Genomic DNA, 115,343 nt, shown 5'->3' with positions numbered 1-115,343 from the left:
TACTTATAACTGGTATACAGCTGCGGCAGGTGGAACATTGGCCGGAACAGGTGTAAACTTTACTACTCCGGCAGTTACTGCAAACACCACTTATTACGTAGAAGGTGCAAACGGAACATGTATCTCATCATCAAGAACAGCGGTAAATGTAATTGCTTTGCCAGTACCAGTTGCACCAGCATCGGTAACAGCGGCAAACGGAACACTTTGCTCGGGTAGCTCAACCATATTAACTGTAAACAATCCGGTTGCCGGCTTAATTTACAGATGGTATGCTGCAAGCTCTAACGGCCCTGTACTTGCAGAAGGTATAACCTTTACCACACCAAACTTAACCGCTACCACAATCTACTATGTAGAGGCAATTGCTGTAGGCGGTTGTGCTAGTCCAACAAGAACAGCGGTTACGGTAACCATACTTCCGGTATTGGATAAACCAGCGGTAGTAGTACAAAGCACAACAGCAAATAGCATCACGTTTGCATGGGCTGCGGTTGCAGGTGCTACGGCTTACGAAGTATCGTTGGATAATGGTTTAACCTGGATCAATCCAACAAATGGATCAACCGGAACAACTTACCTGGTTACTGGCTTAAAACCAGATCAGAGTGTAAGCATCCTGGTAAGAGCCAGAGGACAGATTGAATGTCAAACCAGTGCAAATGGTAGTGTAACCGGTAAAGCAGCTAATCCATTCGGAGATCAGGTGTACATACCAAATGCATTTACGCCAAACAACGATGGTAAAAATGACACCTTCCTAATTTATGGTAATACCATAGCAGGAGCTAAAATGAGTATTTACACACAATGGGGTCAGTTGATATTCCAATCAGATAATGTAGCAAATGGATGGGATGGAACTTTCAAAGGTGTAAATCAACCAATCGGGGTGTATGTGTATATGGTTGATATTACATTCACCAACGGTACAACATCATTAAGAAAAGGTACAGTAACGCTGATTAGATAAGAAGAGGATTAATAATAAACAGATAAAATCAAAGACCATGAAAATACTATCGGCTTTAAAAATATATGTTGCAGTGCTGGGATTACTGCTGTGTACTGCTAAGTCCTTTGCGCAAACTGATCCGCATTTTTCACAATACTATGCAAATCCGTTATACCTTAACCCAGCATTAACAGGGGTTATAGATGGCGATTACCGTGCAACGGTAAACTTTAAACAACAATGGAGTGCTTTAAACAGTTCCTTTTTAACCGGAGGTGCCTCTTTTGATATGGCACCAAAAAAGAACTTCGCTTTTGGTGCTACCATTTTAAACCAAAGGGCAGGGGAGCTTGATTTTAACTACCTCTCTGCACTGGTATCGGGTTCGTACCGTTTAAGGTTTGGTGCCGAAGGTTTGCAAATGGTAAGTTTCGGCTTGCAGGCAGGCGTAATTAACCGCAGTTTCGATTTCTCTCAAGCCAGATTTGGCAACCAGTTTAATCCGATTTCGGGTTATGATGGCGGTATGATGAGTGGCGAAACACTTTCTTCCCAATCATCGCTTGTACCGGATGTAAACGCTGGTATAATGTTTTTTGATGGTAACCCGAACAAAAGTGTAAACGTTTTCTTAGGCGCAAGTGCAGCACACTTAACCCGCCCAATGGATCGTTTCTCAGGCTCAAATTCACGTATTCCGGTTCGTTATACTGCACATGGTGGCGCAAGAATCAAAGCTTCGGAGTTGTTGGATATTGTTCCCAATGCCTTGTTTATGTACCAGGGTAATACAAACGAAGTTTCGTTGGGTGCTTACGCACAGCTTAATGTTAATCCATCAGCAAATATTTTGTTTGGTGGTAACTACCGGAATAAAGATGCCGCAATTGCATTTGTTGGCTTACAGCTAAAAAACATGGTTTTCGGCTTAAGTTATGATGTAAATACCTCAACTTTTAACCGTGCCTCAAACAGTAACGGTGGTTTGGAGCTTTCCATCTCGTTAATTGGCCGAAACGGTATCATTGGTCCAAACTTCTTTTGTCCACGATTATAATTATTCAAATGAAACTATTATGATTTAAAACCATAATAGTTTCATCACCATTGAAAACAAGTTTAGAAAGATGAAAAAAATATTACTCTTTTTGTTAGTGGCATTCGGCGGTTTTGCAAACGCACAGTACGTGGTAAATTATAAAAAAGTTGCAGATACTTATTTCGAAAATAAGGACTATTATGCGGCATCTACCTTTTATAAAAAAGCCTTAAAAATTACTGGCGATAGTACCCAGGCCATTTTGCCTTATGGTAAGGAAAGAAAATCAGCTACTGATGATAAAGTGGTGGAAGATTATGAAGGATCGATTTTTAACCTTGCAGAATCGAGCAGGTTGTACAGAGAATTTAATGAGGCCGAAAAATATTATGCCATAGCAATCACCTTTACCAATACCCGTTTTAAAAAGGCATTATTTTATTATGCCGAAAGCTTAAGGGCAAACAAAAAGTTTAACCTCGCCATAGATGCTTTTCAGGAGTATATTCAAAAAAATCCGGGCGATGCTTTGGCTAAAGAAGCTAAAAAGGAAGTAGAATCATGCAAGTTCGCGATAGAAGAAATGCGTTTTCCACGTATGGTGCAGATTAAAAAAGTGCCTGGCAATGTAAATGGTTTAGGCTCTAACTACGCACCGGTTAAAATCAATAACGAATTGTATTTTACTTCATCCCGTCCCGTTGCAGTGGGTAGCAAAAAAGATATGGTTAAAACAGATGCAGGAGAAATTCAGGTATCAACCAAAACAAATCCCTTCATCAACAATATTTATGCAGCCAAAGGCGAATTAACTGCTGCCGATATTGCAGTAAGAAAGATCGATATCAACTTGCCTAAAAATATAGAGGTGGCTGCAGCTACTTTTACCCCTGATGGAAATACAATCTATTTTACAGGTTGGAGAGACAAAGAAAAATATACCATTTACAGTTCGAAAAAAACAGGCGATAAATGGGCAGATCCGCTTCCGGCAGGTTTACAGGTAAACAGTAAAGATTTTAATTCATCGCAACCTTTTGTAACCAGTGATGGTAAATTCCTGCTTTTCTCATCAGATAGAAGTGGTGGTTATGGCAAATACGATCTTTGGTATTGTGCTGTCCGCGAAGACGGATCTTTAGGTCAGGCCGTAAACATGGGGCCAACCATCAATAGCGAAGATGATGAGCGCGCGCCATATTACAACCCATTAACCAAAAAATTATTGTTCAGCACCGATGGCCGCATTGGCTTTGGAGGTTTGGATTTTTTCGAATCTGAAGGAGATCTGGTAGATTGGACTACACCAAAAAACCTGGGTTATCCGTTCAATTCATCAAAAGATGATCTTTATTTCACTGCAACAGATGAAAAAGGAACAAAAGGATACATCAGTTCAGATCGCGAATCATCATGCTGTTTAGAAGTTTTTGAGGTGAAGAAAGAATTCTTCTCTATTGCAGGTATTTTAACCGACTGTAAAACAAAATTACCTTTAGCAGGTGCAAACGTAACGCTAACAAATGCAGAAGGTGCTCAAAAATTAACTACAGGTACCGATGGTATTTACAAGTTTAAAGTTGATTCTAAAAGGCCAGTTAAATTGCTTTTTGCAAAAGATAACTACTTTGCAATTACTAAAAACTATCCTTACGAAGAACTTGCAAAGGCAGATACATTAATTTATAAAGACTACTGCTTAAGTCCGTTTAAATTGGGTATTCCAATCGCTTTGGATAACGTATATTACGAATTTAACAGTGCAGAGTTAACCGAGCCATCTAAAAAAGTGTTAGACTTCCTGATTCCGATTATGGAAGATAATCCCGAAATGGAAATCGAGTTAGGCTCTCATACCGATAATATTGGCACAGATGAATACAACCTCGATCTATCAAACAGAAGGGCAAAATCTTGTACTGATTACTTGGAAAGTAAAGGGATAGCCGCAGCAAGAATGATTTCGAAAGGTTATGGAGAATCGATGCCGATTGCGCCAAATGAAATTGTGGTTAAACGCAAGAAAAAAGATAATCCTGAAGGCAGAGCCAAAAACAGAAGAACAGAATTTAAAGTAACCAAAAAATAGCATACAATTAACATTTTCATTAAGCCATCTCTGTTAAGGAAGATGGCTTTTTTGTTTGTTCGTGCAGCAGCCTTGCTAATATTGACCGTTGGTGTTGGCAAAAACAAACTGATAAGCAGTTTTTGAATTAATCTTTGTAATTTTCACCACCATTAAAACGCAATGAAGATTAATATCCAACCGACTGTAATTTTTAGAACACCCAAATTTTCCTATCAATCTGAACTCGAAGATTGCTGGGAAGAACTAAAAGCAGCCATATCTATATCTTCTACAGCTTTTTACGAAACCATAAAAGAGGTTAAGGCCGATGAATTAAAAAGTCTTTCACCAAAGGTTTACTTTACCATCTGGAAATATTTTAACCGCGCAAAATTCCGTTCAACACCCTATGGCACATTTGCTGGTTTTAGTTTATTAAACAATGCGATAAAACCATCAGCAAGCAATATTGTAATTGAAGAAGATCAAAAAATATGTGAACTGGTTGATTGGCCGTACAAAAATAACATCCAATTACCCATAGCCGATTTGCTTGCAAAGAACTGCCAGTTATTTAGCAATAGCAGCTACTATTTCATACCAGGCAGTATTCGTTACATTGCCTGCACCGATGGTGTTTTCGAATTAGCAGAACTGGATGATAACAGCTTTGTAAAACAAATATTATTAGCCTGTTTAAAGCCTGTTCGCGCTAACGACCTTATTAAAGCTCTTGATATAAAAGCCGATGAAGTAGAAAGCCTCTTTGGCCTGCTTCAGGATATGCACGATTTGCAACTCCTTTTTACCAATTATGACCCAAATATTATCGGAAAAGACTATTTCGAACGCTTAGGAATGCCCGTTACAGCAGCGTTACCACAATATTTGATTGCGCAGCGAAAAGTTCTGTCTGGAAATGTTGATGAAAGTTTACTATATGCTGTTCCCGGATTGGTTAAAACGCTGCAAGGGATTTTACCGGCTAACGATCGCGAAGCACTTAAGCAGTTTACTAGCAGGTTTAAAAAGAAATTCGAAGATCAGGAAGTACCATTACTGCTGGCCCTTGATCCTGAATTGGGGATTGGTTATGATGAACTGGAGCAGGGTGGGCAGCACGATAATTTTATTGCTAAATTAACGAATAAAACAGCCAAAACCGATGCTGATAACGAGCGGATTAAATCCACATTAAAAAATACATTAAACCAAAATTTCGAAAAAGGTAAACCGGTATTTCTAAATAAACTCAAACTTCATTTAAACGAAAAACCACGGTCTTTACCCAATTCGACCAGTATGATAATGGCTGTGCACGACGATCTGATTTTTGCAGAACAGATTGGTGGAGCCACTGCCAATGCATTAACAGGAAGGTTTACCATGGCTAACGATGCTGTTGAAGATTATGCGAAAAGCGTTGCCAATGCCGAACAGGATGCAAACCCTGATGTATTGTTTTTCGATGTGGCCTACATGGTAGAAGCCAATGTGGATAATGTTAACCGACGGAAATTGATCTACAATCATCAGTTATCCATCCTGAATTTTGATACTTCAGCCCAACCGCTCGCTTTAAACGATATTCAGGTTTCAGTTATCGGTACTGAGGTAATTCTTCGTTCCAAATCCCTTAATAAACGTTTGGTACCCAGAATGGCTTCGGCATATAATTACTCCCGCTCTGATTTATCAGTATTCAGGCTTTTATGCGATTTGCAGCACCAGGGTGTAATAACCAGTTTATCATTACCGCTCGAAAGCCTCTTTCCTGATCTGGATTATTATCCACGCCTGCAATACCATAATATTGTTTTAAGCAGGAGCAAATGGCGCATTAAAAAAGAAGCACTTTTAGGAAAAGATCAAAAATACCTATCCATCGAGCTTTGCCGTAAATACCTTCAGAATTTAGGGGTGAGCGATTATTTTAAAGCCGGTTTATCCGATCAAACCCTATGCTTTGCCTTGCAGCGTGATGATGATATCAACGCTTTTCTTCAATATATGCAAAAACAAACCAGCATTTACATTGAAGAATTTTACCTGCCTCAAAACAATGTTGTGGTTGATGAAGGCGCAAAGCCTTATCTGGCCCAGTTCGTTTTATGCATCGCCCATCAGGAGCAGATTTATGGCGGCTTACCCAATCCTTCAGATCATAGCACTATTACGCGTTATTTTCCTCCAGGAAAAGAATGGCTTTACTTCGAAATTTATTGTCACCAACAAAGATCCGATCAAATTCTGGCCACTATCATCAACCCTTATTTGGCAAAACATGCTGCCCAGATTAAAAAATGGTTTTTTATCCGTTACAATGAAAATGGAAACCATATCCGGTTTAGGGTATTGCTAAATGATTACCGCAATGCACAAATATTAACCTCCGGCTTAATGGATGATCTGGCTCCGTTTTTAAATGCCGGTTTGATATCAGATGTGCAGATAAAAAGCTATAAACGCGAGCTTGAACGTTATGGCAGTAACATGATAGAAAATGTTGAACAGCATTTTACTGCTGACAGTGAATTTGTGTTATCTCTTTTCGAAACTCAACCTGATGATTTTAACAAGTATAAATACTGTTCAGATCTGGTAGCAAACATTGTTCAGTCAAAAGTTTTTGATCAGCAGGCGGCAGGCAAAATGATCAGGTTATTTTCAGATTCTTTTAACCATGAACATCGTTTGGAAGCAGCAGATTTTAAACAGTTAAACAGCTATTATCAGGAATTCAGGAAAGCTGAGATTTTAGCGTTTACAGCCAAACAACAACAAAAATTTGAAGTATTTGCTGCTTCATTCATCAATTGCCTCAAACAGGTTAAAACTGAAAAAATGGTTAAATTATTTGGCGATTTAATGCACATGCATGTAAACAGGCTTTTTAATAAAGATCCGCGTACAAATGAAATGGTAATGTATTACTTTTTGCTAAAAGATTTTCAACGCAGAAATGCAATCGGTGCTTAACGGTTTAGCCTGGCCAGTGGATTAACAATATCAACCGAAATTTCGGTAATGTACCTGTTCAGAGGATCTTTATCATACTTGAACAGATAATCTTTGCCATAAAAATTGCTCAGGCGCTTCGCAATGTTTTCTATACCTACATGGTGACTTTCGCTTTGCTTACCTTTATTATCATTGATCATATTTATGGTTGTGATATTGAGGTGATCGTTTTGATAAGTAATTTTGATAAGTGCAGGCTGGGTAGAGTGCGAAACGTTACCATGTTTAAATATGTTTTCTACCAGCGTTAACAAAATAAGCGGCGGAAACCTTAATCCGAATAAATCTCCTATTACCTCAAGTTCCAGATTAATCGTATTTGCTGTTCTGAGCTTATGCAGGTTAATTAAATGTTCTATCTGCTCAATTTCTTCACTGATGGGAACCATTTCTGATGCCTCCGGTCGTTTTAATGCATAGCGCATCATTTCAGCCAGGTTCATAATCGCATCAGCAGCCATTGGCGCCTTTTTGCGGGCATCGTTATAAATAAAATTTAAGGTATTAAACAGGAAATGGGGGTTAATCTGGCTTCGGAGGTAATTATTTTGCGATTGAACCAGATCGTTTTCCAAAGCCTGCTTCTCAATCTGGGTAACCAGGTTCTGTCTTTCCAATGCTTCAACTTTCTTTTGATCCTGGAAAGATTTCTTAATGTATACATAACCCGTGGCAAAACCGATGTAGTATAAAGAACGATAAACACTGGTTAGGAAAAAATCTCGGTTGAATGAAACAGGTCCACTTATCTTGATAAAATCTAATTCTATAAATACCAATCCGGAATAGTAATTAAAAAAAGTATACGCACCAATATTCAGAATTATGAGTAACGAAATTTTTACTGGTATTAACTTTAAATTTTTATTACTTAACAGTTTATTTAGAAAAAAAGCATGAGTATAAAATACTGTAATATTGCTTAAGTAAATAAGGAGATAAACACCCGGTGGCCTGAATAATCTCGATACCAAACCAAGTACAAATACCTCATAAATGATATAAATACTCCAAATAAAGAGATGGAGTTTATATTTTTGAAGGAATTTTTTCAAGTAAAAAAAGATCATTTTATTGCTTTTTATCTATTAAATTAGGGTTTTTGTCTTCTAAATCGAGGGTTTTGTGTAAAAAACTAGTTGCGTTGTGTTTTGAGTTGCACCTTTACAGAAATTAATAACAACAATAAAATACATACTTAAAAACATTATATCATGAAAGCTCAAAACACAACTAAACTTGCTAAAAAAACTGTTTTCGTTTATAAAAACATTAAATCTCAAAACAACTATTCAACACACCCAACTGGTGATCAAAGTCAAACTGTAGTAACTAACGCTACCTGGATTTTTGCAGTTTAATATTGCTATTGATTTCTGTTAGATTTCAATAAACTATTCTGCACATAAGCGAAGAAAGTTTCTTTATACCCTTCGCCAATCTGAATCATTTCATTATTTACAAGGCGGATAATATTTCCATCTACCTTTTTAATGGCCGATTTAGCAACGATGTTCGATTTGTTAACCCTTATAAAAGCATGGTTTTCTAAGGCTTTTTCGATCTCCTTGAGTGTAAGATAAGTAGTATGCGTTTCGGATTTGGTAATGATCTGTATATAGTTTTGTAAGGCCTTAATATACAGTATCTCATCAATCGCAATATTGGAAAAAGCATATTTGTGATCGCCTTTAATATAAAGTGCAGCCACCTGATCCGGTTCTTTTGAAGAAGGCTTGGCGCTATTCGCTTCTTTCTTCAGGATCCTGTCTATACCAAGCGCAAATTTTGCGAAAGAAATTGGTTTAAGCAGGTACTGATCCGATTGAACATCAAATGCCTGTAAAGCATAATCAGGATGTGCGGTGGTGAAAATTAAATACTTTGCTTTTTCCCTGATATTTTTGGCAAGCTCCAATCCATTGATTCCGGGCATGTCGATATCCATAAACAATAAATCAATCTCATCATCAGTGCTTATTTCAGTAAGTGCCTGTACGGGGCTGGTAAAGGTCTTAAAAATTGTTAGCCCAGGCATTTCCGCAATGTGGTCAGTTAACACCTCAATTGCATGTTGCTCGTCGTCGATAACAACGCATTTTAGATTCATGATTATTTAAATATGTTTGTTTTATTTGATTTGAATGCAAGTTAAATAAAAATGAATTGATTTAGCAATTGGGCCTAAAAAAATCTTCATTCTGTTTTCGTCTAATAAACTGATGGGTTTCGTGTAATATTCTATAGGGTTGATGTAAAAAACTTACCCAGTAAACTTCTTTTTCTAATCTTTAAACTGTTTGCCAAAAACAAATAAACATCTACCTGCCCAATATTGTGTAGCCTGTGGATAAAAAAATAAAAACAGGCCATACAACACTGGGTTTTAGATTTTAATAAAACTTAAAGAATTAAAAAAGAAGAAGAAAAATATTCCCTACATCTATCTACCGCCAAAATGAAACACAACGAATACGAATACTTGCTAAATAAAATCTACTACAAAGGGATTCTTAAAAATAACGGAATCAACGCAGATATGTACCAGAGAATGCAAAATGAATATAGCAATCTTGATCTACCTGCATTGGTTAAAGGAAAACTTGATGGTGATTATGCCTTCAGAAAATCTTTTTTAGTTGTTCGCAATTTTGTTCAGCAAGCCATTAAAGACGGTTTAAAAAGCTTTCATTTTACCATGAATTCAACAGATATCAACAAATTGACTTACATGGTGGATATGTTAAACAGGAACTTTTTTGATAAACAAAGTTTAGACAGGATTATCACTACAGCAAATTCTGTATTCAATCAATATAACTTAAAAAACTAACCATCTATAAAGATATATCATGGAATTAAAAGACGAAATCGGGCAATTTGCCGTAAGAATCAAGAAAATGCTTCCACAGGTTCAATCTGAAGATCTGACAAGGAATGCACTCGTAATGCCTTTTATCCAAATTTTAGGATTCGATGCATCTGAAGTTCAATCTGAAGCTGTATTAGATTTTGGAGTTAAAAAAAGTAAAAAAGTAGATTACACCATTATGAAAGATGGTGAGCCAACAATTTTAGTTGAATGCAAACACCACAACGAAAATTTAGATATCCATGATTCACGTTTATCTAAGTATTTCCGTAAAACAAAAGCTAAATACGGTTTATTAACAAATGGCCTTGTTTACCGCTTTTACACAGAGAAAATGGTGAGATCAAAGAAAAATCAAGAGCCTTTGTTCGAATTTAAAATAACGGATACCAAAGCTGCTACAATTGCTAAAATGATCGAAGAACATAAAGATTATTTTAACGTAGATCAGAAACAAACGCCATTAGCAAGCTAAAAATATATTAATTTTAATCTAAGAGTTCCCGAAAATTCTTACCTAAAAGTTCCGATCCAATCGGGACTTTTTTTATGTCCGGCCTTAAAAACAAAAGGGAGAAACCGCATTGGTTTCTCCCTTTATTGTAATGATATAATATTGCTTAAATAAGTGCTACACTTCTGCTTACAAAGGCTGTTAATTCAGCTCCTGTTAACATTCCTTGTGCCAATAGTGCTAAATCTACCGCTTGTTTAGCCAGTGTACTTTGCTCAGCCTCATCAGATGCCAAAATCTTGGTGATCAACTTGTGGTTTCCGTTAATGGCAACCTTGTAGCTGTCTGGCATTTGCCCATAAAAGCCCATACCACCACCCATTGCAGCCATATCTTTCATGCGGCGCATAAACTCATCCATGGTAATGGTAACAGGCAATTCTTCAGGGTGTAAAGCTACAATTTCTACCTGCATACCTGGTTTGGTAATGGCTTTTTCGAAAATTGCAGTTACTTCCTTCACCTGATCTTCAGTTAAAACATGCTCGTTTTGCTCATCTTTTTCAATCAGTTTATCTGCAACGCTCGAATCAACACGTTTAATTGATGTTTTTTCTAGTTTTTGCTCCAATTGATTAATAAAGTGATTATCAATTGGCGAATCCAATACTAAAACATCGTAATCTTTTTTGTTGGCCGATTGGATAAACGCATCTTGTTTAGCAGCATCGTTAGTGTACAGATAAACTACTGAGCCGTTTTTATCTGTTTGTAATGCAGTAACCTTCTCTTTATACTCTGGTAAAGTGAAAAGCTCGTTTTTAGTGTTTCCAACCAAAGCAAAATCTTTTGCTTTATCGTAAAATTTCTCCTCACTAATCATTCCGTATTTTACAAATAAACCAATGTCTTTCCATTTATCCTCGTATGCTTTACGGTCTTTCGCAAATAACTCCGCTAATTTATCAGCAACCTTTTTAGTGATGTAGTTATTGATTTTTTTAACATTGCTATCAGCCTGTAGGAAACTACGCGATACGTTTAAAGGAATATCAGGTGAATCGATTACACCATGTAAAAGCATCAAGAATTCTGGTACAATATCTTTAACCTCATCGGTAATAAATACCTGGCGTGAATATAATTTGATTTTATTACGCTGCATTTCAAAGTCGTTTTTCAACTTAGGGAAATACAATACGCCCGTTAAATTAAAAGGATAATCAACATTTAAATGAATCCAAAACAAAGGTTCTTCGCTAAATGGATACAACTCACGGTAAAAACTTAAATAATCCTCGTCTGACAAATCTGCAGGAGCTTTGGTCCAGATTGGGTTAGTGGTATTGATGATGTTATCAACTTCTACATCACTAAATTTAGCTTTACCTTCTTCATCAACACCATCTTCAACAGATTCTGTTTTAGTGCCAAATTTAATTGGAACAGGTAAAAATTTAGCGTATTTATCTAATATTTCCTGAAGTTTGCTTTCTGCTAAAAATTCTTCAGAATCTTTATTCACGTGAAGGATAATATCGGTACCTCGGGTAGTTTTAGTGCCTTCGGTAATTTCGAATTCTGTACTGCCATCGCAAACCCAACGTGCAGGTTCTGCACCATCCTGGTAAGATAAAGTTTGAATTTCTACTAAATCGGCCACCATAAAAGCAGAGTAAAAACCTAAACCGAATTTACCGATGATTTCGTTGGCATCTTTAGCATCTTTAAATTTCTCAACAAACTCACTTGCGCCAGAAAATGCAACCTGGTTGATGTATTTCTTAATCTCCTCGGCAGTCATTCCCAAACCGTTATCACTAATGGTAATGGTTTTTGCGTCTTTATCAACGGCAACTTGTACCAATGGTTGGCCAACTTCTCCGTTAAACTGACCTAATGAACCTAGTCTTTTAATTTTCTGAACTGCATCTACTGCGTTAGAAACCAACTCACGAAGAAAAATTTCGTTATCAGAGTATAAAAACTTCTTAATTATCGGGAAAATATTCTCGGTATGTATCGAAATATTTCCTTTTTCCTGTATGCTCATATGTAAATAAATTGTTTAATCTATATGCTGCATATCAAGGGTTGTTCCAAAAGGATTTGTTTGCCAAAATGACAGCCGCAGGGTTCGTCATCTTTTGATACTGTAGCTAGAAAGCAATGACAGTATTTCTATTACATAATTTTAAAGAATGAATATCCTATGGGCATCGTCATGGCGAGAAGGCTTTTTCAGCCGACGAAGCGAAGGAGCTTCATCTCATGCGTCTTCCTGAACTTGTTTCAGGATCTTACATGAGTTAACCACAGCCACTTAATGTGTGTTTTTATTGCGTTTGCCACGGAAACACTGAAATCACGGAAAATTTATTTTGTCTTCTCTGCGTATTTTCCTTTTTGGCTATCATCCTGAGGTATAACTTATATGGTAGCGGAGCCGAAGACTTTTTCTCAGTAGTCGATTCAAAATCCATGATCTGTGTTCACATAACAAGGCCCAAAAGGTTAAAGGATTTCAACCTATGATGTACACAGATGCACACAGATTTTCATATCTGTGCGCATCCTTCCAATATGTGGTTAAATTATTTTTTTGTTTTTGCAAGGCTTAACTTAATGATATTGCCGCACATACCATCATTAGTAATCGTAATTTACTCTTCCTCAGTATAAGCCAACTCAATATCAATAAACTGGATAATCAACGAGCATACATTGCCTTCAATATCAAAACCATAATAAACAGGGTAGGTACCATCACCAAAGCCACTTTGAAAAAATGGAATATGATAATCTGTTCCTGGGATTTTCCAATTGATCCAATCTCCGTCTTCTCGTTGATAAATCGGGTTTTCGGCATAATTAGCAGCAAAAAGCAGTGCGAAATAATCATCGTAAAGGTTTTTGCCAAGATTTTCGTTATGAAACTTATCTTGAAAAGCGCAAAAATGTTTCAAAGTTTCTTTGTCCAAAACACAAGCCAAACCTGCATCAACATTAAATCCGAAAAACTCACCTTCATTAAAATCAACCAGGTCTTCCGTGCCAATTAGCGCTTCTTCAAAACGTATGGCATCATAAGCCGTAAATTGCACTTTAACAGCCGCATAACGGGCACAATCTTCGCCATCAGGAACTATCACGGCAGCCGTTACTGGAAATTCACCTACAGGAACCTTTATGGTGTAGGGTTCCGCATCTTTTTGGATATACACCAATGGATCACGAACCAAAATTTCTCCCGTTGGGATGGAAACACTGCCCAGTTCAAGGTGGTCGATTTCTTTACCGGCTACTCTTGTTTCTTCAAAATAATCGTTTAGGTTGTTTGGACAGGTTAATAAATTACGTTTTTCGTTCCAGGTTTTTAACCATGTTTCACTTGGTGCCATTGTGTTTATTTTAGAAAATAGATATATGTAAAAAAAAAAGCCAGAGAGATTTATGGTCTGCCTGGCTATGTATTTTGGTTGAATTACGATTAATTCAGATGAAAACTTGGTTTATCTTCTTCTAGAGAAAGAATTTTAGTGATTTTTTTAAGCAATACATCCATTTGGAAAGGTTTTGATAAAAAATCATCCTGACCATAATTTAGGGTTGTAAAATCTTTTGGATCATATAAGCCGGAAATCAACAGAATTGGAATTTTCGATGTGCTTTCTATTGATTTTAACTGTTCACATAAAACACGTCCGTCAATATGGCCAAGAGAAATATCAAGTAGAATTAAATCTGGATTAAAACTCTCGATCCTGTTAAAAACTTCTTCGCCATCATTAAGTGCCGAAACCTTAAAACCTCCGATTTCCAGTATCAATTGTATGGTTTCTAAAACCTCAATATCATCATCTACTACCAGTATTCTCTTCATATGTGTGAGCAATTTGTATGCTGTTAAAATAATAACAAAAGTTTGTGTTGTTATGTTTACAATCTTAAGAATATTTTAACAATAAATTTATAATTGCCGAAAAAATAGATTTCTAATTTAACTTGCCTGTTGTACTATACCTTCTTTATTCAGTATAAAATTGAATAGCTCTTCGATTGGTTTTTGCAGGATTTTTCCGGGCTCAATACCATTTTCAATTAATACAGAAATTAATGTTTCCTGGTAATAATATGCGATAGAACCAACAAAATGGCAGGGAACATTTTTATGTTTAGGGTAATCTTTAACATTGGTATCAACAAACTCCTGAAAGCCTGTTTTTAAAATTTCCTGAATAAACGGGTGGTCTTTATGGTTGGCCATAAAACGGCTAAAGCCTGCTAAATATATATTCGGAAAAGGTTTTTGGTATACGTTTGTGATAATCTGCTCTTTTTCTGCTGGAAAAGTTTTTTTAAACTCTGCTGCTAAATTAGGAGGCATTTTGTTGTAAAGATAACTGAGCAGTACCTTTTTTCCGAAAAAAGTACCCGAACCTTCGTCGCCCAGTACATAACCTAAACCATGGTGACCGTCGTGAATTTTCTTTCCATCGAAATAACAAATGTTCGAACCGGTACCCAAAATACAGTTTAAACCCTCGGCGTTACCGCAAGTGGCATAAACTGAACCTAAAAGATCGTGATCTACAGAAATAAAGGCATTTTCGAAAACAGCTGATAGGCCATTTGAAACCACTTCATGTTTATCTGGCGAAGAACAGCCGGCACCAAAAAAATAAATTTCCTTTACTTCTTCTGCGTATTGGAACAATGATTCATTTTTAGAAATCAGTTTGGTAATTTCTTGCTCACTTAAGAAATAAGGGTTTATTCCAGGCGTGCTAAATTTAATGGTTTCGCCATTATGATAGCCCATCCAATCGGTTTTTGATGAGCCACTATCTGCAACAAGTATCATGGGATTAAATATAAAAATTAATTGTAGAATTTCATGATTGCAATAATTTCTTTACTTCTATTAAACCTTTGCATCAAGTAAATTTGTGCTTCCAGTTGTAAACAATGACGAACAGAGAATCTATATGGTATATCTGTTTTCGCGTAGATTTTAGGATATATCTGCAAATTATTTAGTGTGCAGAAGGAATAGCTCTGCCTGCATCTTTTATATAGCGGATTACGCTTTTTATTTCGCAATCGCTTAAGGTGTCCATTTTGGAACCCTTAAATGTTCCACTTTTACTATACCAGCCTTTGTGCTTTTTTGTAAAAGCATAATCAATTAGTTTTAAGCTATCCATATTAGATATTTCTTGGAAAGTAAATATATTTTTATCCATTCTATCGCCATAAGGGACATGGCAGTTATGGCAACCCAAGTTAGAAACTATTCGATGAGCATCGTATTTATAATATTTACAGGTATCAGCTTTTTTTTTCTTAACATCCTTATTATTTTTTATCCCATTTGAACAGGCAAGAGCCAATGAGAGGAGTAGAATACCTGCAATTAGCTTTGTTATATTTGAAACCATATCAATTATTGGCTTGACATTGGGATATCTCTTCCAGTATCTTTTATGTAGCGGATTACGCTTTTTATTTGGCAATCGCTTAAGGTGTCCATTTTTGCGTCGTTATATGGACCAGTCTTACTAAACCAGCCTTTGTGGTTTTTTTCAAAAGTATAAGTTACAAGCTTTAGGCTATCCATTTTTGCTAAATCATTAAAAGTGGCCCATCCACGCTCATCTTTTTGCTCAGGTAAAATTCTTAAGTGACAGTTCCAACAACCAAGATTAGAGACAATTTGGTGAGCATCGTATGCGGAATATCTACAGTTATCAATCACTTTTTTTGTGAAAGCTACATTTTTAGTCTTTTTAGGTTTAGTTGTGCATGATAGAGTTGAAACTAGCAATAAAACAACGAAACTTAGCTTTATTATATTTAAAACCATATTCGTTATTGGCTTGACATTGGGATATCTCTGCCAAAATCTTTTATATAACGAATTACGCTTTTTATTTCGCAATTGCTTAAGGTATCCATTTTTGCCGCTTTGTACGGCCCAACCTTACTAAACCATCCTTTGTGTTTTTTGGTAAATACATAATTTATAAGTTCCAAGCTGTCTATAGCAGCTAAGCCTCGAAATGTTGGCCAGCCTCTATCATCTTTAATTTGTAGATTAGGTGATAAATGACAAAATTTACAGCTAAGATTTGACACAATTTGACCAGCATCGTATCTATAATAACGACAAGTGTCAATCGATTTTATTTGAGTTATGCTATTAATTTTTTTTGGTGAGTTCTTGCAAGCATAGAATGAAAGAACCAATAAACTACCTAAACTTAGCTTTATTGTTTTTAAAACCATAATTATTATTGAGTAGGTACAGCAATATCTCTTCCAGAATCTTTTATGTAGCGGATTACACTTTTTATTTGGCAATCATTCAAGGTATCCATAATATTTGTTTTAAATGCCCCGTTTTTACTATATGAATCTTGATGTTTTTTAGTGAATACATAATCAACAAGTTTTAAACTATCCATATTAGCTAATCCGCGGAACGTCGGCCAACCTCTATCATCTTCTATTTCTATATCGGGAGATAAATGGCAGGATTTACAACTAAGATTTGATATAATTTGATGTGCATCATAAGCTTGATATTTACAGGTATCCTTAAGCTTTTTATTAACGATGACAGCATTGGCATTATGTTCAGACTGATTATTACATGATATAATCATAGGCATTAATAAGCTACCTAAACTTAGCTTTGTTATGTTTAAAACCATATTCGTTATTGGCTTGACATTGGGATATCTCTGCCAGCATCTTTTATATAACGAATTACGCTTTTTATTTCGCAATCGCTTAAGGTGTCCATTTTGGAACCCTTAAATGTTCCACTTTTACTATACCAGCCTTTGTGTTTTTTTGTAAAAGCATAATCAACAATTTTTAAGCTATCCATTGCAGCTAAGCCTATAAATGTTATTGCCCCATATTCATCTTTTTCTTCTATTGCCATTCTTATATGACAGTTTTTACAGCCAAGATTCGAAATGATTTGACCAGCATTGTATCTATAAAATTTGCAGGTATCAGCTTTTTTTTTCTTAACATCCTCATTATTTTTTATCTCATTTGAACAGGCGTAAAGTAATGTGAGGAGCAGGCTACCTAAACTTAGCTTTATTATACTTAATTGCATAGATTGATTTATTTAAAAAAATTCTTACCCTGCTAACTGTATTTAAGTTGATATTTGAATATTCCTTTTTTGCCATATCATTGATATTACCCACAATATATTGCATCATATCTCCTTTTTCAGCGTCAGATATAACATGGCCAGAGTTATCGCTTAGATGATACATCAAACGATTTTTCTTATTGCCGTCCTCAATATCATTTAAGTCTAGTGTATGAAAGAATTCATGTGCACCGAAATATTTATTTCTTAGCCAGCTATTATAACTAACTGCTGCTGGCCAACCTGCTCCCTGAGTAAGGCCTGCGGAACCTTGTATTTGGCCATACTGATCGGTAAATTGATGTCCAATGGTATCAACAACTGCTAATACAAAATCGTTTCCCTTTAATTGGCTTAACATATTAATTTGTATTACGTTCACCATAAAATTAAAGTTATAACGAATAGAGTAAGACCAGATTTTATTTTTATTGAATGCTTTTTGATTTTCGTTGTACTTGTGTATCGAAACCCCACTCTTATACCCACCACCTCTTAACTTATTCGAAATTACCTGTTGGGTAAAAGTCATCAGGCTATTTAAGTTTGGTGCGCCATTAGTGGTGAGATCTAAAACTTTCAGGGTAATGGTAAAATCGCCATATAAGCTGAGTTCGCCATTGCCATTATCGCTAATCCGCAGGTTTTTGGCAACTATGCCGCCGGTTAAGGGTTGGTTTTGCAGCATTGCAAAACGCATTCGAAAATAATTTATTATGCCGTTTTCCATAGTATAAACAATAATGCTCAACAGGGAATTGGGCGTAAAAATTTTTAGTTATCATTTATTGATGTAGGGCAACAATAAATGTGTTTTATAACTAAGAGTTAAATTACAAATAAAAACGGGAAAACACGAATAATAACTTTGCTAAGCTATAAAGCAAAATAGGTTGATGATTAATTTAGGAATAAGCAATTCTTAATTAAATTAATTGCCGAAATTTATATTTCCACTGATTTCTTTCAATGTAGTTTCGGCTATTTTGGCCTGGTATTGCATTTCTATAAAACGGTTTTGGGCATCAATGGCGTTGCGTTGCGCTTCTCTGAGTTCTAAAGGTGCAATGCTGCCCAATCGGTATTTTGCTAAAGTGATATCCAGGTTTTCTTTTGCAATATCTACATTTCGCTGCTCCAGTTTAATCAGGTCGAGGTAGGTGGTGTAATTTTGATAGGCGGTAAGCAATTGCGAATTAACATCAAGCTTTGTTTTATTTAATGTAAGTGTCGAATTATCAATTTCAATCTTCGCATTGCGTTCTTGTTGTCGCTGTAAAAATCCGTTAAAAAGATTTAAACTTGCAGTAACGCCATAAGTAAATCCGTTTGCTGCAAACTTTTGGTTAAAGCCTGTTGGGCTGGTACTGTTTGCCCTGCTGTAGCCAGAATTTAAACTGATAGAAGGATACCTTGCGCCGCGTACTGATTTTAAGGTTAATGAGGCAATACGCTGATTGATAAATGCATTTTGAACATTTGGATTCTGTTGCTCAGCCATTTCTGCCATTTTAGAAAACAAAATGCCTTTGTCCACATCAATTGTATTTTCTACTGAGAAGGAAGTGCTGATATCCCTCACCATTAATTGGTTTAAGCGAACTTTAGCTACTTGTAAAGCATTTTTAGTTTGCAGATAGTTTGAGGTATCTGTATTATAATCAACCTGCGCGGTCAAAACATCCAGTTTAGAACCACGGCCAAGTTGTAATTTAGTTTTTGCAATATTGGTACGCAAAACCGAAACATCCATTGCACTATCGGCCGCAATAACCAGCTGTTGTTGCCTTACAATATCATAGTAAGCGGTAATTACATCAGCTACGGTGGTTAAAATGGTTAAACGTGCATTTAATTCGCCTTGTTTTTGCAGTTCTTTTAATCGGTCATAATTGGCAAACATGCTAAAGCCATCAAAAATGGTCCAGTTTAAATCGGCACCATAACTATTGTTGGTGCTTTTTGCTCCGGTTATTACACGGTCGGCACCCGTGGCTGGAGTTTGTCGCGTATTTTGTATACTTCCACCATTGGTATAACTACCTGTTAAATTAGGCAGCATACCAGCATTTCCAATATTGGCATTGTTTTTTGCAATATCTGTCTGGTTTTTGCTGATCTTAATATCGTAATTGTTTTGTAAAGCAACTGTAATGGCTTCCTGCAGGCTTAGCTTTTCTTGTGCAAAGCCCGAAAGGGATAAGCTTAACAACAGGATAAATATTTTTAATTTCTTGCTCATCTTATTCTTCTGTATGTAAAGCTTCTTGTTCAAAACGATGGGCTTCTTTTAATTCTTTATTCGGTTTATATGGTTTTGCCCAGTAAGAGTAAATGGCAGGGATAACAAATAGGGTTAAAACCAATGAGAATAATGTACCACCTACAATTACGGTTCCCATACTCATTCTACTTTTTGCGGCAGCACCTAAAGCAAGTGCAATAGGCAAGGCACCGATTGCAATGGCCAAACTCGTCATTAAAATTGGCCGTAAACGCGAAACAGCAGCTTCGCGAATAGCTTCGGGGATAGGAATACCTTTTTCTTTTAACTGGTTGGCAAATTCGACAATCAAAATACCGTTTTTGGTTACCAAACCAATAAGCATGATGGTACCAATCTGACTAAAAATATTCCAACTTTGCCCACATAACCAGAGGGATAAAAATGCACCTGCAACGGCCATCGGTACGGTTAATATGATGATAATTGGATCTTTAAAACTTTCAAACTGTGCCGAAAGGATTAAATAAACAAGTAAAAGTGCTAAACCGAATGCAAAAAAGGTATTTGACGAACTTTCTTTAAAATCTCTCGATTCTCCACTTAAATCGGTAGAAAAGGTTTCGTCCAATACTTTTTTGGCAATCGCATCCATCGCATCTATACCTTCACCAATACTTTTACCGGGTGCTAAACCAGCAGAAACAGTAGCGGCAATAAAACGGTTGTTCCTGTACAATTGTGGCGGACTGCTTTCTTCTTTGGCCGTTACTACGTTATCGAGCTGAACGAGTTCGCCTTTATCATTACGCACATAAACAGAACTTAAATCGAGCGGATCTTTTCGATCTCCACGATCAAACTGTCCGATTACCTGATATTGTTTCCCGTTCATAAAGAAGTAAGAAAAACGTTGACCGCTTAACCCTAGATTCAAAGTTTGTGCAATGGCCGATATGGAAACCCCTAAATTTTTAGCCTTATCACGATCAATGGTTAAATTAATTTCAGGTTTGTTAAATTTAAGGTTCACATCCGACACGGTAAAAGTTGGATCTTTCGAAACAGCATCCATAAACAATGGAATTTTCTCCCTTAACTTTTCAAAATTTTGCGCCTGGATGATGTAACTGATCGGTAAGCCACCCCTACGACCAACCGAGATTGTAGGTTGCTGATTAACAATGGTTTTACCTTCAGTATACTTTTTTGTAATCCTGGTCAGCATGTCAGCAATATCCTTTTGTGATCTCACACGGTCTTCAGGATCGGTTAAACCCATTCTTACAAAACCGGAGTTTACAGATCCGGAGCCACCAAAACCGGGTGAAGTAATGGTAATGTTTACATTTTTTTCAGGAACAGAATCAATCACCAATTGGTTCAGTTTCATGATAAACTTATCCGTATACGCAAAAGATGCGCCTTCTGGTGTAGTGGCATTGATGTTTATGGCACTCCTATCATCATATGGAGCGGTTTCTTTCGGTAAAACCTTCCAGAATAAGAATATTAAACCCATACATACCAATATAATCGGAATCGATAACCATCTTTTATCTAAAAATTTATTCAGGTTTGATTCGTATGCATCATTTAATTTTACGAAATAAGGTTCTGTCCAATTGTAAAACCTTGATGGCTTGTGCCCGCCTTTTTTCATCAGGTAGGCATTTAACATTGGCGTTAAGGTAAGTGATACAAAAGCCGAAACCAACACCGCTGCACCTATTACTACGCCAAACTCCCTAAATAACCGGCCAACAAAACCCTGCAAGAAAATTACCGGCAAAAATACTGCGGCAAGTGTAATGGAGATGGATATTACGGCAAAAAAGATTTCATTCGAGCCTTTAATGGCCGCTTCAAATGGCGACATTCCTTCTTCTACTTTTTTAAAGATATTTTCGGTAACCACAATACCATCATCAACCACCAAACCTGTTGCCAGTACAATGGCGAGTAAACTCAATACGTTAATCGAAAATCCGAAAGCGTACATGATGAAGAAAGTGAAAACCAATGATACCGGAATATCAATTAATGGCCTGAATGCAATTGCCCAATCCCTAAAAAACAGGTAAATAATTAAAATTACAAGTACCAGCGATAAACCAATGGTTTCTGCAACTTCGGTAACAGAGCGTTTAATAAAAAGTGTATTGTCTAATGCAACCTTTAGTTTAATATCCTGCGGGATATCTGCTTTTAATTTATCAAAGCGGTTGTAAAATTCTTTACTAATATCAAGATAATTTGCTCCGGGCTGGGGGATAATGGCAATTGCCACCATCGGCCTGCCCGATTCGCGTAAAATGGTTTCTTCGTTTTCTGGCCCTAAAACTGCATATCCAACATCTTTTAATTTAATTACCTGGTTGCTGTCTGTTTTTAAAATCAGGTTGTTAAATTCACTTTCGTTAGTCAGTTTTCCTAAAGTTTTAACGGTTAACTCAGTAGTTGCACCAGTGATTTTTCCGGATGGAAGCTCAACATTTTCATTATCTAAAGCGGTTACAATATCCTGAGAGGTTAAACCGTAAGCACTTAATTTATTTGGGTCCATCCAAATCCGCATGGCATATTTTCGCTGACCCTGAATTTGTACGCTACTTACGCCTGGGATGGTTTGTATCCGATCGGCAATTACGTTTTCAGCAAAATCGCTTAATTCTAGCGTGTTGCGTTTGTCGCTCTGTATCGTCATTGATAAAATCGGATCAGAGTTGGCATCAGCCTTGCTTACTACCGGTAAACCATCGATATCTTTAGGTAAAGTACGCGCAGCCTGCGATACTTTATCCCGTACATCGTTCGCTGCCTCTTCAATATTTTTATCAAGATTAAACTCTATGGTAATATTACTCGTGCCCTGGTTACTGGATGATGAGATGTTTCTGATTCCATCAATTGAATTGATCGATTTTTCTAATGGCTCGGTAATCTGCGATTCGATAATATCGGAGTTTGCACCTGGGTAAGATGTTCTTACCGAAACCACCGTAGGATCAATGGATGGATACTCGCGGACACCCAAAAAGGTATAGCCAATTATTCCAAAAAGAACAATCAGTAAGTTCATCACAATGGCCAAAACCGGTCTTTTTATACTCGTGGTTGAGATACTCATAATTACTGCTTAACCAAATGAACTTTTACAGGAGCATCTTTTTTTAGTGCCATCGATCCGGTAGTTAAAACGGTATCGCCAACTTTTAATCCTGAGGTAATTACAATATCTTCATCAGTACGGGTACCGGCTTCTACCTTAACCTCCTGTGCTTTGCCATTTTTTTGAATGTAAACAATTTTACCCTTTAAAACCGGAACAACAGCTTCATTCGGGATAAGAATGGCATTTTGAAGCGTATTTAAAGCCAGTTTAATCTTGGCAAATGAGCCTGGTAACAGTGCATTATCTGCATTTGGAGCCAAGGCTCTAATTTGTAACGTTCTGGTAGCGGCATTAATTCCTGGTTCTATCGCATAAACCTTTCCCTTGTTTTCTTTGGAAGATCCATCGGTGGTGAAAGTAATTTCAGAGTTTATTTTAATCTGTCCGGCATATTTCTCAGGGACTGAAAAAGTAACTTTAACGGGGTTTGTGCTTACCAAATTCGCAATAACGGTTGCTGGAGTTAAATAGGTTCCTGCTGATATACTGCGTAAACCCACTCTGCCTGTAAAAGGTGCCCTAATGGTGGTTTTAGCCAATTGAGCCCTGATTAATTGCGATTGTGCCTGCAACGATTTTAGATCGGCCAGCGAAGTGTCGTATTCTTCCTGACTGATTGCGCCCTTGGCCAATAACTGTTTCGCCCTGTTTTCATTCGTGCCAGATAATTTTTGCTTCGTTAGCGCATCCTGTAATTGAGCCTGTATATCTCTGTCGTTTACTTTAACCAGTACGCTTCCTTTTGATACCGTTGTGCCTTCCTTAAAAAAGATCCCGGTAACCAAACCAGAAACTTCACTTTTTAATACCACAGATTCGTTTGCATCAATGGCACCCGTAACCTCAAGGTCGTTATCAAACGATGTTGCTTTTACTACAATACCATCTACCACAAGCGGAGCCGATTTCCCATCTTTACCTCCGGCCTTGCCTTTTCCTGCCCCTGCAGCTGAACCGGCGCCTTTCCCTTCGAGTTTTTTGTTTGCGTTAATCCTGTAATATACCAGATAGGCCAAGCCTATTGCTAAAACAGCATAGATAATATACCTTTTCTTCATGTTTATATTTGTGTCGTGCGTATTCCGAACATTAAAATAAGATTAATGTTATAGAATTAGAGGGTAAAAATATTCAAATAGTTTAGTCCTAAATTTGTTGTATTAAGGATGTTACAGCTTTTCCGTTTGGCTTTACAATTTTTAGTTTGGTGTTAATCCGTTGGCTGATAAAATGTAATTGCTGTTTATATCCCCGTAACTGAGTTAGAGATGAGAAAGCAAATTGATTATTTAGGATTAAGTTGGCTAAAAAATCATTAACCATCTGCCATGTACCCATCTAACAGAAACAACTATTTTACACCACATTTAGCTATTTTATTCTAAAACCTCACCAATAAATATAAATTTGCAGCAAAACAAGTGAATATGTTTAATAAAAAATCAATTTTAAGTTTAGTTTTACTACTAACGTGTATTATGGCAGCTAAGGCGCAAGTGAAAATAGGCTTCGAGGTTTCTTTTAAAGAGCCGCAAGCACATTATGCAGAAGTGCAGATGAATATATCTGGCTTGGCAAAGGATTACGTAGATGTAAAAATGCCTGTTTGGACACCCGGTTCTTATCTTGTGCGTGAGTTTGAAAAAAGTGTTGAAGAATTTAAGGCCACCGCTGGAGGAAAAACCGTTAAGGTAGAAAAAGTAAGAAAAAATACCTGGAGAATTTTCTCTGCAAAAGCAGCAAATATCCAAATCAATTACCGTGTTTATGCATTCGAAATTTCTGTGCGTACACCTTTTATAGATGAATCTCATGCTTTTTTATCACCAACAGGAATTTTTATGCATCCTGACGGGATGATTAAATCGCCTAGCACCGTAAAAATAATTCCTTTTAATACCTGGAGTAAAGTTTCTACCGGTTTAACGCCTGTTGCTGGTGAGCAATTTACTTATAAGGCTACAGATTTTGATATCCTTTACGATAGCCCAATCGAAGTAGGCAATCAGGATGTTTTTGAATTTACAGCTTCTGGCGTTCGCCACGAAGTAGCCATGTATGGTGGTGGTAATTATGATAAAGAAAAACTCAAAGTAGATATGGCCAAAATTGTCGATCAGGAAACGGCAGTTTATGGCGAAAATCCAAATAAATACTATCTTTTCATTGTGCATAATTTTTTAAGAGGTGGCGGCGGTTTAGAACATTTAAACTCTACAACCTTAGGTGCAACCAGAGATGCATACAGCACTGCAGAAGGTTATAAAGGTTTTTTAAGCCTGGTAGCACATGAATACCATCACCTTTGGAACGTTAAACGTTTACGCCCGGTGGCATTGGGTCCGTTTGATTACGACAATGAGAATTATACCACCAACCTTTGGGTAGCCGAAGGTTTTACCTCATATTACGAAAATAAATACGTGCACAGAGCTGGTTTTACCGATGTAAATGAGTTTTTGAAAGATCTGGCTGGTGGTGTTGCAACCGTATTAAATACACCTGGTGCCAAATATCAATCGGCAGCTGCTTCTAGCTACGATGCCTGGATAATAGGCTACCGCCCGAATGAGAACTCTAAAAACAATTCTATTTCTTACTATAACAAAGGAGAGGTAATTGGAATTTTAATGGACCTCGAAATCATCAATGCCACAAAAGGTGCTAAAAGTTTGGATGATGTAATGAAAGCAATGTATCTGCAATGCAAAACGCTTAAACGTGGTTATACCGATGCAGAATTTAAAGCAATGGTAGAAAAAATATCCGGGATCAGCTTTACCAATTTCTGGGCTAAATATGTAAATGGCGTGGATGATGCCGAATATGTAAAATACTTCGGTTATGCTGGTGTTGATGTTTCTACCGAAAATGCAACCCCTGGTAAACCGGTTACAGGAGCTTCGGGCCAGTTAACAAATGATGGTCTGGCAATTTCCTCAACAACAAGAAATTCTGCCGCATGGATTAGCGGTTTAAATGTGAATGATGTAGTGCTTACTTTAGATGGTACCTCACTAAGCGATGCACTAGCTACCGTTAGGTTAAAAAGTCCGTTAATTTCTTTGGATGTAATTCCTTTGGTTGCCAAAAAGAATATTGGTGATGTATTAAAACTAAAGGTTAAACGCGATGGACTTGAAAAAGAAATTTCTTTAACCTTAAAAGAAAATCCTAGCGTGCGTTTAAAAGCCACTGTTAACGAAAATGCAACTCCGGCACAAAAGGCTGTGTTAAAAAAATGGACAGGGGTTTAGTCAATTTACTGTTAGAAGTTTTATGTTAATATAAAAGAGACTGTATCATAAATTAATTTCTCCTAAAGTTATGTTGAGCCTGTAGAAATCCCTAAATAGGAATTTTAAATAAGTTCATCGACAAGCTTGGGTTAACAAATCAATAATTACGATATGGTCTCTTTTTTATTTAAGATATTTATTGAACCAATATCGAATATATGATAAAGCAGTTGCTGTTTATATTATGCCTTTTAACCTTTTCCTTTGCAAAAGATAATCAGGTTTTTGCACAACAAACATCATGTAAGGGTTATTATAACAAACAATTGAAGCTTTTTGTGTATTCACAAGTTGATAAAATGCCAGAGTATCCGGGCGGTATTGCTAAATTCTATAAGTTTTTATCAAATTATTCACTAAATGGAGTAGATAACGATCGTTTACAATCAACTGTTTTTCCAACTTTTATAATAGATGCTTCGGGCCATGTAAAAAACGTTGGTATTTACGATAAAACACCCGAAAATTATACGCAATTGGATCGTAACGTGATCAAATTGTTAGAAACCTGCCCAAACTGGGAACCAGCAAAATGTGACAATAAAAATGTGGCGATGAATTTTCGAACAAGGATGACCTTGTGCTATCAATAGTTAAAATATTAATCAAAGTTAAAACCCACAAAAAAATCCCGTAAGATGAATTTCTTACGGGATTTCTTATGTAACGCTTTACGCCCCGCGCCATGCGCTATACCTAGAAAGTGTATCTAAATCCTAAACCAAAACGGCCAGCATTAAAGTCGCTATCATTGTCGCCAAGGTAAAGTCTTGGTCTCCAGTCTAAAGCCAATGCCAAAGGTGCACCGCTAAATTTGTAATCTAAACCAACCATTGGAACCAAATAAAAGCTAGAACCGCCATCATACAATTGAACAGATGGACCACCACCTAAATACCAGTCTAAACCTTTAGCTCCAGGGATTGAAGAATTGTATTGTAAAAAACCCTGAATAATAGTAGAGTTTCCACCAAATAAAACCTCGCCTTGAATAGCAGCTTTACGACTAAAATGATGTCTTACCGAAGGACCAACCAATGTAGCACCATCTCCAAAATCAATACCTAAACCAAGTCCGGTTTTGTAGTTTTGAGCTTTAACGGTTGTTGTAGTAAGGGCAAACAATGCAATGCATCCTAAAATTGTAAATAACTTTTTCATATTTTATATGTTTTGTAAATAATTATCAGCCTAACAACTTTAATGCCGTTTATGTTTTTTAGGTCAAAATCTAAAATCAGAAAAACAATGCTTGCATAGTAATTTTGTAATTGCTAAGTTTATTTAATTTTATTTTATGAAGCTTAATGCTTGCGTTTTTATACATCACGAGGTATTATTTTCATAAAAGAAGCATATAGATATCAATCTTTATGTTTGATTTTTTAACTTAACCAAATATTATACTATTCATATGGCGGCAGAAATTAAACGGGTTTTTGATCTTTTGAAATATAGCCTCGAAAATCCTAAGCAAGAGTTCATCAGCGGAAAAGTTAATGGGAAATGGATAAATTATAGTACAGCCGATTTTTGTAATGCTGTTGATAACCTTAGTCGTGGGTTAATTAAACAAGGCATAAGCAAAGGCGGTAGGGTAGCGGTAATGTCGCACAACAGGCCCGAATGGAACATTGCCGATTTTGCTGCAAACCAGATTGGTGCCTATCAGATTCCGCTTTATCCAACACTTGCCGAACACGATATCGAATTTATATTAAAAGATGCGGAGATTTCGATCATTTTCGTTGCAGATGAAGAATTGTATAAAAAGATTAAACCCTGCGCTGAGGCAATAAACCCAGGCATCAAAATATATAGTTTTAATGAAATTAAAGAGGCTGAAAACTGGAATGTACTGATAGATGCAGGCAAGGCAAGTTTAGATATCAATTTAGATGAATACCGCAATAATGTAGCCCCAGAAGATATTTTAACGCTAATTTATACTTCCGGTACCACCGGCACGCCAAAAGGGGTAATGTTAACACACAATAACCTGGTGGCAAATTTTGTAAACTCTGCTGTGGTAATGCCCGAAGGTGTTAAAAAAGGATTGAGTTTTTTGCCCCTTTCGCACATTTTCGAAAGGATGATTATTTATCTGTACCTTTTTAACTATACCGGAATTTATTATGCCGAAAGTATGGATACCATTGTGGCCGATATACAGCACGTTAAACCAAATGCATTTTCTACCGTTCCGCGTTTGCTTGAAAAAGTTTACGATAAGATTATGGAGAAAGGCAAGGCACTAACAGGAATTAAAAAAGGAATATTCTTCTGGTCTGTAGCTTTAGCCGAAAAATACACCATTGATGCCGGAGCCTGGTATAATTTTAAATTAAGCATTGCCCGCAAACTTGTTTTTAAAAAATGGCAGGAAGCGCTGGGTGGCGAAATTGTAGTCATTGTATCAGGAGGAGCAGCACTAAATCCGCGTTTGGCCAGAATTTTCTGGGCAGCAGGCATGCCGGTTTTCGAAGGTTATGGATTAACAGAAACCTCACCCGTAATTACCGTTAACCATTTTGGCGGTACCATGTTCGGATCAGTAGGAGAGGTAATTAAAGGTGTAGAAGTTAAAATTGCACAAGATGGTGAGGTTTTAACCCGTGGGCACCAGGTAATGAAAGGTTATTATAACCGGCCCGATTTAACAAATGAAGCTGTAGATAACGAAGGTTGGTTCCATACCGGAGATATTGGCGAACTGGTTGAAGGCCGCTATTTAAGAATTACCGACCGTAAGAAAGAAATGTTTAAAACAGCCGGTGGCAAATATGTAGCACCGCAAATGCTGGAGAATAAATATAAAGAATCAATTTTTATCGAACAGATTATGGTATTGGGCGAAAACAGGAAATTTCCTTCTGCACTGATTGTTCCCAACTTCGAAACCCTAAAAACCTGGGCAGGTAAAAAAGGTATTGCCTTTACCACTAACGAAGAAATTATTAAAAATGAACAAGTGCTTACCAAATACAATGAAGTAATAGAAGCTGCGAATGTTGGTTTTGGTAAATGGGAACAAGTTAAAAGATTTGCACTTTTACCAAAAGAGTGGAGTATTGATGGTGGTGAACTAACCCCGAAGTTAAGTTTAAAAAGAAAAGTAATTACCGAGAAAAATAATGCGGTAATAGAAAAAATATATAAAGATGCAGAAAACTACAAAGCCCCTCAATAAACTTAAAAAATCTTTAATCTACCTAAGCAGTGTGGTGCTGTTGGCTGGTTGTGCTACCGGGCAATTGGGTAAAAACAATAGTGGCGAATACAAAAATGGTATGGTGGTTTCTGCCCATCCCGAAGCTTCACAGGTAGGTATCGATATTTTAAAAAAAGGAGGCAATGCGGTTGATGCTGCGGTGGCAGTGCAATTTGCGCTTGCCGTAGTGTATCCCAATGCCGGTAATATTGGGGGTGGTGGTTTTATGGTATACCGTGGGGCCAATGGAGAAATTAATGCATTGGATTTTCGTGAAAAGGCTGCTGCTTCGGCCAATAGAGATATGTATCTTGATGCTGCAGGTAACCCCATTGTAGATAAAAGCCTCTACGGCCATTTAGCAGCCGGTGTTCCGGGTTCAGTTGATGGAATGGTAGAAGCGCACAAAAAGTATGGTAAATTATCATGGGCACAAGTGTTGCAGCCTGCTATAGATTTGGCACAAAATGGCTTCAAAATCACCAAAAGGCAAGCAGAAGAACTGAATAGCCTGCACCGGAAATTTATGGAATTTAATCCTAATGGTACTGCTTTTGTTAATTTAGAAAGTACCTGGCAGGAAAATGGAATAATGGTGCAAACAGAATTGGCCAATACCTTAAAACTGATTCAGGAAAAAGGACGTGCGGGTTTTTATGAGGGAGCTGTTGCCGATTCAGTTGTGGCAGAAATGCAGCGTGGTAAAGGGCTTATCACCAAAACCGATTTAAAAAACTACCATTCTGCCTGGCGCAAACCCATTACCGGAAATTATAGGGGCTATAAAATTATTACCATGCCGCCAACATCTAGCGGCGGTATTGCGCTAATTCAATTGCTGCAATCTGTAGAGTCTTTTCCACTAAAAAGATGGGGGCACAATGCTGATTCTACCGTACAGGTAATTGTAGAGGCCGAAAGAAGGGTATATGCCGATCGGGCCACACACCTGGGCGATCCGGATTTTTATGCCGTTCCACAACAGCAAATGTTAAGCGCCGAATACAATAAAAGTCGCATGGCAAATTTTAACTGGGCAGCAGCAACACCAAGCAGCGCAGTACTGGCTGGCGAAATAAAAGGGGCAGAACACGAAGAAACCACACATTTTTCTATTGTAGATCATGATGGAAATGCGGTTTCAATTACCACAACCTTAAACGGCTCTTATGGATCGTTGGTTGCGGTAAAAGGTGCAGGATTTCTACTTAATAACGAAATGGACGATTTTTCCGTTAAACCAGGCGCACCAAATATGTATGGTTTAGTTGGCGGAGAAGCCAATGCCATTGCCCCAAATAAAAGAATGTTAAGCTCAATGACTCCCAGTATTGTAGAAAAAGACGGACATTTATTTATGGTTGTGGGTACACCCGGAGGATCGACCATTATTACCTCTGTATTTCAAACAATTATTAATGTAATAGATTTCGATATGTCTATGCAAGCGGCAGTTGCTGCTAAAAAATTCCATCACCAATGGCTGCCTGATGAAGTATATTTAGAACCAGATGCATTGGATAGTTTAAGTGTACAGAAATTGAGGGCCAAAGGTTATAAACTTGAGGTAAGAGGCCCTATTGGGAGGGTAGACGCAATTTTGAAAAACAAATGGGGCAATTATCAGGGGGGTGCCGATCCACGTGGCGACGATAAAGCAATAGGCTATTAGTGTTGAAAAGTTGATAAGTATTTTTACAAGTGTGTATTTTTGGTATGGCTATTGTAAAGGATGGGCAACGCTTATTCAACGTTATAATAGAAAAATATGAAATTACAACTATTCAAAACGCTACCAGTTGCACTCGCTGGTTTATTAATCGGATCGGTTGCTTCAGCTCAGGAGAGCCCTGCAACTTCAACAGCAACGTTCAGAACATGGTCGATTGGTGTTAATGCAGGAGTTTTAACTCCACTTTCTCCGCTAGGAGGTAAAAATGATTTTAGTAACAACAAATCGAGCTTAGGTTACGGCCTTTACATTAAAAAACAATTTACACCTTACTTCTCACTACGTTTAGATGGAGTACGTGGAAAATTAAAAGGTGATAATACCGAACCTTATGAAAGTGGATTGGTTAACAATTCACCTGTAAAGGCTTTCGATACAGAATTATCGTATTCAGGAAGTTTAAATGCAGTAGTAAACATGTTCAATATCGATATGTTTAAAAAAGAGAACGCTTTACAGTTATATGCTTCTGCAGGTGCTGGTATTGCTGCTTACAAACCAACAATTACAACTGCCGCCGGAACTTCGGAGTTTGGTGGTGGTGATAACATCCACGAATTAATTATTCCGGTAGGTTTAGGTGCTAAATTTAAAATTTCAGACGCTGTTAATTTTGATTTAGGTTGGACAATCAACTTCCTTGATGGTGATAACTTAGATGGTTATTACAAAAACGGAAGTGATAAATACAACTATGCATATGCAGGTTTAGAATTTGCTTTGGGTAGCGGAAAACAATTGGCTTTCCACAATCCGGTTGCTTTAACTTATGATGAAGCTTTAAAAGCAAAACAAACTGCAGATGGTTTAAAATCTGATTTAGATGCTCAAAAAGCTGAAAATGCAAAATTACGTTCAGAAATGAATGATATCCTGAAAGATACTGATGGTGATGGTGTTGCAGATAAATTAGATAAATGTCCTGATACTCCTGCAGGTACTGTAGTAGACGGTTCTGGTTGTCCATTAAAAACTCCAGAAAAAGTTGTTGAAAAAGTAATCGTAACAGAAGAAGATCGTAAAGTAGTTAGGGAAGCGATTAAAAACTTAGAATTCGATTTAGGTAAAGCAACAATCCGTTCTAAATCTTATGCTTCTTTAAATAGAGTTGCTGCATTATTGGTTCAGAAAAACTTCAGCTTAAAATTAGCTGGTCATACTGATAATACAGGTTCTAAAGAATTAAACTTGCGTTTATCGAAAGATAGAGCAGAATCTGTAAAAGCTTATTTAGTTTCTCAAGGTGCAAATGCATCACGTATTGAGGCTACAGGTTACGGAATGGGTCAGCCAATTGCTACCAATAAAACAGCAGCTGGTCGTCAACAAAACCGTCGTGTAGAGTTTACACTTTACTAGTCTGTTTTTTAATAACACAATAAAAAGTCCCGATGCAAATCGGGACTTTTTTTGTTTAAAAGGTTTTAAGCAACATGGTCGTCATTGCTGGCGGGCTTTTTAGCTGAAGCAACCTTACTATTATAGTTAAAGCGATCGTTTTAAGATGGCTTATTGTTCCTCTTCAGTAATGGCAACTATTCTATTAAATGCTCACCAATTTTTTATTTAAGCGAAACAATAACTTTTTTAATCTCGCTCAAATCATTCATTTCAAAATTCAGCGATTGCGGATAAAATCGCTGATAAATAATTTTATCATCCTTACTATCGTAAATACTAATTATTTTATCGTTGGATCGTTGTGTATAAACCAGGTATTTAACACTATTTTCTTTGTTCAGAATTAAGCTATCAAGCACTTTATACGATACAAATTTAAGCTTGTAGTTGTAAGGCTCTGCAATGGTGCCTGATGGAGGCAAAAGCGTTAATCTCGACGAAAATACCTGCTTAATGTATTCAGGTACATAAAGTGTTTCTTTTGCCAGCGCAGGTAAGCGTACCTTATTGTAAAATTGGTAATCAATGCTGCTGTTTTCGTTGGCCAGCAATCCATCGTTAATCTGCTTTAAATATCCGGTTAAAAAGCCCGGCGACCAGTTTAAAAAGCTTGATTTATTATATAGGTTAGATAAAAGATTGCTTTTTATACTTCTTTTTGAGCCAAATTGCTGGTCTTGCGTTTCAATCAGCAAATTCGTATTCTGATCCGCAAAAAGCGTAACCGTAGCAAGGATGCTTTCTTCTTTAATTTTAGGTTTTTTAGATGGCGTGATTAATTTTAATGCATAAACTACATTTACCTTGGTTGTAGTATCCAGCTTCTCATTGTAACCGTCAAAGTAGAAAAATGAATAATTAGCAAGCGTATCATAGCGGGCAAGCTCTTCAGGTTTGATGATTTTATAAGGGGTAATTGTCCAGTTTTTTTTAATCGCCTGATCAAATTTCTCCAATTCGGCATAATCGGTATACTGAAGCGTAAATAAGGTAGTTGTTTTTTTAAATGTCTCTAATTTCTGGCTGTTTAAAAGTGCGCCTCCAAAATACGATACCTGGCTGTGGCAAACCGTGGTCCATAAAATAAAGATACTTAGGCAGGTTATTAATCTAACTTTTAGCATAGTAAAACGTTTTCAATTGTGCACGTCTATTATAGAAAAATTTTAACAATTATTTTAAATTTTCTACTTGCATTAACAAAATACATTCGTTAGCTTTGTTATGCAAGCATAATAAATTAGCAAAATGAAACAACAACAAACCATAGATTACCACGTTAAGTTTGCCTGGCAAAATATGTTTAATAAGTACAACCAAATGGCTTCCAGTTTTGGCATTACGCAGGCTATTGGTTACATGCTTATTAATATAGATGATGCTGAAGGAACAGCAGTTTCAAATTTAGCGGGCTTGCTTGGGGTAAAGGCTACCAGCCTATCGCGGATGTTGAATAACATGGAAGAAGCTAATCTTATTTATCGCGAAACTTCTGCCGGAGATAAACGCTCGGTGAAGGTTTTTCTTACAGATTTCGGTAAGGAGAAAAAGCAATTGGCCAAAGGTGTAGTTCGGAAATTTAATGAATATCTGGATGAGCATTTCTCTAAAAAAGAGAAAGAAACCTTTATAAATCTATTGATAAAACTAAATGATATCACAGTAGCCTATACTGTTGATTAACAAATATAATAATCAAACCTGTTTGATAGGTTATTACATAAAAATAGTTCTGTCAAACTACTGAAAAGCAAATAATAATGAAACGAAGCATTAATAAAGTTGCCGTTTTAGGTTCGGGTATTATGGGTTCGCGTATTGCATGCCACTTCGCCAATATTGGGGTTGAGGTTTTGCTGTTGGATATTGCCCCAAAAGATTTGAGCCCCGAAGAGCAGGCAAAAGGATTAACACTGGATAACCCAGCGGTAAAAAACCGGATTGTAAACACAGCATTGCAAACAGCTGTAAAAACAAACCCTTCGCCGGTTTATAGCAAAAAAGCATTAAATAAAATCAAAACAGGAAATTTTGATGATGATATGTCTAAAATTTCCGGTTACGATTGGGTAATAGAAGTGGTGGTTGAAAATCTGGATATCAAGAAAAAAGTTTTCGAACAGGTAGAGCAATTCCGCAAACCAGGTACATTAATTACTTCGAATACTTCAGGTATTCCAATCCACTTAATGGCTGAAGGAAGAAGCGATGATTTTAAATCACATTTCTGTGGAACCCATTTTTTTAATCCGCCCCGCTATTTAAAATTACTGGAGGTTATTCCAACACCACATACACAGCCAGAAATTGTTGATTTCCTGATGCAATATGGTGATAAGTTTTTAGGTAAAACAACTGTTTTATGTAAAGATACACCAGCGTTTATTGCCAACCGTGTAGGCGTTTATTCAATTATGGCACTTTTGCATTTGGTTGATAAACTTGATTTAACGGTAGAAGAAGTAGATAAGTTTACTGGCCCGGCCTTAGGCAGACCGAAGTCGGCTACTTTCCGTACTTCAGATGTGGTTGGTTTGGATACCATGATTAAAGTGGCCAAAGGTCTTTATGATAATTGCCCGGATGATAAAGCACACGATTTGTTTAAACTTCCTGCTTATGTGCAGAAAATGGAAGAAAATAAATGGCTGGGCGATAAAACCAAACAGGGTTTTTATAAAAAGACTAAAACTGCTGATGGTAAAACCGAAATCCTTGCATTGGATTTAAAAACTTTAGAATACAAACCTCAGCAAAAGGTAAAATCGGCCACGTTAGAAATGACCAAGCCGGTTGAAAACCTTCGCGAACGCATGAAAACTTTTGCCAAAGGGAAAGATAAAGCGGGCGAATTGTTCCGTCATTCTTCTTTTGGTTTATTTGAATATGTTTCAGATCGAATTCCAGAAATTTCAGACGAGTTATACCGCATTGATGATGCCATGCGTGCAGGTTTTGGCTGGGAGCTTGGTCCTTTCGAACTGTGGGATGCCGTAGGTTTAAAAGAAGCCATCGAAGGAATGGAGCAATATGGCAATAAAGCCGCGGCCTGGGTGCACGAAATGCTCGATGCCGGAAATACTTCATTTTATAAAGTAGAAAACGGCGTTAAAAAATATTATGATATTCCTTCCAAAAGTTATAAAGCTTTACCAGGAACCGACGAATTTATCATTTTAGATAACCTCCGCGAAAATAAAACCCTTTGGAAAAACTCAGGTGTTTCGATTATCGATTTGGGCGATGGCATTCTGAATGTAGAATTCCACACCAAAATGAATACCATTGGCGGTGATGTAATTTCAGGTATCAACAAAGCAATTGATATGGCCGAAAAAGATTACCGCGGTTTGGTAATCGGTAATGATGGAGCAAATTTCTCTGCCGGTGCAAACGTAGGGATGATTTTTATGATGGCCGTAGAGCAGGAGTGGGATGAATTGAATATGGCAATCCGTATGTTTCAGAATACTTCCATGCGCATCCGTTATTCCTCTATTCCGGTTGTAGTAGCACCACATAATTTAACTTTAGGGGGTGGTTGCGAGTTTAGCTTACATGCCGATCATGTTCAGCTTTCTGCCGAAACTTATATGGGTTTGGTTGAATTTGGTGTGGGCGTTATACCTGGTGGTGGCGGTACCAAAGAGTTTGCGCTACGTGCCTCTGATGAATATAAGGATGATCAGATTGTGCAAAATGCCCTGAAAGATCGTTTCCTTACGATAGGGATGGCTAAAGTTTCTACATCAGGTTATGAAGCCTACGAACTGGGTTACCTTCAGAAAGATAAATTCTCAATTTCAATGAACCGTAACCGTTTATTGGCTGATGCAAAGGCAAAAGCAATAGAGCTGGCTGATGCAGGATATACTAAACCCGTTCAGCGTAACGATATTAAAGTTTTGGGTAAGCAGGGCTTAGGAATTGTATATGCAGGAGCAAATAGTATGTATGCAGGGCATTTTATCTCTGAGCACGATAAAAAAATTTCCGAAAAATTGGGTTATGTAATGTGTGGTGGCGATTTATCATCTCCAACAGAAGTAACCGAACAATATTTATTGGATCTCGAAAGAGAAGCATTTTTATCACTCGCAGGAGAGCGCAAATCGTTAGAGCGGATTCAGAGCATCATTACAAAAGGGAAACCTTTGAGGAATTAGATGTGAGATAGGAGATATTAGATTTGAGACAGGCCGCTTCGGTTATAGCATAAGCTTTAAAATAAAAGAAATGAATAATTTAAAAGAGTTAAAAATTTGGAATAAGGCTATCGATTTAGCTGTTGATGTTTACAAGGCAACATCAACATTTCCAACTGATGAACGCTTTGGTTTGATTAGTCAGTCAAGAAGGGCAGCAGTCTCAATTCCATCTAACATTGCCGAAGGTGCCGGGAGAAATTCAGTTAAAGAGTTTAACAACTTTTTAGGTATAGCCAACGGCTCTTCTTACGAGTTACAAACACAATTGGTGATCGCTAACAAGCTATCTATTCTCGAATCTGAGATTTTAGATCCTTTACTGTCTAAGATCGATGAATTACAAAAAATGACTTATGGTTTCCAGCAAATGCTGGAAAAGAAAATTAATATGAAAAAAATGTGAGAAACTAGATGTGAGATTGGAAACAGATTACCTTTTCACGTCTCACATCTAATGTCTCAAATCTAAAATAATAATCGATTTGAGTTATTGGTTTGAATAAGTCTCAAATCTAATATCTCAAGTCTCAAATCTTAAACAATGGAAGCATATATTATAGCCGGATATCGTACAGCAGTGGGCAAAGCGCCCCGTGGCGTATTCCGTTTTACAAGAGCTGATGATTTAGCCGCAGAAGTAATCAGGGCTTTAGTGGCATCGGTTCCGAATTTAGATAATGAACAGATTGATGATGTAATTGTAGGTAATGCTACACCAGAGGCAGAACAAGGCTTAAATATTGGCCGTATGATTTCGCTGATGGGCTTGGATACCGATAAGGTGCCTGGGGTTACTGTAAACCGTTATTGTGCATCAGGTTTAGATACCATTGCAACAGCGGTTGCCAAAATTAAAGCCGGCATGGCCGATTGTATTATTGCCGGTGGAGTAGAGGTAATGAGCGGAATGCCTTTTGGTGGATGGAAATTAGTGCCAAATGCAGAAGTTGCTAAAAATAATCCCGACTGGTATTGGGGAATGGGTTTAACGGCCGAAGCTGTGGCCAAAGAATATAATGTGAGTCGCGAAGATCAAGATGCCTTTTCATTGAAATCACACGAGAAAGCCATTCATGCCATAAAAAACGGTCATTTAAAAGATGGTATTTTACCCATTACAGTTAATGAAAATTACTTGGATGATAATCTTAAAAAGAAAACACGTTCATATGTTGTTGATACCGATGAAGGTCCGCGTACAGATACAACTTTGGACAAACTTGCCAAACTGAAACCTGTATTCGATGCAGTAGGAAGCGTTACGGCAGGTAATTCTTCGCAAACATCCGATGGTGCAGCCTTTGTATTGGTGGTTTCAGAAAAGAAAATGAAAGAGCTTAATGCCGAGCCAATTGCCAGGTTAGTGAGTTATGGCATTGCAGGCGTTCCGCCGAGGATTATGGGTATCGGACCGATTGAGGCCATTCCAAAAGCATTAAAACAAGCTGGTTTAAGAAAAGAAGATATCGATTTAATTGAATTAAATGAAGCTTTTGCGTCGCAGTCATTGGCGGTGATCAGAACATTGGATTTAAACCCTGATGTGATAAACGTAAACGGAGGCGCTATTGCATTAGGGCACCCGTTAGGTTGCACAGGAGCAAAACTTACCGTTCAGATTATGAATGAGCTAAAAAGGCAGAACAAGAAATATGGAATGGTAACCATGTGCGTAGGAACGGGGCAGGGAGCTGCGGGGATTTTTGAACTTTTATAGACAGATCGTCATAGCGAGGTACGAAGCAATCACAACCGAGTAAGCAAATGCTAAGTATGGTCTAATTGCAAAGTGGCTTAGCAGGAAAGATGCTGAAATAAATTCAGCATGACGCATCATAAAAAATAACATTACTGATTTGAGTTTGAATTTTGAGCAGGTCTCAAATCTCAAATCTCATTTCTCAAATCTCATAAAAATGGAAACAACTGAAAAAAGAACAATTAAAGGTGGCGAATTCTTAATTAAGGATACCACTTATCAGGAAGTATTTATCCCTGAAGAATTTGATGAAGAACAACAAATGATTGCACAAACCTGTCGCGATTTTTTGGAGGCAGAAGTTTACCCCAATTTAGATAAAATAGATAAACAGGAAGATCCTGAGTTAATGCCAACACTTTTAACCAAAGCTGGCGAACTGGGTATTCTTGGCGTATCGGTACCAGAGGAGTATGGAGGTTTTGGTAAAAACTTCAACACCTCTATGTTGGTGGCCGATGTTGTAGGTGCCGGCCACTCTTTTGCTGTTGCACTTTCTGCACATACCGGTATTGGTACTTTGCCGATTTTATATTATGGAAATGAAGAGCAGAAAGCCAAATATATCCCTAAGTTGGGCTCAGGAGAGTGGAAAGCTGCATATTGCTTAACTGAACCAAATTCGGGTTCGGATGCCAACTCTAGTAAAACAAAAGCAAAATTAAGCGAGGATGGTAAACATTATATCATCACCGGACAAAAAATGTGGATTACCAATGGTGGTTTTGCTGATATTTTTATCGTTTTTGCTAAAATAGATGATGACAAAAACTTAACTGCTTTTATTGTAGAAAAAGATTTTGGTGGCATCACCATGAATCCTGAAGAGCATAAAATGGGTATTAAAGGCTCATCAACCCGTCAGGTTTTCTTTAACGATTGCCCCGTACCTATTGAGAATATGTTGAGTGATAGAGAAAACGGGTTTAAAATAGCGGTAAACATTCTAAATATTGGCCGTATTAAATTATCTGCCGCGGCTATCGGTGCATCAAAAGCAACTTTAAATACAGCCATTAATTATTCCAATGAGCGGATCCAGTTTGGTCGCCCGATTTCGAAATATGGCGCCATTCGCTTTAAGATTGCAGAAATTGCAGCTAAACTATATGCTGTTGATGCTGCAAACTATCGTGCAGGACAAAATATTGATGATACTTACGACCAATTGGTTGCCGGTGGAATGGAATCTGGTAAGGCCAGGTTAAAATCAGTAGAGCAATTTGCTGTGGAATGTGCCATTTTAAAAGTTTGGGGTTCTGAAGCTTTAGATTATACTGTTGATGAAGGCGTACAGATTTACGGTGGTATGGGCTTTAGTGCCGATGCACCTATGGATAGAGCCTATCGCGATGCGCGGATCAACAGGATTTTTGAAGGAACGAATGAGATCAACCGGTTATTAACCGTTGATATGATGCTGAAACGTGCCATGAAGGGGGAATTGGATTTAATGACACCAGCTACCGCAGTGGCCGCCGAGCTAATGAGCATCCCCGATTTTGGTGAAGAGGATACTACCTTGTTTGCAGCAGAGAAAAAAGTATTGGCGAATTTGAAAAAAGCAACTTTAATGGTAGCCGGTGCTGCAGTACAAAAGTTGATGATGACTTTAAGCAAAGAGCAGGAAATTTTAATGAATATTGCCGATATGGCAGGTTATGTATACGTGCTTGAATCAGCCTTATTGAGAACGGAAAAGTTAGTAAGTACCCGTGGTGAGGAAGCATCAGCTGGTCAGCTGGATTTATTACGCATTTATTTAGTTGAAGCCGTAGATGGGATTGCCAAAGCAGGTAAAGAAGCACTTTGGGCTTTTGCCGAAGGCGATGAGCAACGTATGATGTTGGTGGGTTTACGCCGTTTTACTAAAGTAGAGCCGTTTAATGTTAAAGATGCCCGCCAGAGAGTTGCACAACAACTTATTGAAGCGAATAAATATATTTTTTAAGGGTAGAAGGTGTGAGGTTAAAGGTTTAGGGTTTGGGTGCATCAACTCAGGCACTAAACCTTTTTTGTTTCCCTTCCACTCGTCGTCATTTTGAGCGAAGAGCAACGTAGTCGGGAAAATCTTTTAAAGTGCTATAAAACCATTTCAAAGATTTCTCCGCTGCGGTCGAAATGACGCTAGCTAAATATAGGTTTCCCTTCCACTCGTCGTCATTTCGAGCGAAGAGCAACGTAGTCGGGAAAATCTTTTAAAGTGCTATAAAACCATTTCAAAGATTTCTCCGCTGCGGTCGAATGACGATAGCTCTATAGAGGTTTTTCTTCCACTTGTCGTCATTTCGAGCGAAGAGCAACGTAGTCGAGAAAATATTTTAAAAGTGCTATAAAACCATTTCAAAGATTTCTCCGCTGCGGTTGAATTGAGGATAGCTGTATTCAAAAAAATCATAAGTACTTAGCTATATGAGATTAAAATCTTATTTTCGCCCCATGATTAAATTTAGATTCCTTACCGTACTCTTTTTATGTGTAGTTGCAGTTTCATCTTGTAAAAAGGATGAAGATCCTGAAAAGCAAATTACTGATTTCATCAAGCAAAATAATATTAATGCCGTTAGAGATGATTCTGGCTTATATTATCAAATCATTAAGCCGGGTACTGGTTCATTCGCTTATCCAAGCAATACTAAAATCACCATTAAATATGAAGGCAGATTGTTAAACGGCAGCGTGTTTGATAATGGGGGTGGTAAAGAGCAAACTTTCAATCTTGCCGAATTAATCACCGGCTGGAGAATCGGTATTCCTAAAATCCAGAAAGGTGGAGAAATTAGATTAATCGTTCCACCAAGTTTAGGCTATGGCAGCAGCGCTACAGGTCCTATTCCGGCTAATTCAGTTCTGGATTTTACCATTCAGCTTTCGAACGCGCAATAGCCTCATTTTTAAAATGTTTATAACGTGCTTATTTGTTAAAATAGGTTAAAAATTGTAGCATCCGTATTAAAAGCTTATTTTTGCGGATGATGGTTAAGTTTAAACATATTATATTTTTGGTATGCCCAATTTAACTATAACACTTACAGACGTACAATAATAAATGAACAATTTTACTAAACTTAGCTTATTTACGCTTTTACTGGCTATCACCATTTTCAGCTCGTGTAAAAAAGAGTATGATACTGCTCAAACTATAGATGACGCGGCTATAAAAGCTTATATATCAAAAAATAATTTAACACAAATGGTGCCGGATCCTGATAGAACAGGATTTTATTATCAGGTTACAAACCCTACTGATGAAACACTATTCTTAAACAAAGATTCTGTATTGTATGATATTACAGTAAAATCAATGCAGAGTGGTTCAACTTATCTTCAGTCACCTATAAATGGAAATTTGGGTACCTATGTTGGTTATTTAAATTCCTTTTTTCAGTCATCATTGTCTACATCAATTACATACAATATTCCTGCGTTGAGAACAGCGGCTTTACATCTTAAGCCAGGTGGTACTGCTAGAATTTTGTTGCCTTCCTATTTGGCATTTGGTAGAAACGGTGCTGGTCCAATTCCTTCTAATGAAAACCTTGATTTAACGCTTAAGACTTATCCATATCGTAAACAATGGCTATTTGATGATGCAAAGATTCAAAGTTTTATAACTACTAAAGCTCTTGTTGCCACAAAGGATCCGAGTAGAATTTATTATATCGTTAATACATTAGGCACAGGGGATCCGGTAAATGGAATTGAAAGCACTGTAAACATCAAATATACTGGTCGTACCTTAGATGGAACGTCTTTTGACTCAAACGCTGATGGTTACTCATCAACTTTAACTGGATTAATTAGAGCTTGGCAAATAATGATTCCAAAATTTAGAGTTGGAACTAAATTTAGAATGTTAATTCCTTCTGATTTGGCTTATGGAACCTCTGGTAGTGGGACAATTCCTCCTAATTCTGTTTTAGATTTCGATATTGAAATAGTAGGCGTTACGAATTAGATAACGCCTCTTTAAAAACTTTTAAAACCCTTTCCCTTGCAAAAGTATGCTCAACTATTGGTTGGGCATATTTTTTTGTCCCGAATTCTGGCACCCACTTTTTAATGTATTCAAACTTAGGGTCGAATTTTTTGATCTGAAGTTCAGGATTAAAAACCCTAAAATATGGCGCAGCATCATTTCCAGAGCCTGCCGCCCACTGCCAGCCACCTACATTACTCGCCATTTCATAATCGAGCAACTTTTCGGCAAAATAGGTTTCACCCCAGCGCCAGTCAATCAACAAATGTTTACTTAAAAAACTACCAACAACCATGCGTACACGGTTATGCATCCAGCCGGTTTGGTTAAGTTGTCGCATTCCGGCATCTACAATAGGGTAACCGGTATTGCCTTCGCACCAGGCCTTAAATTCATCCTCGTTATTTCGCCATTTAATTTTATCGTATTGTTTTTTAAATGAATTAAAACCAGCGTAAGGGAAATGCCAAAGAATGGTCATATAAAATTCCCTCCAGGCGAGTTCTGAAAGCCATACGTTGGATTTTGCTTCAATTGCATCTTTTACAGCTTTTCTGATACTTAAAGTGCCGAAACGCAAATGCAAACCAATATGTGTGGTGCCATCCAGTGCCGGATAATCGCGTTCATTGGCATAATCATCAAGTTTGTTTTTATAACTTATTTTCGGGAAATCAAGCTTACTCATTTCAAATCCCATTTCTGCTAAAGTTGGGGCGGATAAATGTTTGCTTTGAAACAGATTTTTGAAGTATTTTTTAGTAGGATAGGCCTTAATATAAAAATCGTTTAGTTTGGCCTGCCATTGTTTATAAAAAGGGGTAAAAACCGTATATGGCGTTTTATCGGCTTTTAAAATTTCGTCTTTTTCAAAAATAACCTGGTCTTTGTAGGTTTTAAATGTAATTTTTTCACTGCTTAAAAACTCCGCCATGTTATCATCACGTTCGCGGGCATAAGGTTCATAATCATGGTTAGTGTATACCGCTTTAATGTTGTACGCTTTTAAAATCTCAGGCCAGATTTTTTCAGGTTCCCCATATTTCACCAATAAATCGCACCCTTGCTGCTGAAGTTCTTTCTTTAAATCGGCTATCGTTTGATAAATAAATGTTACGCGGGCATCATCTTTAGGCAGTTTATCTAATATATTCTTGTCAAAAATGAACAATGGTAAAACCGGGTATTCACTTTTAAGCGCATGATATAAGGCGGCATTATCGTCTAACCGTAAATCGCGGCGGAACCAGAAAATGGATATTGGAGTCATGGAAAGTATAGTTGTGTGTTTTTTGCTTCTTAGGCTTAATTAAACCAATTAACCCGGTAATTTATTTGTACAAATCCTTTAAAGCATCATCCAAATGTGTGAATTTAAATTTAAATCCTGCATTTAAAATTTTTTGTGCTGAGGTATTGTTGCTCATCAAAACGGCATCTACACGTTCTCCTAATAATAATTCCAAAGCTTTTTTTGGTACTTTGATCGGCCAGAAGGGGCGGTGTAATGTTTTTGCGATGGCTTTGGTTAATGTAGTATTCGTAACCGGAAAAGGCGCGCAGGCGTTATAAGCACCTTCCATTTTAAGGTTTTCTATGGCATCTACATACATTTCTACCATATCATCAATATGAATCCATGGCGTCCATTGTTTACCCGTACCTAAGGCCGATCCTGCGAAAAGTTTCACTGGTTTATCCAATTGAGGTAAAGCGCCTCCATCAGTGCTTAAAACTATCCCTGTACGGAGTTTTACAACCCTTAAACTTAATTTTTTACCTTGGTCTACAGCATTTTCCCAAAGTTTACAGCAATCTGCTAAAAAGCCATAACCCTTCGGACTTTCTTCTGTTAAAATTTCATCTCCACAATCGCCATAAAAACCAACTGCTGAAGCAGAAATGAACGATTTTATCTGATGATCGGGTTGAGCTTTTATGGTTTCGGAAAGTAATTCGGTTGATTTTACGCGGCTATCTATAATCTGCTGTTTGCGTTCATCTGTCCATTTTTTATCTGCAACAGGTTCTCCAGCCAGGTGGATAATCGCATCTACACCATTTAAACAATCCGCATCTATCGTTCCTTTATACACATCCCATACAAAACTGTTTGTATCATTACCTTTCTTGCGTGAAAGTGTGTTCACCAGATAATTTTTGCTTATTAAATGCTTTTTCAGCTCAGTACCCACTAGTCCGCTTGCACCGGTAATCAGAATTTTCTTTGCCATCATTTTTAAACAACAAAGATACGAAAGGGTTTTTTCGAAGCGATTTTTAGCGATATTAATTCCGTTCTAATGCTTTTGTTACCTGTTTGTAAAGAAATATTTAGAGGTTTGATGTAGACAAAAAATAAGATAAATTTGTATTCGCGTTCTTACACCCTTTTCGATAAAACATGTCCAAAAAAATTTTAGTCTGGTTTAGAAATGATCTTCGCTTGCATGATAACGAAATGCTGGTGGAAGCTATTGCTAAGTCTGATTCGATTTTGCCTGTTTACATTCTGGATCCCCGCTCTTTCGGCGAAACAAAATATGGTACGCTAAAAACAGGTAATATCAGAGCACAGTTTATTTTAGAAAGTGTTTTAGGTTTACGCAGTTCCTTAAAACAGATTGGTGGTAATTTGCTTATCGCGCAGGGTAATCCTGAAGATATTATTCCACAACTTGTTCAGGAATATGAAATTACCGAAGTTTACCATCACCGTGAGGTAGCAAGAGAAGAAACACACGTTTCTACCTTAGTAGAAAATGCACTTTGGAAATTACGCGTCAACCTTAAACATTTTATTGGCCATACCTTATATAATAAGGAAGATTTACCATTTCCGATTAAGGATATTCCTGATGCCTTTAACCAGTTTAAGAAAAAAATTGAGCGCGATTCGATTATTAAGCCATGTTTTGCCGCACCCGATCGGATTAATGTAGCCGAAGTGATTGATTGGGGAACACTATCCTCATTAGCAGATTTAAACCTTACACCACCACAAAAAGATCAACGGTCTGATTTTGAATTTGTAGGTGGCGAAGCTGAGGGCCTGGCCCATCTTCAAAAGGTAATTGTGGCTATGCAACAGGCAGCAACCACCAAAAACTTAATTCTAGCGTCGAAATTATCAGCCTGGTTGGCCATGGGTGGTTTATCTCCGCGGAAAGTATATTGGGAAATCAAAAAAATGGAAGGGGTGCCCAACACAAAAGCCATGTTCAATCATATTTTATTGGGCTTGCTCTGGAGGGATTATTTCCGGTTTATGTTTAAAAAATACGGCAATACCTTTTTCAGTCCTGATGGTTTTGGCAGTCAGGGTTTGATTGATATCGTGAATGAACAGGATAACTTCAATAAATGGAAAAATGCCCAAACAGGTTTTGCGGTAGTGGATGCGGTGATGACAGAGCTGAACCAAACCGGTTTTATCTCTAACATTGCCAGGCAAACGGCTGCTTTATATCTGATTAATAATTTAGAGGTAAGCTGGATTTTTGGTGCAGCTTATTTTGAAGAAAAATTGATTGATTATAATCCCGCTAGCAATTGGGGCAATTGGGCAAATGTAGCCGGAGTAGGAAACGATCAAAAATCGAAAAATGTTTTCGATCTTGATAAAAATATAAAAAATCTCGATCCAAAAGGCAATTACTCGTTAACTTGGGCATCGTAATTGTGGTATTTGAATTATAAAATGATTGAGTGTTGAATGAGTAAGATCTCAATGATTAAATTTTAACGGATTAAGCCCATTTATTATCTGTTAGGTCATGCCAATCCCTCATTCACCCATTTATAATTCTTTCATTTATTTTAATCGAGATTTTTGCCATTTATATAAGGTAAAATTCTAATTTTGTAGTGCTTATAGTAAACAGTTAATAATGGATAAATTATCTTATCTTAATGGCGCAAACGCCGAATATATAGAGTCTTTATATCAGTCGTATCAGCAAGATTCTGAATCTGTTGAGTTTGGTTGGCAGAAATTTTTTGAAGGTTTCGACTTTGGAAGAGGATCGGAAGCGCCAGCAGTAACCGCAGAAACTCCTGAACAATTTTTAAAAGAGGTTAATGTTTTAAACCTGATTGATGGCTATCGCAGCCGCGGTCACCTGTTTACGCATACCAATCCGGTGCGCGAAAGACGTAAACATTTGCCAACATTAGATCTTGCAAATTTTGGCTTATCTGATGCTGATTTAGAAACCGTTTTTAATTCTGGTGTAGAGATTGGTATCGGTGCTGCAAAGTTGAAAGATATTGTAGCCTTTTTAAAACAAACATACGCAGGTTCTATCGGAGCCGAATTTAAATTTTTACGTACACCAGAAGTGTTGAACTGGATTCAGCAAAAGATGGAAAGTGCACGTAATACCCCTAATTTCTCTATTGATGAGAAAAAACGCATTCTGCGGAAATTAAACGAGGCTGTAAGCTTTGAAAATTTCTTGGGAACAAAATTCTTAGGGCAAAAACGTTTCTCTTTAGAAGGTGCAGAAGCTTTAATTCCTGCTTTGGATTCAGTAATCGAAAAAGGTGCTGAACTGGGTATTGAAGAATTTGTAATTGGTATGGCTCACCGCGGTCGTTTAAACGTGCTGGCCAATATCATGCAAAAAACCTACAAAGATATTTTTGCCGAATTTGAAGGCAAAAGTTACAATCCTGACACCCCATTTGGTGGCGACGTAAAATACCACTTAGGTTATTCTACAGATGTGACTACGGTTTCAGGTAAAAGTGTTCACTTGAGCTTATGTCCTAATCCATCTCACTTGGAAACTGTTGATGGTGTGGTAGAAGGGATGAGCCGTTCTAAAATTGATTTTAAATATGGTGGCGATAACAGCCGTTTAGCACCAATTTTAATTCATGGAGATGCATCTGTTGCCGGACAAGGTATTGTTTATGAAGTAATTCAGATGGCTGGTCTTGAAGGTTATAAAACCGGAGGAACCATTCACCTGGTAATTAATAACCAGATTGGTTTTACCACCAACTATAAGGATGCACGTACCAGTACCTATTGTACAGATATTGCTAAAGTAACCTTATCTCCGGTTTTCCACGTTAATGGTGATGATCCTGAGGCTTTGGTTTATGCAATCAATTTAGCAATGGAATACCGTCAGAAATATAAAAACGATGTTTTTATTGATATTCTTTGTTACCGTCGTTTCGGTCATAATGAGTCTGATGAACCTAAATTTACGCAACCATTATTATACAAAACCATCGAAAAACACCCTAACCCCAGGGAAATTTATATCGATCAGTTAACAAAAGAGGGTAAGTTAGAAGCCGGTTTGGCAAAAGAAATGGAGAAAGATTTCCGTGGTATTTTGCAGGAACGTTTAAACGAAGCTAAAGAATTTGTTGCAGGCAATGCCGAAGTTAAATTTGGTGGCGCATGGGCAGATTTGCGTATGGCTACACCTAAAGATTTTGAAACTTCTCCTGTTACTGCGGTTAAAAAATCTACTTTGTTGGAAATTGGTAAACGCATTACTACGCTACCAACAAATAAAAAGTTCTTCAAAAAAATCGAAAAACTATTTGCCGAACGTAGCAAAATGGTTAACGAAACCAATATTTTCGATTGGGCAATGGGCGAGCAACTGGCTTATGGTACTTTGCTATCAGAAGGTAAACGTGTTCGTTTAAGCGGTCAGGATGTAGAAAGAGGAACGTTTTCTCACCGTCATGCAGTATTAACGCTTGAAGATAGTGAGGAAGAATATGTACCATTGGCAAACATTTCAGATCAACAGGCACCGTTTGATATTTACAATTCGCATTTATCAGAATATGGCGTTTTAGGTTTTGAATATGGTTATGCAATGGCAAATCCAAATGCTTTAACCATCTGGGAAGCTCAATTTGGTGATTTCTTTAACGGTGCTCAAATCGTTGTAGATCAGTATATTGCAAGTGCAGAAACCAAATGGCAACGCGAAAATGGCTTGGTTATGTTGTTGCCTCACGGTTACGAAGGGCAAGGACCAGAGCACTCTTCAGCGCGTATTGAGCGTTTTATGGAACTTTGTGCAGATTATAACATGCAGGTTACTAATTGTACAACTCCTGCCAATTTCTTCCACGTATTGCGCCGTCAGTTTAAACGCGATTTCCGTAAACCTTTGGTTGTATTTACACCGAAAAGTTTATTGCGCCATCCGGCCTGTGTTTCTAAATTGGAAGAATTTACAGATGGTGGTTTTAAAGAGCTAATTGATGATGTAAATGTTAAAGTTGCAGAGGTAACACGTATTGTTTTCTGTAGCGGTAAAATTTATTATGAGTTATTAGAAAAACAACAGGCTGATAAATTAAAACACGTGGCAATTGTTCGTGTAGAGCAATTATATCCAACTCCTGTTGATCAGATGGAAGCAATTCAGAAAAAATATAAAAATGCCAAAGAAGTTTACTGGGTACAAGAAGAGCCAGAAAACATGGGTGCATGGCCATATCTGTTCCGTAAGTTGTACAAAACTGCATTAAAAGGTATTGATGTAATTTCGAGAAGAGAAAGCAGTAGTACTGCAACTGGTTTTGCAAAACAACATGCCAACCAACAGGCTTACATTTTAGCTAAAGCTTTAGAAGTTTCAGTAACAGAAGATGTAAAGGATATTGCTAAAAAAGCAACAAAAAAATTAGTTCAGATCGATTAGGTGCAGTGCGCGAAGCGTTTTAAAGCATAGCGTTTGATATTGATTATTAGAAGATAGAAAAATATAACATTACAAAAATGAGTTTAGAGATAAAAGTTCCACCTGTTGGTGAATCGATCACCGAAGTTGTTTTATCAAGATGGATAAAAAACGACGGCGATGTTGTTGAAATGGATGAAGTTATTGCCGAATTAGAATCGGACAAAGCTACATTCGAATTAACTGCAGAACAAGCTGGAACTTTAAAAACCATAGCAGCCGAAGGCGATACTTTAGCCATTGGTGCAGTAGTTTGTAAAATTGAAGATGGCGGTGCAGCTGCTAGTCCAAAGGCAGAGTCCGAAAGCCCTAAGGCTGATGCACAAGCCCCGGTTGCAGTAGCTGAATCACCTAAAGCTGCCGAATCAAAAGACTCATACGCTACAGGAACTCCTTCTCCTGCTGCCGGTAAAATTCTTGCAGAAAAAGGAATTGAAGCTGGTGCTGTAAAAGGTACTGGTGTTGATGGCCGTATTACAAAAGATGATGCTGTTAAGGCGGAAGCAGGTAAAAAACCAGAAGCACCGAAACAGAGTGCCCCGATAGCTGCTGCTATACCTGCTGGTAGCCGAGGCGAGCGTCGTGAAAAAATGTCTCCACTCCGCAGAACAGTTGCAAAGCGCTTGGTTGCAGTTAAAAATGAAACCGCAATGTTGACCACTTTTAATGAGGTTAACATGAAGCCGATTATGGATTTACGCGGAAAATATAAAGACCAGTTTAAAGAAAAATTTGGTGTTGGTTTGGGTTTCATGAGCTTTTTTACTAAAGCAGTTACCGAAGCTTTAAAAGATTTCCCGGCTGTTAATGGTCGTATAGAAGGTGAAGAATTGGTTTACAATGATTTCGCTGATATTTCTATTGCCGTATCTGCTCCAAAAGGTTTAGTTGTTCCGGTTATCCGTAATGCAGAAAGCATGACTTTAGCGCAGATTGAAAAATCGGTATTGGAATTGGCTTTAAAAGCACGTGATAGCAAATTAACCATCGAAGAAATGACTGGTGGAACATTCACAATCACAAATGGTGGCGTGTTTGGTTCAATGATGTCGACACCGATTATTAATGCGCCACAATCGGCTATTTTAGGTATGCATAACATTGTTGAGCGTCCTGTTGCTGAAAAAGGTGAAGTGGTAATCCGTCCGATGATGTATGTTGCGTTATCTTATGATCACAGAATTATCGATGGACGCGAGTCAGTTGGTTTCTTGGTTCGTGTGAAACAATTATTAGAAGATCCAGCTAGATTATTATTGGGTATATAGACTAAAACATTTTTTATAAAGAAGTCAAGTTTTAATGGCCAGTGTGCTATAAAAACTTGACTTCTTTTTTTTGCCCGAAAATGAAATTAACACCTTGATTTCGTCACCCTGAATTTATTTCAGGGTCTATTAAGCAGGAAAGGTGCTAAACAAGTTCAGCATAACGGTCGTGTTAGGCAAAGAGGCTAAAAATTTAATAGAAGTCAGATTATTTAGACAGCGCCTTAATCGGTTTTAAATCCAGTTGTTTGAATTCTACTTCACTGCCTTCTGCCTGCAATGCAATTTGGCCGCTACTTACCGTGCACTTTGTGCCATAATTTACCAATGCATCATTAACCCAAACTTTAACTTCATCATTTAAGCATTGAATAATCATGGTATTCCATTCACCAAGTGGTTTTTCACTGCCATCGGTCAAGTTTTTAATACGGCGAAGCTTATCACCATTTACACCCCAGTTTTCTTTGGGGCCTCGCCTTGCAACCATATCAGGTACAGTAATATCTTCTTCAATGCACCAGAAATCACCCGCATCTTTATGTTGCATCTGTACTTCAAGCGATTTAGGAAACATACCATATAAAGCTCTGGGTGTTGATGCATGTACTAAAACGCCGCAATTGCCTGGTTTGCCAGCGAAGCGGTATTGCACGGTTAACTGATAATTTTTGTAAATTTTATTTGTTATTAAATGCCCGCCGGGAGTACCTAAACTTACCAGCATTCCGTTACGTACTATGAATGGATTAATGGTATCAGGCTTTTTGTCCATCGCTGGAACATCAACATGCCAACCATCCAGATTTTTACCGTTAAAAAGGCTTTTTTGTGCAAAGGTTGAACTGCTGATTATAACGAGCAGTAATAGGGCATGGTAGAATTTCATACTATTTGGTTTTTGTATTCCAAATATAATATTTTAAATAAGATATGATGAAATTCGAATCCCAGATGAGAATTGGCTATTTCAATAATCGGTCGTCATGCTCGCGCAGGTGGGAATTTTAACCTCCATGATCTACCAAGACATTCCGATTCCCAATCAGGTTGTGAATGACGGTATCTCGCTGGCTGATCTGGCATTAGCGAGCCGCTAGAATAGTAATTTCAACAATTCTTGGTATGGATCTCCCTCAAGGCCTAATAGCTTGGCAAATGCAGGTTCCGTTTTATAACCTTTTTGTTTTAAAGTGATAATTTCTTGCCTAAATGCTTCTCCCTTTTCTAAAAGTAATTTATGTTCGACTAGCATGTGGAGGTAGGCATTTTGTTGTGTTGTGGGTTTGTTCTGCCCGAATATTTCTATTTCAAAGTTATCGACTATGAAATTTGCTTTAATGGCATCAAACTTTAGGCTTTCAGAGATGGTAAAGCCTTTTTCAGTTCCAAACAGCGCCTTTAGTTCGGCATTAAATTCAGCTTTATCAGAAACTTCACAAATAACATCCAGATCACTGTTTTCGATATCAATATTAATTGGGATGGTACCTACCAGGATTGGATGATAGGCATAAAGTTTAGCTAAAATTTTATTGTCGGTTAATATCCTGAAAGCTTGCTTTTGCCTTTCATTACCATGTTTTAGATAAGATATTTCGATGAAATTGATCATTTATTGAAATATTCAAGTTATTAAAAATCTTTTTTTTGTTGGTCGGTGTGACACCAACCAAATTATCATTGCGAGAAGGAAAGACGAAGCAATCTTTCATGCTTTCGGATTTTACTATAGAAATTGCTTCGTCGGCTGAAAAAGCCTCCTAGCAATCACGAATTCATTAAATAAATAAAAGCCCATCTCAGTTAAGAAATGGGCTTTTGTTTTCGTCCCCCTGGGATTTATTTCAGGGTCTTGCTAATATAAATGCTGAAACAAGCTAGGCAAAATGATCCGCTTTTAATCTTCAACAATTTCACTGTTGATGCTTACTTCATCTTTTACATCTTCTTTAAAGTAATTTTTCTGAAAGATCAGGATCAATATCACTCCAACTGAAATGGCTGCATCTGCGAGGTTAAAAACAGGTCTGAAGAAAACAAATTCTTCTCCTCCCCAAATTGGTAACCAGGTAGGGAAGTGGCCTTCTGCAATCGGGAAGTAGAACATATCTACCACACGACCATGAAACCAGCTTTCGTAGCCATAAATCTTTCCGTAAAATACAGAATCAATGATGTTTCCCAATGCGCCAGAAAAAATTAGAGCAACGTTCAAAATCAATCCCCGGTGGTATTTATGCTTAATTAAATAATGTAAGCCATAACCAATTCCTGCAACTGCTGCAATGCGGAAAAGTGATAAAGCCAACTTGCCAAACTCACCGCCAAATTCCATCCCAAAGGCCATTCCGTTATTTTCGGTAAAATGGATAATAAACCATTTTCCAATAATATGGAATTCCTGGCCAAGGTACATATGTGTTTTAACCCAGGTTTTAACCAGCTGATCGGCCAGTAAAACCAAAAAGATTATAATTAAAGGTTTTGTATAGCCTTTCATTAACTCTGTTTTAATTTAGCTTCCATGCTTAAAGTGGCATGAGGAACAGCACGTAAACGTTCTTTCTGGATTAATTTACCGGTTTCGCGGCAAATGCCATAAGTTTTATTCTCGATACGTACCAAAGCGTTTTCAAGGTTATCGATAAATTTTTTCTGACGGGCAGCCAATTGATTGATCTGCTCTTTTTCCATTGTTGCAGAACCATCTTCGAGTGTTTTGTAAGCACCAGAAGTATCTTCTGTTCCGTTTGCATTTGGGTTACTTAAAGAAGTAGTTAAAGAGTTAAGTTCCTCTTTAGCCATACGTAATTTATCTTGAATTAATTCTTTAAATTCCTGAAGTTCACTGTCTGAGTAGCGTGTTTTGTTGCTGTTTTCCATGTTCTTGTTCTAATTTTCTAATATATGGATTTATATTTTAGTTACTGAAATGCTTAACTCAACATCGTCGATAACAATTTTGTTTGCATTATTTACAGTATCTGTTAATTCAAATTCATCGGCTAATATTTCTGCGCAAATGTAATCCTTGTTTTTGGCAACTGCATTGGTTACCAAGTTATCATTTTGTAACGAAACTTTAATCCTATCCGTCACTTCGAAGTTTAAATCTTTCCGTAAATTCTGGATTCTGTTTACCAGCTCACGCGAAATACCTTCCTGTTTTAATTCTTCTGTGATGGTAACATCCAAAGCAACGGTTAGGCTACCCAGATTGGTTACTTGCCATCCTGGGATATCTTCGGCAAAAACTTCTACATCATCATTTATATTGATGGTAAAATCTTCTCCATTACTTCCAACAACGATGATAAAACCATCAGTTTCTAAACGCTGGATGTCATCCTGATTTGAATTTTCTAAAGCCTGTTTAACCAGGCTCATATCTCTTCCTACTTTTTTACCCAATGATTTAAAGTTCGGTTTCAGCTTTTTCTTAACGATACCATGTGTATCGGTAATGAATTCGATATGTTTTACATTCGTTTCAGAAAGAATATAATCTGCAACCTTTGAGATTTTTTGCTCAAAATCTCCACTTAATGAGGGTATTAGGATTTTCTCTAATGGCTGACGAACATTGATGCTGGATTTTTTTCGCAATGATAAAACCATTGATGAAATATCCTGGGCATAAACCATACGTTCGTTCAAATCCGTATCGATCAAACTTTGATCAGCCTCTTGCCATAAAGTCAAGTGAACAGATTGAGCTGCATAAGCATCAGTAATCGTTAAGTTTCTGTATAACCAATCGGCAAAGAAAGGTGCAACAGGGCTCATCAACTGTGCCAGGGTTTCTAAACAGGTATATAATGTTTCGTAAGCTGCACGTTTATCATCGGTCATTTCGCCTTTCCAAAAACGGCGACGGCTTAACCTGATGTACCAGTTACTTAAATGTTCATCTACGAAGGCTTGGATGGCGCGGGTAGCTTTTGTTGGCTCATATGCATTGTAACTCTCATCAACTTCGTTAATTAAGGTTTGCAATAACGATAAAATCCAACGGTCTAATTCCGTTCTGTCTTCAACTTTGCTTAAGTTGTTTTTATCGATTTCAAATTTATCGATATTGGCATACAACGCAAAGAAAGCATAGGTGTTGTATAGTGTTCCGAAGAATTTACGGCGAACTTCAGCAATTCCGTCAATGTCAAATTTCAGGTTATCCCAAGGGTTTGCATTTGAAATCATGTACCAACGTGTAGCATCAGCACCATACTCGTTTATGGTTTGGAATGGATCAGCTGCATTGCCTAAACGTTTAGACATTTTTTGTCCGTTTTTGTCTAAAACAAGTCCATTAGATACCACATTCTTGTATGCTACTTTGTCAAAAACCAAGGTAGAGATGGCATGCAGGGTATAAAACCAACCACGGGTTTGATCTACCCCTTCGGCGATAAAATCTGCAGGGAAATCTTCATTTCCATCAATGGTTTCTTTGTTTTCAAAAGGATAGTGCCATTGCGCATAAGGCATCGCACCAGAGTCGAACCAAACATCAATCAAATCACTTTCGCGGTTCATTGGTTTACCTGATGGAGATACTAAAACAATCTTATCCACTACATTTTTATGTAAGTCGATTAGGTCATAGTTTTCTTCAGACATGTTTCCGATTTCAAAACCTTTGAAAGGATTTTCTTTCTGAAAACCAGCAGCTATGGATTTTTCAATCGCATTATAAAGTTCTTCAACGGAGCCGATTAATACTTCTTCCTTTTTATCTTCAGTTCTCCAGATTGGTAAAGGAATGCCCCAGTATCTCGAACGTGATAAATTCCAGTCGTTAGCGTTTTTAAGCCAGTTCCCAAAACGACCTTCTCCTGTAGATTTTGGTTTCCAGTTAATGGTTTCATTAAGATCGAACATTCTGTCTTTAACATCTGTAACCTTAATAAACCACGAATCCAACGGATAATATAACAATGGCTCATCAGTTCTCCAGCTGTGTGGGTAACTGTGAACATATTTTTCTACTTTAAAAGCTTTGTTTTCTTCTTTTAATAAAATAGCAATTTCAACATCAACCGATTTGTCCGGGGCTTCACCGGCATTGTAATATTCGTTTTTAACATATTTACCAGCAAAAGGACCAACATGTTTAGTGAATTTACCCTGTAAATCTACCAAAGGCACAAGAACATCATTGTCATCCATTACCAGCATTGGTGGAATTTCAGGCACGGCTTCTTTGGCAACTTTCGCATCATCTGCACCAAAAGTAGGGGCGGTGTGCACAATACCAGTACCATCTTCTGTAGTTACAAAATCGCCAGAAATAACCCTAAAAGCATTTTCAGGATTGGTATAAGGTAAGGCATAAGTTAAAAGTTGTTCATATCTGATTCCAACCAACTCAGTTCCTTTACATTCAGCAAGGATCTGGTAAGGGATTTTTTTGTCGCCAGCTTTGAAATTTGTAAAATCCTCATCTTCATTGCTTTCGAAGAAAACTTTACTAAACTGTTTTCCAACCAGGCTTTTTGCTAAAATTACATTGGATGGTAAAAATGTATATTGATTAAAAGTTTTAACTAAAACATAGTCGATTTTTGGTCCAACTGTTAGAGCTGTATTTGATGGCAAAGTCCAGGGTGTGGTGGTCCAGGCCAATAAATAAATATCATCAAATCCCTGTAAAAAACCTGGTAAGGTATCGGCTAAGGCTTTAAACTGCGCAACAATAGTAGTATCTGTAACATCGCGGTAAGCACCAGGTTGATTTACCTCATGCGAACTCAACCCTGTACCCGCTTTTGGAGAATAAGGTTGGATGGTGTAACCTTTATAAATTAAGCCTTTATCGTAAATTTGTTTTAAAAGCCACCAAACCGATTCCATGTATTTCGACTTATAGGTAATGTATGGATCATCCATATCTACCCAATAACCCATTTTTTCAGTCAAATCGTTCCACACATCAGTGTAGCGCATTACTGTTTTTTTACACGCTTCGTTATAATCTTCAATAGAGATGGTTCTGCCGATATCTTCTTTGGTAATACCCAATTCTTTTTCGGTACCAAGCTCAACAGGTAGGCCATGCGTATCCCAGCCGGCTTTTCTTTTTACCTGGTATCCTTTAATTGTTTTATAGCGGCAAAAAATATCTTTAATTGCGCGAGCCATTACGTGGTGAATCCCCGGCATGCCATTGGCAGACGGTGGTCCTTCGTAAAAAGTAAACGGATTAGATTTAGGGCGTGAAGAAATGCTTTTTTCAAAGATATTTTCCTTTTTCCAAAAATCCAGTATTTCTTGTCCTATTTTGGCAAGATCCAGTTGTTTAAATTCGCTATACATCAATCAAGTACCTCAAAAAATTAAGGTTGCAAAGTTAACAGAATTGACTGAATTTTGGTAGTTTTGGTGTAAATACTTTAACGTGAAATTATTTAATATCGGGCTTACACTGATGATTGTTGCTGTAATTGTATTGCCAATTATCGTGGTAGTAAGTCCGTCTGACCGGGATTTTGTGCTATACGCTTTTTATTTCTGCGGCCTGCTCGAACTAATCGGGCTTATTTTTGTTCTAATGCATATTGTAACACTAAAAAGAAAGAACCCATGATTAAGCTGTTAAAATTGCAGAAAGCCGTTTTTGTTCTCATCGCTGGCGTACTTTCGTTTATTGCCTATAAAATTTTAGATGCCAATGAGGTTAAGGGAAGTATTTATTTCCAGATGCTTGCTGGTGTACTCATCATAATTGGTGCATTATGGCTCTTATACCCGATATTATTTGCGAAAAAAGACAATAATGGCAATGCTGAAATTATTACTGATCCAACTGTTGAAGTTCCGGTTGATGAAGAAGATCAAAAGCCGGCAACTGAATAATTTGCTTAAATCGGATTAAACCAGGGGAATCGCTGCCATCAGATTTAGGTAGCCTAGACCTATTTACGAATAATAGAAACTTATTTTCAAGTCTTTGCAAGGAAAACTTTGCTTCAAAAAGCTAAACAAAGGCTTACCCGTCGGCTAATGTTTGTTGCTAAACAAGAAGAAAACCTAATTGATGGTTTTTAATGAACGAACCATGGAAGACTTTTTATCTAAAAATAAATTAGCCTTGGGTTTAAAACCAAGGCTTTGAATGATAGCTATACTGTTTTAGGTTAAGTGGCTAGATCTGCAAACTCTTAACTGAAAACTCCCAACTTCTTAATGGTCAAACTCACCTATATTTTTTGCAGAATCTTCATCTGAAACCATTTTCCTTACTTTCTTTTTATCCAGCCATAATACCAAGGCTGGCAATAAGGTTAAATTAAAAATTAGGGCTACAAGCAAGGTTATGGATAGGAGTAACCCAAGTACTACAGTTCCTCCAAATGTAGAAGCGGTGAAAATTCCGAAGCCAAAGAATAAAATTAAAGCAATGTGCGTCATACTCACACCGGTTTCAGTAATGGTATCGGTAATTACTTTAGGTACGCTAAAGTTGGTCAGGTTTAATTCTTGCTGATAACGTGTGAGGAAATAAATGGTTTGATCGGATGCCAAACCAAAGGCAATGGTGAAAATCAGAATAGTAGATGGTTTAAGTGAAATTCCAAAATAACCCATTATTCCGGCAGTAATAATCAGCGGCACAATGTTGGGCAATAATGAAATAAACATGATGCCTAAACTCTTAAATTGGGCTAATCTTAAAAGCGAGATCAATATAATGGCAAGCGCAATACTTTCTACCAGGTGCCTTAACATATAATCTGTTCCTTTTGAGAATATAATGCTTGATCCGGTAAGTTCCACATCAAATTTGGAGGGTGGTAAAATGCTGTCAATCCGCGGTTTTAATTCGGCCATTATTGCATCCAACCGTTTTGAACCTACATCGGCCATCTGGAAACTGATTCTTGTGCTTTGATTTCCTTTACTAATAAAGTTCGTAAGCAAACTTGCATTTCCTTTACCGCCATTTGCTATGTAAGCAAGAATGAAATTCTTTTCCAGATTGTCTGGCAACCGGAAAAAAGTAGAATCGTTATTATAAAAAGCTTGTGTAGCATATTTTAAGCCCATATTTACCGAAATTGAACGCGAAAACTCTGGATAAGCCGAAATCATCTTTTCCAGTTTTTCAATTCTTTTTAAATTGGTTAAATTAAAAACGCCGTTCTTTTTCTTTGTATCTACGCTCACTTCCAATGGTAAAATACCTTCAAAATTTTTCTCAAAGAATTTTAAATCTGTTAAAATTTCAGAATTTTTTGGCAGATCATCAACTACATAACCATTTACGTTAATCTTCATCACGCCTATAAAAGCAATAATGGAAATAATAATGGTTCCGATATAAATCAGGCCACTCCTGTTTTGAACAAGTGTATCCGTTTTTACCAGTAACTTGTGTAAAAAGCCCTCTTCAACATGGTTTTGAGGTTTAAGTTTTGGTGCTGGCAGGTAGCTGAAAATGATAGGAATTAAGCATAAACACATTAACCAGGTAACCATTACATTAATTGAGGCTACGCTGCCAAATTGCATTAACAGCTCGCTCCCGGTGAAGTATAATACGCCAAAACCAATAGCGGCGGTAATGTTGGCAATCAGTGTGGTAATGGCAATTCTTTCTATGGTTACACTTAAGGCACGTTGTTTGTCACCATCTTTTCTTAGTTCATTCTGGTATTTATTCAGTAATAAAATGCTGTTTGGGATGCCGATAATTACAATAAGCGGTGGAATAAGTCCTGTTAAAATAGTAAGCTCGAAGCCAAAGAGTACCAGTGTGCCAATACTCCAGATTACGCCCATAATCACTACTAAAATAGGAAAGAAAACGGCATAAAATTTCTTAAAGAAAAATAAAAGTATCAATGCCGAAACAAGGATTGATAGCCCTAAAAACAACACAAATTCGTTGCTCACCAATTTACTTACAGCGGTACGGATATAAGGCAAACCGGAAATATGTACCTGAATTTTAGTGGCCGATTGAAAAGCTTTGGCTTTTGCTTCTATTTCTTTCAAAATCGGGTTACGCGCAGCAGTATTTAGAATTTTGGTGTCGAATGTGATTGCCATTAAAGTGGCATTCTGGCGGTTATAAACCAATCCTTCAAAAAATGGATTGCTATAAATGGTATTTTTAATCGAATCCATTTCAGTGTCGGATTTAACCAATCCACCTGGCAATGGCTTCAGCACAAATTTTTGGTTCACCGTATCTTTTTCCAGTTGGAAAATCCTTCCGGAAGACAATACCTGTTTAATGCCTTTAAGTTTTTGGATCTCATTAGAAAGTTGAACCCATTGATTGTAAACTTCTTTTTTAAAAATATCAGGCGATTGTATCCCAACTACCATCACGCTTCCATCTTCTCCAAAAGTCTTTTTAAAAGCATTGTATTTTACGAAAGCGCTATCTGTTACCGGCAAAATTTTGCTTCCTGTGTAAGAAAGCTTTACATTTTTGGCCTGATAAGCCATAAATATAGTTCCTAAAACAAAAAATACGATGATTGCGATACGGTTCTGAAGAATGAATCTCGATAGCTTAACCCACATGTGCAGCTTAGTTTAATAATAATATTAACGGCAAAACTAATCTTATTTGTAAAACGTGATTACTTTTTGCGCAATTAAATTTGCACAAATAACATACTTTTGAAAAAAATGTTTTATTCGGATGTTGCACAAAGTTAAGGGCATTGTTTTAAAAACCACAAATTACAGCGAAAGCAGTGTGGTGGTGCAGGTGCTTACTGATAAATTTGGCATGCAATCTTATCTGATCAATGGTGTTAAAAAGCCAAAGGCGAAGATTAAAATGAACATGTTGCAATCGCTCCATCTGCTGGATATGGTGGTTTATCATAAAGCAAATACCAATATACAACGGGTTTCGGAAGTTCGGCAAACACCTGTTTTTAAAAGTATTCCTTACGATGTAATTAAAACCAGTATTGTGATCTTTCTAAATGAAGTGTTGTATAAAAGCATTAGGCAGCAATCGGCTGATGAGAGTTTGTTCGATTATATTTTTAATTCTATTGCCTGGTTTGATGAAATTGAGGAGATCAATCCCAATTTTCACCTCTCGTTTTTATTAAAACTTACACGTTTTCTGGGATTTTCGCCGAACGAGAAAAGAAGAAACGACCAAATTTATTTTGATCTCCAAGAAGGCGAGTTCACCTCCCGATTGCCAATGCACTCCAATTATTTACAGTTGGAGGATGCAATAGGCTTTATTTTGCTTTTTAATACACCACTCGAAAAAATTTCGGAAATAAAATTGAGCAATACACAGCGAAGGTTTTTGTTGGATAAGATATTGGTTTTCTATACCTTACATACAGCGTCGTTTGGGGTGGTGCAATCACATAAAATCCTTGAAACTTTGTTAAGTTGAAAAAAAAGAAAAAAAGATTTGCAGAACAGTTTTATAGCACTATATTTGCATTCCCAAACGGAGGATGGGGCATTAAATTTGACAAAATATAAAAGGGAAATTAGCTCAGCTGGTTCAGAGCACCTCGTTTACACCGAGGGGGTCGGGGGTTCGAACCCCTCATTTCCCACCAAGCCTTTCAGTACAACTGGAAGGCTTTTTTATAAAACTTTTGACATATATCCATCAGGGAAATTAGCTCAGCTGGTTCAGAGCACCTCGTTTACACCGAGGGGGTCGGGGGTTCGAACCCCTCATTTCCCACTTAAGTCCTTCAATTTACTGAAGGACTTTTTTTTTTGCCTAAAATTTTTGGTTTAGAGCGCCCATTACACCGATTGGTCGTCCCGATTGAAATCGGGATCATTTCCCACTTAAGTCCTTCAATTACTGAAGGACTTTTTTGTTTCAAACTAATTTCTATAATATCGTCGTCTTGCTGAATTTATTTCAGCATCTTATTTAGGCTCCCATAATTCAATCTTATTGCCTTCTGCATCCATAATATGGATAAATTTTCCATAATCATATGTAGCAATTTCATCGAGGATGGTTACGCCATTTTCTTTAAGTTTTTCCACAAGGCTTTCGATATTCTGCACCCTGTAGTTAATCATAAATTCCTTTTTGGATGGAGAAAAATATTCATCACCTTGTTTAAATGGGCTCCATTGTAGCGATTCTACTTCATCGGGATTGTTGAGGTTTCTTGTTTCAAAACTTGTGGTGCCCCAAGCACTCATTTCAAAACCCAAGTTTTTTGCATACCAATCTTTTGTTTCCTGTGGGTTTTCTGAAAAAAAGAAAATACCACCTATTCCTGTCACTTTTGGAGTATTATCTGTTGCGGGAGTTGAACTGCTTTTTTGCTCTTCCATATAATTTATTTGAGTGGTCTGGTTATTAGTTTGAAGATAGCAGAAATTCATTTCTCATCAAACATTTTTTCTTCACACAAACGATTGATTATAGATTGCAATTGCATGTATTTCATGTTTTTAACACGCAGATTAAACGTTCTCAAATCAAAATACAACCCATAAAATTAACCCTTTTCAGAATAGCATGAGGTTGTAGTATTAATACATCAAAAGCAAGATTATTTAGTTGAAGTTGTGCAAAACCTAAGTGCTTTAAAAACAAACGTTTGCGTTGATTTTTGCTTGTTTTTTTGTTAGAAGTGCCCCATCGCATCATTAAATTAGAGAAAGCAATTTGTTGCATAAGTCCTTGTTTGATACATCATTACTAACCATAAATCTCAACCAAATCAATGAAAAAAATTATCAAATCAATTTCGGGCCTGGCTATAATGGGACTGGTTTTATTTACCAGTTCCTGTAAAAAACAGGAAAATCTACAAGATGCAAACGATGCATCCTTATTACAAAAGGGTAAGTTTGGCCTTGCCAATACTCAATCTCTTGGTGGCACCTCACTTACGGTTTCGATGGGGGGCAACGCTTACGTAACCACCCTGGCATCAGGCGGTGCTGAAACAGTAACTTCAACCAAACTGGCAAACTGGACCAATGCCAACAGTATTTTCAGGGCTTATTTCAGGATCGGTAATACAGGCTCGCTAACCGTTGCGGTAAAGGCATCGGTACCCAGTGGCACAAGTGTTTTAAAAATTACCATTAACGGAACACCGTTTAACGTAACTGCTACAGGAACAGCCAATACCACTTATACTGTTGGTACGGTAAATATCACTACGCCGGGTTATGTAACTGTTCAATTTCAAGGTTTGAGCAAAACAGGAAGTTATTTTGCCGATGTTTCCGATCTGGTAATCAGTGGGCCTGCGGTAGCTTCAAACGTATATTATGCCAATGATCCTGCAAATTATTATTGGTCTAGAAGAGGACCTTCTGTTCATTTAGGATTTTCTGCACCAGCCAATACAGAGTGGTTTTACAATGAGGTTACAGTGCCAACAGGAGAAGATAAGATTGGAAGTTATTACATGGCAAACGGCTTTGATGGTGGCTATTTTGGTATGCAGGTTAACTCGGCAACGGAACGCAGAATGCTTTTTTCTGTATGGAACCCTACTGGCGGAACCACAACCTGGACCAGAAAAGGAACTAATGTTGCCGCAACTAATTTTACTGGAGAAGGAGAAGGCGGTCAATCTTACCTCATTTACAATTGGGTTGCCGGAAATACCTATAAGTTTTTAACACAAGGCAAACCAGATGGGGCAGGTAATACCGTTTATTCATCGTGGTTTTATGCGCCAGAATTGGGCGTTTGGACATTTATGGCTTCATGGAAAAAACCAAATACCAACAGTTATTTATCCGGGTTGTACTCTTTCTTAGAAAACTTTAACGATAAAAATGGTTACCTCGGTAGAAAAGCCCAGTACAACAATCAATGGGTACGCAATGCGGCTGGCAGCTGGACAGAAATTACTACTGCGAATTTCACCGTTGATGCTACAGGTGGTAACCAACAGCGGATGGATTTTGCCGGAGGAGTTTCTGGTGGAAAATTTTATCTGCAAAATGGCGGTTTTTTTGCCAACTATGTCACCCCGAACCAATCATTTACCAGAACCGCTACAGGCACCGCACCAACGGTTAACCTAAACACACTTCCATAACTGTAACAATAAATTGCAAAGCAGGTTGATGTATACTGTTTTGCAATTTATTAATCTCTATAAATTATTTATCTTATTCAATTATAATATCCGAAATTGCCTGCAGAAAAACTGGGGTAAATGCTCAATAAGATTATCAGGTTCATATTCTTTGGAAACTACTTTGTAGGGCTCCTGGCTGTAGCTTTAACCCTCGAAGCTACTTTTCAGCTCAGGTTGCCATTTAACACTTTAAATTATTATTTGTTGTTGTTTCTGGCACCAACCATTTATTATACTTACGCTTATAATAAAGTTTCCACCAATCCATCAAGCACCAATCCCCGCAATCAGTGGTATTTTAAGCATAAACAATTTATAAACTGGAGTCAGGCCATACTATTTATCATTTGTATGCTGCTTGCAATAAAGCTTCTGTACCATAATTTTCATCATATTCTTGCGCTTCCAATTAGTTATTGGGTTGCAATATTAATTATCATTACCGCCGGAGGATTATATTATGGCTTATTGCCCAAATCTTTCCTCAGGTTCAATTTGCGCAATACAGGATGGCTAAAGGCTTTTGTTATCGGCTTTGTATGGGCGTGTTGCGCAAACGTACTGCCCTTAATTATGCTTAAAATAGAAACTGGAATCGGTTACCATGATTCTGTATTGTGGACCTGGCTTTTTATTAAAAACTGGATGTTCTGTACCGTTAATGCAATAATTTTCGATATTAAAGATTATCCTACTGATGCCAATAAGCACCTTCGGACTTTTGTGGTACGTTATGGTTTAAGACGTACAATTTTCAATATTCTGATTCCATTACTGGTAATTGGGCTAATTTCGCTTGGTATATTTGCCAGTTATAAAGGATTTGGTTTGCCACAGGTTTTATTTAATGTGCTGCCGTTTATCCTAACTATTTATGTGGCTTACTCTATGCACCGCAGAAAAAATATACTGTATTACCTGATGGTAATTGATGGGTTAATTCTATTTAAAGCGATATGTGGAATAATCGGAATGCAGTTTGTGCGATAAGGGTTAATTGTTTTAATCGGCTAATAAGTGATCGGTAGTATGTTCAAATAATCAATTATCAAGTATAAACAGTTAACCAATGGATAACAACTACGATAAAATAGCCCCGCATTACGATACCTTAAGCAGGCTGGTGTTCTTTAAATCGCAGGTTAATGCACAGATCGATCAGCTTCAATATCTCCCCGAAAAAAGCAATGTATTAATTGTTGGAGGCGGAACAGGTTGGATATTAGAAGAAATTGGGAAAGTTTATGCAAGCGGATTGAAAATTGTTTACATAGAAATTTCGGCCAAAATGATTGCACGCTCCAAAAAACGCGATTATAGAAATAATGAGGTCGAATTTATTAACCTCGGTATTGAAGAATTTGAAAACGAGTTCCTTTATGATGTAATTTTAACCCCCTTTCTGTTCGATAATTTTGTCGAACAACGCGCCATACAAGTATTTGAAAAGTTAAATATTTATCTCAAGAAGGATGGATTGTGGTTTTTAGTAGATTTTTCGCTTAATAAAACCAATGGTAACTGGTGGAAATGGCTAATCCTCAAATCGATGTACAGCTTTTTTAAACTTTTAGGCATTGTAGAAGCCAATAAGCTTATCAATATGGAGCCATTTTTTTTGAAGGCCCAGTACCAGATTATGGCAGAAAGACTGTATTATGGAGGCTTTATCAAGGCAACAATCTTCATAAAATAAAATGACATTCATTTAATGCAATATTGTTGCATTAAACATCAAGAATCTGATCTTTGTATTAAAATATATTAGATATGGATTTCGATGTAATTATAATTGGTGGCAGTTACGCCGGTTTATCAGCCGCATTAACCCTAGGCAGGGCAATAAGGAATGTTTTGGTAATCGATGCTAATCAACCCTGCAACCGGCAAACCCCGCATTCGCATAATTTTTTAACACATGATGGTGATAAGCCTCTAGATATCGCAAAAGCTGCAAGAGCAGAAGTGTTAAAATATCCAACAGTTAAATTTTTAGAGGCAAGGGTTAACTCCGCAAAGCGTATTGATGGTGGTTTTAGTGTTGCAATAGAAAAAGGCGAAAATTTTACCTCTAGAAAAATTTTGTTGGCTACAGGACTCAAAGATGTATTGCCTGACATTAAAGGGTTGGCTGAGTGCTGGGCAATTTCTGCGGTACATTGTCCTTATTGCCATGGTTATGAAATCAGGAATGAAAAAATAGGACTATTAATGAATGGTGACCATGCTTTCGAAATGGCCAAAACCGTACGGCATTGGAATAAAGATTTAACTGTTTTAACCAACGGAAAATCGCGCTTAACTGTAGAACAGCGTAGTATGCTAAAAGCAAAATCAATTGAAATAATAGAAAATGAAATTGAAGCCCTGGCGCACCAAAATGGTGATCTTGAAGCGGTAATGTTTAAAAATGGAGATAAACTAAAGTTAAAAGCGATCTATGTGAAACCTGAGGTAGAGCAACATTCGAATTTAGATGAGCAGCTTGGTTTTGATTTAACAGATTTAAAAACGATTAAAGTAGATGAGCAGCAGCAAACAACTGCCAATGGCGTTTATGCGGCAGGAGATTGTGCAACATTATTCAGGTCGCTATCAATCATTACTGCAGCAGGAACAACGGCCGCAGTATGGATGAATAAGGAAATGATTGCAGAAGATTTTTGATCGGTCATCAGGTACTTAAAATAAAATCGCACCTGCTATCGTGGCAATAAACATAGCTGCCATCACAATTCTATCGGCAGTAATCCATTGATCTCTTGTAAGCGGTGCAACCGTTTTTTGTACAGTTTCTGTTTTATGCCTGTGCAGCTTGAAAACTGATGTGTCTAATTTAATAAGCATAGCAATGAATTTAATAGGGTTGATTTTCTTAAGACAAATCCCAAGCCAAAAACTGAGAAAAATGTTTAATTGTTAATAACTTATATTTTTTTGTTATTTAATTGATATTTATGCGGTTGTAAATACGAGTGCTAAACAAGTAAGCCCATTAAACTGTGTAAAATATTGCACAGTTTAATGGGCTCGTGTATAATAATTATGTCTGTTAAAGGTGCTCTGCTTGTTTTTCTCGCGCAGTCAACTTACTGTTCTTTTTACCGTACCAGAAATAAATGGCTAAACCAATAATTAACCAAACTGCAAGTCGCACCCAGGTTTCCCAAGGTAAAAATACCATCATTGCAATGCAGGTTAAAATGCCCAAAATTGGGATGAGAGGCACAAATGGCACTTTGAAAGGACGCTTAGCTTCTGGATCTGTTTTTCTGAGAATGAGGATGCCCACACATACCATTAAGAAAGCAAGTAAAGTGCCTATACTCGTCATTTCGCCAACAACATTCATGGGTACAAATGCAGCAAACAGCGCAATAAATACGCAAAGAATCAGGTTTGATTTGTAAGGCGTTTTAAATTTAGCATGTACATCCGAAAACATCTTTGGCAACAAACCATCTTTACTGATCGAATAAAACATCCGGGATTGTGCCATTAAATCGATTAAAATAACAGATGTATAACCAATTAATATCGCCAAAATAATCGCCTGGCTTAACCATGCGTATGGTGTTTTTTCAATCGCTATGGCAACTGGTGCGCCACTATTGGCAAATTCTTTATAATTGGCCAAACCCGTCATTACGTGCCCGAAAAGGCCGAATAAAACGGTACACACTACTAAAGAGCCAATAATACCGATCGGTAAATCTCTGGCGGGGTTTTTTGTTTCCTGGGCCGATGCAGCAACTGCATCAAAACCGATAAACACAAAGAAAACAAGCCCTGCACCACGCAATACACCACTCCAACCGAACTGACCAAATGTGCCTGTATTTTCGGGGATGTAGGGATGGTAATTTGCAGGATCGATATATTGCCAACCCAAGGCAATGAACACCAATACCACACCAACTTTTAAAAATACAATAATCCCGTTTACTATTGCAGAGCCTTTGGTGCCTCGGATTAATATTGCCGTCATCAATACCACCACTAATGCTGCGGGGATGTTGATAATGCCGCTAACGGTAGAGCCATCTGCAAGTTTCGCAGTTTCGAAAGGGGATAAAGTAAGCTGGGGAGGCAGGTAAATGTGTAAACTGGCTAAAAACCTGGTTAAATACTGCGACCAGCTGATGGCCACCGTAGCACAACCCACAGAATACTCCAACACCAGGTCCCAACCGATAATCCATGCAAACAGTTCGCCCATGGTAGCGTATGAATAGGTATAAGCACTGCCTGCCACAGGGATCATGGATGCAAATTCGGCATAACATAATGCTGCAAAACCACAGCCCAACGCAGCAATAACAAAAGATAAGGTTACCGCCGGCCCCGAATGATTGGCAGCTGCCAGGCCGGTTATAGAAAATAAGCCTGCACCAAGCGTTAGGCCAACCCCGATTAAAATGAGGTTAATAGGGCCCAAAGTTCTTTTAAGCGTGCCTTCGCCGCTTTCGTTCGACTCTGCAACAATGCTGGCAATAGATTTTTTCATGAAAACAAGTTAAGAAGCTGTAAAATTATTAAAATATATTAATTCTATAGTATTTATATATTATTATAATAACCTTTAAAGCTAATAGTTCTATCTGATTTTTTAGGTATTGTCTGCGAGCCATAAATAGTAGCACCAGCCTGAAAGTGGTAAACCTGATCGAACCAGATAGCTCCCAATTTTATCAGAATATTTGAGTTTGAATAAGGGTAAAATTGGGATTATAGGTTAGCGCAGGACTGCAAAAATCGAATGATTATAGGAACTTTCTTTTCCAAAAAAGAGTAAAATACTAAGTTGATTACAGAAATATTTCCAGAAAGCAAAATTTAATTTAAAATTATATCGCTTATTATCAGTGATTTATGTAATTACTTTGATTTATTTTAGTACTATGTATTGCATGGTAGTATATAAAACATATATCTTTGTTATATGATAGCAGAAAATACGCAAACACAAATGCGGAAAGGAATTCTGGAATACTGTGTTTTATCAATCATCTCACGGGGCGAAATTTATGCTTCGGATATTATTGCCGAATTAAGGGCGGCAAAGCTATTGGTGGTTGAGGGAACATTATATCCATTATTAACCAGGCTTAAAAACAATGGTTTGTTAAGCTACAACTGGGTAGAATCTACCTCAGGCCCACCGCGTAAATATTATACCTTAACCGAAGATGGTCGGGGAATTTTATCACAATTAGATCAAACCTGGCAGGAGCTGGCTTATGCTGTAGGTATTTCACAAAAAGGAGCCAATTCATAATTAGTAAAAAAGAAATGGAAAAGACCATCATCATAAATATAGGAAACACGATTATTCATATTGAAGAAAGTGCTTACGAACTTTTAAAGGCCTACCTGAACGAAGTAAAACAGTATTTTGCCAACCATGCAGACGACCTTGAAATTGTAACGGATATAGAAAACCGTATTGCTGAACTGTTAACCGAGCAATTGGAAGAGCAGAAAAAACAGGTTGTAGATTCGGCCAATGTAAACTCGGTAATTGCGCAGATGGGCAAGGTACAGGATTTTGATACCACAGAACCAGGTGAGGAAGAACCCGTAATCAGCAATGCTTACCAGCAGCAATATGCCGAGAAAAAACTTTACCGCGATATGGACGACCGTGTTGTTGCAGGTGTTTGTGCAGGTATAGCGCATTATGTAAACGCAGATCCGAAGTGGATTAGAGTGGCTACCGTGCTTACTGTTTTTCTTGGTGGATCGGGTATTTTGGTGTATGCGCTGCTTTGGATTATTATGCCAAAAGCAAAATCGCGTATTGAGCGGATGGAAATGAAAGGTGAGCCGGCAAACCTGCAAGGCTTCCAAAAAAACCTTGATGAAGAACTGCTGGCCGTAAAAGAACGTTTGGGTGAGGTAAACAAACATGCACAACCGATATTTGCCCGCCTTGGTATTTTTATCAGCGAGTTTTTCGAATGGCTGGGCCGCTTTATTTCGGGTACAGGCAAAGTAATTTTTAAAGTAATTGCGGGTTGTATTGTAGTATTTGGTGTGCTGTTTTTGTTAACACTGATTATTAGTGCAGCTGCTTTTCAGGGTTTTTGGGATGCAAGTATATACGAGTACTTCCCTTTCTCCATCATTAATGAAGGCAATAGGGGCGTAATATTATTTGGCGCATTTATAGTATGTTTTGTGCCGGTTTTAGCTTTGGTACTATTCTCTATCCGGGTTGCATTTAACAAACAGGCCATTAATAAAACACTGTCGTTTGCGTTGTTGATTATCTGGTTGGCTGGTGTGGCGGTAACGGGTTATCAGGCGGCTAAAATATCATCGGAGTTTAAACAGCACGCAGAGTTAACCCAAACTGTTGATCTTAAATCTTTCCCTGCCTATACCATCAACATTGATAAGAGCAAATACTTTAGTAAAGAAGATAGTGTGGCATACCATATTGATGCTAATAACCGCCACCAGATTGTAGTAGACGATTTTGAGGATGGTCCGTTTGTTTCGCCTAACCACATCCGCATTAATATTGAAAAAAGTGAAACCAGCGTAACGCGTTTAACGCAGAAATACGAATCGCAGGGCAAAACCTTCCAAAGCGCATTGCAAAATGCACAGAACATCAGTTACACCTATACTTTAAAAGATGCGGAATTGATTTTTAGTCCGAGGTTTCAATTGCGAAAAGGAAGCATCTGGCGAAACCAGGAAGTAAGGTTAACACTCGAAGTTCCGGTGGGTACAAAATTGATTTTAAAAGAAGATTCATACCGTTACGTAAACAATTATTGGACCTGGGACTGCAAAAACGCAGAAAATGACCACAACGATTTCACCGTTTGGATCATGACGGAAGATGGTTTAAAATGTGTTGCGCAATTAAAAGAAGAAGCCATTAAAAAGCAACAGTTAGAACAAGAGCTCAGTAATTTGGAGCTTATGCACAAGGATAAACCTACTGATACCGTATTTCAGGATTCTGTATCGAACAGGATAAGGGAAGTGAAAGAAGAGTTGGGGATAAAGCCCGAATAATATTTCCATCATTCTGAGCGGAGCGCAGCGCAACCGAGAAACTTATTTATACAGATCTCTCCATTTCGCGGCGCTTCACTTGAGTTGACTATTACACCTAAAAAAAGATACCATGAAAACATTATTAACGTTAATTGCATGCTTTATGGCATGTGGGGCTTCTTTTGCCCAAAAATTAAACACACTTACGGGCAAAATCGTCGATGAAAAAACAGTACCGGTATCGTTCGCCATTGTAAGGGTATTAAATTACCCCGATACTTCGGTGGTGAAAAGTGTATCAACCAATATTGATGGCGCATTTGCAATCGATCAGTTAAAAAACGGTGAGTATGTATTGTCGGTTTCGATTGTAGGTTTTAAAGGTAAAAAGACCGGTCATTTTTCACTTAACGGAGACTTAAATTTACCCGCCATTGGCATAGAAAGTGTAAGCAAACAGTTAAAAGAGGTGAGTGTTCAGGGCAAGAAACCTTTTATCGAACATCAGATTGATAAAACCGTACTGAATTTAGAAAACAGCATTATTGCCACAGGTGGTACCGCTTTAGAAGTGTTAGAGAAAGCACCGGGTGTACAGATAGATCGGCAGACTGACCAGATTAAACTGAACAACAAAAGTGGTATTATGGTAATGATTGATGGGAAAGCCAATTTCCTGTCAGGTGCTGATATTACAACCTTGTTAAGCAATATGAGTAGCGATCAGATTTCCACGATAGAACTGATTACCAATCCATCGGCCAAATATGATGCCGCCGGAAATGCCGGAATCATCAATATTAAACTTAAACGCAACAAGGCATTCGGTACCAATGGTACTGTGAGCGTTAACAGCGGGCAGGGTATTATGCCCGATTCGCCAAGCGATTTGTACCGTGCCGGCGTAAACCTGAATTTAAACTACAGGCAGGGCAAATGGAATATTTTTGGCAACGGTACCGTGGCAAGGAAGGCTCAATTTAACAACACGTATTTAACACGAAGCACTTTATCAGAAGGTTTGGCCAGCGCGCTAACGCAGAATTTCGACCGCAAAAGTAAGGGTGTTGGTTACCAGGTTAAATTCGGTGCTGATTATTATGCTTCAGACAAAACGGTTTTTGGGGTGATGTTTGATGCCAATACGGTAAACAACAAGCTTACCAATTTTAGCAATACCAACATTAATGCAGTGCAAAATGGGGCAACTAACCTCAGTTATATATTACAGGATGCCAATTCGAGCTCTCCGGTAGGCAATTTAACAGCAAACTTTAACATTAAACACGATTTCGATAAAAAAGGCAAGAGCTTAACCTTTGATATGGATTATTCGGGCTTCAGCAATAAAAAGGACGAAAACTTTTTGGCCAATTATTTAAACAGCGGTGGCAGCTCTACCAACAAAACAACTTTAAGAAACAATACCGATGCCGAGATTAGTGTATATGCTGCCAAAACAGATTTAACACTACCACTTTCTAAAACGGCCAAGTTGGAGGCGGGTTTAAAAAGTAGTTATGTGGTTACCAATAACGATTTTATTTCGGAGCAGCTTATTGGTGGGGTATGGCAGAATGATTTGGGTAAATCGAACAATTTTGTATACAAAGAAAACATCAACGCCATTTATGGGAGCTTTTCTAAAGAGTGGAAGGTATGGCAGATACAGCTTGGCCTGCGTGCAGAACATACACACTCAAACGGTACTTCGGTTACCGACCAAAAGGAAGTAGACCGCAATTACCTTTCACTCTTCCCAACGGTGTTTGTTAACCAAAAACTTAATGAAAACAACAACATCCGTTATTCTTATGGCAGAAGGGTAGATCGCCCGAATTACCAACAACTTAATCCATTTGTTTTTTATTTGGATCCGTTAGCGGTTGATCAGGGCAACCCTTACCTTAAACCTCAGTTTACTGATAACTACCAGATTAGCTACAGCTATAAAGAATTTTCGTTCTCGCTAAATTATTCGAATACTAAAGATATGATTACGCAGATCAGTAAACAGGATGATGCCACAAGGGTAATCAGTGTAATCCGCGAGAACCTTGGTCGCTCACAAAATTATTCGGCCGATATAAATGTACCGGTTAAGGTTACCAAATGGTGGAACATGCAGAACAATGTAAGCGTTTATTACAATAAATTCACCGATGGCAACATAGAAGGGGCAGCCTATAGCGCGGGCAAAGCTGCGGTAAACCTTTATACTTCTAACTCTTTTACGTTGCCTCAAAATTTTAGTTTGGAAATTAGCGCCTGGCTTAACTCGCCACGGGTTAACGGTGTAGAGCAAACAACCAATTACCAGGGTGCTTTAAATGCCGGAATACAGAAAACCCTGATGGATAAAAAACTTAAACTGCGATTAAATATGGATGATATTTTGCTCACCAACCATTGGGAAGGAAAACTGGTTTACCAGAACATCAACATGAATGTTGTGAACCATTACACCAGCAGACGGGCAAATTTTAGCATTAGCTATAACTTCGGAAATCAGAATGTAAAATCAGCACGATCAAGAAACACAGCTACCGATGATATGAAAGGCAGAGCGGGGGGGTAGTGTTGAGTTGGGAGTTTTGAGGTGGGAGTTTGGAGTTTGGAGTTTGAAGTTGGGAGTTGGGAGTTTGGGCCACCCGCTAGGAATTTGTCACCCTTTGAGGGGGGGCAGGGGATGAAAAACAATTAATCAATTAACAACATGAAAAAAATAATATACAGTATCGCAATTTTAGTTATCGTTTTAAGTTTCGGATGCCACAATGGTGGAGGAAACCTATCTATTAGTACTATAGATAACAATACCAACTTTAAATTTGAAGCAAAGTACAACGAAAGCAAAACAGGTAAGCTGGAGAAATACCTTGATAGTGCCCTGAACAACGAACTTCCGTTAGATCAGAATATCGATTTGTTCGTAAACTTAAATGGCAGCGATAAGTTTAACCTTAAAGCCAAAAAAGGCTGGTTGGTAATCGATTTTGATAAACGGAACAGTTCTTTAGCGGGTTTTATTAAAGTGAAAAACTTAACAGAAGGAATCAAGCGGAAATTAACGGAATAAGGTTGTGTAAACGCAAAATCGTCATCTCGACTGGAGCGCAGCGGAATCGAGAGATCTTTTAAATGCATCGTTTTTTTTAACCACAAAGAGCACAAAGAGAAGTCGCGAAGAACACAAAGCTGGGTGTACTTTTCAACCACTACCATTATTAGCACCCGAAAAAAATCGTCATCTCGACTGGAGCGCAGCGGAATGGAGAGATCTTTTAAATGCATCGTTTTTTTTAACCACAAAGAGCACAAAGAGAAGGCGCGAAGAACACTAAGCTGGGTGGGTTATCAACTCCGCACAGACTGACGGACGCTAAAATCTGCGTGTACCAACATAATCTGCATTAGAAGATTCGAAGTAATGGGCGAAAAAGCAAAGTGGCGGTCGTCATTCTCGCGCATGCGGGAATCCTAATGCTGAAGTGCTGGCGCAACCTTTATTCATATTTAAACTCAAAAGGAAGGTGTAGCCGAAACCTGGCCGCTTGCCCATCTCTAGTACCGAGGGTGTTTTTTCGCAAGAGTTTAAGGATTCTTACTATTTCGTTTTTCATGGCCTCGGTGCCTGTTCTAGTTTGGTATATAGCTTGTTTTTTTTAATCACATCCGAGGCTGCAAATTGATTGTTAATGAACTGCGTATAATCCACTTGACTTAGTGGTGATAGCGGAAACTGATCATGATAGCTGGTAATCTGTAACTTCTGCAACGCAAAATATAATTACTAATCCCTTTTTTAACTATATTTAATCAACCAGACTTCTTAGCTCAGTTGGTAGAGCAACAGACTCTTAATCTGTGGGTCCAGGGTTCGAACCCCTGAGGGGTCACTCCATAAAAAAAACGCCCATACTTTTCAGCATGAGCGCTAGTTGTTTGTTATTTTCTTTAGTTTTTTGCGTCAGCAGGTGCGTTTGTGGTCGAATCTGCAATTGCATCCGTACTTGCACTATCAACAGCTTTAGTGGTATCAGTATATTTACTCATGCTGTCTGCATTCTCCTGATCGGCTTTTTTACCAGTACAAGCTGCTAAGCTTAAACCAAATGCAGTTACTAAAATGATTAATTTCGTTTTCATATAAAATGGTATTGGTGTATAAATACAATCATTTTTAATCCGAATTGTTTTAATGTTTTAAATGTTGCCTGGTCGGTTTTACGATTGTGCTGTATGCATTCATTATAATGCTGTACATTTGCGGCTTTCTAACTGAGGTTTATTCATCAATATTGTTCATGGGCAAAAACGGCATCGGCTCTACCATTTCGTATTTCTTTTTAGGCGAGTATTTTTCTGATGCATTGCGTACCACCATTACCGTGGTATTGCCCATTATATTATTCTTTTACCTTGGCAACCCCGAGGCCGCTAAGGGTATAGGGGTGGGTGCGCTGCTAATCAGTTTAACCGATTTGCCCGATAACCGCCTGAATAAATTAAAAACAGCCCTCTCCAGTATCATCGTATTTTTTGCCACTACGCTGGTGGTTTCGATGGTTTTAGCTCATTTTTACCTTACCGCAATAGTTGTTGTAATTGCAGCTTTCAGCTTTTCGATGTTTGCCGTGTACGGGCAAAAACTTTCGCTCATTGGCACCATGGCGCTCATTGTTTGCACCTTTGTAATGGGGCTGCACCCGGCCAGGCCGCTCTATTTTAGCAGTTATATGCTAATTGGTGGTATTTGGTATTATGTAATCAGTTTAATCCAGATTTTGCTGCGGCCTTACCGCTCGCTTCACCATGCTATTTTTGAATGTTTGATGAGCAGTGCCCAGTTTTTAAATGCAAAGGCGAAAAATTACGATGTAGATATACCGCTCGATCTGCAACAGAAAGAAGCTATAAAACTGCATATAAAAGTAAACCAGAAACATGAATTGATCCGCAATTTGCTGCTTACTGATAAGTACGCCATGAACCCCAACAACCCCAAAGGGCGGTTGCTGCTGGAGCGGGCCAGGTTATTGATCGATTTATACGAGCAGCTAAATGCCGTACATTACGATTATGTTTTAGTGAGGAATACCCTGGCAACAGGCCCAAGTTTAAAACTGATTGCCGCACTGATAAAACTTTTGGCACAAGAGCTAGAACATTTGGGCAGGCATGTACGCTCGGCTAAAGCTTACAAGGGCGAGGTAGCAACCAATATATCATATTACCAAAAACGACTGTTATTGTTGCAGCAAATGGAGCAGCTGAATGAAACCCAACGTAAAATGGTGTTAAAAGTGGTTTCGAACATGAACGATATTGTGCGTATTATCGAAATGATAAGAGGCAATGAGCATACAGCGGCCCAACACCTGCAAGAGTTAAGTGGCGGTATTTCCTATCCGTTATTTATTACCGGCGATCGTTTTACGATAAAGGAACACCTAACCTTAAAATCGCCCATTTTTAGGTTTTCGTTGCGTTTGGCCATCTGTTTTCTGTTTGGTTTCCTATTAATATGGCAGTTAGAGCCGAGTAAGTACAGTTACTGGCTTTTTCTTACCCTGGTAATTGTGGCGCGCCCTAAATTCTCAATCACCTGGAAACGGAACCTGCAACGTTTAAAGGGCAGTTTAGGTGGCGTGGTTATCGGGCTGGTAATTGTATATTTTATAAAGAGCCCTGCAGTGTTGCTCTCTTTCTCAGTGATTTTTCTGCTCGGTTTTTATGCTTTTAACCGTCTAAATTATACCATAAGCGTGCTGTTTATTACCCCCGCGGTTATTTTAACGCTGGGCAGTTACCAGGGGCATTTCGATCATATTGTGCACGATAGGATTATGTTTACCGTTTGGGGGTGTGTGATTGCAATTTTTGCTACCTATCTTTTTCCCATATGGGATAGCCGCCAGTTAAAAGCAAAAATAAGCAGGGCTACTACAGATACGCTAAATTATTTGCAGGTAGCGATAGAAAGTAAAGAAAACCTGGGCGAAAACATATCGCGGATGGCGCGCAAAAATGCCAACCTCAGTTTATCGGCCTTAAGTGAGGCTATAGAATCGGCCAGTCAGGAACCGATGCGGAAACATATTGATTTTAACGGTCTGTACGGCATACAATCAACCATTTACCAAATTAATGCAATTATCACTTCAATATATCTTTCTATAAACCATAAACCTGAACAAGCCGACCCATTATTGGTTAAGCGGATTATGAATAACCTAAGCGATGGAGTTGGTTTGCAAAGTGATGCTGATGTTGTGGTTCCCGATCATGATGATCACTCTACCAAGCAGAAGCTGGCGCACATTGCATCGTTATCATTTGATTTTAGTAAGTATAGTGCTGGTTTTAGGGGATAGTTGGGTTTAATTTTCGTTAACAAGTATCAGTTTGAGGAGTAATTTATTTCCTTAAAATCAATATGAGAGGTATGATTTTAAGGAAATGAATACTTAAATAGTCCTCGTTTGTAACGAGGATTTTAGAAGTACGCATTTGCAATGCGAAAATAATTCATTTAAGTGAGATAAAATCGCTTTACTCGCACATACTCGTTACAAACGAGGACGATGTAGTATGATCATCCATGAATTCTCCGTGCTTTCTGTGTTTCGGTGGCAAAAACTGTTTTCTGTGTAAATCTGTTGGTTAAAAGCCTTAAATAGTCCTCGTTTGTAACGAGGATTTTAGAGGTACGCATTTGCAATGCGAAAATAATTCCTTTAAGAATGCAAAGTAATCCATACTTGCTTTATCCGCCGTAATAAATTTGATTGATTGGTTTATAGAAATGAGGATATTGGTATATTGTGCCCATTATAATACATCCCTACATAGTATGAAAAAAATATTTGTTACCCTGTTTCTGCTCTCATTAATAACCCTTACTGCATTTGCCCAAACGAAACCCAATTTTTGGGATGATGTGCAAACCATTAAAAAGTACGATCAGATGTATAAGGCGCCGGTAAACCCCGTATTGTTTGTAGGCAGTTCATCAATTCGCAAATGGGATGATTGTACACAGGTTTTTGCTAAATACAATGCCTTAAACCGCGGTATTGGTGGTGCTGTAATAAATGATATTACTTTCTATTTAAACGATATAGTTTTTCCATACCAACCTAAACAGATCGTACTTTATGTGGGTGAGAACGATTTGGTAAATGATAAAGTAACACCTGATACGGTTTTAAACAGAACCATCCGTTTGTACCAGGGCATTAGGGCAAAATTGCCAACGGTACCGATTGTTTATATATCGATTAAGCCTAGTCCGAGCAGAGAGAAGTTTAAAGATAAAGCAGTAACCTCGAATGCATTGATTAAAAAGTATTTATCAACTGAAGCCAATACGAAATTTGTTGATGTATATAAGCCGATGCTGACTAAAGATGGCAAACTCAGGCCAGAGCTATTTGTAGGGGATATGTTGCACATGAACGCTACAGGCTATGCCATCTGGCGAAAAGCCGTTGAGCCACATTTATTAAAATAACATTTTCTTGCCGTGTTATTTATAGTGCTTAGGTGATGAAAAGAATTTTTGAAGATGAAACATATTGGCTCAGGCCTATTAAAAACCAGGTTTTACTGCACTGCCTAATGTTAATTAGCCCCGATTGCACGGAAAGCCCGGAGCGAGGCACGATTGAGGACTTGCAGTAAAAGCGGGACAGGAACAAACCCATCACTACTGACATCATGCTCCCAAAAACTAACCAGTTAATCTTCACCACTTAAGCTGTAATAATCAATTTACTAACAAGTCTACCAGCTGGTCAGGCTTAACCATATAACAATTATAAAAACACCTCTGCTCAGGCGCAATAAGCATCAGTTTTCTACTTGCACTGCCCAATGTTAATTAGCCCCGATTGCACGGAAAGCCCGGAGCGAAGCACGAGTGAGGACTTGCAGTAAAAGCGGGACAGGACCAAACCTATTACTACTGACATTCCGCTCCCAAAAACTAACCAGTTAATCCTCACCATCTAAGCTGTAATAATCAATTTACTTATATACATATCTTTTCAATTCTTATTAGTACAACAAAGCAAAATATAATGTTCATTATATAACTGATATGCTGAAAAGATGATCCATTAAATCGATATGATCGGTTGTAAGCAACATTAATCAGAATTAAAATTATATATTTATTATTGCGTTCAAAATCATCCTTCCCTAACCAGATGAATAAACTTCTACTTGCGATCATATTTTTACTAATATTCTGTAATGTGCATGCCCAGGATTTATTGGGTATTCCGCAAATTGTAAATTACAACAACGAACAGTATAACGCTGGCATACAGAATTGGGATGTAGAGCAGGATAAAAATGGGATACTTTATTTTGGCAATAACGAGGGTTTGCTCACTTTTAACGGCCGGTATTGGAACCTCTTTAGGTTGCCCAATTATACCTCGGTACGCTCAGTAGGTATCGATTCTAAAAACCGCATTTATGTAGGCGGGCAGGATGAGTTTGGCTACTTTTACCCAAATGCACAGGGTGTATTAAAATATACTTCTTTATTAAACCTGCTGCCAGAAAATATGCGAAAACTGGCCGATATCTGGGGTGTTTCCATTATACACAACGAGGTATTCTTCAGATCGATACATGCCATTTTACATTATAAAGATGGTGTAATAAAAAGTTATAAAACCAATACTACCTGGCTGTTTATGGGAATGGCTAACAACAAAATATTTTCGCAATCTTCTGATTCGGGTTTACTGCTTTACGAGCACGAAATGTGGAAACCCTTTTGTAGCGACAGTATTTTAAACCGCTCATCTATTACAGCTGTGTTGCCATATGCTGGCGATACATTATTGATTTCTGTATTGAAAAAGGGGTTCTTTTTAGTAGTTAATCACCAGTTGATACCCTTTAAAACAAATCTGGATCAGGTTTTTTTAAATAACAGGATTTATTTTGCCAATCAGATCAGTGCCAATCTGTATGGCGTTGCCACCACATCTGGTGGGGTATATATTATGAACAGGAAAGGTGAACTCGTTCAAAAATACAATTACAGGGAAGGTTTGCAGAACAACAATGTTAGGGGAATTTTAATTGATCGTGATAAAAATATGTGGCTTGCGCTTGATGATGGCACAGCCTATGTAGCCATTAACAGTGCTGTTAAAAATATTTTTCCCGACCGCAATAAACAGATTACCAGTTATGCTTTCAGAAAATTTAAGCAATCTGTTTACATCGGTACATCAAATGGCCTGTACCGAACCAAGGTTAGTGCCCAAGAACAGGATTTGAGCTATTCGCCTGCCAGTTTTGAAGAAGTAAACAACACCAAAGGCCAGGTTTGGGGCCTTGATGAGATTAACAGCCAGCTGTTAATGGCCCATGAAGATGGTACGCTACTGGTTGAAGATAATGTAGCCAGGCCAATTTATAGCTTAATCGGTACTTGGATGTACCAAACACCTGATAATATTTACCCCAGTAAAGAGCTTATTGCCGGAACTTATGCAGGGTTACAAAAAATTGTTTACAACAACTCCCGTTTTAGCAATGCAGGCAAAATTGGCGGCATTGCCGAAACTTTACGCTTTATTGTGGCTGATAATAACAATCCAGATCGCATTTGGGCATCACACCCCTATCATGGTGTATATAAAATAGAATTGCAACCCGATCATCAGCATGTGCTCCATACCACGTTATATACCGAAAAAAACGGCTTACCATCAAAGCTCTATAATTATGTTTTCCATATCAAAAACAGGGTAGTTATTGCAACAGCTGATGGAGTATATGAATATGATGAAAGTGCACAGAAATTTGTGCGTTTTAAATTGCTTGCCAACGCCATAAACCATATATCGGTTCAATATATGAAAGAAGATGGCGATGGCAATGTGTGGTTTGTAAGCAATAAAAAGGTAGGGGTAATCGATTTTAAACATCCATCCGGATCAAACCCCTTTACTGTATATTATTTGCCCGAACTGGATGGCAAAGTTGTAGGCGGTTTTGAATCTATTTATGCGCTCGATAGCAAAAACATTTTCATAGGGGCCAATAAAGGTGCTTACCACATTAATTATGATAAATACATCAAAAATATTATTAAACCTGTTGTAACACTCGGCCAAATTAAACTGCTTGGCAATAAAGATAGTTTGGTATTTGGCGGCTACTTTGTAAGTAAAGGAATAATTTCTGATAAACAAGATCAAAAGGAGATACCAGAATACGTTAACAGCTTAAACTCCATTCATTTCGAATATGCTTCTACACTTTTTGAGCACGATAAGAATACAAAATTTAGCTATCAGCTGGTGGGCTTCGATAGCGAGTGGTCTGCATGGGGCATAAAAAGCGAAAAAGATTACACCAATTTACCCGCCGGCAAATATACTTTTAACATTAAAGCACGAACGGATGTTGGCAACGAATCGGCGGTAGTGGCCTATACTTTTGTAGTATTACCGGCCTGGTACAATACCATTTGGATGAAGATTTTTTACCTGATTTTAATTGTGCTGCTCATCAGACTGTTAATTAAGTGGCAAAAACGGAAACACATTAAAGAGCAAGACCGCATGAGCTACCTCCACCAGCTGGAACTGGATAGGAACGAAAAGGAAATTGTAAGGCTGCAGAACGAAAAGTTAGAAGCCGATGTAAATTATAAAAACAAAGAACTTTCTACCATGACGATGCATTTGGTGCAACGGGGTAAAGTGCTTGCGAAGATAAAAGAGGTTATATCTGCGGTAATTAAAAACCACGATATTAATGAAAGTTCACCAAGTTTCAGGCATTTGATCAGGCTGATTAGAGATGTAGAAAAAAAGGATCAGGAACTGGATCATTTGAGTGTGCACTTTAACCATGTAAACACCGAATTTTTTAACAAGTTAAAAGATCTTTACCCTGATTTAAGTCAGAACGATTTAAAGTTTTGTGCCTATTTATCCATGAATTTATCTTCGAAAGAAATGGCGCAATTGATGAATGTTACCATTAAAGCCATCGAAGTTGGCCGATATCGGTTAAGAAAGAAACTCCAACTTAAACCCGAAACCAATTTATATGAGTTTCTGATTGATATTGCGCGTCAAAAAACGCTTTAAATCGATGTTTTTGTTACAATTGAAACATTTTCTGCCTGTATATATTAATTAACTGATTTCCAGTGATTTTGATTCTCTTTGTAGGGCTTATGTAGGTCTGTTTTTCTTTATTTTGAGTTAATTGAGGGCTTCTGTATGGTTCGTGTAGTAGCAGCAAATGCTGCAATTATTACGCGCCACCATAGATTTGATTTATGAAACACGGCCACCCAAGCCGCGATCACTAACTAACCAAATATTAACTTAAAACTAATTTCTATGAGAGGAAGATTTACATTTGTATTCTTCATTTACTGTATCTTGGCATTTCCGGCGGCTTTACTGGCGCAAGATATTCCCGTTACAGGAAAAGTAACAGAACAAAATGGCAGCCCATTACCTGGGGCCACAGTTAAGCTTGATGGTACAAGCAAAGCAGCCTCTACAGATGCCAGTGGTAATTTTAGCATTCAGGCACCAGTAGGTGGTAAATTAACCGTTAGCTTAATAGGTATGGCTACCCAAACTGTAACTGTACCGGCAGGAGGAAAATTAAATATTACCCTTGCCCCCAGTTCAAAAGATTTAACAGAGGTTGTTGTTGTAGGTTACGGCACACAAAAGAAAAGTGTGGTAACTGGTGCAATCTCCAGTGTTAAAGCTGCCGATTTGGAAAACCAACCCACCACTACGCGCTTAGAACAAGCTTTGCAAGGTAGAACTTCAGGGTTAACTGTTGCTGCACAATCAGGCCAGCCAGGTTCGGCATCAACTGTGCGTTTAAGGGGCTTTACCTCTTTTGGCGGCAAAAATGATCCTTTATGGGTAATTGATGGTGTTGTGGTTGATAATGGTGGGATTGGATATCTTAATCAGTCGGATATTGAATCTATCGAGGTGCTAAAAGATGCTGCATCGGCAGCAATTTATGGTGCACGTGCGGCATCAGGCGTTATCATTGTAACCACTAAGAAAGGTAAAAATGGTAAAATAAGTTTAAGCTACAATGGATATTATGGAGAAGCAAAAGCGGCTAAGAAATTAGATTTACTAAATGCTACAGAGTATGCCACACTCAGAAATGAGGCATATACAAACGATTTTGTCCCTGGCCCTGGTGTAGTGTTTACCCTGCCATATGCTAACCCTGCCGCTTTAGGCGAAGGAACCGACTGGCAATCTTACGTTTTCAATAACAGTGCAGCCCGTCAAAACCATGAAGTTTCTATAAATGGAGGTAATGATAAATCGACTTTTTATTTATCGTTCGGTTATTTTAAGGTTGATGGTATTGTTGCTACTGAAATTTCTAAATATAACAGGGCAAACATTCGGATTAATTCTCAGCATAAGTTGTATAAATGGTTAACTATTGGCGAAAATTTAGGCTATAGCCACGCAATTACCAACGGTATAGGAAATACCAACAGTGAATTTGGAGGGCCATTAAGTTCGGCTATAAATTTAGATCCCATTACACCCGCAATTATTACCGATCCAACAGCTGCAGCTACGTATAACAGTTATCCATTACCGGTATTTAGAGATCCGAATGGAAACCCTTATGGCATTTCTACAAGGGTAGCGCAAGAAATCACAAATCCATTAGGCGATATAAGAAGGAGAATTGGCAATTATGACTGGGACCATAATATTGTTGGTAACGCATTTTTAGAAGCAGAACCAATTAAAGGCTTACGCTTCCGTTCTACCTTAGGATCTAAACTGGCATTTTACGGTGGCGATGGTTTTAATCCAATTTATTATTTAAACTCATCTACTTCCAATAATAGAACCCAGTTTGCCAGAAATATCAATTATGTAATTACCTATAACTTAGAAAACACCGTTTCTTATACACGTGCATTGGGTAACCATAATTTAAGTTTGTTATTAGGCCAGGGATCTTACAGTGATGGTTTTAGCCGTAGTGTAAGTACCACATTTTACGATGTGCCGGCGCAGGATTTCTACTCAGCTTCGATGAGGTTCAAGCCTGTTGCTGCAAATAGAACTTCTGATGGCAGTGAAGGTACCGACCATAAAGTGTTCTCTTTATTTTCTCGTTTAACTTATGATTATAAAGAGAAATATTTATTCTCAGCTTTAATCAGACGGGATGGATCTTCGCGTTTTGGTGCGAATAATAAATATGGTTATTTCCCATCTGGCCAAATAGGTTGGGTACCAACAAAAGAAGACTTTTTTCCACAAAATAACATTGTTAATTTCTTGAAAATTCGCGGAAGTTATGGTGTAACAGGTAATGATGGTATTGGCGATTTTGCATACGTACCTCTTGTAGCCAGTGGCAGAAACTATACTTTCGGCAACGAAAATACAGTAAATATAGGCTACAGCCCTGCGGCATCTGCAAACCCTGATTTAAAATGGGAAGAAACCAGGCAAACCAACATTGGTATCGATGCAACCTTATTTCAGAACGTAAGTTTGGTTTTAGATTGGTATAAAAAGAAAACTGTAGGTATTTTACAGAACCCGCCAGTACCTGGGTACATTGGTAGCGGTAGTCCGGCAGCAAATATTGCAGATATGTCTAACTCTGGCTTCGAGTTTGAACTTAGCTATCGCAAAAAAATTGGTGAGGTTAATTTCGGTATCAGCGGAAATGGATCGTTCTTGAAAAACAGGATCGATAAATTAAGTCCGGGTGTTAACTTTATAGACGACAGTCAGGCCACTTTCCAAACTTTAGGCAATATTACACGTACGCAGATCGGGCATTCGTATAACGAGTTTTATGGTTATATCAACCAGGGTATATTTCAAACCCAGGATGAAATTAATGCTTACAAAGGTCCAAACGGAACAATTCTTCAGCCATTGGCAAAACCCGGCGATGTTAAGTTCGCCAACCTAAATAATGATGAGGTAATTGATGTTAACGACAGGGATTTTATCGGTAACGGCTTGCCAAAATTTACTTACGGCATTACACTGAATTTATCTTATAAAAGCTGGGATCTAACGGCCTTTGGTAGTGGAGTTGCAGGTAATATGATTTTTCAGGGCTTAAGACGCTTGGATATACCGAATGCCAATTATCAAACCAGCAGGTTAGACCGTTGGACACCATCCAACCCATCAACCACGCAACCAAGAATAACTGATAAAGACCCAAATAAAAACCTTACAAAATTTTCTTCCCTGTATTTAGAAAAGGGCGATTATTTCAGGTTAAGAACCTTTCAAATCGGTTACACCCTGCCTAAAAATATCGTAGGTAAAATTGGTCTTCAAAAATTCAGGGTATATGTTTTATCCGAAAATTTATTTACGGCTACAAAATATAGTGGTTATGATCCGGAATTGGGATCTAACAATAGTGGTAATGCTTTTAGTATTGATAGAGGTTTATACCCACAAGCAAGATCATTCGTATTTGGTGTTAATGCTAATTTTTAATTAAATTATAATGAAAAGAAAAATAACATATGCAATCGTAATCCTGGCAGGGTTTCAGTTGTTCGCTGGTTGTAAAAAATATTTAGAAATCAATCCACAAGAACGTATACTTTTAGATAACTATTATAAAACCCCTGCTGAAGCGAAAGCAGCATTGATTTCTATTTATGATAGGTTCGGAGCTCAAGCTGGTGGTTTGTATGATAAGGTTGCCATCATGGATGCCGCATCAGATGATCAGATTGCTGGTGGTGGTGGTCCTTCAGATATTAACGATCTTCAGGTGGTTAATAACTTCACCTTAAATTCTACAACCGGGCCACAAGGCTATTTATGGAATAAAGGCTATGCCGGTATTTTTAGGGCAAATATTTTTCTATCAAAGGTGGGTAACATCAGCATGGATGTTACAACCAAAAATAGTTATATAGCAGAAGCAAAAACCTTACGGGCTATCTTTTATTTTGATTTAGTACGCTTTTTCAAAAATATACCTTTACTAACTTCTGCAGTTGATCCTAAAGATATTTACAACGTTCTTCAGGTGCCTGCAACAGATGTATATGCATTAATTGAAAAAGATTTAACCGAGGCTATTCCTAACTTACCCAATACTATAGTAGCCAAAACAGATGGCGGCCGTATTACAAAAGGGGCTGCACAAGCTATGTTAGGGAAAGTTTATTTGCAACAAGGAAAAAATGCCCAGGCAGCAGAGCAGTTTGCTATTGTGAATGGTACCACACCAGGTCAAATGAATGCAGTTTACGGTTATAAGCTTTTACCTAATTTCGGAGATTTGTTTAAAGTGGCAAATAAGTTCAACTCAGAATCGATTTTAGAAATTGTACATGCAAACTCCTCTAATGGCGGATGGGGCGATGCCGGTGCATCAGAAGGGAATCTGTTAAACATTATTGTTGGTCCGCGTGGTTATAAACCTGGGGCGGGTGCTCCTGATTATTATTCTGGTTACAGCTTTTTGTTATTCACCAAAGAATTCTTTGATTTTATTCATTTCGATCCACGTAATAAAGCAACTGTTGCCAATTTAGACAGCTTAGAAAAGAACGGAATTGCTACTTATGAAAAGGGATATCAAAATACAGGATACTTTCTGGAAAAAACCATTGGAAGGGTTTCCGATAAAGCACCAACTGGTCAAACAGAACTGAATTTCCCTCAGGATTCTTACGAAATCCGTTTAGCTGATACCTATCTTTTAGAGGCAGAGGCATTATTGGCTAGCGGTGCTCCGGTGGGTGCGGGTAGCCGTGCTTACCAGTTATTTAATGCAGTGCGTGCACGTGTGGGGCTAAGTCCGATTGCAGTAACGCTTGATAATATTATGAAAGAAAGAAGGCTCGAACTTGCCGGTGAAGGCCATCGTTTCCTTGATTTGGTACGTTGGGGCAAAGCAGCAACCGTACTGGCTTATAAAGGCTTTAAAGCAGGTAGAAATGAAATTTTCCCGATTCCGCAGTCCGAACTTGCCAATACTAAAATAGAGCAGAACAAAGAATATGGCGGAACAAAATAGTTGCTCATCTATTACATACGCTTAAGTTTAATTGTTAACAGGAAGGAAGCAGCGTCTTTCTTCCTGTTTTTTTAATCTGATCATTAGTTTACCTATGCTTCATTCCAAACCGCTACACCTATTTATTGCTTTTATTTTCACCTGCTCTTCCCTTTGTGCTGTTGCCCAGAGCCAGGCAGAGGTTTGGCTCACCAAGGCAGATCGATCTGTACTATTTGCCAAACAGGCAGCAGGCTTAAGTTTTAAAACCGTTAAAAATGATAACCCAACTATTTTAATTAATGAAAAGGAAACTTATCAAACCATTGATGGCTTTGGTTACGCTTTAACCGGAGGCAGTGCACAGCATATTATTAAAATGTCGGCACCGGCAAGAGCTGCATTATTGAAAGAACTTTTTGCTGTAGATGGGAACAACATCGGCGTGAGTTATATCCGGTTGAGTATTGGCGCATCAGATTTAAATGAAAAAGTATTTTCTTACAACGATCTTCCCGAAGGACAAACTGATTTAACACAGGCCAAATTCGACCTCGGCCCCGATAAAGTGGATGTAATTCCGGTAATGAAGGAAATCCTGGCGATAAACCCAAAATTGAAAATTATGGGTTCACCATGGTCTCCCCCCTTATGGATGAAAACCGCTTATGATGCCCGTGGAGGCATGTTAAAGCCAGCTTATTATGATGCTTACGCTAAATATTTTGTCCGTTATGTACAGGAAATGCAAAAAGAGGACATTCCTATCGATGCAATAACCGTTCAAAACGAACCTTTACACCCTGGCAATAACCCAAGCTTGTTAATGGTTGCACCAGATCAGGCACTTTTTGTAAAGAAATTTCTCGGTCCGGCATTTGCAAAAGCAAATATTAAAACCAAAATTCTGGTATACGATCATAATGCCGACCGGCCCGATTACCCGATTACGATTTTAGATGATCCTGAAGCCAAAAAGTATATCGATGGTTCTGCGTTTCATTTGTATGGAGGAAAAATTGAAGCTTTAACCGATGTACACAATGCCCATCCTGATAAAAACATTTACTTTTCAGAACAAATGGTGGTTGAACAGCCAGATGCTACAGACATTAAAATTGTGAACCCCGTTAAGCGTTTAATTATTGGTGCTACCCGTAACTGGAGTAAAAATGTATTGGAATGGAATCTGGCTGCCGACCCCGAAAATAAACCCTACACCGATAGAGGAGGCTGCTCCATGTGCCAGGGTGCGGTAACCATTAATAAAGATGCATACAGTAGAAACCTGGCTTATTATTCCATTGCACATGCATCTAAATTTGTGCGGCCGGGTGCTGTTCGTATTGCCACTAACGAGTTAAGCGATTTACCAAATGTTGCCTTTAAAACACCTGATGGAAAACACGTTTTAATTGTAGCCAATAGTGGTAAAAACGTGGCATTGTTTAATATCGGCTTTAAGGGCAAAACCATTGTGGCAGCACTTGATAAAGGAGCTATAGCAACCTATGTGTGGTAATTATCTAAAACCTAACCTAAATTTTATGTCTTTTATAAAATCAATAATATATACTTTTCTGCTCAGCGCCATTTCGTTTACAGGGTTTTGTCAGGGGTTTTTAAAGGCCGATGGCAAAAAAATAGTCAATGAAAAAGGAGAGAATGTTTTGCTCCGTGGTTTTGGTTTAGGCGGTTGGATGTTGCAAGAAGGTTATATGCTCAAAATTAACAAAGAGGCGCAGCAATACCGAATCCGCGAAAGGATAGAAGAACTAATGGGGCCTAAGCAAACGCAGGAGTTTTACGATGCCTGGCTAGCTAACCACATGCGCAAAATTGATGTAGATTCGATAAAACGCTGGGGATTTAATTCCATCCGATTGCCCATGCACTATAATTTATATACATTACCGGCTGACAAAGAACCTGTTGCAGGCAAAAATACCTGGCTCGATAAAGGTTTTGCCTTAACCGATAGCTTGTTGGCCTGGTGTAAGGCGAATAAAATGTACCTCATTTTGGATCTGCATGCCGCACCTGGCGGACAAGGGAACGATTTAAATATTGCAGACCGCGATCCTTCAAAACCGTATTTATGGGATAGTGAAGCCAATCAGCAAAAAACGATTGCCTTATGGAAAAAACTGGCCGAACGGTATAAAAATGAACGTTACATTGGCGCATACGACATTCTGAACGAACCCAATTATGGTTTCTCAAACCCTGAAGAAGATAAAAATGGCACGAAAGAAAAAGTAAATGCACCATTGCGGAAACTGATGGTTGAAATTACCAAAGCCATTCGCGAGGTTGATCAAAAGCACATCATTATTATAGAAGGAAATGGCTGGGGCAATAATTATAATGGTGTTTTCCCGCTTTGGGATAAAAATATGGTTTTAAGTTTCCACAAGTATTGGAATTATAACGATCAGGCTTCCATTGCACATATTATCAAAGCCAGAGATGAGCAAAATGTTCCGGTTTGGCTGGGCGAAACAGGCGAAAATTCTAACGTTTGGTTTACTGATGCCATTAGCCTTTTAGAAAAAAATAACATTGGCTGGTCTTGGTGGCCATTAAAAAAGATCGGCAGCAATAACCCAATGGAGATTAAATCGAACCCCAATTATGATGCATTGGTGAAATACCTAAATAATGGAGGCAACAAACCTAAAGATAGCAATGTGTACAGTGGCTTAATGGAACTTGCTATTTATTCGCGTTTAGAGAATACAATCATCCACCATGATGTAATTGATGCGATGATCCGCCAGCCTTTTAGTAACGGAACCAAACCTTTTAAAGCCAATTTAATTAAAAATAAAAGCATTGTTTATGCGGTAGATTACGATCTTGGTAGAAATGGTTTTGCTTATTCTGACACCGATACTGCCGATTACCATACTTCAACAGGGAAACGTACTGCCGGAAACCGTGGCCGCAGTTACCGTAATGATGGGGTAGATATTGCAAAAGATTCAGCACAGTACGAAAAGTATTATGTAAACCATATCGAAAAAGGAGAGTGGTTACAATACACGGTAAATGTTGCACAAAAAGGAACTTACACACTTAAAATTAATACAGCAGCAGATCATGCTGCAGGCAAATTAACCATTGCAATTGATGGCAATACTATAGCGAAAGATATTGCTGTACCAAATACCGGCGATAGTAAGAAGTTTGCAACTTTTGAACTTAAAAATATCGCCTTAAAAGCAGGAAAGCAAAAAATAAAGGTGCTGGCAGAGGTTGGAGGCTATAATTTTAGTTATATTCAGTTTATAAAGTAATAAAGCACATCTAGTGAAAGGCGCGAAACGTATCCTGTTTATTTTAGGGGCTCTTGCTGTTGTAATCCTAATCCTTTCGCGATGTATGAATGCTGCTGATAAATTACCACCTGATATTAGGGGCGAAGCCTATGCCGGAGCAGCTACATGCGTAAAATGCCATAAAGATTTAGCGCAGTCTTTTGCGCATAATGCACATGTTTTAACATCTAAACCCGTTGTTGATGCTGCCTTATTGAAAATTTTTTCACCCGATTCTAACCGCTTTTTATTTGATGAACATCAAAAAGTAGTTATAGAGAAAAGAGATAGTGGCATTTTTCAGGTAGCTTATCAGAATAACAAAGCAGTACGTGCCCAAAAATTTGATATTCAATTCGGATCTGGCGAAAAAGCGTATACCTATGGTTATTGGATTGGGAATAAGTTATACGAATTACCTTTATCTTATTTCTCTGCTATCCAGAACTGGGCCATTAGTCCGGGCTTTCCTAAAAATACATTTTACTACGATAGGGCAATTACAAGCCGCTGTTTGGAGTGCCATGCCTCTTATGTAGATGTAAAAATCAAGCAGGAATCTGCTTTTTCCAAAGAAGAACAAATGGAAAAAGGATCTGTAATTTATGGAATAGATTGTGAGCGTTGCCACGGCCCGGGTAAACAACATGTGGTATTTCATATGGAAAACCCGGAAGAAAAGACGGCAAAATTCATCAGCATTTTTAAAACACTTTCCCGCAAGCAAAAAATGGATGTTTGCGGAGTATGCCATTCAGGCAATACTTTGGTAGCACAACGATCGGTATTTGTTTTTAAACCTGGTGATGACCTGGATGCCTATTATTCGCAGGATTTTGTTGGATTTGGTGGTGGCGGTATCGATGTACATGGTAACCAGAGTGCCATGTTAAAGGGGAGTAACTGTTATCAGAAAAGTGAAACCATGACCTGCCAATCGTGCCACAGCACACACGAAAATATTAAAGGCAATTTGGCCATTTATTCTCAACGTTGCATCAACTGCCATCAAACAACCCGGCATAGCCAGGCTACCCTTGCAAAAGGATCACTCACCAGCAATTGCATCGATTGCCATATGCCCAAAGAATCATCAAAATTAATCAGTTTTCAGCAGGCTGGTAAAGATCATTTAAGTGCTTATATGTTGCGCTCACACCATATTGCAATTTATCCCGTTATAAAGTAAATAAACCCGTTTGTATGAAGAAATTGCCCATTATCTGTTAAAAGGGCTTGGAATTCGTACATTTGGTTTCGACCTTATAAATTAGATAGTAGCCAATATGCTCATAAAACACTACTTAGCGTTATTTTTTCTCGTCCTCATCACATCTGCTACTTTTGCTCAAAATAAATTTACCCTCAGTGGTACCATCCGTGATGCCAGCTCAGGCGAAACGCTTATTGGAGCAACGGTAAAAATTATTGGAGCATCTACAGCAGCAACCCTAACCAATAATTACGGGTATTTTGCCTTAACCCAACCAGAAGGAACTTATACTGTTACAGTAAGTTATACAGGCTATACAGCCATTGTTAAAACCATTGATTTAAATAAAGATACCAAGCTTAACGAAGAATTAAAAAGTGCAATCGATTTGGCCGAGGTAACGGTAAATGCAAATAACCGTAAAAATGAAAATGTTAAAAGTGCACAAATGGGGCTGGAGCGGATTGATATGAAGTCGCTAAATTCCATTCCCGTATTATTGGGCGAAAAGGATATTTTAAAAACCATTCAGCTGCTGCCTGGTGTAAAATCAGGCGGCGAGGGCAATACCGGATTTTATGTACGTGGTGGTGCTGCCGATCAGAATTTAATTATTTTGGATGAAGCAGTGGTTTACAATTCCTCGCACTTGCTTGGCTTTTTTTCAACCTTTAATGCTGATGCAATTAAAGATGTAAGCTTGTACAAAGGCGGTATGCCGGCACAGTATGGTGGTCGTTTATCATCTGTTTTAGATGTAAAAATGGATGATGGCAACAATAAGGAATTTAAATTTCAGGGCGGGATCGGATTAATTGCCTCGCGCATAAAGGCAGAAGGACCGATTGTTAAAGATAGGGGTTCTTTTATGGTGAGTTTCCGCAGAACGTATATCGACTTGTTTTTGAGGTCGTCGCCCGATTCGTCTGTAAATGGCAGTACCTTAAATTTTTATGATATCAATGCCAAGGCGAATTATAAAATCAATGATAAAAATACCATTTATATTTCCGGCTATTTTGGCAAGGATAACATTGGTGTTAAAGATCTGTTCGAAAACAATTGGGGCAATGTAACCACCACCATCAGGTTAAATCATATTTTTAGCGACCGTTTATTTTCCAATACATCATTAATTTATAATAACTACAATTATACCGTAAGGTTGTTAAACGATGCCACTAACTTTAAAGCAACCTCATTGGTCAGGGATTTTAACTTTAAAGAAGATTTTCAGTATTTCAGCAATAAACACACCTTAAGATTTGGTATAAATGCCACACAACACCGCATTTCGCCTATAGATATTGATAGCGATGAAGCTTCGCAGGTTAATTCACTTACACAAGAAAGGCGTTACGGTATAGAATCTGCTGCTTACATTTCAGATGAATGGGCGGTAAACGAACATTTAAACTTTTTATATGGTGTGCGCCTGGCTGCTTTTTCTTTAATGGGCCCAGGTAATTTTAGTACCTACGATGCAGATGGAAATACCCTATCGACCGAAAATGTAGCCAAAGGAAAATTCCATAAAAACTACTTTAACCTCGAGCCCCGTTTTTCGGTAAGTTATCTCTTTAATGAAGAAAATTCAATCAAAGCTTCTTATAACCGCAATACGCAAAATGTACACATTTTAACCAATGCAACATCAAGCTCACCAACCGATCAATATGTTTTAAGCAGTACGAATATAAAGCCCGAAATTGCCGATCAGGTTGCTTTGGGTTATTTTAAAAATATTCAGGATAACAATTATGAGCTTTCGGGTGAGATTTACTATAAATGGCTTCAAAACCAGATTGATTACAAAAATGCAGCAGAATTGTTGGCCAATTCGAATGTAGAATCCGAACTTTTATACGGAGTAGGCAGGGCTTATGGCCTGGAGCTGTTTTTTAAAAAGAAATTTGGAAAACTGAACGGTTGGGTAGGTTATACCTTATCACGTACCGAACGTAAGTTTACTGAACTTAATAATGGTAATTATTTTCCGGCAAGGCAGGATAGGACCCATGATATTTCAGTAGTGGGTATTTACAACATGACTAAACGCTGGACTTTCTCTTCAAGTTTTATATACAGCACCGGTAATGCAGTTACCTATCCCGCAGGTAAATACAGCATTGGTGGCCAAATGGCCTATTATTATACCGAAAGAAATGCAGGCCGTATGCCTTATAACATGCGTTTGGATGTTAGTGCAACTTTAGAAGGCAAACCGGGTAAAAAATATCAATCGAGCTGGAATTTTGGTATTTATAATGTTTTGGCCAGAAAAAACCCTTATTCCATTGAGTTTATTACCGATCCGGATAATCCGGGTAAAACGGCTGCCCAGCAAACTTCATTGTTTGGCCTTATTCCTTCAATTACCTGGAACTTTAAATTTTAAGCGCATGAAAAAACTGATTATATATTTTTCGCTGTTTACCTTATGTTTAACATCTTGCAAGAAAATTATCTCTATTGATACCGAAAATGCCGATCCACAGATTGTTATCGAAGGCAAGATTAATGATCAACTGATCGATCAGCAGATTAAGATCAGCAAAACCATCGGCTATACAGAAGCAAACGTTTTTCCAAAAGTTTCGGGGGCAAGTGTTACCGTAACGGATAGTAAAGGGAATAATTATGTTTTTAAAGAAGGTGCAATAGCCGGTACTTACATCAACAGGATGCGGGGAGTTCCAGGGGTTACCTACAATTTAAATGTTACTTCAGAAGGACAAACTTATACTGCAAGTTCGAAAATGCCGAACGTGGTAAAAGTGGATTCTATTGGAGTGATTAAGAACTTTTTCTTTGGCAGGGAACGTAAAACTGCCGCAGTATTTTTGAAAGATCCGGTTAACGAAACCAATTTTTATCACTTTAACCTTTATGTAAATGATATTTTATCAGAACGTTTTTACGTTAATAACGATCGTTTAACAAATGGGAATGAACTTAGAATTCAATTGTTTTTTAAACCGCCAACTAATGATCATGATAGCGACGAGCTAAATTCTAACGATAAGATAAAGATAGAAATGGAATGTATTGATACCAACATTTTCGATTATTGGTATGCGCTGAGTCAGCAATCTAACCGTGGGCCAAACCAGGGCACTACACCAGCCAATCCAACTTCAAACATTTCCAATAATGCACTGGGCTATTTTAGCGCCAATACCTATCAGGTATTAACAGCAACAGTTAAATAATTGCGTGTTCAGTAATTATAATTGATTAAAACACCCAGGATTTTTTACTGTTAATTAAAATATGAAAGTATTTATAAGTGGCAATATTGCTTCAGTTGGCATACAGGAACTGGAAGAAAACAACATTTCGATTACCCAATGGAAAGAAAACAGGCAGATTACAGCCGAAGAACTTATAAAAGCCTGCCAGGATCAGGATGGATTGATCAGTGTAGGGCCGAATAAAATTAATGCCGAATTTCTTGAAGCCTGCAGTCACTTAAAAGTTATCGCTTTACACTCTGTTGGTTACGATCAGGTTGATGTAGCGGCTGCGAAACGATTAAATATTCCAATTGGCAATACTCCGGGTGTTTTAAGCGGTGCCACTGCAGATACAGCTTTTTTATTAATGCTTGCCGCATCGCGAAAGGCTTTTTACGCCCACAAAAAAATTATTAATGGTGAATGGAAAAACTATGAGCCAACTCCCGAATTGGGGATTGAAATAAATGGCAAAACCCTTGGTGTTTTTGGCTTAGGGAAAATTGGTTTGGAAATGGCCAAAAAATGCATCGGTGCCTATCAAATGCAGGTAATTTACCACAACCGCTCGCGTAACGAAGAAGCTGAAAAAGAAATCGGTGCCACGTATGTTTCGTTTGAAGAACTTTTGGCTCAAAGTGATGTGCTTTCTATCCACACCGCACTCACACCAGAAACTAAAGATAAATTTACCCTTGATGTTTTTAAACAGATGAAACCCAATTCAATTTTCATTAATACAGCAAGGGGCGGCATACATAACGAAAAGGATTTGATTAAGGCACTTGAAGAAAAAATAATTTGGGGAGCAGGTTTGGATGTAACCAATCCGGAGCCAATGGATAAAAATAATCCATTACTGGCAATGGAAAGTGTTGCAGTATTACCACATATTGGTTCGGCCACTGAAGAAACAAGGGCAGCCATGGCGCAGATTATTGTAAAGAATGTTTTAGCTGGTTTAAAAGGAGAAAAGTTACCTTATGAGGTATGAGTGGGGGATGAATAGAGTTGTTGTTGGTTGATGGGTAATGGGTAATGGTTGATGGTTAATGGTTAATAGTCCATGGTATAATGGCCAGGCTTCATCATTTGCATAAACTAAATTGGTTAATAGTCCATGGTATAATGGCCAGGGTTCATCAACTGTATAAATTAAATTGGTTAATAGTCAATGGTATATGGCTAGGGTTGATTAATTGCGTATACCAAATTTGTTAATGGTCTAAGCTATAGTAGCCAGGAATCAGTTTAGTAGCATAATAATGGCCAGGGCCTATAAATTATCCCATACCAAATTGGTAGCTATTCCTCTGGGTTGATAGCCCTAGCTATTAACTATCGACTATCAACCATCGACTATAAGCTATACTACTTAACACAAATAATCTAAGGTATAATGGCCAGGGTTCATCAACTGCATCTACAAAATTGATAACTTATTCCTCTCGGTTAATAACCTTAGCTATTAACTATTAACTATCAACCATCGACTATAAGCTATACTACTTAACAAGATACTTAAATACCGATCTTCCTAAATTTCCGTTCGCATCAATACCTTCAATAATTACTTTGTACTGGCCTTTACCATCTGCATTATAATATTCGAAAGAAGCATTACCAGTTGCATCGGTTACAACTTTAGGGTTCCAATATATGGTGGTTCTTAAATCGTTTCGGTTCATACTCGCCGGAACATCGTATTTTGGAGAATAAAACTGTTTCTCTTTGTTATAACCTTGTGGTGAAAAAGTAAGCTCGTAATATTTCGGAAGCATATCCATCAATTGGGCTTTCGAAATTTTGGTTCCTTTAGGTGCTTTCTTCTGGTTAAATACAATTACACCATTTACGTTATTTGCTCGGTTTACCAAACCCAAATCATCTCTCAGGAAAACCTCAACAGATTCAAGCTGGTTAGCATCTAAGGTGTTAATCTGGTTAACATCCACATTCATACCGTTGATGAAAATACCCATCGGCACTTTTTTACCCTGGTTGTAATCTCTGCTTACATAAAAGTTATTATCAGCAAAGGTTACGCCAGCAAGCATGCCCTGTAAACAGTTTATTAATAAACCACAACCTTTTAAACGGTCGCCACTAATTTCATGATCAGCTATTTGGCTCAGTCCGCTTAATGCAGGGTAATCCTTATGGCTAACCTTTGGTACAACAGCCGCTTTAATGTTTACATCTTTTAAAGTGTGTAAATAGGCATATTGTCTTTTGCTGTTATCCAGGTAATTGGTTAAAGCACTGTCGATATTTAAAACTTCTTCAGCGGCACTAAAATTTCTTGTTAATGATGGAATCGGTGCGCCATTTAAGCTCAAAGTCATGTTTTTATAATTCACATTATACTTCGCTGTAATGGTAACTTTAGAAGAATCGTTAAATACCAGGTTCTGAAATTTAAAATTGCCAACAGGATCGGTGGTGCTTTCCAAATTAAAACGTTTATCGGGTATGGTTAACAATAAAGCGCCCTTTCTAACCGGAATGCCATTATTTTGACGTAAAATACCCGAAATTTCAATGCCTTGTTCAGGCAAAAAGTCGATTTTAGGCAATTTATTGGCAACAATATCTGTGTATTTAAAGCTGCGGTATCCCTGGGTAAGGAGCAGTACATCCAAATCAGCATTTTTCTTTGCATCGGGGGCATTAAAATAGTAGTTGGCCTTTTCAATGTAGCCTTTAACATCGCTGCTTAACAACAAGCCTGTTAATATGGTACTGGTTGCATCTTCACTCGATGGAACTTTGGTTTCATCTACAACAGCTACCGAGAAACTGCCTTCTACGGGGGCACCATCCTTTTTGGCAGCTACATTTATCTTCACTTTTTTCTTAACGCCATAAGTAGTAGCAGCACTGGTTAGGATTACTGCCATGGTGTTTTTGTGTTGAACAAATGCCAGTCTTTCGCTCAATGGCTTGCCAAATTCATTGAATAAAGTAAACTGGGCAATTCCATTAGGGAATTTAGATTTAAGTACAGTGGTATTATATTCCTTGTTTGATAACGCAGTTTGTGCTCCATAACATATAACACCCTTACTTTGTGCAATCAGATAGAACTTTTTGCCTTGGTTTTGTTCAAAAAAAGCATCATTGGCCGCAATTTTTATAGCTACATTATCGGCATTGCTGTTATCGATGTTTATGGCAATACCATTGGCTGTAACTGCAGGTAAGTTATAATTTTGTGTGGTACCATCGGCATAAGTAACTGCGGCTTTATAAGTTTTGCCTGCCTCGGCAAGTAAATTAAAACTGCCCATACCTAAATGCTGAGCCGTAAAAGTTGCCGCTGTTTTACCATCGCTATCGGTAATGGTTCCTTTTGAGCTGATGCCCAAACCATCACTTTTAATGGCCTTAAACGCTACCTTATTGGTTAAACCTGAAATTATACTTCCACCCTCTGGAAAAAATTGAAAATCTTTGCTTAAAATGGCATTTTTAAGTTGAAAGCTACTGTTGGCTACATCTTTATCAGTAGTGTTGATGCTGGTAATTAACTCGCCTTTTTGCAATTGATATTCTGCCTTTTGCGCATTGCTCATAGCAATGGTTAAATAACCGTTTGCATCTGTTGTGCCCCTGCCTTTTGCAATTACCGTATAACTGGTAACCACCTGCCATGTTACACTTTTATTTGCATAAGGTTTATTGTTGGCATCTTTAAACTGAACCCTTGCATCAATTTTTTCAAGTTTATCAGTAGATGTATTTTTATACGTAATATGCGTTTTTACTTCCTTATCAATGGCTTCCCCTACATAAAATGTTTTGTTAAAGTAAGCAGGATCTTCACTATTAAGCATCCACAAGGTATAGGCCCTGATGTGGTAATTGCCTTGCTTGTAATTTACCTGATCTAAAGGGAAACTACCATAAGCGAAACCACCAGTTATAGGTAATTTTAAGGTTTGAATAAGGGAATCTTTCTGATTAATTACATCAACATAAATGATTTTACTGATGCCGGATAAAAAATTCTGATTTTCGGTAACATAAGCTTTAAACCAAACAGTATCGGCCACAGCATAATAAGGTTTATCAAAATGGAGATAAATTTTTTCAGCCGGATAATCGCTTAAAACTTTATTGGTTTTGCTGATCAGTGAATTTATACTTATGGTATCGGTTTGTGCCGAAGATGAAAAACTTAATGTGGATAAAAGTGACAGTATAACAAACGATAATCTAAAAATCTTCATGATTGGATATTAAATGCTAAGCCCGTAAATATATCCAATTATAAATAGAGCACATAAAATGTAGTGATGTTTAACATTTTTTTACAAATAATTGGTTCATTCCCTGCATACCATCCTCCTGAACTTGTTTCATGATTTAATACGAGATTGTTTTTGGTTAACTGATTAATCGTTTAAATCGGTTAACTGACTGCAAATTCCAGGTAAGTTTGATGGTCAATGGTACTTCGTTTAATATCGACTTCGTTTGTAACGGGGATAGGAGCGTTGCGATTTTATGATCATAAGAAAGCTTTTTGATTAGTGTATCCACATTGTAAATGTAATTCTCGTTGCAAACCACGACTATATTACTGCTATTAAACAAAACAGGCCACTAAATAGCGGCCTGTTTTTAAATTATAATGGGTTTGCCTATTTAAACTCAATTAAGAATTCTTCTTTTGGTGAACGTACCTTTTTAAGGTTTGCCAACCAATCTCCTGCTTCGTCTCTGTAACCTAATGGCAATAAGGTTACGCTTTTTAAACCTTTTTTATCTAAACCTAAAAGTTCGTCTAAAGCTGGTCCGTTAAAGCCTTCCATTGGGGTAGCATCAACTTTTAAAACCGCTGCTTCTGCAATAGCAATCCCAAAACCAATATAAGCCTGGCGCGCAGCATGGTTAAAGTTTTCTTCAGCAGATTTAGCTAAAAGCATTCCTTTTAACTGTGCTTTGTAAGCATCAGTAGTATCTAAAGGTAAGCCCCGCTCAGCATTCATTCTGTTAAAAACTTCATCAATTCCTTCTTCAGTATAGTTTTCGATTGCGGCGAAAATCAACAAATGAGAAGAATCGATTACCTGCGATTGGTTATATGCAATCGGTGCAATTTTCTCTTTTAATTCCTGATTGGTTACCACAATAACTTTAAAAGGCTGTAAACCTGATGATGTTGGTGCCAAATGTGCTGCAGCAATGATTTTATCAACCTTTTCTTGTTCTACCGGTTTACCGTTCATTTTTTTAACGGCATAACGCCAGTTTAGGGCATCTATTAAACTCATATTTTTGAAGATTTTTTTTAAATTTATAAGGCAAATATGAACATAAGCCTCAAACCTATTGTTGATGTATGGTAAGAAAAAAAAATAGCTAGTAATTTGGTCGACTTTTTCATGCTTGATTAATGCCATGATTCGTGTTACCACCTTACCATAGTTTATTTGCCTGCTGTATTAGCCCTTGAAATAAAAGCATATTATTATTTATTGAGTTAGTAAATGAGCGGCTTGTGGTTCTTGGCGGTTTGCAGTCCCGCCATTCGCTATAGTCCGGATGAAGAATCCGGTGCTGCCGCTTCTGTCGGGTTTAGGTTCTTGGCGGTTTGCAGTCCCGCCATTCGCTATAGTCCGGATGAAGAATCCGGTGCTGCCGCTTCTGTCGGGTTTAGGAACAATGGTTCTGCACCCTACAACCTCACAAATAGAATACTAACGTTGGCCATTTAGCCCCGGTTGAAGCGTTACCCTGCAGCAATGAGGTACGAGGAAGTGAAGCGTAAAAGCGCAGAACGGGAAGAAATTTATGTTTTGTATAGGCTTTGCGCTCCAAATTAAATTGATAGTTTTTAATTAGTAAATGAGCGGCTTGTGGTTCTTGGCGGTTTGCAGTCCCGCCATTCGCTATAGTCCGGATGAAGAATCCGGTGCTGCCGCTTCTGTCGGGTTTAGTTTAGAAATCCAGATAAAAAGTAGAGTGATTATTCTAGATATTTTTTACTTGAAATTTGCTTTTGTTTCATTTGGTTTGGAGCTTAATTCTGCGCATTGATACCTTTTCGGAAAGTAAATGAGCGGCTTGTGGTTCTTGGCGGTTTGCAGTCCCGCCATTCGCTATAGTCCGGATGAAGAATCCGGTGCTGCCGCTTCTGTCGGGTTTAGGAACAATGGTTCTGCACCCTGCAACCTCACAAATGGAATACTAATGTCGGCCATCTAGCCCCGGTTGAAGCGTTACTCTGCAGCAATGAGGTACGAGGAAGCGAAGCGTAAAAGCGCAAAACGGGAAGAAATTTAGTGTTTTGCATAGGCTTTGCGCTCCAAAAGAAATTGATAGTTTTTTAATCAGTAAATGAGCGGCTTGTGGTTGTTTATCCTATCGGTTGGTGTCTCACCGACCGAAATAAGCCTATCAATTTTGTTTTGCAATTGTTTACGGTACAAACCTCAAATCACTGCGTACAGGAAAATGATCAGATAACTTAGCTTGAGTAATTTTGTAATTGAGCACCTCTAAATCTTTTGATGTGGCAATATAATCGATCTGAAAATTAGGGAATTTGCCATTGTATGTTTTGCCAAATCCGTTGCCTTTTTTTATAAAACTATTGTTTAGTCCGGTAGTAATTTGTGTAACTACATAAGAAGCAGGGGTATCATTAAAATCGCCAGCAATAAGGTATGGGGTTTTACAGGTGGCCATTTCCTTTTTCATGATGTCTACCTGACCGCTGCGTTTTAAAAATGCACTTTTTAACATCCTCAAAATCCGCTTCGAAGGTTGCAATTCCGTATTCATTTCTTTCATCTTGTCCAGGTATTCGTAATCCTGTTTTTCGAAAGATATAGACTGAAAATGTACGTTATAAATTCTTAATGTTTTTCCTTTAATGTTCAGATCTGCATAAATACTCATATTTCCGGGGAAACCTTCAACGAAAGGAATTTTACCCGAATCTTTAATTGGGTATTTAGAAAAAATGGCTAAACCAGTGGCTTCGTAATCATTTTTATTGGTGGGCACAAAGTAGTAATATTTTGTATTCAACAATACTTTTAAACTATCAACAGTATCGAAAGCACCTTTATAACGGGTAAAAAATTCCTGAAAACAGATGATATCCGGATTTTGATCTTTCACCACCTGGAGCATTTTCTCCTTTACCGATTCGGTATTGTCTTCGCCATATAGTTTAAAGCTATGCACATTGTAAGTCATCATTCTGATGCTGTTTTCGGCTTTTTCTGAAAGGCCTTCATCACCACCAACGGCAAAGGTAGCTTTTAAAGTTTTGGCACCGATAGCGATAACCAAAACAGTGGCAATAGCAAAAAGCCATTTTTTGCTTAAAAACCACCAAACCAAAAAGATAATATTAATGAATAATACAAAAGGGTAGGCCAAACCAAAAAAAGCAATCAAAGCATGTTTTCTTGGATCCATATTTCCTGCAAGTACACCCAAAAGCAAGGCAATCGCCAGTAAAACGGCAACGGGTAAAAGGAGTTTATCCAGGAAACTGTATTTCTTCTTCTTTGTGGCCATTAATCTTTGCTTGCCTTAAATAGTTTTTCTTTTTCCATTGCCGTTAGTTTATCATATCCTGAAGTAGATATTTTATCTAAAATGGCATCAATTTCCTGTTGAGAAACGCCGCCTTTAAATTCGGGTTTTTTAACGGGTTTTTCATTGCGGACTACTTTTAATTTTGGCTTCCTTTCAAAAATTTTGCTCCAGTCGCTTCCATTCTGTAAACGCTTAATAAAAACAAAACCCAATAGTGCACCACCAATATGGGCTAAACTACCTCCTGCATTTACAGAACCGATTGAAATCAAATCAAGCACAAAATATACAATGGCAATCCATTTTATCTTTACTTCACCAAAGAAAAGCAACATAATTGTATAATTGGGAACCAAAGTTGCTGTTGCAAAAATAATGGCCATTACTGCTGCAGATGCACCTACAATGGTTACACCTTCTAAACCATTTGCGTAAAGCGGAAATATATTTAATGCAGCAACAGCAAATAAACCACCGAAAATACCACCTGCCAGGTATACGAAATGAAACTGGCGGCTTTTTAGGAAATTCATAAATATATTACCAAACCAAAATAAACCCAGCATATTAAACAGGATGTGAAGAATCCCATCATGAATAAACATGTAGGTGAGTACCGTGTAAAAACGTTCCGGTAATTTAGAAATACTTGCGGGTAAACCCACATATTCCTTAACAAACGGACTAATCAAATCTCCTTTGCCACTTAGCAAGCTCAATACACTAATAACAGCAATTGCTAAAAACAATATTACATTAACTCCAATGTAAAAGAACAATGGATTGCCAGATTGAAAAACCTTGTATTTTAAATCTTTGAAAGTATTATTCATAAAGGGTATAAAATGTATCGTTTTTATCTTTCCATATTTTAACAAGGATAAAGCCAATTAAAGCTCCACCAAGGTGGGCGTAATGCGCAATAGAATCGCCTTCAAACTGCGCAACACCTAAAGATAACTCCACTAAAATATAAATTGGGATAATATATTTGGCTTTAACCGGTACCGGAATAAACATAATATACAATTCAGCATTAGGATAAAGCATGCCAAAAGCAACCAATAAACCAAAAATGGCACCCGATGCACCAACCATGCCACCAAAGTAAATACTGCGTAGTGTAATGGCCTGGGCCATTGAAAGCTGACTTGTGTTAAACTCGCCCCGAAATAAAGCGGTTAGATCGATTTTTCCGTTATTGGTAACGCTACCGATTATCTGATGTACCTCATAAGCCTGTACCGCCCATTGCAATGCAAGTGCACCTAAACCGGTGATGAAGTAAAAAATAATAAATTTTTTTCCGCCCCATCTCGTTTCTAATAAGCTGCCAAAAGAATATAGCGCAAACATATTAAAAAATATATGTGCTATACCGCCATGCATAAACATATAGGTAATGGGTTGCCAAAACCTAAATTTTGGAGAATCAAAATAAAAAACCCCTAATAGATCATCCAAATGGAGATTAGTAAGCAAAAAAGTAGCAGCAAAAAATAGAACGTTAATGATCAGCAAGTTCTTTACTACTGGTGGAATATATATGTTATTCATTTAAATTTTAAAATTGATTAATCGGTTAATTGTTCAGTCGTGGTTAATTGTTTAAACAGGTTAATCGGTTAATTTTTCAAATTGGTTAGTCGGTACTAAACGCCTAACACCAAACGCTGAGCCTGATAAATTGTTTAAATTGATTAATCGACTCCAAATTCAACACCTAACTCTTCTCAAACTTCTTATCCAATTCGGCCAAAGTTATGGTTTGGATAATCGGTTTACCGCTTACGCTAAAGTTAGGGGTTTTGCAGGCAAAAAGCTCATCAATCAAGGTATTCATTTCCTCCTGCCCGAGGCTTGTACCTGCTTTAATGGCACTGTTTTTTGCTAAACTCCGGGCAAGACTATCACGTTTGCTCAATTTTAGTTCCTGTTGCGAGTTTTTAAAGCCCTCAATCAACTGTTCAAATAATTGGGTTTCGTTAATATTGCTGCTGCCTAAATCAACAGGAACACCCTCTACTACCAACGTATTTTTCCCAAATTCTCGTACATCAAAACCCAAACTTTTTATATCATCCAATAAACTTTTTGCCAGTTCAAAATCGTTGGCATTAAGTGTAATGGTTTGTGGAAACAAGCTCTGCTGTGATGCTCCTTTGCGATCATCCAGATGTACGAGAAAACGCTCGTAAAGGATCCGCTCATGTGCCATTTGTTGGTCGATAACCATCAAACCCGATTTTATTTGTGAAACAATATAGCGGTTATGCAACTGCATATATTGTTTTTGTTTGGTTTCTAAAACGCTTTCATCCGCATAAATAGAAGTTTGCTCTACAACAGGTTGTGCGGTGATATCATAAAGGGAGCCCCAGTTTTTGGCGCTGGGTTTTGCATCATAATTTCGGGGTGATGTAGCGTAACCCGAGGTAGAACTGCTATCGCTGGCGAACGGGTTAAAATCAGGATTAAAATTTATACTCGGCGGTACTATATCTTCAACCGCTTTGTGAGTAATCATATTGCTAAAACCTGTTTCCTGGTCAAAATCTAAGGTTGGCGAAATATTGTAACGGCCAATTGAACGTTTTACCGCCGATTTCATAATGGCATAAATGGATTTTTCATCCAGATATTTTATCTCCGTTTTTGTAGGATGTACATTTACATCAATTTTTGAAGGATCAATCTCGATAAACAACACATATAGCGGATAACTGTCATCGGGCAACAATTCTTCAAAAGCAGAACTTACTGCGTGGTTTAAATAGGGGTCTTTTATAAAACGGTTGTTAACAAAAAAGAACTGTTCTCCCCTGGTTTTTTTTGCAAAAGCAGGTTTGCCAATATATCCTTTTAGGTTTATAATGGTCGTTTCTTCTTCAACGGGCACTAAACGTTCGTTGTAATTGTTGCCAAAAAGGTGAACAATCCGCTGTTTCAAATTGCCTTTTGGCAGATTAAATATTTCCACACCATCGTGATGCAAACTAAAAAACACATTTGGATGTGCCAATGCAACCCTTTGAAATTCATCCAGGATGTGGCGCATTTCTACCGGGTTACTTTTAAGAAAATTCCTTCGGGCGGGTGTATTGAAAAATAAGTTTTTAATCGAAATCTGAGTTCCGGGAGAGGTTGCTACCGGTTCCTGGTTGGTAACCTGGGCACCTTCAATAGAAATACAGGTGCCAATTTCATCTTCATGCCTGCGGGTTTTCATTTCTACCTGCGCAATTGCTGCGATAGAAGCCATGGCCTCGCCACGGAAACCCATTGTGCGTATGGCAAATAAATCTTCCGCCTTTTTAACTTTAGAAGTGGCGTGGCGTTCAAAGCACATTCTGGCATCGGTAACGCTCATGCCGCAGCCATTATCAATAATCTGAATCAGTGCCTTTCCCGCATCTTTTACTACAAGTTGAATTTTGTCTGCGCCGGCATCTATTGAGTTTTCGAGCAATTCTTTAACCGCAGAAGCAGGTCGTTGAACAACTTCCCCAGCAGCAATTTGATTGGCAACGGCATCAGGCAATAAGTGAATAATATCAGTCATGTATTAAGGCAAAGTGAATTCGCTAAATTATGCAAAATAAGCTTAAAGAACCGGATTTGTTTAAAACTCAACAGATAAATGACTGTAGGTAAATAGAATGAATTGCTTAGCAAGCTGTTTTATTTAGATTGTTATCCTGTAGCAAGACTCAATTAATTTTAAAGGATGAAAATATTTTCTATGCACCGTTAATCAATTAACAGTACGAAAATTCGTCCTCCTGAACTTGTTTCAGGATCTATTAAAATATTATTGAAATAGGCAGGATACGAAAATGATTTGTATTGTTCTGTGGCGACACAAACTACGGATTAAGTGCATTATAGAATCAAAATCTGTCGAAGATTCGTCCTCCTGAACCTGTTTCAGGATCTATTAAAAATTATTAAAATTGGCAGGATACAGAAATGATAAGTACTGATCTATGGCGACACAGACCAAAGATTAAGTGCATCATAGAATCAAAATCTGTCGAAGATTCGTCCTCCTGAACTTGTTTCAGGATCTATTAAAATATTATTTAATTGGCAGGATACAGAAATGATTTGCACTGATGTGTGGCGATACAGAATACGGATTAAGTGCATTATAGAATCAAAATCTGTCGAAGATTCGTCCTCCTGAACTTGTTTCAGGATCTATTAAAAATTTTTGAAATTGGCAGGATACAGAAATGATAAGTGCTGATCTATGGCAATACAGACTACGGATTAAGTACATCATAAAATCAAAATCTGTGTTTATCCGTGTCTATCTGTGGTTAAAAATATCCTATTAGATGAGTCTCCATTATGATTAACGAAAATCAATTAACAGTTTAAAGAAGATTCGTCCTCCTGAACTTGTTTCAGGATCTATTAAAAAATTATTGAAATAGGCAGGGTACAGAAATAATTTGTACTGATTTGCCGCTACACAGACCATGGAGATTACATCACAATTTAAATCTGTGTTTATCCGTGTCTATATGTGGTTAAAAATATTGCTGAGAAATCTTAACAGAAGCCTAAAGCTATAAATTAAACTATGCACGAGCCAATAATCCGTCACTTCCGTGTTTCCGTGGCAAACTATTTCACAATCTCTCTGTAAAACCGAATTTACAAAAGCAAATGCATTCAATTTTCTATCTTTATCGATATGAAAACCACTTTATACAGTCTCTTTCTGGCTTTACTATTCACTTCTTGTACTAAAAAAGAAGAAGTTGATGTAATCGTTTACAATGCTAAAGTATATACCGTAAATAGCGATTTCGATACAGTTGAAGCCTTTGCGGTAAATAACGGGAAGATATTGTTATTGGGTAGCAGCGATGAAATTAAAGGGAAATACAAGGGAAGAGAAGAAATTAATGCCGAAGGTAAAGCAGTTTATCCTGGTTTTATTGATGCACATGCGCACTTTTATGGTTACGGACAAAGTTTACAAACCGCCGATTTACGAGAAACAAAATCTTGGGAAGAAGTCATCAGTCGCTTAACTGATTTCGCTAAAACACATCCTGAAGGCTGGCTAATTGGTAACGGTTGGGATCAGAACGATTGGGATGACAAAGCTTTTCCTACAAATGATAAACTTACAGCACTTTTTCCCGGTCGCCAGGTGTTTCTAAACCGTATCGATGGTCATGCCGCAATTGCCAACCAAAAAGCACTGGATGATGCAGGCATCAAAGGCTCACAGAAACTGGTAGGTGGCGATATGCTAACGCAAAATGGAAAGTTAACAGGTGTTTTAATCGATAATGCAGTAGGCTTGGTAGAGCGTAAAATTCCTTCGCCAAATGCTAAACAGGCGGAGAAAATATTTGTTGATGCACAAAAAAATTGTTTCGCTGCAGGCCTAACCACCATTGATGATTGCGGTTTAAGTTACCTGGCAGTAGAGTTTATTGAAAAACTTCAGAAAGAGAAAAAGCTTAAAATGAGGCTTTATGTAATGCTATCTGATGAACCTGATAATTATAAATACCTATTTAGTCGCGGCCCGATAAAAACCGACAGGCTAAATGTCCGTTCATTTAAAGTTTATGCCGATGGTGCATTAGGATCCCGCGGGGCATGTTTGTTGCATCCATATAGCGATATGCCCGGTAAAACAGGTTTTCTGCTCAGCAATCAAAAGCACTTCGAAGAAGTGGCCGAAAAAATTGCAGCAAACCACTTTCAAATGTGTACCCATGCCATAGGCGATTCGGCCAACAGGGTAATCCTGAATATTTACAATAAAATTTTAAAAGGTAAAAACGATCAGCGGTGGCGGATTGAGCATGCACAAATGGTAAATAAAAACGACTTTAATCTTTTCGGGAAAGCAAACATTGTACCTTCTGTGCAACCTACACATGCTACTTCTGATATGTATTGGGCCGGACAGCGTTTAGGTGCCGAAAGGTTGAAAAGTGCTTATGCCTACAAACAATTATTGAAGCAGAACGGTTGGATTCCTTTAGGTACCGATTTTCCGGTCGAAAACATTAATCCATTATTAACGTTTTATGCAGCAACGGTGAGAGAAGATGCAAAAGGTTTTCCAAAAGGAGGTTTTCAGATGGAAAATGCTTTAGCACCAGAGGAAGCTTTACGCGGAATGACGATTTGGGCGGCAAAAGCTAATTTCGAAGAACAAGAAAAAGGAAGTCTGGAAGAAGGTAAACTAGCAGACTTTGTAATTCTTGATCAGGACATTTTAAAATCAACACCACAAAACATATTAAAAACCAAAGTTTTAAAAACCTATCTGAACGGAGAAAAAGTATATGAAGCGAAATAGATTGTATATCCTGGCTGTAGCAACCTGCTGCAATGTTTTATGTTTAATGGCCTGCGCACAGGAGCATACAGCGAATGAGAAAAAACTCACCCTTGCCAATGCCATATCTGGTACAACTGTATTGTTGAATAACCAGGATGCAATTATCCCTGTAAAATCTCTCGATAAAAAAAATATTGCTGCTGTAAGTTTGAGCTTCGCATATAGTTCAGTATTTGATAGTTTGGCCAATAAATACGATAAAATCACCTCGTTTTCTGCCGATTCTTATAAGGATAGTGTAAACCTGAACGATTTAGAAGATGACCTTAAATATTTTAATACCATTTTAATTACAATCGACGACCAGAACATAAATAAGCCTAAATACATCAATTTTATTAACAGCATCAGCAAAAATAAACAGGTTATCATTTCCTTTTTTGGCAACGGACCAGGTTTAAAATCTTTTGATCTGATAAAATCGCCAGTCGTGTGGACGGCTCAAAACAATGCTGATGCGGCGGCAATTGTTCCACAATATATTTTTGGAGGTATAGCCGCTGTAAACAAGTTAACCACTGCGTACTCTGCGCGTTATACCATGGGCTCTGGTTATGTAACCACTGCTACGCGATTGAAATATACCGTACCAGAAGATGCTGGCTTAAACTCAAATAATTTAAAAGAAATTGATGCTATTGCTTCAGAAGCAATCAGTCAGAAAGCTACCCCAGGGCTGGTGGTTTTAGTGGCTAAAGATGGAAAAGTAATTTTTAACAAGGCCTATGGTACACATACCTATGATACCAATGTACCAGATAAAGTAACTGATATTTTCGATCTGGCTTCGGTTACAAAGGTAACAGCTACCACACCAGCGGTAATGCGTTTGTTTGAAGAAGGTAAATTAAAACTCGACACCAATATTGGTGCTTACATTCCAAAAGCGCGTACCACACCAATGAGCAATATCCAGGTGCGTGAAGTAATGTTGCACCAGGCGGGCTTTATCCCTTACATTCCTTTTCATGATTATGTGAAAACTGGCGATTACAGCAGAGATTCATCAGCAGCTTTCCCTACCAAAGTGGCTGATAACTATTATATTAAAAAAGGCTTTTTTAAGGATTTTATGTGGCCTAAAATGCTTAATTCTCCTATAAGAACGCGGGGCAAATATGTATACAGCGACATCAGTATGTATGTGATGAAAGATATTGTTGAGCACATTAGCGAAGAGCCTTTAAATCAGTATGCTTACGAAAATTTCTACAAACCCCTGGGGATGCAGACTGCAGGGTTTTTGCCACGTAACCGTTTTAAGCCAGAACAGATTATCCCGACAGAAGATGACAAGTATTTCAGAAAAACGTTATTAGTTGGCTACGTTCATGATCAGGGCGCGGCATTAGCTGGTGGCGTATCCGGACATGCGGGTTTGTTTGCCAGTGCCAACGATCTTGCCATCATATATCAGATGCTTTTAAACCGTGGCAGTTATGGAGGAGTGGAGTATTTTAAAAATACAACAGTTGATATGTTTACTTCAAAACAATCGAATGTGAGCAGGAGAGGCTTAGGTTTCGACCGCTGGGATCCTGATAGTACCAAACACTATCCGTCAGAACTGGCTTCACCACAAACCTATGGCCATACAGGGTACACCGGAACCTGTGTTTGGGTAGATCCATCGCGTGGGTTGGTGTATGTATTTTTATCTAACCGTGTTAACCCCACCGTTACCGATAAATTATCTAATTTAAAGATTAGGGGAAGAATACAGGATGTGGTTAATAAAGCGATTGATGAATCAAAGAAATAACTGATGTTAATCAGCTTTTATACCTAAATTGGCTGTACCTAAGAAATAACAATTATGAAATGGATTAAATCATTTGTTTTTTTATTGCCTTTATTAGCAATAGCATCAGTATCAAAGGCACAACAGATCAAAGATGGCGAAACTGTAAACCTTAATGGAATCGCAGTTACGTACTCGGTGGTAAATAAAGAAAAATTAACCATTAAGGATCAGGATTTCGACCGTTACAAGGTTTTGGCTTCAGTTAAAAACAATACAGGCAAATCTTTAAATATCCGTTTGTCAAATTCAATGGACTTGTCTGGAATTAGCAGTTCAAAAATTGTTGAATTGGATTGTATTAATGCAACCGGAGCAAGGTTAACCTCCAAAAAGGTTCAGGTGAGTATGAAAAGTCATTTAATAAATGTTACTTATCCTACGAGAGATAAAGACGGAAAAACAACAACAGCTATATTGCCGGTTACAGCAGGTTATTACCTCGACGAAGGGCAAACGATAGAAAATGATGCCATTTTTATTGTACCGGCCGGCGAAACACCAAAAGTTTCTGTAAGGAGTTTACTAAAGAATTAAAACTAAGAGTTGTCAACTTTTATAGCCAATTTGCTAGAAAGTTGACAGCTCTTCATTAAATTAGTTTTAATTCCAAATGCCGTTTTCTCTTTGTTTCTTCAAAATGTCAATCATAACCTCCCGAAAATATTGAGGATCATTTTCTAAAATTTCTTTGAGTAAGGGATTTTTATCCTTTAACGCATTTAGATGTTTATTCACTTTATCATTTTGCATCGAATTGCTGCATAACGACCATTTTGCACTAGAGCCGGCAAGAAATAAATTTAAGTCGCTTCTGTTTTCTGCATAGGGTATATGTGATATAATATTATCGAGATATTTTGTGTTGCCCGTTGCAAAGAATGAAGACCAGTACATGTCATTTAATGATGCTGTTAATTTGGTTTGCGAATAAAGCGTATCAATATTTAAGGAGAATAGAGAAATAAATAATTGCTTAAATTCTGGTTTTTGTACACGATTGATGTTTAGCGTGAAATTTTTCTTTAATGTTTCATTGCTAATAAATGCCGCACCAAAGAAACCAGTTAAAATGGGGCTCAGCTTATTATAATTACCTGGTGTATTATTTACAAAATCGATGGCTTTTTCAACAATGTCTTTATCTTGAAATAGATAGTAGGTTTGCAGTATTTGCCCAAAATTTCTATTGGTATTTTGTGCGTGAGCATTTTTAGCAGGCAATAATGCTATTGCTAAAAGAAAAATAATTAATAACTTTTTCATGTTTGATTTAATTTTTGGAAGGTAGGTAGTTATGTGTCGGCCCGGGTACTCCTCTGGAATGCCTATATACGTAGTTAGAACAAGGAGTAATATCAAAAGAAGTTGAATAATTCGCTTGTAAGTAAATGTGAAAATCATTTTACTAATTTTTAGTTCGATAGAGCATTTAATGTTATATGTAACCGATTTTGATGGAATATTCAATTTGAAAATATTTAATAAATCTAAATGCCTCCCGCTGATAATAAAAACTCTTAAACCAGATGTTTCCCTATGGGCTTTTTTGTAAAGTACTAGCATCTAAATTTTTAAAATTCTTTATAATTAATATAACAGAACTTATTACAAAAACTAAAAACGGATATATAAACCAAGGTTGTATTTTATCATAGTGACGAAGCACTCCACACATATATACTCCAGTACAGCATAGAATTATAAAAGAAACTAGTAATGGATAACGATTTTTATATCTTCTTGATAATAATATGATCAAAATAGAAGCAATTGTAGAAATGCCAACAAGACCTAATGACCAGGAAATTTCTATGTTTTTATAGTGGATATAATTGAGTAAATCACTTACAAACTGATACATACAAAGCCCAATCCCGGCAAAAGTTGGAATACCATGTTCTCCTAGTCCGTTAATGAGCAGAAAAGAAATGATTGATAAAATTTTTAAGTATCTCATAGTATTTAAATTAATTACAAGTTCTTTGAGTTTTTGGGGCTTTTCCATTCATACTTGTTGCATATGGCTTAGTTATATCATATATATTATCTGGAGTGCAAATTCCTGTCATGTCTGTTACCCCCATTATTTTTAGCACTTCTAATACAAAATTAGCACAGTTATTATTGGTTAAAATATAATTACTAGATGAGAATTTGATAATCGTATCAATGATCTTTTGTAGTTTTTCAGCAGAAATATCTCCATAATTGGTAGCTGAATTATATGCGTGCTCTCCATTGTCACCCATGATTCCAGGTCCTGAAACAGTGCTAGGAAAGCTTTCCTTAGGGTAAAACCCCAAAACCATTGTATTAGATCCCTGTTTAATTGATATAAATGCATGTCCAGGAAACGAAGTCGCTATCTTTTCTGCGTAAATAGTTAAACTTGCAGGCTTGCTTTTGTCAAAACAGCTAAGGTATTTTATAATGTCTGTTATTGGTATTTCAGGAGGAGGGGGCATAGTCATTTTGGTCGTGATAGAGCCGTTTCCATTGTTATGAGGGTCATCTATTAGTTTTGGATAATAGGTGCCTGGATCTCCATAGCTGCCGCCACCTATACACATACTTACATAGGTATAACCAGTTATTGCATAGGTACATTCCGTATACGCATTTGTGCCCACACAACTTACAGCGTATTCAGGTATACCAGTTAAGCAAGGATCTGACGACTCTTTTAATAATTTACCGCGATCAAAGTTGTTTTTTCCAATTTGAGAAAGCTTATCAAAATTCGAATTGATCATTGCTGTTTCACTGCTTGCCGTAATTGGGTTATAGATTTTGCCATTGACATACTTCCACCCATTAGCAAAACTTCCATCAATGTTATAATATAAAACTAGGCCTGTAAGATTTTGGTAAAATTTGTATTTTATAGATTTGGGGTCGTTGCCAGTTCTTTCATCAATTATTGATAAATAACTTCCATAAAGGAATTTATTGGTTTTTTTATCTTTGAATATCAGTAATCGAATATTGTTTTTTTTTATGAATTTTTATTCACTCCCCTTTTCCAAAATTATGGTGGATTGAAAAATTTGTTCAGAATTATTTAGGCTTATCTCATACACTTCTTGGTCTGGTTGGTTATTAACTAAAGTAGATTCCCAATTAGGGGTCATTGTTTTAAATCTATTGAATTTTTGATCAACTGAATTTATTTGAAACCAATCTTTAAGTCTTGTGATTTCATGGTTAGAAACTTTTTCGTTTGTATCCAAGTCTTTCTTGCAGGATCCATTAAATATTAAACAAAAGAATACAATTATTAAGGTAAGATTGGGGAATTTAGATTTGTTTTTCATAGGTTTCTTTTAGATAAACAAATCTATATGCTCAGGACGATATGACTTTTGATAAAAGTCAAAAACGGCTTACTTTCTAATCCGGCTCAGCGTCTCCTGGGAGATACCCAAATACGAGGCAATGTGACCCAAAGAAACACGCTGAAAAAGCTGTGGATTACGCTTAAACAATTGTTCGTAACGCTCTTTTGCACTCAACATTCGTAGTTCATTGGCCTGTACTTCGTTACGGATGTAATAATATTCTGTGAGTTTTCGGCCGATATAATTGAACTCCATAAACTTAAGGTACAGTTCATCAAGTTTTTCTCTTTTTACCACTATAAGAGTTGTGTCTTCTAAAGTTTCAATATACTCGAAGCTGGGTTGTCCGGTGAAGAAACCATAAACAGAAATCAGCAATTCGTTTTCGAATAAAAACCAGGTGTTGGTTTGTTTGCCATCTTTATCAAGATAATACACCCTCGCGCCACCTGAAACAATAAAATAGATGGTATTACTGTTTTCTCCTGCGCTTAATAGTGTGGTTTTTTTATCGACTTTAGCAATATGGCTGTTCTTAATGATAGCCGATTTTAATTCCTCACTAAGTGGATGAATGGCATTGAAAACAGAAAATAAATTTTGATAATCTTCTAAATAATCCTCTTGTAGCATATTTCTTTTTTAAATGGACGCTATCATTAAATATGGGATTATTCAAATGTAATATTTATATGTCTATGATGTAAGTTTAAATTAACATTATTGATTTAAATAACTGTCAATTTGATAACTAAATGGCTCTAAAGCTGACAACTATCAGCTATGATTAATCTCTAACTTATAAATCACCGTTTTAAGTTCATCTGTATCGCGATCTTCACACAATAGAAATGTTGCTTGGTGTTCATTTTGACTGTGCAAGGTAATTCCTTCAAACTTATGATTTCCGGTAATTTTATTGATAAAATTTAACTTTAAAGTTTCAAAATTAATACTCCCAATAAAACTGCCTAAAATATCACCATCCGCATAGGTCGATTTGCTATTCTCTGCCGTGGCAATAAAAAATATATCATTTTTTAGCAATAACGCATCCGTAAAAGAAGATTCTACATCATTGATATTAGGAAGTTTAAAGCTGTTGAAGGTGGCATGCAATGTGTTTTCTAAATCTTTTTCCCCGATCTTAAAAATGCCGTTTTTTCCGTCTGTTCCGTTACCGCGGTTAAATAATAACCATTTGTTGCCGGTAAAAATTGCACCTTCGAGGTTAAAATTCTGAGCATCTATTTTGGCTATAGATTGTAAGTGAGTATAAGTTTTTGATAGGTTTTTTTGAAAAATCTTTTGTGTTTTCAGGTCAAATTCAATCATTAGGTTTCTTTTAGGTGTTGAAGCAGAACCTAAAATGTATAATTTATCGCCGTGCTGACAAAGGATTTCGAAATCGGGTTTTAAGGGCTTAGGTATATTCTCGAGTTGTGAAAGCGCTGGATCAAATAAAATCTGAATCTTCCGTAATGCTTTGGTTTTAATATTATATTCATTGATATAGCCACTATTATCCCCAATAATGTACAATAAATCTTTATGAAGAAATAGGCCAGAAGCAGAGCCAATACCATCAATTTCTGCAAAAACCGTTAAACGTGTAGAATACATATTTCAAAATAACAAAAAAGCACCGGTTTTAGCCGATGCTTTTAATCTTTCGTGCGCCGGGCATGGCAATCGACTATAGGGTTCAAGTCCCGAACACGCTTAGCAGTAGGAAGTGTTAGCTCGAGACAAGGGTGTCGTGGGTGACTGCGCTGCG

Annotated in this window: 90 protein-coding genes and 3 tRNA genes (1 of these 93 running past the window's edge); 51 read left to right on the top strand and 42 right to left on the bottom strand. The window is 37.6% G+C overall.

Going from position 1 to position 115,343, the window contains the following annotated elements:
* From ASE74_RS01595 to ASE74_RS01580, 4 genes are all read left to right on the top strand, one after another.
* Nucleotides 1–973 carry the 3' end of a putative Ig domain-containing protein gene (locus ASE74_RS01595; RefSeq protein ID WP_082458604.1) on the top strand. Its footprint begins 12,491 nt before the window's first position, so the window shows 973 of its 13,464 coding nt (coding positions 12,492–13,464); its start codon lies off the left edge, out of view; its stop codon occupies nt 971–973.
* A 37-nt stretch (nt 974–1,010) separates the two neighbouring features.
* Nucleotides 1,011–2,012: a PorP/SprF family type IX secretion system membrane protein gene (locus tag ASE74_RS01590; RefSeq protein ID WP_055903253.1), complete on the top strand. Its 1,002-nt coding sequence runs from the start codon at nt 1,011–1,013 to the stop codon at nt 2,010–2,012.
* Between the two features lie 70 nt (nt 2,013–2,082).
* A complete protein-coding gene (locus tag ASE74_RS01585; protein WP_055903252.1) occupies nt 2,083–4,083 on the top strand; it encodes an OmpA family protein in 2,001 nt (666 codons plus the stop codon).
* A 162-nt stretch (nt 4,084–4,245) separates the two neighbouring features.
* A complete protein-coding gene (locus ASE74_RS01580; protein WP_055903251.1) occupies nt 4,246–7,044 on the top strand; it encodes a lantibiotic dehydratase in 2,799 nt (932 codons plus the stop codon).
* Here the strand turns inward: ASE74_RS01580 and ASE74_RS01575 are convergent.
* Entirely contained in the window at nt 7,041–8,141 is a 1,101-nt protein-coding gene (locus ASE74_RS01575; RefSeq protein WP_162235771.1) for a sensor histidine kinase, read from the bottom strand. The two genes, ASE74_RS01580 and ASE74_RS01575, sit on opposite strands and share 4 nt — an antisense overlap.
* Before the next feature lie 159 nt (nt 8,142–8,300).
* Here ASE74_RS01575 and ASE74_RS24635 point away from each other — a divergent pair, with 159 nt between their 5' ends.
* The gene (locus ASE74_RS24635) at nt 8,301–8,447 is read left to right on the top strand and encodes a hypothetical protein (protein ID WP_157255315.1); all 147 of its coding nucleotides are present in this window, start codon (nt 8,301–8,303) and stop codon (nt 8,445–8,447) included.
* A gap of 5 nt (nt 8,448–8,452) precedes the next feature.
* Here the strand turns inward: ASE74_RS24635 and ASE74_RS01570 are convergent, their stop codons facing one another.
* Nucleotides 8,453–9,196, bottom strand: a complete 744-nt coding sequence (locus ASE74_RS01570; protein WP_055903249.1) for a LytTR family DNA-binding domain-containing protein — start codon at nt 9,194–9,196, stop codon at nt 8,453–8,455.
* Between the two features lie 348 nt (nt 9,197–9,544).
* Between ASE74_RS01570 and ASE74_RS01565 the strand changes: the two genes are divergently transcribed.
* Both ASE74_RS01565 and ASE74_RS01560 read left to right on the top strand, forming a co-directional pair.
* Nucleotides 9,545–9,919: a hypothetical protein gene (locus tag ASE74_RS01565; RefSeq protein WP_055903248.1), complete on the top strand. Its 375-nt coding sequence runs from the start codon at nt 9,545–9,547 to the stop codon at nt 9,917–9,919.
* Nucleotides 9,920–9,938: 19 nt separating this feature from the next.
* Nucleotides 9,939–10,433, top strand: a complete 495-nt coding sequence (locus ASE74_RS01560; protein ID WP_055903247.1) for a type I restriction enzyme HsdR N-terminal domain-containing protein — start codon at nt 9,939–9,941, stop codon at nt 10,431–10,433.
* Between the two features lie 145 nt (nt 10,434–10,578).
* Here the strand turns inward: ASE74_RS01560 and htpG are convergent, their stop codons facing one another.
* The 13 genes from htpG to ASE74_RS01500 all read right to left on the bottom strand — a co-directional run bounded on the left by htpG (nt 10,579) and on the right by ASE74_RS01500 (nt 24,046).
* Nucleotides 10,579–12,465, bottom strand: coding sequence for a molecular chaperone HtpG (htpG, locus tag ASE74_RS01555; RefSeq protein ID WP_200912244.1), 1,887 nt, complete (start codon nt 12,463–12,465; stop codon nt 10,579–10,581).
* A gap of 610 nt (nt 12,466–13,075) precedes the next feature.
* Nucleotides 13,076–13,813 (bottom strand): DUF4241 domain-containing protein, encoded by a 738-nt coding sequence (locus ASE74_RS01550; RefSeq protein ID WP_055903246.1) that lies wholly within the window; start codon nt 13,811–13,813, stop codon nt 13,076–13,078.
* 89 nt (nt 13,814–13,902) lie between these two features.
* Complete coding sequence (locus ASE74_RS01545; protein ID WP_055903245.1) at nt 13,903–14,295, bottom strand: PleD family two-component system response regulator; 393 nt, start codon at nt 14,293–14,295, stop codon at nt 13,903–13,905.
* A 117-nt stretch (nt 14,296–14,412) separates the two neighbouring features.
* Nucleotides 14,413–15,276: a hypothetical protein gene (locus ASE74_RS01540; RefSeq protein ID WP_055903244.1), complete on the bottom strand. Its 864-nt coding sequence runs from the start codon at nt 15,274–15,276 to the stop codon at nt 14,413–14,415.
* A gap of 172 nt (nt 15,277–15,448) precedes the next feature.
* A complete protein-coding gene (locus ASE74_RS24630) occupies nt 15,449–15,853 on the bottom strand; it encodes a hypothetical protein (RefSeq protein ID WP_157255314.1) in 405 nt (134 codons plus the stop codon).
* A 5-nt stretch (nt 15,854–15,858) separates the two neighbouring features.
* Nucleotides 15,859–16,278 carry a hypothetical protein gene (locus ASE74_RS01535; protein ID WP_055903243.1) on the bottom strand — a complete coding sequence of 140 codons (420 nt, stop codon included), beginning with the start codon at nt 16,276–16,278 and terminating at the stop codon, nt 15,859–15,861.
* A gap of 5 nt (nt 16,279–16,283) precedes the next feature.
* A complete protein-coding gene (locus tag ASE74_RS01530) occupies nt 16,284–16,700 on the bottom strand; it encodes a hypothetical protein (protein WP_055903242.1) in 417 nt (138 codons plus the stop codon).
* A 5-nt stretch (nt 16,701–16,705) separates the two neighbouring features.
* Nucleotides 16,706–17,128: a hypothetical protein gene (locus ASE74_RS01525; RefSeq protein ID WP_157255313.1), complete on the bottom strand. Its 423-nt coding sequence runs from the start codon at nt 17,126–17,128 to the stop codon at nt 16,706–16,708.
* A gap of 5 nt (nt 17,129–17,133) precedes the next feature.
* Nucleotides 17,134–17,547 carry a hypothetical protein gene (locus ASE74_RS01520; RefSeq protein ID WP_055903240.1) on the bottom strand — a complete coding sequence of 138 codons (414 nt, stop codon included), beginning with the start codon at nt 17,545–17,547 and terminating at the stop codon, nt 17,134–17,136.
* On the bottom strand, nt 17,513–18,319 hold the full coding sequence (locus ASE74_RS01515; protein ID WP_055903239.1) for a hypothetical protein: 807 nt from the start codon (nt 18,317–18,319) through the stop codon (nt 17,513–17,515). The genes ASE74_RS01520 and ASE74_RS01515 overlap by 35 nt, the downstream gene beginning before the upstream one ends.
* Before the next feature lie 201 nt (nt 18,320–18,520).
* Nucleotides 18,521–19,831 (bottom strand): TolC family protein, encoded by a 1,311-nt coding sequence (locus tag ASE74_RS01510; protein ID WP_055903238.1) that lies wholly within the window; start codon nt 19,829–19,831, stop codon nt 18,521–18,523.
* A gap of 1 nt (nt 19,832) precedes the next feature.
* A complete protein-coding gene (locus tag ASE74_RS01505; RefSeq protein ID WP_055903237.1) occupies nt 19,833–22,943 on the bottom strand; it encodes an efflux RND transporter permease subunit in 3,111 nt (1,036 codons plus the stop codon).
* Nucleotides 22,944–22,945: 2 nt separating this feature from the next.
* Nucleotides 22,946–24,046 (bottom strand): efflux RND transporter periplasmic adaptor subunit, encoded by a 1,101-nt coding sequence (locus tag ASE74_RS01500; protein ID WP_055903236.1) that lies wholly within the window; start codon nt 24,044–24,046, stop codon nt 22,946–22,948.
* A gap of 420 nt (nt 24,047–24,466) precedes the next feature.
* Here ASE74_RS01500 and ASE74_RS01490 point away from each other — a divergent pair, with 420 nt between their 5' ends.
* Entirely contained in the window at nt 24,467–26,245 is a 1,779-nt protein-coding gene (locus ASE74_RS01490) for a M61 family metallopeptidase (RefSeq protein WP_235525983.1), read from the top strand.
* A 200-nt stretch (nt 26,246–26,445) separates the two neighbouring features.
* Entirely contained in the window at nt 26,446–26,880 is a 435-nt protein-coding gene (locus ASE74_RS01485; RefSeq protein WP_055903233.1) for an energy transducer TonB, read from the top strand.
* 103 nt (nt 26,881–26,983) lie between these two features.
* Here the strand turns inward: ASE74_RS01485 and ASE74_RS01480 are convergent, their stop codons facing one another.
* The gene (locus tag ASE74_RS01480) at nt 26,984–27,448 is read right to left on the bottom strand and encodes a hypothetical protein (protein WP_055903231.1); all 465 of its coding nucleotides are present in this window, start codon (nt 27,446–27,448) and stop codon (nt 26,984–26,986) included.
* A gap of 253 nt (nt 27,449–27,701) precedes the next feature.
* Between ASE74_RS01480 and ASE74_RS01475 the strand changes: the two genes are divergently transcribed.
* The 3 genes from ASE74_RS01475 to ASE74_RS01465 all read left to right on the top strand — a co-directional run bounded on the left by ASE74_RS01475 (nt 27,702) and on the right by ASE74_RS01465 (nt 32,589).
* Complete coding sequence (locus ASE74_RS01475) at nt 27,702–29,477, top strand: long-chain fatty acid--CoA ligase (protein ID WP_055903229.1); 1,776 nt, start codon at nt 27,702–27,704, stop codon at nt 29,475–29,477.
* On the top strand, nt 29,449–31,170 hold the full coding sequence (ggt, locus tag ASE74_RS01470) for a gamma-glutamyltransferase (RefSeq protein WP_055903227.1): 1,722 nt from the start codon (nt 29,449–29,451) through the stop codon (nt 31,168–31,170). The genes ASE74_RS01475 and ggt overlap by 29 nt, the downstream gene beginning before the upstream one ends.
* 96 nt (nt 31,171–31,266) lie before the next feature.
* Nucleotides 31,267–32,589 carry an OmpA family protein gene (locus tag ASE74_RS01465; protein WP_055903225.1) on the top strand — a complete coding sequence of 441 codons (1,323 nt, stop codon included), beginning with the start codon at nt 31,267–31,269 and terminating at the stop codon, nt 32,587–32,589.
* Nucleotides 32,590–32,792: 203 nt separating this feature from the next.
* Here ASE74_RS01465 and ASE74_RS01460 read toward each other — a convergent pair whose 3' ends face one another.
* Nucleotides 32,793–33,755 carry a hypothetical protein gene (locus tag ASE74_RS01460; protein WP_055903223.1) on the bottom strand — a complete coding sequence of 321 codons (963 nt, stop codon included), beginning with the start codon at nt 33,753–33,755 and terminating at the stop codon, nt 32,793–32,795.
* Nucleotides 33,756–33,879: 124 nt separating this feature from the next.
* Between ASE74_RS01460 and ASE74_RS01455 the strand changes: the two genes are divergently transcribed.
* From ASE74_RS01455 to ASE74_RS01425, 7 genes are all read left to right on the top strand, one after another.
* On the top strand, nt 33,880–34,314 hold the full coding sequence (locus ASE74_RS01455) for a MarR family winged helix-turn-helix transcriptional regulator (protein WP_055903221.1): 435 nt from the start codon (nt 33,880–33,882) through the stop codon (nt 34,312–34,314).
* Between the two features lie 77 nt (nt 34,315–34,391).
* On the top strand, nt 34,392–36,797 hold the full coding sequence (locus tag ASE74_RS01450; protein ID WP_055903219.1) for a 3-hydroxyacyl-CoA dehydrogenase/enoyl-CoA hydratase family protein: 2,406 nt from the start codon (nt 34,392–34,394) through the stop codon (nt 36,795–36,797).
* 70 nt (nt 36,798–36,867) lie between these two features.
* A complete protein-coding gene (locus tag ASE74_RS01445; protein ID WP_055903217.1) occupies nt 36,868–37,242 on the top strand; it encodes a four helix bundle protein in 375 nt (124 codons plus the stop codon).
* 138 nt (nt 37,243–37,380) lie between these two features.
* On the top strand, nt 37,381–38,556 hold the full coding sequence (locus ASE74_RS01440) for an acetyl-CoA C-acyltransferase (RefSeq protein ID WP_055903215.1): 1,176 nt from the start codon (nt 37,381–37,383) through the stop codon (nt 38,554–38,556).
* A gap of 199 nt (nt 38,557–38,755) precedes the next feature.
* Entirely contained in the window at nt 38,756–40,549 is a 1,794-nt protein-coding gene (locus ASE74_RS01435) for an acyl-CoA dehydrogenase family protein (protein WP_055903213.1), read from the top strand.
* Between the two features lie 488 nt (nt 40,550–41,037).
* A complete protein-coding gene (locus ASE74_RS01430; protein ID WP_055903211.1) occupies nt 41,038–41,484 on the top strand; it encodes an FKBP-type peptidyl-prolyl cis-trans isomerase in 447 nt (148 codons plus the stop codon).
* 163 nt (nt 41,485–41,647) lie between these two features.
* The gene (locus ASE74_RS01425; RefSeq protein ID WP_055903210.1) at nt 41,648–42,556 is read left to right on the top strand and encodes an FKBP-type peptidyl-prolyl cis-trans isomerase; all 909 of its coding nucleotides are present in this window, start codon (nt 41,648–41,650) and stop codon (nt 42,554–42,556) included.
* Here the strand turns inward: ASE74_RS01425 and ASE74_RS01420 are convergent.
* Both ASE74_RS01420 and ASE74_RS01415 read right to left on the bottom strand, forming a co-directional pair.
* Nucleotides 42,546–43,847 carry a deoxyribodipyrimidine photo-lyase gene (locus ASE74_RS01420; protein ID WP_055903208.1) on the bottom strand — a complete coding sequence of 434 codons (1,302 nt, stop codon included), beginning with the start codon at nt 43,845–43,847 and terminating at the stop codon, nt 42,546–42,548. The two genes, ASE74_RS01425 and ASE74_RS01420, sit on opposite strands and share 11 nt — an antisense overlap.
* A 61-nt stretch (nt 43,848–43,908) precedes the next feature.
* On the bottom strand, nt 43,909–44,814 hold the full coding sequence (locus ASE74_RS01415; protein ID WP_235525982.1) for a TIGR01777 family oxidoreductase: 906 nt from the start codon (nt 44,812–44,814) through the stop codon (nt 43,909–43,911).
* Between the two features lie 167 nt (nt 44,815–44,981).
* Between ASE74_RS01415 and ASE74_RS01410 the strand changes: the two genes are divergently transcribed.
* The 3 genes from ASE74_RS01410 (at nt 44,982) to odhB (ending at nt 50,570) form a co-directional block, all read left to right on the top strand.
* Nucleotides 44,982–46,256 (top strand): DASH family cryptochrome, encoded by a 1,275-nt coding sequence (locus ASE74_RS01410; protein ID WP_055903206.1) that lies wholly within the window; start codon nt 44,982–44,984, stop codon nt 46,254–46,256.
* Nucleotides 46,257–46,467: 211 nt separating this feature from the next.
* Complete coding sequence (locus tag ASE74_RS01405; RefSeq protein WP_055903203.1) at nt 46,468–49,263, top strand: 2-oxoglutarate dehydrogenase E1 component; 2,796 nt, start codon at nt 46,468–46,470, stop codon at nt 49,261–49,263.
* A gap of 77 nt (nt 49,264–49,340) precedes the next feature.
* Nucleotides 49,341–50,570, top strand: a complete 1,230-nt coding sequence (odhB, locus tag ASE74_RS01400; protein ID WP_055903201.1) for a 2-oxoglutarate dehydrogenase complex dihydrolipoyllysine-residue succinyltransferase — start codon at nt 49,341–49,343, stop codon at nt 50,568–50,570.
* Between the two features lie 208 nt (nt 50,571–50,778).
* On the opposite strand, the gene ASE74_RS01395 is transcribed toward odhB, so the two are convergent.
* The 5 genes from ASE74_RS01395 to ileS all read right to left on the bottom strand — a co-directional run bounded on the left by ASE74_RS01395 (nt 50,779) and on the right by ileS (nt 56,888).
* A complete protein-coding gene (locus tag ASE74_RS01395; RefSeq protein ID WP_055903200.1) occupies nt 50,779–51,459 on the bottom strand; it encodes a DUF1080 domain-containing protein in 681 nt (226 codons plus the stop codon).
* Between the two features lie 207 nt (nt 51,460–51,666).
* Nucleotides 51,667–52,185: a DUF4269 domain-containing protein gene (locus ASE74_RS01390; protein ID WP_055903198.1), complete on the bottom strand. Its 519-nt coding sequence runs from the start codon at nt 52,183–52,185 to the stop codon at nt 51,667–51,669.
* Nucleotides 52,186–52,470: 285 nt separating this feature from the next.
* Nucleotides 52,471–53,073, bottom strand: coding sequence for a lipoprotein signal peptidase (locus ASE74_RS01385; protein WP_055903197.1), 603 nt, complete (start codon nt 53,071–53,073; stop codon nt 52,471–52,473).
* Entirely contained in the window at nt 53,073–53,456 is a 384-nt protein-coding gene (locus ASE74_RS01380) for a TraR/DksA C4-type zinc finger protein (RefSeq protein ID WP_025144123.1), read from the bottom strand. Before ASE74_RS01380 ends, ASE74_RS01385 begins: the two co-directional genes overlap by 1 nt.
* Nucleotides 53,457–53,486: 30 nt before the next feature.
* Nucleotides 53,487–56,888 carry an isoleucine--tRNA ligase gene (ileS, locus tag ASE74_RS01375; RefSeq protein WP_055903194.1) on the bottom strand — a complete coding sequence of 1,134 codons (3,402 nt, stop codon included), beginning with the start codon at nt 56,886–56,888 and terminating at the stop codon, nt 53,487–53,489.
* 82 nt (nt 56,889–56,970) lie between these two features.
* Here ileS and ASE74_RS24625 point away from each other — a divergent pair, with 82 nt between their 5' ends.
* Nucleotides 56,971–57,159, top strand: coding sequence for a hypothetical protein (locus ASE74_RS24625; RefSeq protein ID WP_157255311.1), 189 nt, complete (start codon nt 56,971–56,973; stop codon nt 57,157–57,159).
* Nucleotides 57,156–57,428 (top strand): hypothetical protein, encoded by a 273-nt coding sequence (locus tag ASE74_RS01370; RefSeq protein ID WP_082458603.1) that lies wholly within the window; start codon nt 57,156–57,158, stop codon nt 57,426–57,428. Before ASE74_RS24625 ends, ASE74_RS01370 begins: the two co-directional genes overlap by 4 nt.
* A 327-nt stretch (nt 57,429–57,755) precedes the next feature.
* Here the strand turns inward: ASE74_RS01370 and ASE74_RS01365 are convergent, their stop codons facing one another.
* Nucleotides 57,756–60,107, bottom strand: a complete 2,352-nt coding sequence (locus ASE74_RS01365) for an RND family transporter (protein ID WP_055903192.1) — start codon at nt 60,105–60,107, stop codon at nt 57,756–57,758.
* Between the two features lie 121 nt (nt 60,108–60,228).
* Here ASE74_RS01365 and recO point away from each other — a divergent pair, with 121 nt between their 5' ends.
* The 3 genes from recO to ASE74_RS01350 all read left to right on the top strand — a co-directional run bounded on the left by recO (nt 60,229) and on the right by ASE74_RS01350 (nt 61,257).
* Nucleotides 60,229–60,954, top strand: a complete 726-nt coding sequence (recO, locus tag ASE74_RS01360) for a DNA repair protein RecO (RefSeq protein ID WP_055903190.1) — start codon at nt 60,229–60,231, stop codon at nt 60,952–60,954.
* Between the two features lie 94 nt (nt 60,955–61,048).
* Nucleotides 61,049–61,126: transfer RNA gene (locus tag ASE74_RS01355), tRNA-Val, on the top strand.
* A gap of 56 nt (nt 61,127–61,182) precedes the next feature.
* Nucleotides 61,183–61,257, top strand: a tRNA-Val gene (locus ASE74_RS01350).
* Nucleotides 61,258–61,451: 194 nt separating this feature from the next.
* Here ASE74_RS01350 and ASE74_RS01345 read toward each other — a convergent pair.
* Both ASE74_RS01345 and ASE74_RS01340 read right to left on the bottom strand, forming a co-directional pair.
* The gene (locus ASE74_RS01345) at nt 61,452–61,871 is read right to left on the bottom strand and encodes a VOC family protein (protein WP_055903298.1); all 420 of its coding nucleotides are present in this window, start codon (nt 61,869–61,871) and stop codon (nt 61,452–61,454) included.
* A 142-nt stretch (nt 61,872–62,013) separates the two neighbouring features.
* Nucleotides 62,014–62,217 carry a hypothetical protein gene (locus tag ASE74_RS01340; protein ID WP_055903188.1) on the bottom strand — a complete coding sequence of 68 codons (204 nt, stop codon included), beginning with the start codon at nt 62,215–62,217 and terminating at the stop codon, nt 62,014–62,016.
* Nucleotides 62,218–62,266: 49 nt separating this feature from the next.
* Here ASE74_RS01340 and ASE74_RS01335 point away from each other — a divergent pair, with 49 nt between their 5' ends.
* The 4 genes from ASE74_RS01335 (at nt 62,267) to ASE74_RS01320 (ending at nt 66,313) form a co-directional block, all read left to right on the top strand.
* Entirely contained in the window at nt 62,267–63,604 is a 1,338-nt protein-coding gene (locus ASE74_RS01335; RefSeq protein ID WP_055903186.1) for a DUF5077 domain-containing protein, read from the top strand.
* 120 nt (nt 63,605–63,724) lie between these two features.
* Nucleotides 63,725–64,636, top strand: coding sequence for a hypothetical protein (locus tag ASE74_RS01330; protein ID WP_055903184.1), 912 nt, complete (start codon nt 63,725–63,727; stop codon nt 64,634–64,636).
* A 79-nt stretch (nt 64,637–64,715) separates the two neighbouring features.
* Nucleotides 64,716–65,342: a class I SAM-dependent methyltransferase gene (locus tag ASE74_RS01325; protein WP_055903182.1), complete on the top strand. Its 627-nt coding sequence runs from the start codon at nt 64,716–64,718 to the stop codon at nt 65,340–65,342.
* 74 nt (nt 65,343–65,416) lie between these two features.
* Complete coding sequence (locus tag ASE74_RS01320) at nt 65,417–66,313, top strand: NAD(P)/FAD-dependent oxidoreductase (RefSeq protein WP_055903181.1); 897 nt, start codon at nt 65,417–65,419, stop codon at nt 66,311–66,313.
* A gap of 15 nt (nt 66,314–66,328) precedes the next feature.
* Here the strand turns inward: ASE74_RS01320 and ASE74_RS24620 are convergent, their stop codons facing one another.
* Both ASE74_RS24620 and ASE74_RS01315 read right to left on the bottom strand, forming a co-directional pair.
* On the bottom strand, nt 66,329–66,493 hold the full coding sequence (locus ASE74_RS24620) for a hypothetical protein (protein WP_157255310.1): 165 nt from the start codon (nt 66,491–66,493) through the stop codon (nt 66,329–66,331).
* 205 nt (nt 66,494–66,698) lie between these two features.
* Entirely contained in the window at nt 66,699–68,153 is a 1,455-nt protein-coding gene (locus ASE74_RS01315) for an amino acid permease (protein WP_055903178.1), read from the bottom strand.
* A gap of 435 nt (nt 68,154–68,588) precedes the next feature.
* Between ASE74_RS01315 and ASE74_RS01310 the strand changes: the two genes are divergently transcribed.
* From ASE74_RS01310 to ASE74_RS01290, 5 genes are all read left to right on the top strand, one after another.
* Nucleotides 68,589–68,924 carry a PadR family transcriptional regulator gene (locus ASE74_RS01310; protein WP_055903176.1) on the top strand — a complete coding sequence of 112 codons (336 nt, stop codon included), beginning with the start codon at nt 68,589–68,591 and terminating at the stop codon, nt 68,922–68,924.
* A gap of 14 nt (nt 68,925–68,938) precedes the next feature.
* The gene (locus ASE74_RS01305; RefSeq protein WP_055903175.1) at nt 68,939–70,678 is read left to right on the top strand and encodes a PspC domain-containing protein; all 1,740 of its coding nucleotides are present in this window, start codon (nt 68,939–68,941) and stop codon (nt 70,676–70,678) included.
* Between the two features lie 112 nt (nt 70,679–70,790).
* Nucleotides 70,791–73,238 carry a TonB-dependent receptor domain-containing protein gene (locus ASE74_RS01300; RefSeq protein ID WP_055903173.1) on the top strand — a complete coding sequence of 816 codons (2,448 nt, stop codon included), beginning with the start codon at nt 70,791–70,793 and terminating at the stop codon, nt 73,236–73,238.
* A 138-nt stretch (nt 73,239–73,376) separates the two neighbouring features.
* Nucleotides 73,377–73,739, top strand: coding sequence for a hypothetical protein (locus tag ASE74_RS01295; protein ID WP_055903170.1), 363 nt, complete (start codon nt 73,377–73,379; stop codon nt 73,737–73,739).
* A gap of 747 nt (nt 73,740–74,486) precedes the next feature.
* A tRNA-Lys gene (locus tag ASE74_RS01290) sits at nt 74,487–74,559 on the top strand.
* Between the two features lie 58 nt (nt 74,560–74,617).
* On the opposite strand, the gene ASE74_RS01285 is transcribed toward ASE74_RS01290, so the two are convergent.
* Nucleotides 74,618–74,809, bottom strand: a complete 192-nt coding sequence (locus ASE74_RS01285; RefSeq protein ID WP_055903168.1) for a hypothetical protein — start codon at nt 74,807–74,809, stop codon at nt 74,618–74,620.
* Between the two features lie 107 nt (nt 74,810–74,916).
* On the opposite strand from ASE74_RS01285, the gene ASE74_RS01280 reads away from it, so the two are divergent.
* The 11 genes from ASE74_RS01280 (at nt 74,917) to ASE74_RS01230 (ending at nt 95,479) form a co-directional block, all read left to right on the top strand.
* Entirely contained in the window at nt 74,917–77,037 is a 2,121-nt protein-coding gene (locus tag ASE74_RS01280) for an FUSC family membrane protein (RefSeq protein WP_082458602.1), read from the top strand.
* 479 nt (nt 77,038–77,516) lie between these two features.
* Nucleotides 77,517–78,176: a GDSL-type esterase/lipase family protein gene (locus ASE74_RS01275; RefSeq protein ID WP_055903163.1), complete on the top strand. Its 660-nt coding sequence runs from the start codon at nt 77,517–77,519 to the stop codon at nt 78,174–78,176.
* A 697-nt stretch (nt 78,177–78,873) separates the two neighbouring features.
* Nucleotides 78,874–81,792 (top strand): triple tyrosine motif-containing protein, encoded by a 2,919-nt coding sequence (locus ASE74_RS01270; protein ID WP_055903161.1) that lies wholly within the window; start codon nt 78,874–78,876, stop codon nt 81,790–81,792.
* Nucleotides 81,793–82,050: 258 nt separating this feature from the next.
* On the top strand, nt 82,051–85,197 hold the full coding sequence (locus tag ASE74_RS01265; protein WP_055903159.1) for a TonB-dependent receptor: 3,147 nt from the start codon (nt 82,051–82,053) through the stop codon (nt 85,195–85,197).
* A gap of 10 nt (nt 85,198–85,207) precedes the next feature.
* Nucleotides 85,208–86,737, top strand: a complete 1,530-nt coding sequence (locus ASE74_RS01260) for a RagB/SusD family nutrient uptake outer membrane protein (protein WP_055903157.1) — start codon at nt 85,208–85,210, stop codon at nt 86,735–86,737.
* A gap of 94 nt (nt 86,738–86,831) precedes the next feature.
* On the top strand, nt 86,832–88,238 hold the full coding sequence (locus tag ASE74_RS01255) for a glycoside hydrolase family 30 beta sandwich domain-containing protein (protein ID WP_082458601.1): 1,407 nt from the start codon (nt 86,832–86,834) through the stop codon (nt 88,236–88,238).
* Nucleotides 88,239–88,263: 25 nt separating this feature from the next.
* Nucleotides 88,264–90,015 carry a cellulase family glycosylhydrolase gene (locus ASE74_RS01250; protein WP_055903296.1) on the top strand — a complete coding sequence of 584 codons (1,752 nt, stop codon included), beginning with the start codon at nt 88,264–88,266 and terminating at the stop codon, nt 90,013–90,015.
* Nucleotides 90,016–90,028: 13 nt separating this feature from the next.
* Nucleotides 90,029–91,225 carry a multiheme c-type cytochrome gene (locus tag ASE74_RS01245; RefSeq protein WP_235525981.1) on the top strand — a complete coding sequence of 399 codons (1,197 nt, stop codon included), beginning with the start codon at nt 90,029–90,031 and terminating at the stop codon, nt 91,223–91,225.
* A 97-nt stretch (nt 91,226–91,322) separates the two neighbouring features.
* Nucleotides 91,323–93,647 carry a TonB-dependent receptor gene (locus ASE74_RS01240; protein WP_055903153.1) on the top strand — a complete coding sequence of 775 codons (2,325 nt, stop codon included), beginning with the start codon at nt 91,323–91,325 and terminating at the stop codon, nt 93,645–93,647.
* 4 nt (nt 93,648–93,651) lie between these two features.
* Nucleotides 93,652–94,461, top strand: coding sequence for a DUF4249 domain-containing protein (locus ASE74_RS01235; RefSeq protein ID WP_055903151.1), 810 nt, complete (start codon nt 93,652–93,654; stop codon nt 94,459–94,461).
* 61 nt (nt 94,462–94,522) lie between these two features.
* Nucleotides 94,523–95,479: a D-glycerate dehydrogenase gene (locus ASE74_RS01230; RefSeq protein WP_055903149.1), complete on the top strand. Its 957-nt coding sequence runs from the start codon at nt 94,523–94,525 to the stop codon at nt 95,477–95,479.
* 511 nt (nt 95,480–95,990) lie between these two features.
* Here the strand turns inward: ASE74_RS01230 and ASE74_RS01225 are convergent.
* The gene (locus tag ASE74_RS01225; RefSeq protein WP_055903147.1) at nt 95,991–98,717 is read right to left on the bottom strand and encodes an Ig-like domain-containing protein; all 2,727 of its coding nucleotides are present in this window, start codon (nt 98,715–98,717) and stop codon (nt 95,991–95,993) included.
* A gap of 414 nt (nt 98,718–99,131) precedes the next feature.
* Nucleotides 99,132–99,764, bottom strand: a complete 633-nt coding sequence (locus ASE74_RS01220) for an NAD(P)H-dependent oxidoreductase (protein ID WP_055903146.1) — start codon at nt 99,762–99,764, stop codon at nt 99,132–99,134.
* Nucleotides 99,765–99,980: 216 nt separating this feature from the next.
* On the opposite strand from ASE74_RS01220, the gene ASE74_RS01215 reads away from it, so the two are divergent.
* On the top strand, nt 99,981–100,208 hold the full coding sequence (locus ASE74_RS01215; protein WP_055903144.1) for a hypothetical protein: 228 nt from the start codon (nt 99,981–99,983) through the stop codon (nt 100,206–100,208).
* A gap of 703 nt (nt 100,209–100,911) precedes the next feature.
* Here the strand turns inward: ASE74_RS01215 and ASE74_RS01205 are convergent.
* The 4 genes from ASE74_RS01205 to mutL form a co-directional block, all read right to left on the bottom strand.
* Nucleotides 100,912–102,024 carry an endonuclease/exonuclease/phosphatase family protein gene (locus ASE74_RS01205; protein ID WP_055903139.1) on the bottom strand — a complete coding sequence of 371 codons (1,113 nt, stop codon included), beginning with the start codon at nt 102,022–102,024 and terminating at the stop codon, nt 100,912–100,914.
* Nucleotides 102,024–102,878: a rhomboid family intramembrane serine protease gene (locus ASE74_RS01200; RefSeq protein WP_055903138.1), complete on the bottom strand. Its 855-nt coding sequence runs from the start codon at nt 102,876–102,878 to the stop codon at nt 102,024–102,026. The genes ASE74_RS01205 and ASE74_RS01200 overlap by 1 nt, the downstream gene beginning before the upstream one ends.
* Nucleotides 102,871–103,602 (bottom strand): rhomboid family intramembrane serine protease, encoded by a 732-nt coding sequence (locus ASE74_RS01195; RefSeq protein ID WP_055903135.1) that lies wholly within the window; start codon nt 103,600–103,602, stop codon nt 102,871–102,873. Before ASE74_RS01195 ends, ASE74_RS01200 begins: the two co-directional genes overlap by 8 nt.
* Before the next feature lie 166 nt (nt 103,603–103,768).
* A complete protein-coding gene (gene mutL, locus ASE74_RS01190; protein ID WP_055903134.1) occupies nt 103,769–105,607 on the bottom strand; it encodes a DNA mismatch repair endonuclease MutL in 1,839 nt (612 codons plus the stop codon).
* Nucleotides 105,608–106,747: 1,140 nt separating this feature from the next.
* Between mutL and ASE74_RS01185 the strand changes: the two genes are divergently transcribed.
* The 3 genes from ASE74_RS01185 to ASE74_RS01175 are packed head-to-tail and all read left to right on the top strand — an operon-like array spanning nt 106,748 to nt 110,762.
* Nucleotides 106,748–108,382, top strand: a complete 1,635-nt coding sequence (locus ASE74_RS01185) for an amidohydrolase (protein ID WP_055903131.1) — start codon at nt 106,748–106,750, stop codon at nt 108,380–108,382.
* On the top strand, nt 108,369–110,186 hold the full coding sequence (locus tag ASE74_RS01180) for a serine hydrolase (RefSeq protein ID WP_055903129.1): 1,818 nt from the start codon (nt 108,369–108,371) through the stop codon (nt 110,184–110,186). Before ASE74_RS01185 ends, ASE74_RS01180 begins: the two co-directional genes overlap by 14 nt.
* A 54-nt stretch (nt 110,187–110,240) precedes the next feature.
* Entirely contained in the window at nt 110,241–110,762 is a 522-nt protein-coding gene (locus tag ASE74_RS01175) for a hypothetical protein (RefSeq protein WP_055903128.1), read from the top strand.
* 66 nt (nt 110,763–110,828) lie between these two features.
* On the opposite strand, the gene ASE74_RS01170 is transcribed toward ASE74_RS01175, so the two are convergent.
* The 6 genes from ASE74_RS01170 to ASE74_RS01145 all read right to left on the bottom strand — a co-directional run bounded on the left by ASE74_RS01170 (nt 110,829) and on the right by ASE74_RS01145 (nt 115,189).
* Nucleotides 110,829–111,491, bottom strand: a complete 663-nt coding sequence (locus tag ASE74_RS01170) for a hypothetical protein (RefSeq protein WP_157255309.1) — start codon at nt 111,489–111,491, stop codon at nt 110,829–110,831.
* A gap of 271 nt (nt 111,492–111,762) precedes the next feature.
* Nucleotides 111,763–112,185: a hypothetical protein gene (locus tag ASE74_RS01165; protein WP_157255308.1), complete on the bottom strand. Its 423-nt coding sequence runs from the start codon at nt 112,183–112,185 to the stop codon at nt 111,763–111,765.
* A gap of 10 nt (nt 112,186–112,195) precedes the next feature.
* Complete coding sequence (locus tag ASE74_RS01160) at nt 112,196–112,981, bottom strand: hypothetical protein (RefSeq protein ID WP_055903122.1); 786 nt, start codon at nt 112,979–112,981, stop codon at nt 112,196–112,198.
* 252 nt (nt 112,982–113,233) lie between these two features.
* On the bottom strand, nt 113,234–113,542 hold the full coding sequence (locus tag ASE74_RS01155; RefSeq protein WP_055903120.1) for a hypothetical protein: 309 nt from the start codon (nt 113,540–113,542) through the stop codon (nt 113,234–113,236).
* Nucleotides 113,543–113,611: 69 nt separating this feature from the next.
* Nucleotides 113,612–114,199: a Crp/Fnr family transcriptional regulator gene (locus ASE74_RS01150; RefSeq protein WP_055903118.1), complete on the bottom strand. Its 588-nt coding sequence runs from the start codon at nt 114,197–114,199 to the stop codon at nt 113,612–113,614.
* A gap of 144 nt (nt 114,200–114,343) precedes the next feature.
* Nucleotides 114,344–115,189: a hypothetical protein gene (locus ASE74_RS01145; protein WP_055903116.1), complete on the bottom strand. Its 846-nt coding sequence runs from the start codon at nt 115,187–115,189 to the stop codon at nt 114,344–114,346.
* Nucleotides 115,190–115,343: the final 154 nt, after the last annotated feature.

The organism is Pedobacter sp. Leaf216 (assembly GCF_001421515.1).
GTDB lineage: Bacteria > Bacteroidota > Bacteroidia > Sphingobacteriales > Sphingobacteriaceae > Pedobacter.
Note: the sequence above shows the minus strand (reverse complement) of the source record. Positions and strands in the feature narration are given on the sequence as shown.

Bases quoted from the DNA above. Each gene is read 5' to 3' on its own strand.
- ASE74_RS01590 (WP_055903253.1), top strand. From the start codon at position 1,011: ATGAAAATACTATCGGCTTTAAAAATATATGTTGCAGTGCTGGGATTA.
- ASE74_RS01585 (WP_055903252.1), top strand. From the start codon at position 2,083: ATGAAAAAAATATTACTCTTTTTGTTAGTGGCATTCGGCGGTTTTGCA.
- ASE74_RS01580 (WP_055903251.1), top strand. From the start codon at position 4,246: ATGAAGATTAATATCCAACCGACTGTAATTTTTAGAACACCCAAATTT.
- ASE74_RS24635 (WP_157255315.1), top strand. From the start codon at position 8,301: ATGAAAGCTCAAAACACAACTAAACTTGCTAAAAAAACTGTTTTCGTT.
- ASE74_RS01570 (WP_055903249.1), bottom strand. From the start codon at position 9,196: ATGAATCTAAAATGCGTTGTTATCGACGACGAGCAACATGCAATTGAG.
- ASE74_RS01565 (WP_055903248.1), top strand. From the start codon at position 9,545: ATGAAACACAACGAATACGAATACTTGCTAAATAAAATCTACTACAAA.
- ASE74_RS01560 (WP_055903247.1), top strand. From the start codon at position 9,939: ATGGAATTAAAAGACGAAATCGGGCAATTTGCCGTAAGAATCAAGAAA.
- htpG (WP_200912244.1), bottom strand. From the start codon at position 12,465: ATGAGCATACAGGAAAAAGGAAATATTTCGATACATACCGAGAATATT.
- ASE74_RS01550 (WP_055903246.1), bottom strand. From the start codon at position 13,813: ATGGCACCAAGTGAAACATGGTTAAAAACCTGGAACGAAAAACGTAAT.
- ASE74_RS01545 (WP_055903245.1), bottom strand. From the start codon at position 14,295: ATGAAGAGAATACTGGTAGTAGATGATGATATTGAGGTTTTAGAAACC.
- ASE74_RS01540 (WP_055903244.1), bottom strand. From the start codon at position 15,276: ATGATACTTGTTGCAGATAGTGGCTCATCAAAAACCGATTGGATGGGC.
- ASE74_RS24630 (WP_157255314.1), bottom strand. From the start codon at position 15,853: ATGGTTTCAAATATAACAAAGCTAATTGCAGGTATTCTACTCCTCTCA.
- ASE74_RS01535 (WP_055903243.1), bottom strand. From the start codon at position 16,278: ATGGTTTTAAATATAATAAAGCTAAGTTTCGTTGTTTTATTGCTAGTT.
- ASE74_RS01530 (WP_055903242.1), bottom strand. From the start codon at position 16,700: ATGGTTTTAAAAACAATAAAGCTAAGTTTAGGTAGTTTATTGGTTCTT.
- ASE74_RS01525 (WP_157255313.1), bottom strand. From the start codon at position 17,128: ATGGTTTTAAACATAACAAAGCTAAGTTTAGGTAGCTTATTAATGCCT.
- ASE74_RS01520 (WP_055903240.1), bottom strand. From the start codon at position 17,547: ATGCAATTAAGTATAATAAAGCTAAGTTTAGGTAGCCTGCTCCTCACA.
- ASE74_RS01515 (WP_055903239.1), bottom strand. From the start codon at position 18,319: ATGGAAAACGGCATAATAAATTATTTTCGAATGCGTTTTGCAATGCTG.
- ASE74_RS01510 (WP_055903238.1), bottom strand. From the start codon at position 19,831: ATGAGCAAGAAATTAAAAATATTTATCCTGTTGTTAAGCTTATCCCTT.
- ASE74_RS01505 (WP_055903237.1), bottom strand. From the start codon at position 22,943: ATGAGTATCTCAACCACGAGTATAAAAAGACCGGTTTTGGCCATTGTG.
- ASE74_RS01500 (WP_055903236.1), bottom strand. From the start codon at position 24,046: ATGAAGAAAAGGTATATTATCTATGCTGTTTTAGCAATAGGCTTGGCC.
- ASE74_RS01490 (WP_235525983.1), top strand. From the start codon at position 24,467: ATGGCAGCTAAGGCGCAAGTGAAAATAGGCTTCGAGGTTTCTTTTAAA.
- ASE74_RS01485 (WP_055903233.1), top strand. From the start codon at position 26,446: ATGATAAAGCAGTTGCTGTTTATATTATGCCTTTTAACCTTTTCCTTT.
- ASE74_RS01480 (WP_055903231.1), bottom strand. From the start codon at position 27,448: ATGAAAAAGTTATTTACAATTTTAGGATGCATTGCATTGTTTGCCCTT.
- ASE74_RS01475 (WP_055903229.1), top strand. From the start codon at position 27,702: ATGGCGGCAGAAATTAAACGGGTTTTTGATCTTTTGAAATATAGCCTC.
- ggt (WP_055903227.1), top strand. From the start codon at position 29,449: ATGCAGAAAACTACAAAGCCCCTCAATAAACTTAAAAAATCTTTAATC.
- ASE74_RS01465 (WP_055903225.1), top strand. From the start codon at position 31,267: ATGAAATTACAACTATTCAAAACGCTACCAGTTGCACTCGCTGGTTTA.
- ASE74_RS01460 (WP_055903223.1), bottom strand. From the start codon at position 33,755: ATGCTAAAAGTTAGATTAATAACCTGCCTAAGTATCTTTATTTTATGG.
- ASE74_RS01455 (WP_055903221.1), top strand. From the start codon at position 33,880: ATGAAACAACAACAAACCATAGATTACCACGTTAAGTTTGCCTGGCAA.
- ASE74_RS01450 (WP_055903219.1), top strand. From the start codon at position 34,392: ATGAAACGAAGCATTAATAAAGTTGCCGTTTTAGGTTCGGGTATTATG.
- ASE74_RS01445 (WP_055903217.1), top strand. From the start codon at position 36,868: ATGAATAATTTAAAAGAGTTAAAAATTTGGAATAAGGCTATCGATTTA.
- ASE74_RS01440 (WP_055903215.1), top strand. From the start codon at position 37,381: ATGGAAGCATATATTATAGCCGGATATCGTACAGCAGTGGGCAAAGCG.
- ASE74_RS01435 (WP_055903213.1), top strand. From the start codon at position 38,756: ATGGAAACAACTGAAAAAAGAACAATTAAAGGTGGCGAATTCTTAATT.
- ASE74_RS01430 (WP_055903211.1), top strand. From the start codon at position 41,038: ATGATTAAATTTAGATTCCTTACCGTACTCTTTTTATGTGTAGTTGCA.
- ASE74_RS01425 (WP_055903210.1), top strand. From the start codon at position 41,648: ATGAACAATTTTACTAAACTTAGCTTATTTACGCTTTTACTGGCTATC.
- ASE74_RS01420 (WP_055903208.1), bottom strand. From the start codon at position 43,847: ATGACTCCAATATCCATTTTCTGGTTCCGCCGCGATTTACGGTTAGAC.
- ASE74_RS01415 (WP_235525982.1), bottom strand. From the start codon at position 44,814: ATGATGGCAAAGAAAATTCTGATTACCGGTGCAAGCGGACTAGTGGGT.
- ASE74_RS01410 (WP_055903206.1), top strand. From the start codon at position 44,982: ATGTCCAAAAAAATTTTAGTCTGGTTTAGAAATGATCTTCGCTTGCAT.
- ASE74_RS01405 (WP_055903203.1), top strand. From the start codon at position 46,468: ATGGATAAATTATCTTATCTTAATGGCGCAAACGCCGAATATATAGAG.
- odhB (WP_055903201.1), top strand. From the start codon at position 49,341: ATGAGTTTAGAGATAAAAGTTCCACCTGTTGGTGAATCGATCACCGAA.
- ASE74_RS01395 (WP_055903200.1), bottom strand. From the start codon at position 51,459: ATGAAATTCTACCATGCCCTATTACTGCTCGTTATAATCAGCAGTTCA.
- ASE74_RS01390 (WP_055903198.1), bottom strand. From the start codon at position 52,185: ATGATCAATTTCATCGAAATATCTTATCTAAAACATGGTAATGAAAGG.
- ASE74_RS01385 (WP_055903197.1), bottom strand. From the start codon at position 53,073: ATGAAAGGCTATACAAAACCTTTAATTATAATCTTTTTGGTTTTACTG.
- ASE74_RS01380 (WP_025144123.1), bottom strand. From the start codon at position 53,456: ATGGAAAACAGCAACAAAACACGCTACTCAGACAGTGAACTTCAGGAA.
- ileS (WP_055903194.1), bottom strand. From the start codon at position 56,888: ATGTATAGCGAATTTAAACAACTGGATCTTGCCAAAATAGGACAAGAA.
- ASE74_RS01370 (WP_082458603.1), top strand. From the start codon at position 57,156: ATGATTAAGCTGTTAAAATTGCAGAAAGCCGTTTTTGTTCTCATCGCT.
- ASE74_RS01365 (WP_055903192.1), bottom strand. From the start codon at position 60,107: ATGTGGGTTAAGCTATCGAGATTCATTCTTCAGAACCGTATCGCAATC.
- recO (WP_055903190.1), top strand. From the start codon at position 60,229: ATGTTGCACAAAGTTAAGGGCATTGTTTTAAAAACCACAAATTACAGC.
- ASE74_RS01345 (WP_055903298.1), bottom strand. From the start codon at position 61,871: ATGGAAGAGCAAAAAAGCAGTTCAACTCCCGCAACAGATAATACTCCA.
- ASE74_RS01340 (WP_055903188.1), bottom strand. From the start codon at position 62,217: ATGCAACAAATTGCTTTCTCTAATTTAATGATGCGATGGGGCACTTCT.
- ASE74_RS01335 (WP_055903186.1), top strand. From the start codon at position 62,267: ATGAAAAAAATTATCAAATCAATTTCGGGCCTGGCTATAATGGGACTG.
- ASE74_RS01330 (WP_055903184.1), top strand. From the start codon at position 63,725: ATGCTCAATAAGATTATCAGGTTCATATTCTTTGGAAACTACTTTGTA.
- ASE74_RS01325 (WP_055903182.1), top strand. From the start codon at position 64,716: ATGGATAACAACTACGATAAAATAGCCCCGCATTACGATACCTTAAGC.
- ASE74_RS01320 (WP_055903181.1), top strand. From the start codon at position 65,417: ATGGATTTCGATGTAATTATAATTGGTGGCAGTTACGCCGGTTTATCA.
- ASE74_RS24620 (WP_157255310.1), bottom strand. From the start codon at position 66,493: ATGCTTATTAAATTAGACACATCAGTTTTCAAGCTGCACAGGCATAAA.
- ASE74_RS01315 (WP_055903178.1), bottom strand. From the start codon at position 68,153: ATGAAAAAATCTATTGCCAGCATTGTTGCAGAGTCGAACGAAAGCGGC.
- ASE74_RS01310 (WP_055903176.1), top strand. From the start codon at position 68,589: ATGATAGCAGAAAATACGCAAACACAAATGCGGAAAGGAATTCTGGAA.
- ASE74_RS01305 (WP_055903175.1), top strand. From the start codon at position 68,939: ATGGAAAAGACCATCATCATAAATATAGGAAACACGATTATTCATATT.
- ASE74_RS01300 (WP_055903173.1), top strand. From the start codon at position 70,791: ATGAAAACATTATTAACGTTAATTGCATGCTTTATGGCATGTGGGGCT.
- ASE74_RS01295 (WP_055903170.1), top strand. From the start codon at position 73,377: ATGAAAAAAATAATATACAGTATCGCAATTTTAGTTATCGTTTTAAGT.
- ASE74_RS01285 (WP_055903168.1), bottom strand. From the start codon at position 74,809: ATGAAAACGAAATTAATCATTTTAGTAACTGCATTTGGTTTAAGCTTA.
- ASE74_RS01280 (WP_082458602.1), top strand. From the start codon at position 74,917: ATGCTGTACATTTGCGGCTTTCTAACTGAGGTTTATTCATCAATATTG.
- ASE74_RS01275 (WP_055903163.1), top strand. From the start codon at position 77,517: ATGAAAAAAATATTTGTTACCCTGTTTCTGCTCTCATTAATAACCCTT.
- ASE74_RS01270 (WP_055903161.1), top strand. From the start codon at position 78,874: ATGAATAAACTTCTACTTGCGATCATATTTTTACTAATATTCTGTAAT.
- ASE74_RS01265 (WP_055903159.1), top strand. From the start codon at position 82,051: ATGAGAGGAAGATTTACATTTGTATTCTTCATTTACTGTATCTTGGCA.
- ASE74_RS01260 (WP_055903157.1), top strand. From the start codon at position 85,208: ATGAAAAGAAAAATAACATATGCAATCGTAATCCTGGCAGGGTTTCAG.
- ASE74_RS01255 (WP_082458601.1), top strand. From the start codon at position 86,832: ATGCTTCATTCCAAACCGCTACACCTATTTATTGCTTTTATTTTCACC.
- ASE74_RS01250 (WP_055903296.1), top strand. From the start codon at position 88,264: ATGTCTTTTATAAAATCAATAATATATACTTTTCTGCTCAGCGCCATT.
- ASE74_RS01240 (WP_055903153.1), top strand. From the start codon at position 91,323: ATGCTCATAAAACACTACTTAGCGTTATTTTTTCTCGTCCTCATCACA.
- ASE74_RS01235 (WP_055903151.1), top strand. From the start codon at position 93,652: ATGAAAAAACTGATTATATATTTTTCGCTGTTTACCTTATGTTTAACA.
- ASE74_RS01230 (WP_055903149.1), top strand. From the start codon at position 94,523: ATGAAAGTATTTATAAGTGGCAATATTGCTTCAGTTGGCATACAGGAA.
- ASE74_RS01225 (WP_055903147.1), bottom strand. From the start codon at position 98,717: ATGAAGATTTTTAGATTATCGTTTGTTATACTGTCACTTTTATCCACA.
- ASE74_RS01220 (WP_055903146.1), bottom strand. From the start codon at position 99,764: ATGAGTTTAATAGATGCCCTAAACTGGCGTTATGCCGTTAAAAAAATG.
- ASE74_RS01215 (WP_055903144.1), top strand. From the start codon at position 99,981: ATGAGCGGCTTGTGGTTCTTGGCGGTTTGCAGTCCCGCCATTCGCTAT.
- ASE74_RS01205 (WP_055903139.1), bottom strand. From the start codon at position 102,024: ATGGCCACAAAGAAGAAGAAATACAGTTTCCTGGATAAACTCCTTTTA.
- ASE74_RS01200 (WP_055903138.1), bottom strand. From the start codon at position 102,878: ATGAATAATACTTTCAAAGATTTAAAATACAAGGTTTTTCAATCTGGC.
- ASE74_RS01195 (WP_055903135.1), bottom strand. From the start codon at position 103,602: ATGAATAACATATATATTCCACCAGTAGTAAAGAACTTGCTGATCATT.
- mutL (WP_055903134.1), bottom strand. From the start codon at position 105,607: ATGACTGATATTATTCACTTATTGCCTGATGCCGTTGCCAATCAAATT.
- ASE74_RS01185 (WP_055903131.1), top strand. From the start codon at position 106,748: ATGAAAACCACTTTATACAGTCTCTTTCTGGCTTTACTATTCACTTCT.
- ASE74_RS01180 (WP_055903129.1), top strand. From the start codon at position 108,369: ATGAAGCGAAATAGATTGTATATCCTGGCTGTAGCAACCTGCTGCAAT.
- ASE74_RS01175 (WP_055903128.1), top strand. From the start codon at position 110,241: ATGAAATGGATTAAATCATTTGTTTTTTTATTGCCTTTATTAGCAATA.
- ASE74_RS01170 (WP_157255309.1), bottom strand. From the start codon at position 111,491: ATGAAAAAGTTATTAATTATTTTTCTTTTAGCAATAGCATTATTGCCT.
- ASE74_RS01165 (WP_157255308.1), bottom strand. From the start codon at position 112,185: ATGAGATACTTAAAAATTTTATCAATCATTTCTTTTCTGCTCATTAAC.
- ASE74_RS01160 (WP_055903122.1), bottom strand. From the start codon at position 112,981: ATGATCAATTCGAATTTTGATAAGCTTTCTCAAATTGGAAAAAACAAC.
- ASE74_RS01155 (WP_055903120.1), bottom strand. From the start codon at position 113,542: ATGAAAAACAAATCTAAATTCCCCAATCTTACCTTAATAATTGTATTC.
- ASE74_RS01150 (WP_055903118.1), bottom strand. From the start codon at position 114,199: ATGCTACAAGAGGATTATTTAGAAGATTATCAAAATTTATTTTCTGTT.
- ASE74_RS01145 (WP_055903116.1), bottom strand. From the start codon at position 115,189: ATGTATTCTACACGTTTAACGGTTTTTGCAGAAATTGATGGTATTGGC.